The organism is Pseudomonas sp. P110(2024) (assembly GCF_057480795.1).
Window position 1 is genome coordinate 113,291 of record NZ_JBLIYT010000006.1, and the last position, 112,601, is coordinate 225,891.

Here is a 112,601-nt window from a genome sequence, read left to right on the forward strand (position 1 = left end):
GCCAAAAAACCAACAGTCCTATCCATATTGCAAAACGCCATAAGACCGTTCGTAGTTTTTTGACGAAAATTGAAAAAATTTTTCGCATGATGGCCTAAAACCATCCCCCTGCGATTTCGCCCTTTATATACGGGGACGAAACTGCCGCGTGCTATCAGATTGAAAGTATTTCCCTCTGAAAAAATATTTAGAAATCTTTCATGGTGACGAAACCGCCCCCGGAACTTCTGCCAAGGGAGATGGCTCATAGCACCCGTAACGCGTTTCAAGCGCCCGGCGTGAGAGATGACTTACAGATGACAAAGGGCCGCCATTCTCAACCGGCCCGAAAACTTCAACGGCGGTACAGGAAGTGCCAAAAGCCATTATCCATGCAGGAGACAAGCGCCCCTAAAATTCGTCCTAGTGGTTGATTTCAAAGGATTTATCCACTTGAAAAAACAAGCACAGCACTTCACCAGCGGTGAATTGCAATAACGACGGCTGCATTTCAGGGCACGCCATTTTTAATATTGGCCTTTGACTGCCAACTTTGAGTGCATAACTTCTGCGCTCCGGATTTATTCATGCCTGCGTTCGGTGAAGTGTCAATTCGCCATGGATCCGTGCGCCCGAAAACTGCTGGTCAATCAACCCAGTCGGCTCTTCGCTGAAGGGCTGACGTGATAAACACATGAGGTGAATGCGATGCGTATCAGCATCTTTGGTTTGGGTTATGTGGGTGCAGTCTGTGCAGGTTGCCTGTCGGCACGAGGCCATGACGTGATTGGTGTGGACGTTTCCAGCACCAAGATCGACCTGATCAACCAGGGCAAGTCGCCCATCGTCGAACCGGGCCTCGAAGAACTGCTGCAACAGGGCATCGCCAACGGCCGCCTGCGCGGCACCACCGACTTCGCCGAAGCCATCCGCGCCAGCGACGTGTCGATGATCTGCGTGGGCACGCCGAGCAAGAAGAACGGCGACCTGGGCCTGGAATACATCGAGTCGGTATGCCGCGAGATCGGCTACGTGCTGCGCGACAAGGCCAGCCGTCACACCGTGGTGGTGCGCAGCACCGTGCTGCCGGGCACCGTGAAGAACGTGGTCATCCCGATTCTGGAAGACTGCTCGGGCAAGAAGGCCGGCGTCGACTTCGGCGTCGCGGTCAACCCGGAGTTCCTGCGCGAAAGTACCGCGATCAAGGACTACGACCAGCCGCCGATGACCGTCATCGGCGAACTGGACAGCGCCAGCGGCGACGTGCTGCAGGCCCTGTACGAAGAGCTCGACGCACCGATCATCCGCAAGCCGGTCGAAGTGGCCGAGATGATCAAGTACACCTGCAACGTCTGGCACGCGACCAAGGTCACCTTCGCCAACGAGATCGGCAACATCGCCAAGGCCGCAGGCGTCGATGGCCGCGAGGTGATGGACGTGGTCTGCCAGGACAAGGCGCTGAACCTGTCGCAGTACTACATGCGCCCAGGCTTCGCCTTCGGCGGTTCGTGCCTGCCGAAGGACGTGCGCGCCCTCACCTACCGCGCCGCCAGCCTCGACGTGCGCGCCCCGCTGCTCGACTCGCTGATGCGCAGCAACGAATCCCAGGTGCAGAACGCCTTTGACATCATCGAGAGCCACGACAAGCGCAAGGTCGCCCTGCTCGGCCTTTCGTTCAAGGCCGGCACCGACGACCTGCGCGAAAGCCCGCTGGTGGAGCTGGCCGAACGCCTGATCGGCAAGGGCTACCAGCTCGACATCTACGACCAGAACGTCGAGTACGCCCGTGTCCACGGCGCCAACAAGGACTACATCGAGTCGAAGATCCCCCACGTTTCCTCCTTGCTCAACGCCAACTTCGAGCAGGTGGTGGACAACGCCGAGATCATCATCCTGGGCAACCGTGACGAGCAGTTCCGCGCCCTGGCCCAGCAGGCACCGGAAGGCAAGCAGGTGATCGACCTGGTCGGTTTCATGAGCAAGCCGACCTGCGCCACCAGCCGCACCGAAGGTATCTGCTGGTAAACCCGGCCGGGCGGCGCGTCCCTCCCCAGCGCGCCGCTCGACCTCCCCCGAATTCTCGACGGATGCCGAACATGCAAAGGTTCCAGACCATGCTGCTGCAATGCGCCGGCTGGCTGCTCTACATGAGCCTGCTCATGCTGATCGCCCTGGCCCTGCCCAGCGACATCTTCGACTCGCAGTCGAAGCACTTCATCTTCCTGGTCGGTGCCGTCGGCATCTGGCGTTACTCCATGGGCGCCACCCATTTCATCCGCGGCATGATCTTCCTGTACATCGTGTACCCCTACCTGCGCCGCAAGGTGCGCAAGCTGGGCCAGGCGGCCGACCCGTCGCACGTGTACCTGATGGTCACCAGCTTTCGTATCGAGGCCCTGACCACCGCCCAGGTGTACAGCTCGGTGATCCGCGAGGCCATCGACTGCGGCTTCCCCACCACCGTGGTCTGCTCGCTGGTGGAGAAGTCCGACGAGCTGCTGGTGAAAAGCCTGTGGGCCAAGTACAACCCACCGTCCCACGTGACTCTGGACATCGTGCGCATCGCCGGCACCGGCAAGCGTGACGGCCTGGCCTATGGTTTCCGCGCCATCTCGCGGATGCTGCCGGACGAAAACGCCGTGGTGGCGGTGATCGACGGCGACACTGTGCTGGCCGAGGGCGTGGTGCGCAAGACCGTGCCATGGTTCGGCCTGTACCCCAACGTCGGTGGCCTGACCACCAACGAGTTCTGCGAAGTGCGCGGCGGCTACATCATGAGCGAGTGGCACAAGCTGCGCTTCGCCCAGCGCCACATCAACATGTGCTCCATGGCCCTGTCCAAGCGCGTGCTGACCATGACCGGGCGCATGTCGATGTTCCGCGCAAGCGTGGTGACCAACCCCGAGTTCATCGCCGACGTCGAGAGCGACTCGCTGATGCACTGGCGCCTGGGCCGCTTCAAGTTCCTCACCGGCGACGACAAGTCCAGCTGGTTCAGCCTGATGCGCCTGGGCTACGACACCTTCTACGTGCCCGATGCCGCGATCAACACGGTCGAGCACCCGCCGGAAAAAAGCTTCATCAAGGCCAGCCGCAAGCTGATGTACCGCTGGTACGGCAACAACCTGCGGCAGAACTCCCGTGCCCTGGGCCTGGGCCTCAAGCGCCTGGGACTGTTCACCAGCATCGTGCTGCTCGACCAGCGCGTGTCGATGTGGACCAGCCTGCTGGGCCTGACCGTGGCGGTGATCGCCAGCTTCAAGTTCGGCCTGCAGTTCCTGCTGGTGTACCTGCTGTGGATCGGCATCACCCGGCTGATCCTCACCGTCATGCTGCTGTGCTCGGGCCACAACGTCGGCCCGGCCTACCCGCTGATCCTCTATTACAACCAGATCGTCGGCGCGGTGATGAAGATCTACGTGTTCTTCCGCCTCGACAAGCAGTCCTGGACCCGCCAGCCCACTGCCCTCAAGCGCGACCTCGCAAGTTTTCAACAATGGTTCAACACCTGGTCCTCGCGGACCATGACCTTCTCGGCCGCGAGCATCTTCGTCGCCGTGCTGTTCATGGTCGTGTGAGCCCCCGGATCGGACAACAGGAACGAATATCGCCATGAATACCGCCGTGAACGTCAATGTCGTGCATGAATCCGAAGCGCAGCGCCAGCACGCCCGGGTGCGCATCCCCGCCAAGCTGCGCTACCTGGATGGCAACCGCGAAGCGCAGGAGGTGAAGGTTGACGACCTGTCCGCCGGAGGCCTGTCCTTCCACGCGAAGAAACCACTGCCGGAAGGCGAAGTGCTGCGCGGTCGCCTGCAGTTCGTGGTCGACAACCTCGGCCTGTCGATGGACGTCGAACTGCTGGTGCGTACCAGCAGCCGCGAGACCGGCCGCACCGGTACCGAGTTCCAGAACCTCGAGCCGCGCGACATCGCCACCCTGCGCCACATCATCACCAGCCACCTGTCCGGCGAGCTGATCAGCGTCGGCGATGTGCTCAGTACCCTGCAGCGCGACAACTTCACCAAGGCGCGCAAGCAGAAGGACGGTGGCTCCGGTCTTTCCGCCTTCGGCCGCCTGCGTGCGGTCACCGTGACCGCCGGGGTGTTCGTGGTCGGCCTGGTGGCCTTCGGCTTCGTCGCCAAGTCGCTGTACGGCCTGTATTTCGTCAGCCATGCCGAGGCCGGCGTGGTCGCGGTGCCCACCACCAACGTCACCATGCCCCGCGACGGCAGTCTGCAAAGCCTGGTGGAGAACGGCGCGACCGTGGCCAAGGGCGCGCCGCTGGCGACCTTCAACACCAGCATGCTCGACCTGCTCAAGGGCCATCTGGACGACGCTCAGCTGGAGCCGGCCAAGGTCGAGGAACTGTTCGGCAAGCAGCTCTCCGGCACCCTCACCAGCCCGTGCGACTGCGTGGTCTCGCGCCAGCTGGTGGATGACGGCCAGTACGCCAGCAAGGGCCAGCCGGTGTTCGCGCTGATCCCGCGCACCAGCGTCCCGACCATCGAGGCGCGCTTCAGCTATCGCCAGTTCGACGAAGTGAAGCCGGGTACCCAGGTCAACTTCCAGATCGCCGGCGAGGACGAAGTGCGCACCGGGCGGATCACCGGTAGCTCCAGCCTGGACACCGACAACCTGGCCTCCGACATCCGCGTGCAGATCAAGCCCGACGGCAGCCTGCCGGCCGAGCTCGCCGGGCGCCCGGCCGCGGTCAACAGCGACCGTGGCCCGTCGCTGAACTGGCTGATCGACAAGGCCGTGGCCCGTGGGCTGTAAGAGGATCATGCCGATGACCAGCAGACACCCCGGCTCCCACAGTGAGGCCTTCAGCCTCGGGTTATGCACCCTGGCCCTGGCCATCACCCTGGCTGGCTGCGCCGGCCTGCCCGACCAGCGCCTGGCCAATGAAGCGCTCAAGCGTGGCGACACCGCCACCGCCGAGCGCAACTACAAGGCTCTGGCCGACCTCGGCTATAGCGACGCCCAGATCGGCCTGGCGGACATCCAGGTCGGTACCCGCGACCCGGCCAAGCTCAAGCAAGCCGAAGCCACCTACCGCGCCGCAGCCGCCACCTCGCCCCGTGCCCAGGCGCGTCTCGGCCGCCTGCTGGTGGCCAAGCCCGACAGCACCCAGGCCGAGCGTGAAGAAGCCGAGTCGCTGCTCAAACTCGCCGCGCAACAGGGCGAAGGCAACACCCTGATCCCCTTGGCGATGCTCTACCTGCAGTACCCGCAGAGCTTCCCCAAGGTCAACGCCCAGCAGCAGATCGACCAGTGGCGCGCCGCCGGCAACCCCGAGGCGGGCCTGGCCCAGGTCCTGCTGTACCGCACCCAGGACACCTACGACCAGCACCTGGGCGATGTGGAGAAGATCTGCAAGGCGGCACTGGCCAGCACCGACATCTGCTATGTCGAACTGGCCACCGTCTACCAGAAACGCGCCCAGCCCGACCAGCAGGCTGCCCTGCTCGAACAACTCAAAGCCGCTCATGCCCGTGGCGCCGTGCCGGCCACCCGGGTCGACAGCGTCGCCCGGGTACTGGCCGACCGCAGCCTCGGCCAGACCGACGAGAAGACTGCCAAGGACCTGCTCGAGCAGGTCGCACCGGCCAACCCGGCATCCTGGGTGAGCCTGGCGCAACTGCTCTACGACTTCCCCGAGCTGGGCGACACCGACCAGCTGATGGCCTACATCGACAAGGGCCGCGAGGCCGAGCAGCCCCGCGCCGAACTGCTGCTGGGCCGGCTCTACTACGAAGGCAAGAGCGTGCCCGCCGACGCGCAGAAGGCCCAGGAACACCTGCAGGCCGCCGCCGATGCCGGCGAGGTGAGCGCCGACTACTACCTTGGCCAGCTCTACCGCCGTGGCTACCTGGGCCAGGTCGAGCCGCAGAAAGCCGTGGACCATCTGCTGGCCGCCGCCCGCGGTGGCCAGAACAGCGCCGACTACGCCCTGGCCCAGCTATTCAGCGAAGGCCACGGCATCCGCCCGGCGCCGACCAATGCCTGGGTATTCGCCCAGCTCTCACAGGTCAACCCGACCCCGCAGTCGACCGAACTGCTGCAACAGCTCGACCAGCAGCTCACGCCCGACCAGCGCAACCAGGCGCAGAACCTGCTGGCGCAGGAGAAGCAGGCGCGCGGCAGCATGGCCCGGGGCGCCAACAGCACCCTGGCCATCGAAGCGCTGCAGGACGAGAAAGACGACGTAGACGCCGAGGATTCGCTATGACGCTCAACCCCTTCGTGAAAGCCGGCATCGGCCTGGGCTTCGCCCTGCTGTGGTCGATGCCGACCCTGGCGGCCGAAACCGCGCAGAAGAACTTCGGCCTCGACGTGAAGATCACCGGCCAGTCCGAGGACGACCGCGACCTGGGCACCCGCTCCGGCGGCGACGTCAACGGCCTGGGCCTGGACCTGCGGCCCTGGGTGTACGGCGAGCGCGGCCACTGGAGCGCCTTCGCCATGGGCCAGGCGGTGGCCGCCACCGACATCATCGAGACCGACACCCTGCGCCAGAACGACGACGGCACCACCATCGACAACGGCGACGACAGCCGCAAGCCGGACAAGAGCTACCTGGCCATGCGCGAGTTCTGGATCGGCTACAGCGGCCTGACCCCCTACCCCGGCGAGCAGCTGCGTTTCGGTCGCCAGCGCCTGCGCAGCGACGACGGCATGTGGCGCGACACCAACATCGAGGCGCTGAACTGGACCTTCGACACCACCCTGCTCAAAGCCGACCTGGGCGTGGCCCAGCGCTTCAGCGAATACCGCACCGACCTCACCGAGCTAGCTCCAGAGGACAAGGACCGCACCCACGTCTACGGCAACGTCGCCACGCAGTGGACACCCGGCCACTGGGTCGGCCTGCGCGCCCACCACACTCATGATGGCGGCAGCCTGAAGAGCCCCGGCGAGACCGTCGACGCCCTCGACAAGACCCGCACGGGCGATCTGACCTGGCTGGGCCTGGAAGCCAACAGCGACGCCTACAACTGGCGCAACGACCACACCGTCAACTACTGGGGCAGCGTCACCTGGCTGACCGGCGACCGCGACACCCTCAGCAGCCAGGCGGCGGGCAACGAACAGGTCGCCACCGGTAAACAGAGCGGCGACGTCAACGCCTGGGCCACCGACCTCGGCATCCGCTTGCGCCTGGACCCGCAATGGCAGGTCGGCGCGGCCTATGCCCGGGGCAGCGGTGGTGGCGGCAGCGACGGTTCGAACAACTTCGAGCAGACCGGCCTGGAGAGCAACCGCTCCAACTTCACCGGCACCCGCTCGCGCGTGCACCGCTTCGGCGAAGCGTTCCGCGGCGAGCTGGGCAATCTGCAGGCGGCCACCCTGTTCGCCTCCTGGCAGCTGCGCGACGACTACGACGCCAGCTTCATCTACCACAAGTTCTGGCGCGTCGACGGCAAGCAGAACATCGGCTCCAGCGGCATCAACGCGGTGGTCGACGACGGCGGCATCAGCCGCCCGCTGGTGCAGGGCGAGAAAGACCTGGGCCAGGAGATGGACGTGGTCGTCACCAAGTACTTCAAGCAAGGCCTGCTGCCGGCCTCGATCAGCCAGTCGATCGACGAACCGTCGGCCTTGGTACGCCTGCGCGCCGGTGTGTTCAAGCCGGGCGACGCCTATGGCAAAGAGGCCGACTCGTACATGCACCGCGCCTTCGTCGACGTAATCTGGCGCTACTGAGGCCGGGAGAGGATAGCCATGAACCTGCACCCGAACCTTCGCCACAGCCTGCTCGCCAGCGCCCTGCTGCTGGCCGGCGGCCTTGCCCAGGCCGCCGAGCCCGAGATGGCCAAGGGGCTGCAACAGGCCAAGACCTACACCGTGTCCAGCGCGCCAATCGAGCCGCTGAAGATGGCCCCGCCCAAACTGCCTGACCTGTCCGGCTACACCGCCGAGGCCGTGCAGAAGAAGATCGACCGCCGCCACAAGGGCAAGGTCAGCGTGCGCCGCATGCTCCAGGAGGACACCCTCAAGGAGTTCATCGGCGGCGACAACAAGGGCGCCGAGTGGGTGCGTCGCCAGCACGGCATTCCCCAGGCGATCTTCGTCGACGACGGGCATGTCGACTTGGTGGAGCTGAGCAAAAAGGTACCCGACCAGTACCTGCGCGAGACCGCGCCAGGTGTCTACCTCGCCCGCCTGCCGATCGTGGTCGGGCGCAAGGGCGTGCTGGAGATCGACGGCAAGGTCAAGGAGCTGCGCCTGTCCGAAGAAGGTGGGTCGTTCATCGTCAACGACGGCAAGCTGTTTGTCAGCGACACCCAGGTGACCGGCTGGCGCGAGCAGGCCAATGGCCCGGCGACCTTCCGCAAGCCCGATGAATTCCGCCCGTTCCTGCTCAGCTGGGGCGGCACCGAGACCTATATCGTCAACAGCAAGATGGCCAGCTTCGGCTACGCCAAGTCCAAGTCGTACGGGGTGAGCATCTCGCAGTACACACCGAACATGGCCAAGCAGATGGGCCGCCCGGAACCCACCGGCTGGATCATCGGCTCCGAGTTCAGCGACATGTGGTACGGCTTCTACTGCTACGAGACCCAGGACTTCGTGATCAAGGACTCGACCTACCGCGACAACATCGTCTACGGCATCGACCCCCACGACCGTTCGCACCGCCTGATCATCGCCGGCAACACCGTGTACGGCACCAAGAAGAAGCACGGGATCATCGTTTCGCGCGAGGTCAACGACAGCTGGATCATCAACAACAAGAGCTACGACAACAAGCTCTCGGGGGTGGTGATCGACCGCAACAGCGTCAACAACCTGATCGCCTACAACGAGATCTACCGCAACCACACCGACGGCATCACCCTGTACGAGAGCGGCGACAACCTGATCTGGGGCAACAAGCTGATCAACAACCGTCGCCACGGCATCCGCGTGCGCAACAGCGTGAACATCCGCCTGTACGAAAACGTCGCCATGGCCAACGGCCTGGTGGGCGTGTACGGGCACATCAAGGACCTCTCCGACACCGACCGCGACATCGCCCTCGACCCGTTCGACACCAAGGTGTCGCTGATCGTGGTCGGCGGCGAGCTGGCGGCCAACGGCTCCGGCCCGCTGTCGATCGACTCGCCCCTGTCGGTGGAGCTGTACAAGGTGTCGATGCTGATGCCGCGCAAGGCCAACGGCATCAGCTTCAACGGCGTGCTCGGCGAGCGCCAGGACGAAATCCTCGACCTGCTGGTGCGCCAGCAGAAGGCCGTGCTGATCGACCCGGTCGAACGCCAGACCGAAATGATCGACTAAGGAAGCCCAGACCATGACTCCACACCTGATGAAACTGCTGGGCCTGTCCGCCGCCCTCCTGGCCATCAGCCAGGGCGTGCGCGCCGATGAGGTCAAGGCGCCGACCTTCAGCGCCGAGCCCTGCTGCCAGCTGTGCCCCGAGGCCCACGACGCCAGCCGCTACACCACGCGCTACCAGCAGAACTTCACCACCCTGGTGCAGGCCCAGGGCGACTGGCTGTTCCGTACCCGCGAAGACCTGCGCACCGAGTTCGACACCACCCCGGGCGGCTACAAGCGCCTGCAGCAGGTGCACGACGCCTTCAAGAAGCGCGGCGTCGAGCTGGTGGTGGTGTACCAGCCGACCCGGGGCCTGGTGAACCGCAACATGCTCAACCCCGAGGAGAAGGCCGCCTTCGATTACCAGAAGGCACTGCGCAACTACCAGGCCATGCTCCAGCGCTTCGCCAAGATGGGCTACAACGTGCCCGACCTGTCGCCGCTGACCAACGAGCAGCTGGCCGCGGCCGACCAGGGCAAGGACTTCTACTTCCGTGGCGACCAGCACTGGACGCCCTATGGCGCCGAGCGCGCGGCGAAGATCGTCGCCGACACCGTGCACCAGATGCCGGCCTTCGAAGGCATCCCGCGCAAGGAATTCGAGACCAAGAAGTCCGGCCGCATGGGCAAGACCGGCACCCTGCACAACGTCGCCGGCCAGCTGTGCGGCACCAGCTATGCGGTGCAGTACATGGACCAGTTCGCCACCGAGCCCAAGGGCGGCGCCAGCGGCGGCGACGACCTGTTCGGCGATTCGGGCAACGCGCAGATCACCCTGGTCGGCACCAGCCACAGCGGCAAGAACTACAACTTCTCGGGCTTCCTCGAGCAGTACATCGGTGCCGATGTGCTCAACGTCGCCTTCCCCGGCGGCGGCCTGGAAGGTTCGATGATCCAGTACCTGGGCAGCGAGGAGTTCCAGAACAACCCGCCGAAGATCCTGATCTGGGAGTTCTCCCCGCTCTACCGTCTCGACCAGGAAACCATCTGGCGGCAGATCCTCGGCCTGCTCGACGACGGCTGCGACGACCGACCGGCCCAGATGAGCGCCAGCGCCACCCTCAAGCCCGGCAAGAACGAGCTGATGGTCAACGGCAAGAACGGCGTGATCAAGGACCTGGTCAACCGCAACCACCAGCTCGACATCAAGTTCGAAGACACCTCGGTGAAAGTGCTGCAGGCCACCCTGTGGTACCTCAACGGCCGCCACGAGGACATCAAGATCGAGAAGCCCGAGACCTCCGACACCGATGGGCGCTTCGTCTTCCAGATGCGCGAGGACGAAGACTGGGCAGGCCAGAACCTGCTAGCCCTGGAGGTCCAGGGGCCGGAAAGCGGCACGCAGAAAGTCGAAGCCAAACTCTGCAAACGCAACAACTTCGCCAGCCCCGCGCAGCACACCGCGCAAGCTGGCCAGTGAGGCGACCATGACCACCATCAGCAGCAAGACCGCTCCCGCCCTGCTCGCCCTCGCCCTGTTCGGCGGCGCGGCGCAGGCCGCGCTGGTACCGCCCCAGGGTTACTACGAGGGCATCGAAAAGCTCAAGACAGGCGACGGCAATTTCCGCTGCGAAGCCGCGCCCAAGCCCTATACCGGCGCGCTGCAGTTTCGCAGCAAGTACGAAGGTTCGGACAAGGCCCGGGCGACGCTCAATGTCGCCTCGGAAAAAGCCTTCCGCAAATCCACCGAGGACATCACCACCCTCGAGAAAGGCGTCAGCAAGATGGTAGGCCAGTACATGCGCGACGGCCGCCCGGCACAACTGGACTGCGCCTTGACCTGGCTCGACACCTGGGCACGCGCCGATGCGCTGATGTCCACCGATTACAACCATACCGGCAAGTCCATGCGCAAATGGGCCCTGGGCAGCATGAGCGGCTCGTGGCTGCGCCTGAAGTTCTCCAACTCGCAGCCACTGGCGGCGCACCGCGCCGAAGCCGAGCAGATCGAGAAATGGTTCGTGCGCCTGGCGCGCCAGACCGTGCGCGACTGGAGCGACCTGCCGCTGGACAAGATCAACAACCACAGTTACTGGGCGGCCTGGTCGGTGATGGCCACCGCCGTCGCCACCGACCAGCAGGATCTGTTCGACTGGGCGGTGAAGGAATACAAGGTCGGCGTCAACCAGATCGACGAGCAAGGCTTCTTGCCCAACGAGGTCAAGCGCAAGCAACGCGCCCTGGCCTACCACAACTACGCCCTGCCGCCGCTGGCGATGATCGCCAGCTTCGCCCAGGCCAACGGCGTGGACCTGCGCAAGGAAAACAATTTCGCCCTGCAACGGCTTGGCGAAGGCGTGCTGGCCGGTGCCCGCGACCCTGTTCATTTCAACACCCGCGCCGGCGTGAAGCAGGACCTGAAGGACCTGAAGATCGACAGCAAGTACGCCTGGCTCGAGCCGTGGTGCGCGCTGTACCAGTGCGTCGGCGACACCCTCGAGCGCAAGCATGACATGCAGCCGTTCAACAGTTTCAGGCTGGGGGGCGATGTGACGCGGGTCTATGACCCGGGCGCAGAAAAGAAGTAAGGCCAGGGGCCGCTTTGCGGCCCATCAATGGTTTAGGCAACAAAGGTTTCCCCTGCATTTTCGCGGGGGGTTTGGGGGGCGCTGTGCCCCAGGTGCTGTGCATAACTAGGAGAACCGGGATGGTCTTCTCGTCCAACGTGTTCCTGTTCCTGTTCCTGCCGGTTTTCCTCGGCTTGTACTACGTGAGCGGGAACCGCTATCGCAACCTGCTGCTGCTGGTTGCCAGCTACATTTTCTACGCCTGGTGGCGGGTGGACTTCCTCGCCCTGTTCGCCGGGGTCACCCTGTGGAACTACTGGATCGGCCTGAAGGTCGGCGCCGCCGGCGTGCGCACCAAGCCCGCGCAGCGCTGGCTGCTGCTGGGCGTGGGCGTCGACCTGTGCATCCTCGGCTACTTCAAGTACGCCAACTTCGGCGTCGACAGCCTCAACGCGATCATGACCTCGATGGGGCTGGAGCCGTTCATCCTCACCCACGTGCTGCTGCCGATCGGCATCTCGTTCTACATCTTCGAATCGATCAGCTACATCATCGACGTGTACCGCGGCGACACCCCGGCCACCCGCAACCTGATCGACTTCGCCGCCTTCGTGGCGATCTTCCCGCACCTGATCGCCGGCCCCGTGCTGCGCTTCAAGGACCTGGTCGACCAGTTCAACAACCGCACCCATACCCTGGACAAGTTCTCCGAAGGCTGCACCCGCTTCATGCAGGGCTTCATCAAGAAAGTGTTCATCGCCGACACCCTGGCGGTGGTCGCCGACCACTGCTTCGCCCTCGAGAACCCAACCACCGGTGACGCCTGGCTCGGCGCGCTGGCCTACACCGCGCAGCTGTACTTCGACTTCTCCGGCTACAGCGACATGGCCATCGGCCTGGGCCTGATGATGGGCTTTCGCTTCATGGAGAACTTCAAGCAGCCCTACATCAGCCAGTCGATCACCGAGTTCTGGCGGCGCTGGCACATCAGCCTGTCGACCTGGCTGCGCGACTACCTGTACATCACCCTGGGCGGCAACCGCAAAGGCACCTTCAACACCTACCGCAACCTGTTCCTGACCATGCTGCTGGGCGGGCTGTGGCACGGCGCCAACTTCACCTACATCATCTGGGGCGCCTGGCACGGCCTGTGGCTGGCCATCGAGCGCGCACTGGGGCTGGACACCAACCCGCAGCGCTTCAACCCGGTGAAATGGGCCGTCACCTTCCTCCTGGTGGTGGTCGGCTGGGTGATCTTCCGCGCCGAGAACCTGCACGTGGCGGCGCGCATGTACGGCGCCATGTTCAGCTTCGGCGACTGGCAACTGTCGGAACTCAACCGCGCCAACCTCACCGGCCTGCAGGTGGCCACGCTGATCGTCGCCTACCTGAGCCTGGCGTTTTTCGGCCTGCGCGACTTCTACCGCAATGCAACGCCCGCGCCCAAGGCCACCCCGGTGCAGATCAACGCCGACGGCTCGGTGGGCCTGGACTGGACGCGGATCATGACCCGCGCCCTGGTCCTGCTGCTGTTCGCCGCCTCGGTGCTCAAGCTCTCGGCGCAGAGCTACTCACCGTTCCTGTACTTCCAGTTCTGAGGCCTGAATCATGAACCGGACACTTCGCATCACCTATTCGCTGACGTTCATGGGCCTGCTGGTCGGGCTGGGCGCATGGTCGGTCGGCGGGCTGGAAAGTTTCAACCGCACAGGGCAGATGACCCTGCTCGACGGCAAGCTGGCCAAGGCCGCCGAGACCCACTACGACGAGCAGTTCCCGATCAAGCGCGTTGGCACCAACCTGTGGGCCGCGCTGGACTTCAAACTGTTCAACGAAGGCCGCCCCGGCGTGGTGCTGGGCCGCGACCAGTGGCTGTTCACCGACGAGGAGTTCAAGCCCACCGCCGGCGCGCAGCAACAGATACAGGACAACCTGGCACTGGTGCGTGGAGTGCGTGACGCACTGCAACGCCAGGGCGTGCAACTGGTGCTGGCGATCGTACCGGCCAAGGCCCGCCTCTATTCCGAATACATCGGCAAGGAGGCGCCGGCCAGCCTGCACGACGAGCTGTTCAACCAGTTCCACGCCCAGGCGCGCCAGGCCAATGTGTTCGCCCCCGACCTGCTGGCGCCGCTGGAGCAGGCCAAGGCCCGCGGCCAGGTGTTCCTGCGTACCGACACCCACTGGACGCCGATGGGCGCCGAAGTGGTCGCGCAATCGCTGGCCGAAGCCGTCGATCGCCAGCAGCTGCTCACCGGCGAGCCCCAGGCGTACATCACCGAGGCCGGCGCCAGCGCGCCGTACAAGGGCGACCTGACCAACTTCCTGCCGCTGGATCCACTGTTCAGCAACCTGCTGCCCACCCCCGACACCCTGCAACAACGCAAGACCCACCCGGTGCAGGCCGAAGGCGACGATGCGCTGTTCACCGACAGCCGGATCCCGGTGGCGCTGGTGGGCACCAGCTACAGCGCCAACCCGCACTGGAACTTCCTCGGCGCCCTGCAGCAGGCGTTGCACAGCGACGTCGCCAATTACGCCGAGGACGGCCACGGCCCACTGCTGCCGATGCTCAAGTACCTGCAGAGCGACGCTTTCAAGAACGCCCCGCCACAGGTCGTGGTGTGGGAATTCCCCGAACGGTATCTGCCAATGAAGAACGACCTCAGCGCCTTCGATCCGCAGTGGATCGCGCAGCTGAAGAACTCCCGTCAATCCGAAGAAAACCTGGCCCTGTCGTCCAATCGGACGGACCACTGAAGATAGAGAGGAATACGCACATGACCACCAAGACTTCCATTGCCAAAGCCCTCACCCTCGCCGCCGGCCTGTCCCTGGCCTCGCTGCAGGCCTTCGCCGGCGCCGATGCCGCCCTCTATGGCCCGAGCGCGCCGAAAGGCTCGACCTTCGTGCGCCTGTACAACGCCGCCGGCAGCCCCGCCGCCGCGTCGGTCGGCAACACCCAGATCAAGCAGGTCGGCGCCCAGGCCAGCAGCGACTTCAGCTTCCTGCCCGGCGGTGACTACACCGCCCAGGTCGGCGGCAAGAGCGTCCCGGTGAAGCTCGCCGCCGACAAGTACTACACCCTGGTCAACAGCAGCAGCGGCAACCCGCAGCTTATCGAAGAGCCGCCGTTCAAGAACAAGCAGAAGGCCCTGGTGCGGGTGCAGAACCTCAGCGACCAGTCGCTGACCCTGAAGACCGCCGACGGCAAGACCGAAGTGGTCAGCCCGGTGGCCGCCAAGGGCCGTGGCGAGCGCGAGATCAACCCGGTCAAGGTCAACCTGGCCCTGTATCAAGGCGACAAGAAAGTCGGCGACGTCAAACCCGTCGCCCTGGCGCGCGGCGAAGCCGCCGTGCTGTATGTCACCGGCTCCGGCAATAGCCTGTCGCCGGTATGGGTCACTCGCCCCGTGGCTAGCAACTGATTCCCCTGCCTCTAAATGACTATTGGAGAAACATGATGATCCCGGTAATTCTTTCTGGTGGTAGCGGTTCGCGTCTGTGGCCTCTGTCGCGCAAGCAGTTCCCCAAGCAGTTCCTGGCCCTGACCGGCGAACACACCCTGTTCCAGCAGACCATCGAACGCCTGGTGTTCGATGGCATGGACACGCCTATCGTGGTCTGCAACAAGGACCACAAGTTCATCGTCCAGGAGCAGTTGAACGCACTGCAACTGCAAACCCAGGCCATCCTCATGGAGCCGTTCGGCCGCAACACCGCGCCGGCGGTGGCCATGACCGCGATGAAACTGGTCAACGAAGGCCGTGACGAGCTGATGCTGGTGCTGCCGGCCGACCACGTGATCGAGGACCAGAAGGCCCTGCAACGCGCCCTGGCCCTGGCCACCGTGGCCGCCGAGCGCGGCGAGATGGTGCTGTTCGGCGTACCGGCGACCAAGCCCGAGACCGGCTACGGCTACATCCGCTCGAGCCAGGACGCGCTGCTGCCCGAGGGCGTGGCGCGGGTCGCGCAGTTCGTCGAGAAACCCGACGAGAAGCGCGCCAACGAGTTCGTCCGCGCCGGCGGCTACTTCTGGAACAGCGGCATGTTCCTGTTCCGCGCCAGCCGCTTCCTCGAAGAGCTGAAAAAGCACGACCCGGACATCTACGACACCTGCCTGCTGGCCCTGGAGCGCAGCCAGGAGGACACCGATGCGCTGAGCATCGACGAAGCCACCTTCGCCTGCTGCCCGGACAACTCCATCGACTACGCGGTAATGGAGAAGACCCAGCGCGCCTGCGTGGTGCCGCTGTCGGCCGGCTGGAGCGACGTCGGTTGCTGGTCGTCGCTGTGGGACGTGCACGAGAAGGATGCCGACGGCAACGTCACCAAGGGCGACGTGGTGGTGCAGGACAGCCGCAACTGCATGATTCACGGCAACGGCAAGCTGGTGTCGGTGATTGGCCTTGAGAACATCGTGGTGGTCGAGACCAAGGACGCCATGATGATCGCCCACAAGGACAAGGTTCAGGGGGTCAAGCAGCTGGTCAACACCCTTGACGCCCAGGGCCGCACGGAAACCCAGAACCACCTGGAGGTGTACCGCCCGTGGGGCTCGTACGACTCGGTGGACATGGGCGGGCGCTTCCAGGTCAAGCACATCACCGTCAAACCCGGCGCCAGCCTGTCGCTGCAGATGCACCACCACCGTGCCGAGCACTGGATCGTGGTGTCCGGCACCGCCGAAGTAACCTGCGACGAGAACGTGTTCCTGCTCACCGAGAATCAGTCCACGTACATTCCCATCGCCTCGGTGCACCGCCTGCGCAACCCGGGCAAGATCCCGCTGGAGATCATCGAGGTGCAGTCCGGGAGCTACCTGGGCGAGGATGATATCGAACGGTTCGAGGATGTGTATGGGCGGACTTCGACGCCAGTGGAGCGTGGGGTTTCGGTGAAGACCATCGCGCAGTAACAGCCGCAAGTCATAAGCTGCAAGCGGCAAGAAAAAGCGAAACGGCGGTGAATCGAAATGTTCGATTCGCCGCCGTTTCGCTTTTTCTTGTGGCTTGCAGCTTGCAGCTCGGCGCTCCAAGATAATCGAACCCCCGCCACCAAGGCCTGCCCCACCATGATCATCGGCGCCCTGCTCGTTCTCACCTGGCTGGTCCTGCTGCTGCGCTACCCGGCCAAGGCCCTGCCGATTTCCATGGCTGGCGTCTGTGGCCTGGGGCTGGTGGCGCTGTACGTGGTCTGGCAGGACACCCGCGAAGCCTCGCAACTGGCCCGCCTCGATATCCGCCTGGTCTACGCCCCCGACCAGTGCCCCGCCGACCGCGCCCTGCAGGTGCGCATGAAGAACGGCAACCAAGTCCCGCTCAGTGAACTGCGCTGGCGCGTCGGCGCCTATGCGCCGGGCGATACCGTGAATCTGGCCGAGAACACCTACGCCGCACCGCGCTATCGTGGCCCCGGGGAACTGCAGCCGGGCGCCGAATGGACCGATTGCCTGCCATTGCCACCGCTGCGCTCGGGCTATCGGCCACAAACACTGGAGTTCCGTGCCGAGCACCTGCAAGGTACATTCGCCAACTGAATCCTCTCTTCCGAACACAGGCCCGCCCCATGCCCACCGTCCTGATCACCGGTTGTTCCAGCGGCATCGGCCGCGCCCTGGCCGACGCCTTCCGCGATGCCGGCCATGAAGTCTGGGCCACCGCCCGCAAGGCACAGGATGTCGAACAACTGGCCGCCGCCGGTTTCAATGCCCGTCAACTGGACGTGAACGACGCAGAAGCCCTCGCCCGTCTGGCCGAGGAGCTGCAAAGCCTCGACATCCTGATCAACAACGCCGGCTACGGCGCCATGGGCCCGCTGCTCGACGGCGGCGTCGAGGCCATGCGCCAGCAATTCGAGACCAATGTCTTCGCCCTGGTCGGCGTGACCCAGGCACTGTTCCCGCTGCTGCGCCGTTCCCGGGGGCTGGTGGTGAACATCGGCAGCGTGTCCGGTGTGCTGGTGACGCCCTTCGCCGGTGCCTATTGTGCCTCCAAGGCCGCCGTGCACGGGCTGAGCGATGCCCTGCGCCTGGAGCTGGCGCCTTTCGGGGTCAGGGTCATGGAGGTGCAGCCGGGCGCGATCGCCTCGCAGTTCGCCAGCAATGCGCAACAGCAGGCCGAGCAGGTGCTGGCCAGCGGTTCGCCGTGGTGGCCGCTGCGCGAGCAAGTTCAGGCCCGGGCGAGGGCCTCGCAGGATCGGCCGACACCGGCGGCGATGTTTGCCCAGGGATTGTTGGCGGCGACCCGCAAGTCGCCGGTGCCTGCGCTGGTGCGTATCGGCAATGGCAGCACGGCCTTGCCGTTGATGGCCCGGCTGTTGCCGCAGCGCCTGCTGGATTGGGTGTTGCGCAAGCGCTTCGGATTGTTGCGACCGCTCTGACGTCATCGCGGGGCAAGTCGCATCGGCGCGCCGCCGCTCCTACGCATACCAGGGAGCCCCCGCGATACTGCTCAGACCTGATCGAACGCCTGCCAGCCGCCACCCAGCGCCTTGTACAGCCCCACCAGCGCCTGCGATACCGCCGCCGAACTGTCGATCCACTGCTCCTCGCTGGCCAGCAACGCCGACTGCACCGTCAGCACGTTGAGAAAGTCCACCGCCCCTTCCACGTACTGGCGCTGCGCGGTCTCCAGGGCGATGCGGTTCTGCCGCACCGCCTCGGCCAGGTGATCACGGCGCAACTGGCTGGCGTTGTACAGACGCAGCACATCGTCGATCTCATGCCAGGCGCCCAGCACCACCTTGCGGTAATTCAGCGCCGCCTCCTGCTGCTGGGCCTCGCGCAGCTCCAGCTGGCCCTTGAGCCGACCGCCCTCGAAGATCGGCAACGACAGTTGCGGCCCGAAAGCGAACCGGCGCGAGTCCCAGGCCCCGAAATCGGACAGTTGCATGGCCTGGAAACCGACACTCCCGGACAGGCGGATGCTTGGATAGAAATCGGCCTTGGCCACGCCGATGCTGGCGGTGGCCGCATGCAGCCGGGCCTCGGCCTGGCGGATATCCGGGCGGCGCTCGGCCAGCTCCGACGGCACGCCGATGGCGAAACGCTGCTGCGGCGCGGGCAGCTCACCGCCTTGCAGCAGCTGGGCCTGCAAACTGCGCGGCGGTTCGGCGGCGAGCAGGCTCAGGGCATTGATCAGGTCGTCGCGACGCGCCTCCAGAGTCGGCAGGCGCGCCTCGATCGATGCCACCTGGGCGCTGGCCTGGGCGACATCGAGCCGGGTGGCGACACCTTCGGCCTGGCGGCCTTCGGACAGTTTCAGACTGTGCCGGGCGACCTTGAGGTTGTCCTGGGTGATATCCAGGGTGTGCTGCACGGCCCGCAGCTGGATGTAGTTGCCGGCAGTCTCCGACAACAGCGCCAACAGCACGCCTCGGCGGTCGTTTTCGGCCACCGCCACGCTCGCGTCGGCGGCCTCGACCTGGCGGCGCACGCGCCCCCACAGGTCCAGTTCCCAACCGGCGACCAGGTCACCCTGCCACAAGTTGTACGCCGACTTGCCGGCCTTGCCGGAGGGGTCGTTCAACCCTTCGGCGCTGTTGCGCGCCCGGCTGTAACCTGCGTTTGCATCCACCGTGGGCATCTCGTCAGCCGCCACGGTGCTGCGCAAGGCGCGGCTCTGCAGCAGGCGGGCACTGGCCATCTGCAGGTCGAGGTTGCGCTCGGTGACTTTCTGGATCAGCGCGCTCAACTGGGCGTCGTGGAAACTGTCCCACCAGCGCAGTTCCATTGGCTCGGCGACCGGCTGGCTGGCCGCGGCCTCTCCTTGCAACGAGGCCCAATCCTGAGGCGCTTCGCTGGCCGGGCTCTGGAAGTCCGGTCCTAGTGTGCAGCCGGCAAGCAACATGGCCAGCAGCAAAGGACTCAAGCGTGATGCCGCTTTCATCGCGCAGTCACCTCTTTACCGGCCAGCGTGTCACCCTGGGTGTCGATGACCGCCTCCACCGACATGCCCACCCGCAAGCGCTCCAGCAACGGCTGGCCGTCGTCGAAGACAATCTTCACCGGAATGCGCTGCACCACCTTGGTGAAGTTGCCGGTGGCGTTGTCCGGCTTCACAGCGGCGAAGGTCACGCCCGTTGCGGGGGCGATGCTCTCGACGCGGCCGTGGAGTTTCTCGCCGGAGAAGGTATCGACGCTGATGCTCACCGGCTGGCCCGGCTGCACATGGGTCAACTGGGTCTCCTGGAAGTTGCCGACGATGTAGGCGCGCGCCAGCGGCACCACCGACAACAGCCGTGCGCCCGGGTTTACGTAGGCGCCTACACGCAGGGCGCGCTCGCCGACCATGCCGTCCACCGGCGCGGTGATGCGGGTGTAGGACAGATCCAGTCGGGCTTTCTCCAGGCCGGCCTCGGCCCGTTTCAGCTGGCCATCGGCACTGGCCACCTGGGCGCCGAGGATATCCACCTGCTTGCGCGTCGCCACCAGCGCCGCCTGGGTGTTGGCCAGCCGGGCGCGGGCCTGGTCAACGCCACTTCGCGCCTGCTGGGCATTCTGCACAGTGCCGGCGCCCTGCTCGGCCAGGCGGCTGTAGCGGGTCACCTCATGATCGGCGAAGGCCGCTTCGGCCTGGGCCGCCTTCACCGCGGCCTCGGCCTGGGCGATCAGCGAGGCCTGGCGCTCGAGGGTGGCGCGGGCATCCAGGCTCTGCGCCCTGGCCACCAGCAACTGGGCCTGGGCCGCGTCGAGGGCGGCCTGGTAGTCACGCGGGTCGATGGTCGCCAGCAACTGGCCGGCCTTCACCTGCTGGTTGTCCTCCACCAGCACCTCCTTGATAAAGCCCGCCACCTTCGGCGCGACCACGGTGTAGTCGGCGGTTACATAGGCATCGTTGGTGCTCTGGCGATGGTCGCTGCCGAACATCCAGGGGCCGACGATGGCGGCCAGCACGGCCACGGCGAGCACCGAGCCGATAAGGATTGTCTTGCGCTTGTTGGTCATTTCAAGGTCTCGGATTCATCCACGGATCAGGCCACCGCACGCGGCGGGAAAATCCGGGTAGGCACGAAGGGGATCAGGCAGATCAGGGCGACGGCGATACCCGCCATCACCAGGTACAGGTCGGCCGAGGTCAGCACCAGGGCCTGTTCATGGATGCGCTTGGCCAGGCCAGCGGCGTTGTCGTCGATCAGCGGCGCGTTGCCCAGACTGTCGACCAGGTGGTTGGAATGAAAATGCCGGCGCAGGGTGCCCAGGGCATCGAGCAGACCACCGGCGATCACCGCCGACAGCCCCTTGACCGTGTTGAACCAGGCGGAGGCGAACGGGCCTTCCTGCGGGGGCATGCCGTTGGTCGACAGCATCAGCAGCGGCAGCACCGCCATGGGCTGGCCGAACACCTGCAGCAGGTAGAACGGGTAGAAGTCGCCGCGGATCCACTGCGAGGTCAGCAGGCTGCTGCCCACGCACGAGGCCGCCAGCATGGCCAGGCCCATCGCCAACACCCAGCGGCAGTCCACCGCACGGATGTTGCACAACGCCGCGGTCAACGGCAGGGCGATCAGTTGAGGCATGGCCACCAGCAGCATCAGCGGGCTGGTCTGCGCCGGGCGGTAGCCCTGGATCTGCGCCAGGTAGGCGGACGGAATGCTGCCCACGCCCGAGAGCACGACCAGCACCCCGGCCAGGGTTACCAGGGCGAAGCTCAAGTTGCGTCGCGTGAGCATGCGCAACTGGAAGAACGGCAGCGGCTCGGACCATTCATTGAACATGAACAGCGCCAGCAGCAACACGCCAACGCCGAGCAGCCAGCAAATCAGCGGCGAGTCGAACCAGCCCCAGCGGTCGCCCAGCGACAGCCCGAGGACGATGCAACTGATCGCTGGCAGACCGAGCAACACGCCGCGCCAGTCCAGTTGCCTGAAGCGCTCGAGGCGCAGCGGATCCTGGGGCAGGCCCCAGCCGACGCAGGCGATCGCCAGCAGCGAGGGCAGGATGATCTGCCAGAACGCCCACTGCCAGCCGACGTACTCGGTCCACAGGCCCGCCAACGGCGTACCGAGGTTCGGCCCGAAGGTGGCGGTCAGGGCGTAGCAGGCCAGGCCGTAGACCTTGATCCCCGGCGGCAGGAAACGCAGCGCCACGCTCATCAGCATCGGCGGCAAGGCGCCCGAGGCGAAGCCCTGCAGCACACGCAGCAGCATCAGGCTATGCAGGTTGGGGGCGAAGGGCTGGATCAGGCCAAGCACGGCGAACACGCCGACGGCGCTCATGGTGAAGCGGCGCAACGAGAAGGTGGTGGCCAGCCAGGGCGCGAAGGCCATGGCCGAGACCGAGGCGGCGGCATACACCGCCAACAGCCAGGCACCTTCGTCGGCGCCGATGCCCATGGCGCCACGAATGTCGCTCAGGGAAATCTTGGTCACCGCCTCGTTTAGCCCGGCGCACAGCACCGCCAGCAACACGCCGAACAGCCCGACCACTACCCGCAGGCCGAACGCCGTCTGCGCGGGGGCGGCCGGTGCGGGAGCGGCGGCCAGCGCGGCGCAGGGCGCGGTCAGGGAACTCATGGATAGACATCTCCAGCAACAAATTCAGGGCTGGAGCAAGTCTAAGTAGGTCGAATACTGACGAAAACTGACTTGTTGGCAGGTTTATGTTGCGTCAGACGCAATCCATGGAGATCGGCGGCGCCCGCTTCGTGGGCCCCCTCCCACCGGTTCACCGTTGCACTCGAGCCTTGCTGGGACTCTGTGGGAGCGGCCTTGTGTCGCGAAAAGGCTGCGCAGCAGCCCCAGGATTTCAGCGTTCATGCAAAGATCGTCGGGGCCGCTTTGCGGCCCTTTCGCGACACAAGGCCGCTCCTACAGGGAACGCGCAGGGTTTGAGGCCGGCGTGGGCTCGCCCGCGCAGCAGGCGCGCATGGTCTGGCGCAACCAGCGATGCGCCGGATCGTTGTCGAAACGCGGATGCCAGGCCTGCATCACCCGCACCCGCTCCAGCGGCACCGGGATCTCGAACGAGCGCAGCGGCAGGCCGAACTTGGTCACGCTGCCGAGGATGTTCGCCGGCATCGGCAGGATCAGGTCCGACTCTGGCAACGAGAACATCGCCGAATGGAAACTCGGCGTGATCAGCGCCACCCTGCGCTGCACGCCATGGGTGCCCAGCTCCACATCGATGGGGCCGTTGGCCCGTCCGCGTCGTGACACGCTGATCTGCGGATAGCGGGCAAAGCGCTCCGGGGTGATCTCGGCGTCGAAGATCGGGTGGTCGGCCCGCGCCAGCCCGACGAACCAGGTGTCGAACAGGCTCTGCACCTTGATCTCCGGCCCCATGTCGATACTCGAACTGACCACCAGGTCGATCTGCCCGTGGCGCAGCACCAGGTCATCGTCGCCCTGGTGCTCGGGGACGAAGCGCAGCACGGTGTTCGGCGCCTGCTCGAGCATCATGTGCAGCAGGCGCGCGCCATACAGGGCGATGAACAGGTCGTTGGTGCGGATGTTGAAGGCCCGGTCAAGGTTCGGCAGGTCGACCTCGTCGCCACTGCGAAACACCAGACCGGCCTGCTCCACCAGCGCCCGGACCTGGTCGCGCAGGGCCAGTGCCCGTGGTGTCGGCACCAGACCACGGCCAGCGCGTACCAGGATCGGGTCGCCCATGGCCTCGCGGATGCGCCCCAGCGTGCGGCTCATGGCCGCCGGGCTCAGGTTCATGCGCTGGGCGGCGCCGACCACGCTGCCTTCGTCGAGCAGGGCATCGAGGGCGACGAGCAGGTTCATGTCCGGGAGTTGCATGGCCGTTTTCCGTGACAGCTGTGGGAAACGCGATGGTATCAGGTTGGTGGATTGCGTCAGGCGCAATGGCACCGTGCGTGGGCGGCCATTTATCCATGTGGGCGAATGAACCGAGAATGGTGTGGCCTCATCGCCGGCAAGCCGGCTTGCCGGCGATGAGGCCAACACTGCCATCCATTCTCCAAAGGATTGCCCATGCCCAACCCGGTCCTGATCGCCATCGACGCCTCCCCCGCCAGCCACGCCCTGCTCGACCTAGCCCGCCGCTACTGCCGCCCGGGCGAACACACCCTGCACGTGCTGCTGGCCATCGACTCGACCTTCGCCGTGCACGATCACCGCACGGCCTACACTGAGGAGGAGCTGGAGGAGTACCCCGCCGCCTGCGACGAACAGCAATTGGCCGAGCACGCCGTGAACAGCGCCGTGGGCATCCTGTGCGAAGCCGGCTTCGAAAGCCTGGGCTGCATGGTCGCCGGCCAGCCGGTGGAGGCGATCATCACCAAGGCCCGGGAGCTTGAATGCGAGCTGATCATCATCGGCCACCGCCACTTGTCGCGGGTCGGAAGGCTGCTGGATCCGTCGATCAGTGCCAAGGTGATTGATCGGGCACATGTACCCGTTCTGGTAGGCGTGCCGACTGACGTTGGCTGAAGTCTCGCGATAAGCTCACCGCCACCATCGCGTGGCAAGCCCGCTCCCAGAGCATCCTCATACTCGTGGGAGCGGGCTTGCCCCGCGATGGTCTGCTTGGATCACTCCGCGCTCGCCTTGACCACCACCGTGCACGTGGTCCCCGCCGCCAGCAGGAACCCATCCGGCACTTCATCGATATGGATCCGCACCGGCACCCGCTGCGCCAGCCGCACCCAGTTGAAGGTCGGGTTCACGTCGGCGATCAGCTCACGGCTCTGCGGGTTGTCGCGGTCGTAGATGCCACGGGCAATGCTCTCCACATGCCCCTTGATCCGCTCGCCGCTCATCATCTGCAACTCGGCCACATCGCCCACCTTCACGTGGGGCAGCTTGGTCTCCTCGAAGAAGCCATACACCCAGAACGACTGCTCATCCACCACCGCCATCACCGCCTCGCCGGTGCGAGCATAGTCGCCTTTGTGGATGTTCAGGTTGGTCACGTAGCCATCGACGGTGGCGACAATCTGCGTGCGCTTGAGGTTCAGCTCGGCAGCGGCGAGCTGGGCCTGAGCGTGCTGGTAGTCGGCCAGTGCCGAGCTGGCGATATTGCTGGCGTCGTCGCGGTTCTCTTTCGAGATCACCAGGTTGTCCAGATCGGCGCGGCGCTTGGCATTCACCTTGCGCATCTCCCAGGTGGCCTTGCGCGAGGCCACCAGCGCCTTGGCCTGGTCCACCGCCAGCTGGTAGTGCTCGGGGTCGATGCGGATCAGCACGTCGCCCTTCTTCACCCGCTGGTTGTCCTTGACCGGTACGTCCACCACATAGCCCGGCACATCGGCGGCGACGTTGATGATATCGGCGCGCACCCGGCCATCGCGGGTCCATGGCGTAGTCATGTAGTGCAGCCACAACTGGCGGCCGATCGCCACGGCGGCGGCCAGCACCAGCAGGGTGGCGATCAGGCTGAAGAACTTTTTCATTGCAGGATTCTCACCAGTAGAGCGACAGCGCCAGGGCGCCGAACAGGCAGACGAACAGCGACAGGCGCAACAGCGCCGGGTGCCAGAAGAAGCGATAGCCATCAACGCTTGCGATGAACCGGTCCAGGCCCCAGGCCAGGCCCAGGGCGAACAGGAACATCAAGGTCATGGTGGGCATGTACACGCCATGGAAGGCGATCTCACGGGGCATGGTGCATTCCTTTCGCCGGTGCCAGCGGCGACTGTGGGTCAAGCAGGGAGGAACGGATGAAGTGCAGGTAGCTCTGCGCCCGGCGCAGCACCGAGGTGTCGAAGTGCCGGGCGAAGGGTTCGTCGGTGGCCTGCACGCGGCTGATGGCGTGGTCCACCGCCACCAGGGCGCGCTCGTGGTTGCTGGCGCTGGGCTGCAGGAACAGCCGCGCCAGGGCCCGGCCCATCACGCGGATGGCCTGGCGCCAGGGCTGCGACTCGGCGTAGGCCGGATGGATCGGCGCGCGATCCTGCTCCTTGCGCAGTTCGATGATGGCGTGGCCGATCTCCAGCACGGTGAACATCCAACCCATCAACTCGCTCTGCACCTGCGGCTTGCCGGCGGCCAGGCCATAGGCCTGGTGCAGCAGGTCGCGGGTGCGGCTCTCGAACGCCGAGCCCAACCCGCGCAGGCGCCCGCCGATGGCGAACAGCACCTGCTCGCGCAGTTCCTGTTCCAGGCGGCTCCACAGCCAGCGGCTGTTGGGTGGCAGGATGATCGCCCCGGCCGCGGCGCAGACGAACATGCCGATGACCATGCCGATGTAGTCATTGATGAAAGTGTAGGGGTCGTAGATCGTCAGGTTGTTCGGCACCGAACCGATGGCGAAGAACACCAGCAGGCCCAGGCCGTAACCGGCATAGGCCGGGCGCGAAGCGAGGAACGCCCCAAGCACGAACACCGGCGCCAGCACCATGCACAGCAGCGCAAAACCGTCGATCCAGGGAAACACGAAGAACGTCTCGAAGAACCCGACGAAGGCGCCGATCGCCGTGCCACAGGCCATCTGGAACGACATGCGCTTGGGGTTCGGCGAGGCCGCCGACAGGCCCACGGTGACCGTGGCGATCAGGGTCATCATGGCGCCGCTGGGCCAGTCGCTGAGCAGCCAGTAGCTGCCCAGCAACAGCAGCACCGCCGAGGCGCGCACGCCAGCGGCCAGCGATACCAGCCAACTGGTCTGGGCCACGTAGGGCTCGTCCCACTGCTCGCGTTCGTGCTTGTGCACGGCCAGCGAGGCATGGGTCTCGGCATAGCTGTACATCTCGTCGACGAAGCGATAGAGCAGCTCGAAGGCGGTGTGGAAATCGAGCAGATCGGACTCGCTCGGGTTGGTCTGCAGGTACTCGGCGCGCAGGCCGCGCACCTGGGCCTGCAGGCCTTCCTTGTAGGTGCCCAGTTCCAAGGCCAGGCGCAGCGCGTCGGCATCGGTCAACGCCCGGCCTACATAGGGCTGCAGCAACTCGGCCAGGGTACCCAGGCCAGGCTCGATGGCGCTGACGATTTGCAGGGGGCCACGGGCGCGCAGGCGCTCGAGCAACCGGTGCAGGGCGTTGAAGCGCGTGGTGATGGCCATGAACTCGCTGTTCATCCGCACCAGGCGGCCGGAGCGTCGGCGCATGTGCGGATCTTCAAAGGCGGTGACGTTGCGCAGGCTCTCCAGGCCCACCGCCTCGGCGACAAAGCGCACGTTGCTGGTCTCGAAGCGGTCGCGCTGGCTGTCGCCGCGCAGCGCCTCGACCACCACCCCGGCGAACACGCCGAAGCGCTGGTACAGGGCGTTGCGCATGGCGGCACTGGCCGACTGCGGCAGGATCGCGGCGCTGACGAAGGTCGAGACGAGAATCCCCAGGGCGATCTCCAACACCCGCCACACCGCCGCCATGAACGCCTGGTCAGGGTGCTGCAACACCGGCAGGCCGATCATCGCCGCCGTGTAACCGGCCAGCACGAAGCCATAGGCGCGGAAGGTGCGGTAGCGCATGGCCCCCGCCGAGCACAGGCCGACCCACAACGCCAGGCTGGGCAGGAACAGCTCGGTGTTCTGCGGGAAGATCGCCATCAGCGCGACCATCATCGCCGAGCCGGCCAGGGTGCCGAGTACCCGGTAGAAGCTCTTGGCGAACACATGGCCGCTCTGCGGCTGCATGACGATGAACACAGTGATCATCGCCGTGCGCGGCTGCGGCAGCTCCAGGCGCATGGCCAGCCACAGGGTGATGAACGCGGCGGCCAGCACCTTGAAGATGTAGACCCAGGTGACCCCGTCGGTGCGCGCCCAGGCGAAGAAACCCCGGCGCCATTCCAGGCTCCGCAGCCAGCGCAGGGGCAAGCTCGATGCGCTCATTCGGCGTGGTCCGGCTGATCGAAGATGGCCAGGGTGGCCGGGGTGGCCGGGGTTTTCGGTGCGGCCTGACGCTGCTCATCCGGCACGTCCTTGCCCGCCTCCAGGCCGCCGCCCAGGGCGGTGACCAGCTCGGCGTGGGCGGCCAGGCGCGCGGCCTGCACCTGCTGCTGCACCTGTTGCTGACGGAACAGCAGGGTCTGGGCGTTGAGCACGTTGAGGTAATCGGTCAGGCCACGCTGGAAGGCGACGGTGGCGATGTCGTAGGTCTTCTGCGCCGCGGCTACCGACTCGGCGGCGAAGTGCGCCTGCTCCTTCATCGACTCGCGGCGGATCAGCTGGTCGGAGATGTTCTTCAACGCGCCGATCACCGTCTGGTTGTAGCGCGCCACGGCCACGTCATAACCCGCCGAGGCCACGCCCAATTGCGAGCGCAGGCGGCCGCCGTCGAAGATCGGCAGGCTGATGGCCGGCCCCACGTTGTAGTTGAACTTGCGCCCGGTGAGGAACTCCAGCGGGCCGCCGCCAGTGGCCATGAAGCCAAGGCCGCCGACCAGGTCGACGTTGGGGAAGAAGCCGGCGTGGGCCACGTCAATGCCACGGGCCTGGGCCGCCACCTGCCAGCGGCTGGCGACCACGTCGGGACGCTGGCCGACCAGTTCGGCGGGCAGGTTCGACGGCAGTTTCAGCGGCGCGCCGAGGGTCAGAGTCGGGCGTTGCAGCTTGGCACCCTCCCCCGGCCCCTTGCCGGCCAGGGCGGCCAGCTGGTTGCGGGTCAGGGCGATATCCTCGTTGAGGCTGTCGATCTGGCGGTGGGTTTCCGGCAACGGCGCCTCGGCCTGGCTGACCTCGAAATGGGTGCCGATGCCGCCGTCGAGGCGACGCTTGGCCAGGGCGACGATCTGCTCCTGCTGCGCAAGTTCGGCCTGGACGATATCGCGCCGGGCGTAATGCAGGCTGAGCTGGATATAGGCGCGCACCACGTTGTTCTCAAGCTCCAGTTGAGCCTGGCGTGCCTCGGCGACGCTCATGTGTGCCTGGTCCACGGCCTGCTCGCTGGCATTGCGCTCGCGGCCCCACAGGTCCAGGGCGTAGCTGAAGCCGATGGCGGCGTTGTTGTCCCAGGTGTTGGCGCCGGACAGCGCGCCCGGGCCGTAGAACTGATCCTCGGGCCAGTTGTGGCGCTTGAGCGTGGCGTTGCCATTGGCCTGCAGTTTTTCCGCCGACTCGACCACGCCGGCCATCGCCTTGGCTTCCCGCACCCGCGCGGCGGCCATGGCCATGCTCGGGCTGCCGGCCAGCGCCTGGGCGATCCAGGCGTCGAGCTGTGGGTCGCCATAGTCGCGCCACCATTGCTGGGCCGGCCAGTGGGCGTCGCGCGCGGCCTCGCGGATCGCGGCGTCGGTGGTCAGTTGGTTGGCTTGGAGGGTATTGCTTTGCGGGGCGATGCCCCAGGTTCCGATACAGCCGCTCAAGGTGAGACAAAGGGCACAGGCACTGAACGCATGGAGCGCTCTGATGTGGCGACGCGGCACAGCTGCGATTTCCCGAGGAAGAGGTGAAGGGGCCGGGCAATTCTAGGGGCGGGTTTCATTGGCGATAAGCGCAGATTCCTGCGAATCTTTGTTACCAAAACAGCGATAATCCGGCTTTAGTCGGAAGCGGAATTCCGCAACTTCATGTCACAATTTTGTCCTCTAAACCGAGAGTGACCCATGGACACCCTGCAAAACATGCGTGCTTTCAGTTGCGTGGCCCAGCTCGGTAGCTTCACCGCTGCCGCGGCGCAACTGGATACGACCACCGCGAACGTGTCGCGGGCGGTCTCCAACCTGGAAGCCCATCTGCAAACCCGCCTGCTCAACCGCACCACCCGGCGCATCGCGCTGACCGAGGCTGGCAAGCGCTACCTGATGCGCTGCGAACAGATTCTTACCTACGTGGAAGAAGCCGAGGCCGAGGCCAGCGACGCCCACGCTCGCCCTGCCGGGCAACTGAAGGTGCATTCGATGACCGGCGTCGGCCAGCACTTCGTGGTCGATGCCATCGCCCGCTACCGCGAGTCGCACCCGGACGTCACCTTCGACCTGACCATGGCCAACCGCGTGCCCGACCTGCTGGACGAGGGCTACGACGTGTCCATCGTGCTGGCCAGCGAGCTGCCGGACTCGGGCTTCGTCTCGCAGCGCCTGGGCATCACCTACAGCATCGTCTGCGCCTCGCCCGAGTACGTGGCCCGCCACGGCAGCGCGCACAAGCCGGCCGACCTGCTCAAGCATGCCTGCCTGCGCATGGTCAGCCCGGTGATCCCGCTGGAGAAGTGGCTGTTCGACGGGCCGGAAGGCCAGGAGATGGTCAACATCACCACCTCGCCGTTCCAGGTCAACTCGGCGGACGCGATGAAGACCGCGATCCGCAGCGGCATGGGCGTGGGCGTGCTGCCGATCTACTCGGCCATCGACGGCCTGCGCGATGGCAGCCTGGTGCGGATCATGCCGGAATACCGCCTGCAGGAACTGAACCTGTACGCGATCTACCCGTCGCGCCAGTACCTGGATGCCAAGATCAAGACCTGGGTCGAGTACCTGCGCAATTCGCTGCCGGAGATCCTTGCCGCCCATGAGGCCGACCTGAAGACCCATGAGCTGCTGATCGCCAACTAAAAAAAAGCGGCTGCATTGGGGGTGGAGACAATGGTAGGTTGCTAACCATTGATTCCAGCGTCTGGCAGACAGGACCATGGGAGGGCTTCGCCCTCCATCGCGACACAAGGCCGCTCCTACAGGATCACGCGGTTCCTGTAGGAGCGGCCTTGCGTCGCGAAAGGGCCGCACAGCGGCCCCGCTCTTCTGCCCGATTCCACCTCACGCCTTGCAGAGAAGCAGTCCGATGAAAAAGACCGTCCTGGCCTTCAGCCGCATTACCCCGGCCATGGCCGAGCGCCTGCAACAAGACTTCAACGTGATCGTGCCGAATCCGAAACTCGGCGACATCAGTGCCCAGTTCAACGAAGCCCTGCCCGAGGCACACGGCCTGATCGGCGTCGGTCGCAAGCTCGGCCGCGCGCAGCTCGAAGGCGCGGGCAAGCTGGAGGTGGTGTCCAGCGTCTCGGTCGGCTACGACAACTACGACCTGGACTACTTCAACGAGCGCGGTATCGCCCTGACCAACACCCCCGACGTGCTCACCGAAAGCACCGCCGACCTGGGCTTCGCCCTGATCATGGGCTGTGCCCGGCGCACCGCCGAACTGGACGCCTGGACCAAGGCCGGCCACTGGCAGGCTACCGTGGGGCCGGCGCAGTTCGGCTGTGATGTGCACGGCAAGACACTGGGTATCGTCGGCATGGGCAACATCGGCGCGGCCATCGCCCGCCGTGGCCGCTTCGGTTTCAACATGCAGGTGCTGTACACCGGCAACAGCCGCAAGACCGCGCTGGAACAGGAACTGGGCGCGCAGTTCCGCAGCCTGGAGGCACTGCTGGGCGAAGCCGATTTCGTCTGCCTGGTGGTACCGCTGTCCGAGGCCACCCGCAAGCTGATCGGCGCCCGCGAGCTGCAACTGATGAAGCCCAACGCGTTCCTGATCAATATTGCCCGCGGACCTGTAGTGGACGAGGCGGCGCTGGTCGAGGCCCTGCAGAACGGCACGATCCGCGGTGCCGGGCTCGATGTGTACGAGAAGGAACCGCTAGGCGACTCGCCGCTGTTCAAGCTGCCCAACGCCCTGACCCTGCCGCACATCGGCTCAGCCACCGCCGAGACCCGTGAGGCCATGGCCAACCGGGCGCTGGACAACCTGCGGGCGGCGCTGCTGGGCGAGCGGCCGCGGGACCTGGTGAATCCCCAGGTGTGGAAGGGCTGATACGTTCAGCCCAACGTACCGGCCCTGTCGCGGGGCTCCGCGACAGGGCCGTGGTTACTTGACGGCCAGCATCCCTTCGACTGGCTTGGACTTCGGTTTACGAAACACCAGCACATTCCCCGCCATCACCGCCACCAGCCCGAGCAACGCCGGCGCCGTCCATTGGTAGCCCTCGGCGAATGCCGACACATTCAACGCCACCAGCGGGAACAGTACGGTGCAATAGGCTGCCCGCTCCGGCCCCATGCGTCCGACCAGGGTCAGGTAGGCGGTGAAGGCGATCACCGAACCCGGGATCACCAGGTACAGCAGCGAGCCGATGTAGCGGGCGTTCCATTCCATATCGAAGGGAATGCCCTTGACCAGGCAGTACGCCGCCAGCATCGAGGCGCCATAGAGCATACCCCAGGCATTGGTGGTCATGGGCTTGAGCCCGGCCTTCTGCTGCACGCTGGAGAGCATGTTGCCGGCCGAGAAGCACAGTGTGCCGAGCAGGCCTAGCCCCAGGCCATACAAGGTCTCGCGGCTGGCAGCGTGGTGCGAGAGCTCCGGCCAGAACAGCAGGCCCAGGCCGAGCAGGCCCAGGGCTCCGCCACCGAGCACATTGGCGGCGATCTTCTGGCCGAAGAAGATCCGCGCGTTGATGGCGTTCCACAACGTGGCGGTAGAGAACACCACGGCGATCAGGCCGGTGGCGACCCACTGGCTGGCAGTTAGGAAGCACATGAAGTTGACGCAGAACAGGCACAAGCCCTGGGCCAGGCACACCAGGTGACCACGCCGGTTCATCGGTTGCAGGCGGCGGGTGAGCAGCAGGAAGGCGAACAGGATCAGCCCGGCCAGGGCGAAGCGGTAGACGATCGACACCGGGATGGCGACCTCGCCCAACTGCAGTTTCAAGGCGATCCAGGTGGTGCCCCAGATCAGGACGGTGAGCAGGTAGAGCGACAGGTTCATGATGGACTCCCTCGACAGGTATCAGGCCTATCGCGGGGCTAGCCCGCTCCCACAGGGCGCATGCGACCTCGGTGGGAGCGGGCTTGCCCCGCGATGAAAACCCCATAAGCCCAGTTTCTTGCGCCATTGCTGTTCGGCGCTTGCATAAACTTGCGCTTTTCCTCCCCTGCTAGCTGCCATCCCGACGCCAGCGCAGTACGATGGACAGCAGAGGAACCGCCCATGCCCCCACTCGATCACCTGCAGGTCTTCAACGTCCTGAACGCCTCGCCCCACGCCCGGCTGGAGCTGAGCGCGCACCTGGGCGACGGGCTGGCGGCGGCCTTGTGGAGCAACCGCGACGATGCCCGCGACTACCAGGCGCCCAGCCACCACACGCTGTCGTGCTACATCGCCGACGGCACCGGCACCTTCCGCCGCCAGCGCCCTGGCGATCGCGGCGCGCCGGACAAGCTGTGCGTGATGCCCGCCGGCCATGAGTCGAACTGGATAATCAACGGCTCGATCCGCCTGGCCCACCTGTACATCAGCGAGGAACAGTTCGCCCTCGGCTGCACCCGCCTGCTGGACCGCGAGCCGCGGGAGATGCAACTGCGCGAGGCGACCTTCCTCGACGACCCGCAGCAGGCCCGGCGCTTTCGCGAGCTGATCGGCCTGGACTGGTCCGAGCCCGGCGAACGCCTGCTGGCCAGCAGCCTGGCCCACGACATCATCGACCACGCCGTGCTCAACCAGGTCGGCCTGCGCCAGGGGCTGAAACTCAAGGGCGGGCTGGCACCGCACCAGCGCCGGCAACTGGCGGACTATATCGAGGCCAACCTCGAACAGCCGCTGACGCTGGGTGAGCTGGCGCTGCGCTGCAACCTGTCCGAATACCACTTCGCGCGGATGTTCCGGGCAAGCTTCGGTCTGCCGCCGCATCAGTACCTGCTGGCCCGACGCCTGTACCGTGCCTGCCAGTTGCTGCGAGAGGGTACGCAACCCTTGGGTGAAGTGGCGCTGCTGTGCGGCTTCGCCAGTGCCAGCCATTTCAGCAATCGATTCAGGCAGGCACTTGGGGCGACGCCAGGTGCCTATCGCCAGGCCTTGCGCGGATGAGCACGATCAGCTGAGCACAGCGTCCCACAGTGCCTTGCGATCAAAGTAAGTCATCGCTCGCCTGATCTTGTTGCCTTTCATCTCGAGAAGGTCGACCCCGGGCACCGCGATCTTCTTGTTTTCCGAACCGGCAATGACCCCGCTACCCGTCACGTGCATCACCCACTCCCAGGTAAAACGTTGACCGTCACCGTAGATACCCAGCGTGTCGAAAGTCATGTCAGGAAAGTTTCGCCAGGACACATTGCGCAGGAACGCGGGCAGTGACTTGCGATCGAGCATTGGGTGGGGCGAGTCGACATAAATACCCTTGCGCGAAAAAGCGCTTGCCAGGAGCTCGGCATCGCGCCGCGTCCAGCCCTTCACATAACGACTGATCGCCTTGGGGCATGGGTTTGGCTTCTTCATGTAGTTGGCCTCCTGAGCATCCGTGGTTGCCATCTTCGAATCGGCCCAGGCAGGCGTCTACTGGTAAAAATGACAGTCCTGACGTTCAGAACTCGAAGGTACTCGACAGACTTACCTGCCGCGCATCCCCCACCGCAACGAAGTACCGATTCACCGCCGAGCTGTAATACACCTTGTCGAACAGGTTCTTCACGTTCAACTGCAACCGCACCTTGTGCTCGTCCCATTTTGTTTCGTAGCTGGCAAAGGCATCCGCCACGGTATAAGCCGGCAGGTCGAAGTCATTGGTGGCGTTCCCCGCACGCTCCCCCACATAGCGCGCACCGGCCCCAAGTCTCAGGCGATCACCGCCGAACAGGCTGCCATAGTCATACACCGCCGACAGCGAACCACTGTGCCGGGCGACGTTCTGCAGTCGATTGCCCTTGAGCTGCGGATCCTTGGTCACCTCGGCGTCGATGAAGGCGTAGGCGCCGATCAAGCTCCAGCGCTCGCTGAGCTGGCCGGTCAGGTCCAGCTCGACGCCCCGTGAGCGCACTTCGCCTGCGTTGCTGTAGAGAATGGTGCCCGGCTGGGTGTCACCATCAGCCACCAGCACGTTGCGCTTGGTGATGTCGAACAACGCCAGGGTACCGGTCAACGCCCCCGGCACATCGAGCTTGGCCCCCAGTTCCCACGACTTGCCCTCCTCCGGCGCTATACCTGAGTCCAGGGTCAGGGTGCGACCACCGCCGAGGCTCAGCGGGGCGATGGTCGAATTGGGCTTGAACGACTCGCTGTAGCTGCCATAGAACGACAGCTGGTCATCAACCTTGTACACCACGCCGGCATGGGGCACCCAGGTCTGGTCGCTGGTGTCGGTGTTGACGTTGAACGGCCGGCCGCGACCGGCGTACTGGTCGTACTGCTGGAAGCGCCCGCCGGCGACCAGAATCCAGTGCTCGTCCAGGTGCCAGGCGTCCTGCAGGAACAGCGAGTCGGTGCGCAGCTTGTCGGTCTGGTCGCTGTCGCTGGCGCGCACGTTGGTGCCTTGCACTTCGCGGCCATAGACCGGATTCAGGTAGCTGAAGCTCGAGCGGCTGGTCTGGCGGATCAGGTCGGCGCGGTAGACCTTGCGGTCCTCGTGATCGACACCGACCACCAGGTCGTGACGCATGCCCGCCAGCTCGACGCTGCCGTTGAGGCTGAGGGTGGCGAACTGATCACGGCTCAGGGCGCCCTGGGTGCCGTCGATGCTGCGCGACAGCGTGCCCTTGCTTTCATCCACGCCGGTCACGCGGACCTGGCTGGCGTCGTAGGTCTCGCGGTTAAAGCTGTAGCCGAAGTGCAGCTTCCAGTCGTCGTCCAGGCGATGATCGACCTCCAGGCGGTACAGGTCGGAGCGGCCCTCCATGTCGTTGAACGGCTCGTCGAGGCGGCGGGTGGCGGGAATGTTCAACGGGTGGCCGTCGCTGCCGAAGGCGGTGCCGCGGTCGAACGGGTAGAGAAACTCGCGGTGCTCATAGGCCAGCACCACCTGGGTGTCCTCGCCGTACCAGGCCAGCGACGGGGCCACCAGCGACTCGCGGTGCACGCCGTAGTTGCGCCAGTAGTCTTCGTCCTCGTGATCGACGATCAGGCGGTAGGCCAGGTTGCTGTCACCCAGCGCCCCGGTGCTGTCCAGGCCGCCGCCGCTGCCGTTCTTGCCGCTGCCATAGGTCGAGCCGCGCAGGGTCAGGGCGTTGTACTGCTGGAGTTGCGGGCGCTTGCTGACCACATTGATCACTCCGCCCGGGTCCTGGATGCCATACAGCAGCGAGGCCGGCCCCTTGAGCACCTCGACCCGCTCGGTGCTGGCGTTGAGGGCGCGGCCCTGCACGATCGGCATGCCGTCGCGCATGATCGAGCCATCGCGGTTGTCGCCGAAGCCGCGCTTCATCACGGTGTCGGCGGTGCCACCGAAATTGTTGCCCTGGGTGATGCCACTGACGTTGTACAGCGCATCATCCAGGTTGCGCGGCGCCTGATCGCGGATCACCTGGGCCGGGACCACGTTGACGGCCTGGGGGATGTCCAGCGTCGCGCCTTGGCCGCGCATGATCGTGGCGCTGGCCGGCGGCTGGTAGCTGTAGTCGTCCAGTTGCGAGTTGATGGTGGTGGCCTGCAGGGTCAGCGCGCCGGAGCTGTCGACCGGCTCCAGGGTCAGGGTGCGGGCGTCGAGGCGGCGCCAGGCCAGGCCCGAGTTGCCGAGCAACTGCTGCAGCGCCTGGTCGGCGTCGAAGGTGCCGTTGAGTGCCGGGGCCTGCACATCCGGCAGGGCCAGGGTGTAGACCACGCTCTGCCCGGTGGCGCGGCTGAAGGCGTTGAGTGCCTGGGCCAGCGGCTGGCTTGGCTGGGCGAAGCTGTAGACCTGGCTCTGCTGCGCGGCCAGGGCCTGGGGCACGATGGCGATAGCGGGCAGGGAGCAGAGGCCGAACCAGAGCGGGACGCAACGCGGGGTGAACTTCATGGACGCGGACCTGTGAGAGGGATGAACGTTTGCGAATGAATCGCACTTCCACTCACTACACGGATGCCGTGGGGGGATACCTCATCACCTGATCGAAAAAATTTTGCGTTACCGACGCTATCGCGGGGCGAGCCCGCGATGGCGTCGGAACAGGTCAACGCAAGACGGTCAGCCGACCCAGCACCGTCTGCCGTGAGAAGCCCATCACCTTGCCCAGCGAATCCAGTGCGGCGAGCGGCTGCGCCACTGGAAAACTACCACTGACCCTACGCTGCCCCAGCTCCCCGTCGAGCAACAAGATCCGCCCGGGATAGTAACGCCCAAGGTCCTCGATCACCTGCGCCAACGGCACCTGGTAATAGTTCAGCCAGCCCTGGCGCCAGGCCAATCGGCTGTCGCTGTCCACCGCCTCGATCCCACCGGCCACGCCGCCGGCATAGGCCAGTTGCTGATTGGCCGTCAGCTCGCGGGCAACCTGTCCTTCGGCCGCCGCCACCGCCACCCGCCCGCTGCGCACGGTGACCTGGGCACCCTCGCCCTGCTCGCGCACCTCGAACTGGGTTCCCAGCACCCGCACCTCCCCGCCTTGGGCATCCACCAGGAATGGCTCGCCAGTATGGGTCACCTCGAAGAACGCGGCGCCGCGCAGCAAGCGCACGCGCCGCTCGCCCTGGGCGAAATCCACCGCCACGGCCGTGCCGGCATCCAGGGTCAGGCGCGAACGGTCGGCTAGGGTCACCTGGCGCACTTGCGCGCCGCTGGAGTAGTCGGCACGCAGGTCCTGCAGCCAGAACTGCGGCTGCCAGCCCGCCGCGTAGCCGAGCGCCAGCACAAGGCTTGCCGCCACCGCCAGGCCGCGCCAAGGCCGCTTGCGCGCGGGCCGGCGCATGGCGTCGAGGTACTGTTGCAGACTCGTTTGCTCCTCGGCCGCCAGCCGCGCCGCCGGCGCCTCGCTCAAGCGCCACAGCGCCTGGGCCTCGACGTAGGCCTGGCGATGGGCCGGGCTCTCCAGCAGCCAGCGCTTGAACGCCGCGCCCTCGGCCTGCGCCGGCTGCTGCTGGATGCGCCCGAGCCAGCGCAGGGCGGCCTGGGACTGTGCGGCAGTGATCGGCTGTTCAAGACTCATCGACGGGCGCTCCCTGGCCGGCGCAGTGGGGACGCGGGTTCGGCGACGCTCGCCTTGCACGCTTCGAGGGCGCGCATCATATGCTTTTCCACCGCGCTCTGGGACAACTGCATGGCCTTGGCGATCTCGCCGTAGGTACAGCCATGGATGCGGTTGAGCAGGAAGATCTGCCGGGTGCGTTCGGGCAACGCCCGCAAGGCCGCCTCGATACGCTGCAGGTCGTGGTCGACCTCCAGGGCCTGCTCGGGGAGCTGGCTGCCCTGCGGCTCGTCGAGGTCGTGCAGGCCTTCGGCGGCGCGGTCGCGGCTGCCTTCGCTGCGCAGGTAATCGATGGCCAGGTTGCTGGCGCTACGCAGCAGGTAGGTGTCGAGCGCCTCGACCTTCACCTCGGGGCGCCGCCAGAAACGCAGGAACAGGTCCTGGACCAGGTCCGACGCCGTGGCGCGGCAGCCGACGCGCCGGCTGACCAGCGCTTCCATGCGCGCGCGCTGGGCCAGGAACACCTGGAGAAAACGCGCCCGACCGCCGCCGGCTTCGGAGTCGCTCAAGGACCTAGACCGCCTGCACGGCCAACAGCGGCCCGAGCACCAGACTGGCGAACGCCGCCCCGAGCAGCAGGCGCGGCTGGTAAGGCAGGCCGAACACCCACAGGGTCACGCCGGCCATCAGCACGGCGATCCACTCCACCAGGCCCAGGGCCCAGCCGCGCCCGAGCACGGCGAAGATCAACGACAGCAACAGCAAGGCCCAGCCCGCGAGCTTCAAGGCTCGCAGTTGCCGGCCCGTGGGTTTGCGCCCGAGCAGGTCGTTGAAGTGTTTTTCCATGGCCAGGCACAGGCCGGCGAAACCGGCGAAGCCCATCAGCGCGACCCCCAGCATCAGCTCGCCTCCACGGTCGTGGCGGTACGTCGCGCACGCTTGGCGACCGGCTTGGGCGCACGCAGCATCTTGCCGGCAGCCCAGGCCAGGAACACGCCGGTGGCCAGGGCCGTCAGGTCGAAACCGGCCATCGCCCAGTCACCCGCGGCGATGGAGTGATCCAACCCCTTGTCAGTGGTCAACGCGTTGAGCAGCGGTAGCAAGGCGAACGCCAGCGCTCCCAACGTCAGTTGTTCGCCCCAGGCACGGCGCCCGCTGCGCAATATGGCGTGGAGCAAAGACGCGCCCCAGGCCAGGAAGAAAGCATTGATCTCCCAATCGGACCGTCCGTCCAGCGTCGTTGGTAGCAACCGATTGGCCCAGAAGAACGCCGCCACGCCCAGCAACAGGCCGCTCATGCTGGCGATGTTCAGCACTTCGACCAGGCGCAGCTCGCCGGGCATGCGCTCGCTCTTGGCATGCTTGAGCTGGCGCTTGCCCAGCCACATCACCAGGCCCGTGCCGATCACCGCCGTGCCGGCCAAGCCGAAGGCGAAGTACAACCAGCGCAGCCAGGGCCCGGCGAAGTTGCCCATGTGCAGGCCGACAAAGGTAAAGGAGGTGGTCATCGCCACGCTTTCCGGCGCGCCGCGTCGCAGCAGCTCGCCACTGACGCCATCGAAGGTCCAGGTGGCGCTGCGCTGGTAGGCGACGCTGTCGGCCGAGGCGCGGGTGAAGGTGACCCGGGCGTTGCGGTCGCCTGGGTTGTGCACCTGGATGTAGCCCATGCGCGCGCCCGGCGCCTGTTCCTGGACCTTGGCGTACAGTTCGGTCAACGGCGCCAGCGGCGCGGCCTGGGCCACCGCCTCGGGCACCTCGTCGCGGCCGAACACATCGTTGAAGTAGCCACTGCTGTCGCCATAGCTGGCCAGGATACTGGCCGGCATGACCATGTACATGAAGATCACCAGGCTGCTATAGCTGATCATCAGGTGGAACGGCAGCACCAGCACGCCGATGGCGTTGTGGCCATCGAGCCAGGAACGCTGGCCCTTGCCCGGGCGGAAGGTGAAGAACTCCTTGAAGATCTTCTTGTGGGTGATGATCCCGGTGACCAGCCCCAGCAGCATGATGAAGGCGCAGAAGGTCGACAGCCAGCGGCCCCAGGGGTGGGGCATCTGCAGCTGGAAGTGGAAGCGGTAGAAGAACTCGCCGCCACGGCTGTCACGGGCCTCGACCGCCTCGCCGGTGCGGGCGTCGAGTTCCTTGTCGGTGAAACCCCGGCGCCCACCGCCGTTCGGGTCGCGCCAGCTGACACTCAGCGCCGCCTCGCGCTCGCTGGGCAGGCGGATGAACCAGGTGCTGGCGTGACCGGCATGGGTTTCCAGGTAACGCTGGGCCAGGCCGAGGCTGCGTACCGGGTCGAGCGGATGGCTCTGCACCTCGGGCTGGGTCCAGTGGCTGATCTCCTCCTTGAAGTACGACAGCGTTCCGGTAAGGAAGATGGCGAACAGCAGCCAGCCGAAGATCAGGCCGGTCCAGGTGTGCAGCCAGGCCATGGCCTGGCGGAAGCCTTCTTTCATGGCAGGTTCATCCAGTAGGCCAGCACGTTGATCAGCCCCAGGGCCAGGCTTGGCAGCAGCACGCCCAGCCAGGCGCGCCAGGCGCTGCGGCAGGCAAAGCACCCGATGAAGGCGATCAGGTAGAAGACGAACGACAGCATCATCCCGGTCATCGTCGCGTCGGCCTGGGTCATCGGCGCAAGCAGGGTGATGCAGACACTGGCCATCGACGCCAGCAGGTAGCCACCCAGCAGCGCGGCCAGGCTGCGTGAGGTCACGGCCAGGCGGTAGCTCAGGGGAAGGCCGGCGGCTTTGCTCTTCATGGCGAGGGTCCGGGGATTGGGAGTGCAATACTAATGATTTCAATTCTCATAAGCAAAGCATGCAGGCACCAGCGGTACGCATGCCTTGCGGCGGCAGCGATTGCCGAACACCGGCGGCATGAATACAATGCGAACAATTCTTACTTCCAGTTGCGCCTTCTGGCGCCGGAGTCGTATCGGTGTCCAGTGCCCTCTCTTCCACCGTCGAAGGTCTCTACCACGCCCATCACAGTTGGCTGACCGGCTGGCTGCGACGACGCCTGGGCTGCCCGCAGAGCGCCGCCGACCTGGCCCAGGACACCTACCTGCGCCTGCTCCAGGCACGCGAGGCGCCGCAGCTGATCGAGCCCCGTGCCTTCCTCACCACCGTGGCCAAGCGCGTGCTGTGCAACCACTTCCGCCGCCAGGAACTGGAACGCGCCTACCTCCAGGCCCTGGCCCAGCAGCCCGAGCAGGTGGCGCCCAGCGAGGAAGACAAAGCCCTCATCCTGGACACGCTGCTCGAGCTCGACCGCCTGCTCGATAGCCTGCCGCCGCTGGTCAAACGCGCCTTCCTGCTGGCCCAGGTCGATGGCCTGAGCCAGGGCGAGATCGCCCGCGAGCTGGGCATTTCCCTGGCGACGGTCAAGCGCTACCTGCACAAGGCAGCCCTGCGCTGCTACTTCGCCCTGTGAACGCAGTCTTTTCCTCGCAGATCGCCGAACAGGCGGTGCATTGGCTGATCGAGTCGCAGAGCGAAGGTTTCGACCAGCACCACGCCCTGGAGCGCTGGCTGCAGGCCGACAGCGAACACCAACGGGCCTGGGCCCATATCCAGCAGGTCAACCAGCGCCTGCGCGGCGTCGCCGCCCCGGTGGTCCACGCCACCCTGCAGGCACCGCCCTCACCGGCCCGGCGCCGCGCCCTCAAGGCGCTGCTGCTGGCGGGGCTGGCCAGCGCCGCCGGATTGGGCCTGCAACAACACAATCCCTTGCCTGGGTTGATGGCCGACTACCGCAGCCCGGTCGGCCAGCGCCGCCGCCTGGCCCTCGACGACGGCAGCCTGTTGCACCTGAACACCCGCAGCGCTGCCGACGTGCGCTTCGACGGCCGGCAGCGCCTGGTGCGCTTGCAGGAAGGCGAACTGCTGCTCGACGTGATCAACGACCCACGGCCACTGCGCCTGGCCACGGCCCAGGGCGAGCTGCATCTGCACAGCGGACGCTTCGACGTCCGTCAGTTCGACGGTTTCAGCCTGGTATCGGTGTTCAGCGGCAGCGCCAGCGTGGCCGGCACACCGCTGCTGGCCGGGCACCAAGCGCGCTTGGCCCGTGGCGGCTGGCAGGCGGTTGCACCGCTGGACCCTAATCGGGCGGCCTGGGTGGAGGGCATGCTGGTGGTGTCGCAGATGCGCCTGGGTGACTTTCTCGCCGAGCTGTCGCGGTATCGACTCGGGCAGTTGGGATGCAGCGAGCGGGTGGCCGATCTACGGATTTCCGGATCGTATCCGCTGGCAGACAGTGAACGGATTCTGGAAATGCTGGAAGTGACGCTGCCGGTGAAGGTACGGCGGTTCACCCGGTACTGGGTGTCGCTCGAAGCCGCGTCAACTGGCTAAGAGGCAGGCCCGTTCCCGGGAGCACCCGTTTTTTCAACTCAGTTGAGCCATTTCCCGAACCTTGCGTGACAGAGAAGACAGAACCCCTTGTCACAGGACCTCCGTCACATGCCCCTGCGCCTGCGCCCCCTCGCCTACGCCCTGCTCCTCGCCACCCCGCTCGCCCTGGCCGGCGAGCACCGCGACTACCACATCGCCCCCGGCACACTGGAACAGGCCCTGAACCAGTTCGGTCGCGAAAGCGGCGCGCTGATCTCGTTCAGCCCGGGCCTGACCCAGGGCCTGAGCAGCCCCGGCCTGGAGGGCCAATACGAGGTCGGCCAGGGGCTCGATGCCCTGCTGCGCGGCAGCGGCCTGCAGGCGCGCCAGGAGACCGACAACGCCTACAGCCTGCAACCGCTGCCGGCCACGGTCGGCAACGCCGCGGTCGAGCTGGGCGCATCCACCGTGGTCGGCGACTGGCTGGCCGAGGCCCGCCAGGACAACGTCTTCGAACACCCCGGCGCCCGCGACGTGGTGCGCCGCGAGGCATTCGAACGCAGCGGCGCCAGCAGCGCCCGCGAAGTGCTCAACCGCATCCCCGGCGTCAACGCCCCGGAAAACAACGGCACCGGCAGCCACGACCTGGCACTGAACTTCGGCATCCGTGGCTTGAACCCGCGCCTGGCCTCGCGCTCCACCGTGCTGATGGACGGCATCCCGGTGCCCTTCGCCCCCTACGGCCAGCCGCAGCTGTCGCTGGCGCCGATCAGCCTGGGCAACATGGATGCCGTGGACGTGGTGCGCGGCGGCGGCGCGGTGCGCTACGGGCCGCAGAACGTCGGCGGCATCGTCAACTTCGTCACCCGTGCCATCCCCGAAGAAGCCACCTTCAAGGCGGCGATGCAGAACCAGATCAGCCCCTCGTCCAGCCAGGATGGCCTGAAGAACAGCGCCAACCTGTTGATCGGCGGCACCAATGCCAACGGCCTGGGCGGCGCCCTGCTCTACTCCGGCACCCGCGGCAGCGACTGGCGCGAACACAGCGACACGCAGATCGACGACCTGATGCTCAAGGGCAAGCTGCAACTGGACGAAGCCAACAGCCTGCATGCCATGGCCCAGTACTACGAGGGTGAAGCCGAAATGCCCGGCGGCCTGAGCACTGCCGACTTCGACGCCGACCCGTACCAATCGACCCGCCTGAAGGACAGGTTCTGGGGCCGCCGCACCCTGTTCAACCTGGGCTACGACTACAAGCAGGACGACCGTCAGTTCAGCGTCAACAGCTTCTTCACCAAAACCCTGCGCAGCGGCTACCTCGACCAGGGCAGCTTCGTCTCGCTGTCGCCGCGCGAGTACTGGGTGCGTGGCATCGAGACCCGCTTCTCGCAGGGCGTGGCCCTGGGCGACAGCTGGCACGAACTGGGCATCGGCTACCGCTACGTCAACGAGGCCGGCCACGAACTGCGCTACCGCGAGCCGGTCAACGGCGCCCTGCCGACCACCGCCAGCCGCAACGACCGCGACACCCGCGGCAGCACTGAAGCCCATGCCATCTACCTGGACGACCGCATCGACATCGGCCGCTGGACCATCACCCCGGGCATCCGCTACGAGATGATCGACTCCGAGCAGAGCAACAAGCTCAACGGCCAGCTGTACCAAGGCAGCTACAACACCGCCCTGCCGGCCCTGAACGTGATGTACCACCTCACCGACAACTGGAACCTCTACGTCAACACCGAAGGCTCGTTCGGCAGCGTGCAGTACAGCCAGATGCCCAACCGGGTCAGCAGCGGCGAGGTGAAACCGGAGAAGGCGCGCACCTGGGAAGTCGGCACCCGCTACGACAATGGCGACCTGCAGGCCGAGATCGGCGCCTTCCTGATCAACTTCGACAACCAGTACGAAAGCAACCAGACCAACGACTCGGTAATCGCCCGCGGCGAGACCCGCCACCAGGGTATCGAGACCAGCGTGCGCTACGCCCTCGACGGCTTGAGCCCGGTCTTGGCCGGTTTCGACGTGCACGCCGGCTACGCCTTCGTCGATGCCACCATCCGCGAAGACGGCCCGAACAAGGGCAACCAGGTACCGTTCTCGTCCCGTCACAAGGGCACGCTGGGGATCGGCTACACCGAAGGCCCATGGCAGTTGAACCTGGACAGCAGCTTCCAGAGCAGCCAGTACGCCGACAACGCCAACACTGGCAGCGAAAGCGCCGACGGCAGCACCGGGCGCATCCCCGGCTACATGCTGGTCAGCACCCGCGCCGGCTATGACTTCGGCCCGCAGCTTTCGAACCTGAAGGTGGCGGTGGGGGTGAAGAACCTGTTCAACCGCGAGTACTACACCCGCTCGTTCGACGACAACAACAAGGGCAAGTACGTGGGTGAGCCGCGAACGTTGTATGTGCAGACGTCGGTAGCGTTCTGACAGCGCGGGCCAGAGGGGTAGACGCCTTCCCTGTAGGAGATCGCCCAGCCTTTAGGGCTACGCTGTCGCGCAGGGAGCAGAGTTCCAGCGTGGGAGCGGCCTTGTGTCGCGAAAGGGCCGCAAAGCGGCCCCGGCGATTGTTGCATGAACACGGAAATCGGGGGCTGCTACGCAGCCCTTTCGCGACGCAAGGCCGCTCCTACAGGGGGAGCGTTTGGCCTGAAGGACGTGTGTCGGTGATAATCGGAAATCAGCCCAGCGCCTTCTCGATCGCCTGCACCACGGTCGGATCATCCGGCGCGGTACGCGGGGCGAAACGCGCCAATACACGGCCATCCTTGCCAACCAGGAACTTCTCGAAGTTCCAGGTGATATCGCCGGGGAACTCGGCCCCTTCACCCGCCAGCAGGCGGTACAGCGAATGACGCTGCGGCCCGTTGACCTCGAGCTTGGCGCCCAGCGGGAAGCTCACCCCATAGTTGAGGCTGCAAAACGCCTGGATCTCCTCCTCGCTGCCAGGTTCCTGGCCGGCGAACTGGTTGCACGGCAGACCCAGCACATTGAAGCCCTTGTCCCTGTAGTCCTGATAAAGGTTCTCCAGGGCCTTGTACTGCGGGGTCAACCCGCACTTGGAGGCGACATTGACCACCAGCACCACTTGGCCCTTGAACGGGGCCAGCGGCAGGTCCTCGCCGTTCAACGCCTTCAACGTCAGGTCGTGAAATGCACTCATGATGAAATCCCCTCTCAGGTTCCCGATTGCCGCTGGGGCGAATCCCGCCCACTAAAAAGGCGCGCGGCCAAACCGTCCACCCTCCTGAGGAGGGCAAGTCCGGCTTGCCCGAGCGCCTGGCGACTCTCTGAGCTTAGCGCAGAAAATCAGTGGTGATGGCCACCTTCACCGTGGATGTGGCGGTGAGCGATTTCTTCTTCGCTGGCCTCCCGCACGTCGACAACCTTGACCTTGAAGTTCAGGCGCTGGCCAGCCAGCGGGTGGTTGCCGTCAACGGTGACGTCGTCGCCGTCGATGTCGCGGATGGTGACGATCTGCATCTGACCGTCCGGCGCCGAGGCGTGGAACTGCATGCCGACTTCCAGCTGGTCGACGCCTTCGAACATGCTGCGGTTCAGGGTGCTGACCAGTTCGGCCGAGTACTCGCCATAGGCGTCTTCCGGTTCGATGGCAACAGTCAGCTCGTCACCGGCCTGCTTGCCTTCCAGGGCTTTTTCCAGGCCCGGGATGATGTTGGCGGCACCGTGCAGGTAGACCAGCGGCGCACCACCGGCGGAGCTGTCGATGACCTCACCTGCGTCGTTGGTGAGGGTATAGTCGATGGAGACAGCCTTGTTGGCGGCGATCAGCATGGGGCAAGACCTTTTGCAAAAGAATGTAGAACGGACAAGTGTAACCAACGCATCGACCGATTGCGAACGCGACTCGGACCAAGGGCCGCCCATCAGTCGGATCACCGGCTTCCACCTCGACGAGGAGGACCACTGGGTGGTCGAGCTGTCCTGCGGCCACACCCAGCACCTGCGCCACCAGCCGCCGTGGCAGGCCCGGCCCTGGGTGCTCGATGCCGACGAGCGCGCCCGGCGCATCGGCCAGGTATTCGCCTGCGGCTGGTGCGCGCAGGGGGCGGTTAGCGATACCCTTGGCCGCTGAATTCCTTGCACCGCTTATTTCGAGAAGCACGCATGCAGACATTTTTCATTGCGCCGACCGACTTCGGCGTCGGCCTGACCTCCATCAGCCTGGGACTGGTCCGCACCCTGGAGCGCGCGGGGCTAAAGGTCGGCTTCTTCAAGCCGATCGCCCAGCCGCACCCCGGCGACACCGGGCCGGAGCGTTCCAGCGAACTGGTGGCCCGTACCCACGGCATCAAGCCGCCCACGCCCCTGAGCCTGGGGCATGTCGAGCGCATGCTCGGTGACGGCCAGCTCGACGAGCTGCTCGAGGAGATCATCCGCCTCTACCAGCAAGCCTGCGTCGGCAAGGACGTGGTGGTGGTCGAGGGCATGGTGCCGACCCGCCACGCCAGCTATGCCGCCCGGGTCAACCTGCACCTGGCCAAGAGCCTGGACGCCGAGGTGATCCTGGTGTCGGCACCGGAGAACGAGGTATTGAGCGAGCTGTCCGGCCGCGTCGAGCTGCAGGCCCAGCTGTTTGGCGGCCCGCGGGACCCGAAGGTGCTCGGTGTGATCCTCAACAAGGTGCGCACCGACGAAAGCATGGCCGACTTCGCCACGCGCCTGCGCGAGCATTCGCCGCTGCTGCGCGGCAACGACTTCCGCCTGCTCGGCTGCATCCCGTACCAGGCCGAGCTCAACGCCCCGCGAACCCGCGACGTGGCCGAGCTGCTCGGCGCCCAGGTACTCAACGCCGGCGACTACGACCAGCGGCGCATGAGCAAGATCATCATCTGCGCCCGCACCGTGGCCAACACCGTGCCACTGCTGACCTCCGGCACCCTGGTAGTGACCCCGGGCGACCGTGACGACATCATCCTCGCCGTGTGCATGGCCGCGATCAACGGCGTGCCCCTGGCCGGCCTGCTGCTGACCAGCGACAGCAAGCCCGACCCACGCATCCTCGAGCTGTGCCGCGGCGCCCTGCAGGCCGGCCTGCCGATCCTGTCGGTGAGCACCGGTTCCTACGACACCGCCAACCAGCTCAACTCGCTGAACCGCGAGATCCCGGTGGACGACCGCGAGCGCGCCGAGTTCATCACCGACTTCGTCGCCAGCCAGCTGGACGCGGCCTGGCTGCACCAGCGTTGCGGCACGCCACGGGAACTGCGCCTGTCACCGGCAGTGTTCCGCTACCAGTTGATCCAGCGCGCCCAGCAGGCCAACAAGCGCATCGTCCTGCCCGAGGGCGCCGAGCCCCTGCTGGTGCAGGCCGCCGCCCTGTGCCAGGCCCGTGGCATTGCCCGCTGCGTGCTGCTGGCCAAGCCCGAGGACGTGCAGGCCGTGGCCCGCGCCCAGGGCATCAGCCTGCCGCCGGACCTGGAGGTGCTCGACCCCGAGCTGATCCGTGGCCGCTATGTCGAACCGATGGTCGAGCTGCGCAAGAGCAAGAACCTCAACGCGCCGATGGCCGAGCAGCAGCTGGAAGACCCGGTGGTGATCGGCACCATGATGCTGGCCCTCGGCGAAGTGGACGGCCTGGTCTCCGGCCTGGTGCACTCAACGGCCAACACCATCCGCCCGGCCTTGCAGCTGATCAAGACGGCGCCGGGCAGCAGCCTGGTGTCGTCGGTGTTCTTCATGCTGTTCCCCGACCAGGTGCTGGTGTATGGCGACTGCGTGATGAACCCGCATCCCAGCGCCGCCGAGCTGGCCGAAATCGCCCGGCAGAGCGCCGAGTCCGCCGAATCGTTCGGCATCGCGCCACGGGTGGCGATGCTCAGCTATTCCAGCGATTCGGCGGCCAGCGACGAGGAGGTGGAAAAGGTACGCGAAGCCACGCGCCTGGCGCAGCAGGCCGAGCACGACCTGCTGATCGACGGGCCGTTGCAGTATGACGCCGCCGCCAACCCCGAGATCGCCCGGCAACTGGCGCCGTCGAGCCCGGTGGCCGGACGCGCCACGGTGTTCGTGTTCCCCGACCTGAACACCGGCAACACCACGCACAAGGCGGTGCAGCGCAGCGCCGACTGCGTCAGCCTCGGGCCGATGCTGCAAGGTCTGCGCAAGCCGGTCAACGACCTGCCCCGTGGGGCGCAGGTGGACGATATCGTGCATACCATCGCGTTGACGGCGATTCAGGCCAGTACCGAACGCTAGAAAGCATCGCGGGGCAAGTCGCATCGGCGCACCGCCGCTCCCACGCCATGAGTGGATGGCGTGGGAGCGGCGGTGCGCCGATGCGACTTGCCCCGCGATCGGTTGCAGCCAGGCGACTTATGGATACTGCTGCACAGTCCCCTGCTGGTCATACTGCTGACCCGGGATCGGCTTCAGGTTGACCTCGACGCGGCGGTTCTGCGCACGGCCATTGGCATCGGCGTTGCTGGCGATCGGCTGGTCCGGCCCCATGCCACGCACGCTGACCCGCGAGGAATCCACGCCCTGGGAGGTCAGGTAGGTGCTGACCGCCTGGGCACGACGCTGGGACAGGTCCATGTTGTGCTGGCGGCTGCCGGTGCTGTCGGTGAAGCCCACCACCTCGATGGTGTTCTGGTTGAACTGCTTGAACGAGTTGGCCAGGTTGTTCAGCGGCGAGTAGAAGCTTGGGGAAATGTTCGCCGAATCGGTGGCGAAGGTGATATTGCCCGGCATGATCAGCTTGATCTGGTCGCCCTGGCGCTGCACCTCGACGCCGGTGTTGGCCATCTTGGCGCGCAGCTCGGCTTCCTGCTTGTCGGCGTAGTAGCCGTAGCCGGCGGCGGCGGCGCCCACCGCGGCGGCGCCGATCAGCGCGCCTTTGCCACGGTTGTTGTGATCGATGGCGGCACCGGCAATGGCACCGGCCAGCGCGCCCAGGCCACCGTACTTGGCGGTCTTGCTCATCCCTGTGGAGCCCTGCGCCTGGCCCTGGTTGTCATACGGGTTGGGGCTGGCACAACCGGACATCAGGGCGGCGGCGGTAGCGACGATAATCAGACGACGCATGGTGAACATGGACAAGCTCCTACTGAAATTCAAAAGTGCAGCGGATCACCTACGGATCTATGCCAGCCTTGGATTGCAGCGCGGCGGAAAAATTCCATGAAACCTCAGGCGCGCACGAACGGATTCTCGCGCATCTCGTCGCCGAGGCGGGTGTCCGGGCCATGGCCGGTCACCACGATGGCCTCCTCATCCAGGCGGTACAGCCGTTCCTTGATGGAACGAACGATAGCCCGCTGATCGCCACCCCACAAATCGGTGCGCCCTACGCCACGACGGAACAGCGTATCGCCAGCGATCAGCAGCTTGTGCTCGGCGAACCAGAAACTCATCGAACCCGGCGTATGCCCTGGGGTGTGCAAGGCCACGCCGCAACCGCAGGCCAGCTCCTCGTCGTCGCTCAGCCAGCGATCCGGCGACGGCACCGGCGTGTAGGGCATGCCGAACATCTGGCACTGCATCTCCAGGTTTTCCCACAGCGGCTGGTCGGCCTTGTGCAAGTGCAGCGTGGCACCGGTCAGTTCCTTGAGCTTGCCCGAGGCGAGGAAATGGTCGAAGTGGGCATGGGTGTGGATGATGCTCACCAGGGTCAGGCCATGATGCTGCAGGCGGGCGAGGATCTTCTGCTCGTCCCCGCCCGGGTCGACGACGATGGCCTTTTTGCTGAGCGGGTCGCCGATCAGGGTGCAGTTGCACTGCAGCGGGCCGACGGGGAAGGTTTCGCGGATGAGGGTTGAAGGTAGAGCGTTCATTGTTGGCCTGGAGAAATCACGGATGTCCGACAAGACTATCGCCAGGCCTGCGGTATGCCAACTCGTGATCAAAGCCTCTGAAAGAGCTCACGAACGCGGCAGATCTCAAGGCAGGTACAACCGGAACAACCCGCCCCCCAGTGTCCCGCCATTGGCAATCTCGATCCGCCCGCATACCCCGTTGCGCTCGTGCAGCGCGGCAATTCGCGCGGCGAAGTACAGCCCCAGCCCGGTGCTGCCGCTCTGCGAGTCGATGCCCTGCACATAGTCGTGCTGGCGTTCGAGCATGCGCTGTGGATAACCGGCGCCGTCGTCGTTGACGCTGATCACCAGTTGCTCGCCCTCTTCCTCGATGCTGATCAGCAGGGCATGGCCGGCATAGCGGATGGCGTTGGTGAGCACATTGGCCACCACCGAGGCGACCAGTTCGCGGTCGAAGAAGCCCAGCGGGCTCTCGGTCTCGATGCGCCAGGTGGCAAGGATGTCGCGGTGTTTGATCACCTCTTCCTGGGCCGCCAGCTGGGCCTCGAGAAAGTCGTCCAGCTCGTGGTAGTCCGGGCAGATGGGCAGCTGGTTGACGCCCAGCTTGTACAGCCCCAGCAACTGCACGAGCATACCGTTCAGGTGGCTTAGCTCATGCTCCACCACACCCTGCTCGGTGCCGCCGCGCAGCGCTTCGGGCAGGCGCGCCAGCCATTGGCTGTGGGCATGGGTGAGCGCCGAGAGGGAGTTTTTCAGGTCGTGCACGGTGGAGGCGATCACCGTGGAGAAGTCCAGCCCCTGGTTGTCCTGGTTCATGCGCCGAAGACCCGGATGTGCAGTTTGCGGTAGCGGTCATAGCGACTGTCGCTGGCGGGAATGCCGGCCACGCTGGTGAGACAGTCGCGGCACTCCTGCATCAGTGCCGGCGTTGGCGTCTCGCCGCCGATACGCAGCAGGGCCTGGGCGGTGTTCAGGGCGATGCTGATGTTCTTCGGCTGCAGCGACAACGCCTTGCGGAACATGCCCAGCGCCTCGTTGAGCTGACCGCCCTGGTAGCTGCGCACACCCTGGCGGTTGAGGTCCACGGCTTCGGTCACCGCCCCCAGCACCAGCGGATCGTCGGTGAGCTTGGCGACGCTCTGCATGACCTTGGGGTCGTCGCCGTAGGTTTCCACACACCCCTTGAGGATCGAGGTACCCGCCGCGTCCTGGCCAAGTTGCTGCAGCTGCCTGGCCACCGTCAGCGCCGCCTCCACGGAGAAGAACTGGTCCATCTTCTCCAGACGCTGCATGGCCTGCTCAGTGAGCTTGGCGGCGGTTTCTGGATCGCCAGCCTGCTGCAGGCTGGCGGCCTTCATTAACCGCGCACGCACCTGCAGGCCCTGGTCCTCGACATTCTCCTTGGCCACCTCGCTGAGCACGGTGTTGATCTCGACCCGGGTACGGGCGTCGAGACCGTTGCCACTGTTCTTGTTCATCAACGCCTGGACCAACCCCAGGTTGCTCTCGGCGTCCTTGTAGCGCGAACTCTGCCCTTGGTTCACCGCATGGCGATAAGCCTTGGAGGCGCTTTCGAAGTCGGCGTTGTCCAGTGCCAACTTGCCCAGCGCGGCCTGGCGGCGCACGGCGAGCGGCGACAGGCGCACCGCCTCCTCGAGCATGTGCTGGGCACGCCGGGTCTCACCCTGGGCCACCAGCACCTCGGCCATGCCATCGTACAGGTTGGGCATGATCGGGAAGGCCTTGAGGGCCTGCTCGTAGACACCCTGGGCCTGGGCGTTCTGCCCGCGCTTGTGCAGCAGGCTGCCGAGCGCCGCGTAAACCCAGGGCTGCGGACGACTGGCAAGGATGTTCTTGAGAAACTTCTCCAGCTCCTCGAAGCGATTGAGATCGCGCAGTGCGTCAGCGCGGTAGCGCAGGCACAGCGGGGCGAAGCGCGGGTCTTTCTTGCACAACTCGGCACAGGCGGCGAGCACTTCGGCCGGACGGCTGCGGTCGAGGGCCTGGAGAATCGGCTTGAGCAGCGTCTTGCGCTGGGTCAGCTTCTCCAGGCGCTGGGCCAGGCCGACCCGGTTGAAGGGCTTGGTCAGGTAAGCGTCGGGCTCGTGCTCGATGGCACTGAGCACGATGGACTGGCTGCTTTCGGCGGTGACCATGATGAACACGCATTCATGGCTGATCAGCTTGTCGAGGATCAGGTCCTCGAGCACTTGCTGGCCGTTCTTCTTACCGTCACCCAGGTGGAAATCCTGGAGGATGAAGTCGTAACGCTTCTGCCCGCACATGCGCAGCGCCTGTTCGCCACTGTCGGCGGTGTCGACGTCCCGCACGCCCAGCTCGCGAAGCATCGAACGGGTCGAGGTTCGGAAGTCGGTGAAGTCGTCGACGATCAGAAAGCTTTTTTGCCCATACTGCAGCATCAACACGACCTGTATTGAAAAAGTGGGGAAGTGGCGCGTGGCGATGCATACCGCCGAGGTCTGTATCGGCAGCGGTTCGGGAAAGATGAGCCCGGAAAGGTAACGCCGAATGATGGCCTAAAGCCGCTATCTTAACGGCCGACCTCGCCTTAAGCCACTAGACCAGCAAGCCAAGGGTCTTGGCCCTGGCCACCGCCTGGGTGCGGCGCTCGACACCGAGCTTGCTGTTGATATGGCTGGCGTGGGTCTTGACCGTGTGCAGGGAGATGAACAGGCGCTCGCTGATCTGCTGGTTTGAACAGCCTTGGGCGATCAGTTCCAGCACGGCGAACTCACGGCTGCTCAGAGCCTCGGTGGCCCCCCCGCCGGTAGCCAGCGCCTGCGGCAGATGGGCCAGCAGATCGCTCTGCGCCGGGCAGGCCGCACGCCCCGTCAACTGCTCGCGCAGCCAGTGTGGCTGCTCTTCGATCAAGCGTTGGAAGGCCTGCAGGGCACCGCCCTGGGCCGCTTCCAGGGCAGATGCGAGCAACCTGGCCGCTTCGGCGTCACGCCCCTCGGCCAGCAGCAGGGCGATCAATTGGCACTGAGCGCTGACCACCAGCGTCATGCCACCGCTGGCCTGGCCCCGCTCGACCAGCGTGCGCAACCGCGCTTCGGCGTCACCGGGGCGGGCCAGCACCCGTTCCAGCAAGGCCTGCTGCAACTCGATGTGCAGTGGCAACAACGGGTGGAACTCCGGTGCGGCCGCAGGTTGCTCGCCACCATAGGTCTGCCCCAAGCGCAGCAGCCAGGACTCGGCCAGGTCCGTTCGGCCCTGGGCCAACCAAAGCTCGCACTTCACCAGGGTAATCATGGCTAGGTAGAAGATCGGCGGCACATCCCAGATATGCATCAGCCGCTCCGCCTCGGCCAGTTCCGAGAACGCTTCGGCAAAACGCCCTTCGCGACCGTCCAACGAGGCGATCACGCAATGCCCGATCAGGACGCTGATGTCGCGGCAGCTGCGCGCCTCGCTGAGCCCGGCGCGCAAGCGCGCACGGCCCTGGGCGCAATGCAGGCGGGCCGCCAGCAAGTAGCCCTCGTACAAGGTCAGGCGTGCGCGCACGGCATACAGGCGCTGCCCCGAAAGGCCCTGCAACCGCTGCAATCCTTGGCGCACTTCGTCCAGGGCTCGCAGCACCTCACCCCGGGCGTGCAGTACTCGCGCCCGATCGTAATGGGCCAGGGCCTCAAACAGCGGGTTGCCGACCCGTTGCGCCAATTCGAGTGCTTCGCGGTTCCAGCCCCGCGCTCGCCAGAAATCGCCATCGGCGATGGCCAGGTTCGACAGGGTCGACAGACACACCAGCCGCTGACCGTAGCGCTTGTTCGGCAAGCTCTGCAGCGCCTCGCCACAGTAGGCGAGTGTCCGCTCGCGATCGCCGCGGCCACGGGCGATGACCCCGCTAAGGGCCAGCCACTGGGCGAGCATCGACTTCTGTGCCGTGGCCGACGGTGCGGGCAGGAAGCGGCTCAGGTAGGCCGCCAGCTCCTCGGCGGCGTCCAGTTGGCAGGCCAAACCCAGGGCCCAGCTATACAGGACGATCAGCCTGGGCGTGCTGATCAACAAGCTGTCGGGCAGGTCCATCTTCCAGCGCAGGAGCATGCCGACATTCTGCTCCGCCAGCAGTTGCTCCTCGGACAGGCTCTGTACCAGGCCCGCCGCCACGTCCAGGTGGCCCGCGCGCAGGGCCTGCTCCACCGCTTCGTCCAGCAGGCCCTGCCCTTCGAACCAACGGCAGGCACGCAGGTGCAGCCCCGCCAGTGGCTCACAGGCCTGCCGGCTACGCAGCAGGTCGGAGAACAGGTGGTGATAGCGGAACCACAACCCATGCTCGTCGAGCGGCACCAGGAACACCTGGTGGGCCTGCAGATAGCTCAGGATCTCGCCGCTGTCATGGCGCTCGCGCAGGGCGTCACATAATTCGGCGCAGAAACGCTCCTGGCAGGCAGTCTCGTAGAGAAACGCCTGCACGGGGGCCGGCAGGATGTCGATGACTTCCTCCAGCAGGTAGTCGCGGATAAGCCCTTCGCCGCCATGCAGCGCCTGGGGCAAGGCGTGGTCCTCGCCGGACTCGCTGGCCGCCAGTTGCCAGAAACGCAGCCCTGCCACCCAACCGTCGCTGCGCTGGATCAGGTTGTCCAGGGCTTGGCCGCGCAAACCGGTGGGTTGGCGGCCGATCACGGCCAGCGCTTCATCGGGGGTCAGGCGCAGGTCCTGCTCGTTGAGTTCGACCAGTTGGCGCGATAGGCGCAGGCGCGCCAGGTGCCAGTCGGGCCGTTGACGACTGGTGACCAGCAGGGCCAACCCGGCCGGCAGATGGTTGAGGAAGAACTGCAGGCAACGATCGAGCACCGGCCCCTGGGCCAGGTGATAGTCATCCAGTACCAGCAGCAAGGGCGTGTCCGGTTGCAGGTAGAGCGCGAGTTCATCAAGCAGGCCGTCGAGCCACTCTTCGAAGGCGAAGGGTTGATGCCGTTGGCGCATCTTCAAAAGCCCCAGGGCCTGGCCGCCAAGTGCCGGGCAGAACTGCTGCAAGCCTTCGAGCAAGCGTTCGAGAAAACGCCCCGGATCAGCATCGCGCTGGCTCAAGCCAAGCCAGAGGCTGCGCCAGTGGCTGGGCAGCGCCTGGCAGAACTCAATGGCCAACGAACTCTTGCCAAACCCCGCCGGTGCGTTCACCAGTAACAGACGCCCCCCCAGGCCACTTTGCAGGCGCTGGCACAGGCGTGCTCTGGGGACGTGCGCTTCCGGCAGCGGCGGCCGGAAGAAACGCCCATCCAGCAGGCCCAAGGCCTGGCTGGCGACTCCGTGGGTACGGGACAGGTCTGTCATGGCCGGCTCGTTCTGATTGGAATAGGGCGGCGTAAGGGCTTGTTGCGAGACTAGCGGCAAACGCTGCGCATTTGAAGATGATGCAGGCGCTTTGCCCTAAAAAGACTACGACAAAAAGAAACAGCAGCGACAGGCCGCTCGACTTCACGCCCGCACAAACAGAAACGCCCCGGCTAGCCGGGGCGTTCTGGGAGATCAAACGGAGTTGCGACGACTGTCAGCTCAACGCACACCCGCCTGACGCAGGGCTGCCGGTTGGAAATCGGCCTTGCTGGCGCTGAAGCCGAAGTTGTAGGCGCTCTTCTCTTCGTTCTTCATACCCAGGGCCAGGTAGCGGCCCGACTGCAGGTCGTAGATGGCCTCCAGGGTGTACCAGGGTACCTGCACGTTGTAGTACGGCTGGGCGTGGGCCTCGGAAACGCGCCACAACTGGTTGCGACCGTCGTACTGGTCGATCACCGCAGCCTGCCAGGTGTCCTCGTCGATGTAGAAGTCACGCTTGGCATAGATGTGGCGCTGACCCGGCTTGAGGGTGGCAACCACGTGCCAGACGCGGCGCAGCTCGTAACGCGACAAGTCCTGGTTGATGTGCCCGGCCTTGATGATGTCGCTGTACTTGAGCTTCGGATCGTCCAGCTTGTAGGCGTTGGAGGCGATGTACATCTCCTTCTTGCCTTCGAGCTTCCAGTCGTAACGGTCCGGCGCGCCGTTGTACATGTCCAGGTTGTCGGAGGTGCGCAGGCCGTCGGCGGCAGTACCCGGGCCGTCGTACGACACTTGCGGCGCCTGGCGCACACGGCGCTGGCCGGCGTTGTAAATCCAAGCCTTGCGCGGCTCCTTGACCTGGTCGAGCGTCTCGTGGACCAGCAGTACGGTCCCGGCCAGCCGCGCCGGGGCGGTCACTTCCTGCTTGAAGTAGAACAGAATGTTGCCCGGGTTGGCCGGATCGTAGTCCTTCATCTTGTCGCGGAACACGAACTGGTCCTGGAAATACACCAGGCTGTACGAGCCGTTCTGCTGCGGGGTGGCCTGTGTGACCAGGCGGGTCACGCTGCCACCACGGTAGCGGGTGATGTGGTTCCAGATCACCTCCAGGCCATCCTTGGGGATCGGGAACGGCACGGCGGTGCGGAAGTTCTCCAGGCCGTTGCCGCCGGCGACCAGGGTGGTCTTGGTGGCGTTTTCCTTGATCGCGGCGAACACATCGTCCGGTACCGTGGAGCCGCGGTGGGTCTTGTACACCGGGATCTTGTAGGTGTCCGGATAGCGCTTGAGCATCGCCAGCTGGCCAGGCGAGAGCTTGTCCTTGTATTGGTCGGCGTTCTGCGCAGTGATGGTGAACAGGGGTTTCTCGCTGCCGTAGGGGTCGGACAGGAAGCCCTTCGCATCGACGCTGCCGGCGCTCTTGGACAGCGGCTCCCACGGGCCGATCGAGCCATCGGCGTTACCAGCCTTCTCCGCGCCCATCGGTGTCAGTGTGGAGCCCAGCTTGGCCGCTTCGGTGGCGGAAACCGCAGCCATGACGCTGGTTGCCAGCAGGGACATGCCCAGTACACCGGCTTGCAGCAGACGTGTGGTCATTTTCATTGTGTGTCGTCCTGGATCAGGTTTCTTAGAAGTTCACGCCGAAGCTGAGGGCGACAAAGTCGCGGTCATCCACGGTGGTGTACTTGCCATCGAAGAAGTTGGTGTACGACAGGCTCGCCGTGTAGGTGTTCTGGTACTCGGCGTCCAGGCCAAGGCTGACCGCCTTGCGGCCTTCCTCGAAGTTGCCGCCTGGGCCAGGGGAGTAACCCGAAACGTCGTGGGACCAGGCCACGCTGGGCTTGAGGTTGACCCCTGCGAAGACGTCGTTGTAATCCCAGATGGCGCGCGCACGATAGCCCCACGAGGTGCTGGTAGTGAAACCGTCACCCTCGCAATTGCGCGTCAGGTTGGCAGACGAACTGCCCAACCCGGAGCCACCGATGGTGCTCGTGTTGAGCAGACGGCAGGCATTGCCAGGCAGGTCACCCGGGCCGTAGACCGGGTCGCGACCATAACGGGCCTTGTCACGGCTCTCCAGGCCACCGACGTGGGTGACACCGACTTCACCGACAAGGGTCATGCGGCTGGCACCCATGACCTGGTCGAAGAAGTGGGTGAAGGTGGTCTGAAACTGGGTGATTTCCTTGCGTTTGTAACCGTGAAGGTCTTCTCCTGGCTGGCCGTTCAGTACCGAAGCATTGCCGAACAACGGCCCCCCCAGTGGTTTTACACCAGCAAACAGGATGTCAGTACTGTTCAATTGCACAGGCGCGTTGGGGCGGTAGCTGATCTCGCCGCTCCAGGCGGTGCCGGTGGGCAAGGTGGTGGAGAAGCTGAGCCCGTAGAGACGGATGTCTTCCGGATACTCGACGAAGTATTGCGAGTTACCCGCCACGATCAGCGGCGCGAGTGACCGCAATGCCGCTGGCAGCGCAGCTGCGCGGGCAAAGGTCGCACGCGAGGCACCGGTGGCACTGAAGATAGGTGCCCGGCTGTGGTAGTTCATGAAGTACGCGCCGAACTCGGTGTCCAGCGGCTCGTACATGTAGCGGAACGCGACGCCCCATTGACCACTGTCACGAGCGTCACGGTCGGCGCCACGGCGAACCAGCACGCCCTCCTCGTTGTAGTTGACACCATTGGCGGCCAACACTCCCCGCGCTGCTGCTGGCAAGGCATTGAGGGTACGGCTGCTGTTCAGCACACGCAGGTTGTCGGTGCAACCGTCGGCGATGATGTCGGGCTGGGAGAAGAAGGTGCCGCAGTTGTCGACGACCGTCTGATCCCATTCGATCTGGTAGAAGGCCTCGGCCGACAGGTTGTCGGTCAGACTCTGGGAGACATAGAACATGTTGACCGGGATCAGGCCTTCCTTGATCTCGGAACCCGGACGTCGGAACGCGGATACATCAATCGGGTTGATCGAGTTGATACCGCCGCCGATGAAGGTGCTCTCACCCCAGCTCACGACCTGCTTGCCCAGGCGCACCGAGCCCGGCAGATCGGCAATGGAGTAGTTGTGATAGACGAAGGCGTCGAGCAGTTCAGCGCCCGAGGACTTGGCGCCTTCCTTGCGGTTGGAGTCACTGATGTCCTTGAACTCGCGGTTTTCATCCTTGAGCTCGAAGTCGTACCAGTACTTGCCGCGAACGAACACGCCAGTGTCGCCGTACTTGAGTTCCAGGTCGTGGATGCCCTTGAAGATCTTCGAGAAGGTCTCGCCCTTCTTGAAGTTCAGGTGACCATCGTCAGAGGTCTGGGACAGGCCGTTGCCGCCGTTGTTGACCCCGATGAGGTTCTTGTTGGGGTTGGCAGTCGACCAGCTGGCGCCAACGGAGAGCGACGAGTCGAACTGGCCTTCGATTTCACCGATGTTGAAGCTGACCGCGAAAGCAGGACTTGCGAGCGTAGAAGCGAGGCTGACGGCCAGGGGCAGTTTCGCCCGGCGCCAGAACAGGTTTGCAGATGTCATCGACGCTACTCCATGTACTTTTTTGTTATGGCAGTGAGTCCTTTCAGAAACGGCTCGAGCGCCTGGTGAAGCAGGCTCCTGCCCGTGGCACCGCGCATTGGCGCGTGGTGCCCTCCCCCATTCCTGAAAATCCCCTGACCCGACTATAGCCAGCGGTCACAGGTGCTTGATCCCTCTAAAGTGTGATTTGCGCGTCCTGCTTGCGGCCCACCCCGATCGGCCGGCCTGCGCGCTGGCAGTGCTCAAGCATGGCTCAATTCTAGCGATTGACAAGGCGACATGCTGTCTAGCCTGCGGGGTCGCGCTGGAAAAGGCGCGACCCGCGCCTGGGTTACAAGGTGGAAAGGAACGCGCTGTTACTGGCCTGCCACTGGCTGATATCCACGCGGATACGCTTCTTGTCGAGCTTGCCAACACTGGTCTTGGGAATTTCAGTAACAAGGGCGATCTGGCTGGGAATCGCCCACTTGTTGATGTGCCCTTGTTCGACGAAAGGCTTGAGGTGTTCCTTGAGCGCACGGGCATCGATGCTCTGCCCCTCACGCACCACCAGCAGCGCGAACGGGCGCTCGCCCCACTGCGGGTCGGGGACCCCGACCACCGCCACCTCACGCACCGACGGGTGCCGGCTGACCAGATCCTCAAGGTCGAGCGAAGAGATCCATTCGCCACCGGTCTTGATCACATCCTTGATGCGGTCGCGGATGTCGATAAAGCCCATGCCGTCCAGGGTGGCGACATCGCCGGTATGCAGCCAGCCACCCTGCCAGAGCTCCTCGCCCTTCTCCGGCTCGCGGAAGTAGCCCATGGTCAGCCAGGGCGCGCGCAGCACCAGCTCGCCCTGGGTTTCGCCATCGGCGGGCAGGAAGTTGCCACTGCCATCGACGATGGCGGCTTCGACCAAAGGCACCGGCACGCCAGCCTTGATCCGGTAGCTGGTGCGCTCATCCTCGCTGCCGGCCTGCAACTCGTCGTTCAGGTGCGCGGCGCTGATCAGCGGGCAAGTCTCGGACATGCCATAGGCGGCGGTGAGCTGGATGCCGCGAGCCAGCGCCGCCTGGTACAGGGCCCGGTTGAGCGCACTGCCGCCGATGATGATCTTCCAGCCGCCAAAATCCTGGCCGGCCGCCGACGGGCAGTTGAGCAGCATCTGCAGGATGGTCGGCACGCAGTGGGAGAAGGTGACCTTTTCCTCGCGCCACAGCCTGATCAGCATGTCCGGCTCGTAGCGCCCCGGGTAGACCTGCTTGATGCCCATCATGGTCGCCGCGTAGGGGATGCCCCAGGCGTGCACGTGGAACATCGGCGTGATCGGCATGTAGACGTCGTTGCTGCTCAGCAGCCTGACGCTGTCCAGGCTGCCCAGAACCGAGGTTTCGGCCAGGGTGTGCAGCACCAGCTGGCGATGGGTGAAGTACACCCCCTTGGGATTGCCGGTGGTACCGGTGGTGTAGAAGGTGGTGGCTACCGAATTCTCGTCGAAGTCAGGGAAGTCGTACTGCGGGCTGGCCGCGGCCAGCAGGAGCTCGTACTCGCCCACCAGGTTCGGCAGGTCGGCGGTCTTGTCCGGGCCATCGGTCAGCAGCAGGGTCTTGTCGACCGTGGTCAGCTGCCCGGCAATGGCCTGGTAGAGGCCGATGAAATCGCTGTTGACCAGCACGAAACGGTCTTCGGCGTGGTTCATGGTGTAGAGAATCTGCTCGGGCGACAGGCGCACGTTGATGGTGTGCACCACCGCGCCAATCATCGGGATGGCGAACATGCACTCCAGGTAACGGTGACTGTCCCAGTCCATCACCGCCACGGTGTCACCGGCCTTCACACCGGCCGCGGTCAACACGTTGGCCAGGCGGGCGATGCGCTCGTTGAGCTGCGGGTAGGTAAGGCGGACCTGGTCGCGGTAGACGATCTCGCGGGTCTTCTCGTAGCGGCTGCCGGACATCAGCAGGCGCTTGATCAGCAACGGGTATTCGTAGGCGCCCTCGGCGGGCTTGATGATGCGAGTCTGCAACATGGGTATCCCTTTTCTTCAATACGGGCAGAACGGTTCAGTAATCCACTGTAGTTCGGTGACGCACCGGTCAAATCAGCCGAAGGAATGATTTGCGCCCGCGAGGTATGAGTGCGGACGGCACCGTTGACGAATGGCGCCGGCGGACCAGACACTGCGTTGATGCCCGCCGCCCTACCACCGGAGCCCCCGATGCCCAGCCCACGTCGCGCCGTGTTTCTCGATCACCAGTCACTGGACCTGGGTGACCTCGACCTTTCACCGCTGCAGGCGCAGTTCGATGAACTGCAACTGTGCGCCACCACCACTGCCGATCAGGTCGCCGAACGCCTGCAAGGCGCCACGGCGGTGATCAGCAACAAGGTGTTGCTCGATGCCGCCACACTGGCCGCCGCCCCTGACCTCAAGCTGATCCTGGTGGCCGCCACCGGCACCAACAATGTCGATCTGGCCGCCGCCCGAGCCCAGGGCATCACCGTGTGCAACTGCCAGGGCTACGGCACGCCGTCGGTGGCCCAGCACACCCTGGCCCTGCTGCTGGCCCTGGCCACGCGCCTGTGCGACTACAACCAGGCGGTCAAGGCCGGGCAGTGGGCCAAGGCCAGCCAGTTCTGCCTGCTGGACTTCCCCATCGTCGAGCTGGAGGGCAAGACCCTCGGCCTGCTCGGGCATGGCGAGCTGGGCGGCGCGGTGGCGCACCTGGCCGAGGCGTTCGGCATGCGCGTGCTGAGCGGGCAGATTCCCGGCCGGCCCGCCCGCGCCGATCGCCTGCCGCTGGACGAACTGCTGCCACAGGTCGATGCCCTGACCCTGCACTGCCCGCTCAACGAGCAGACCCGGCACATGATCGGCGCCAACGAACTGGCCCTGCTCAAGCCGGGGGCACTGGTGGTCAACACCGCCCGCGGCGGGCTGATCGACGAACAGGCCCTGGCCGATGCCCTGCGTAGCGGCCACTTGGGCGGCGCCGCCACCGATGTGCTGAGCGTCGAGCCGCCGGCCGAGGGCAACCCGCTGCTGGCGGCGGACATCCCGCGCCTGATCATCACCCCGCACAGCGCCTGGGGCGCGGTGGAATCGCGCCAGCGCATCGTCAGCCAGTTGGCCGAGAACGCCCAGGCCTACTTCGCCGGCCAACCGCGGCGAGTGGTCGGCTGATCCGCCGACGCCTCTGCTACACTGCGCCACTTTTTTCAGGAGGCGTCGTCCATGGACCCGCGCAGTGAAGTGTTGCTCCGCCAGGCAGAGCTGTTCCAAGGCCCGCTGCTGATCGCCGGGGCCCAGGCCGACGGCCTGCTCGGCCAACTGCCCGGCGCCCATGGCTGGACCTGGCATGCCGGCGACCAGGCGCTGCTCGAGAGCCGCTTCGCCGGGCGTAGCCACTATGGTGTCGAAGTGCCCGAGGTGGCCTTCGACTCCGCCGTGCTGTTCCTACCCAAGTCCCGCGAGCTGGCCGCCTACCTGCTCAACGCCCTGGCCTCGCGCCTGGGTGGTCGCCAGCTGTACCTGGTGGGGGAAAAGCGCGGCGGCATCGAAGGCGCGGCCAAGCAACTGCAGGTGTTCGGCAAACCGCGCAAGCTCGACAGCGCCAGGCACTGCCAGCTGTGGCAGGTAACCGTGGATAACCCCCCTGGGGCCACGCCACTGGAAAGCCTGGCCGAACGCTTCGAACTGCCGCTGGCCGATGGTCCGCTGCAAGTCATCAGCCTGCCCGGGGTGTTCAGCCATGGGCGCCTGGACAAGGGCACCGCGCTGCTGCTGGACCACCTCGACGGCCTGCCCAACGGCCATGTCCTGGACTTCGGCTGCGGCGCCGGCGTGCTCGGCGCCACGATCAAGCGCCGTTATCCGCAGAGCCGGGTCACCTTGCTCGATGTCGATGCCTTCGCGGTCGCGGCCAGCCGCCTGACCCTGGCGGCCAATGGCCTGGAAGGCGAGGTGATCAGCGGCGACGGCATCGATGCCGCGCCGTCGGATCTGGACCTGATCCTGAGCAATCCGCCGTTCCACACCGGTGTGCACACCGACTACCAGGCATCGGAAAACCTGCTGAAAAAATCAGGCGAACATCTGCGAAAAGGCGGAGAAATGCGGCTGGTAGCCAACAGTTTCCTGCGCTATCAACCACTCATCGAAGGCGCCCTGGGCAATTGTGAAATCCGAGCCGAGGCACAAGGCTTTCGCATCTACCGGGCGACGCGTGGATAAAAACAGGGCTTGCCGAAAGCGTTTCGCCTAGGCAGAATCCGCTCCGTCCTAGGGGAGTAGTCTCCCGCGAGCACCCTGCTCGCCCGGTACGCGTCAACACACTTGGCCCACAGGCCATGGCGCGTGCGACCCACGATCTGCGCAGACAGATCCAGGGTTTGACAAGACCTATGACACGCACACCTTACCCGGGGCGGGGAGGCTGTACGTGTCATAGCCGTGTCGACCCGCCCCCGTAGGAATCCTGATGCTGGAATCGTTGCTCGTCCCCACCGCCATCGTTGCCCTCGCCGAAATCGGCGACAAGACGCAATTGCTCGCGCTCATCCTCGCCGCACGCTTTCGCAAGCCCTGGCCGATCATCGCCGGGATCATCGCCGCGACCCTGGCCAACCATGCCGCCGCCGGCGCCGTGGGCGCCTGGGTCAGCAGTTTTTTCACCGAGTCGGTGCTGCACTGGATTCTTGCCGCGAGCTTCACCGCCACCGCGCTGTGGACACTGGTACCGGACAAGATGGACGATGACGAAACCAGCAACGCGCGCCGCTTCGGGCCGTTCGTCACCACGCTGATCGCCTTCTTCCTCGCCGAGATCGGCGACAAGACCCAGGTGGCCACGGTGATGCTGGCCGCCCAGTATCCGCACCTGATCATGGTCATCATCGGCACCACCCTGGGCATGCTGATTGCCAACGTCCCGGTGGTCCTGGCGGGTAACTTCGCGGCGGAGAAACTGCCGCTGACGCTGATCCGTCGCCTGGCGGCGACCGCGTTCATCGTGCTGGCCATCGTCGCGGTGTATTCGGCGATGAAGACCAGTGGCTGGATTGGCTGATCGCGCAGGGGACTTTACCCCTCGTGGGAGCGGCGGTGCGCCGCTCCCACGTTTTGCATGCAACCCCGGCGGCTTACTGCTTGGCCGCTTGATACAACGGCATCACCTTCGGAATCGCCGCCTGCAGCGAAGCGATCCGGCTGCTCGACGCCGGGTGGGTGCTCATGAACTCCGGCGGCGCCCCCTCGGACGCCTTGCTCATCTTGTTCCACAAGGTGATGGCGGCGTTCGGGTCGTAGCCGGCGCGGGCAGACAGTTCGAGGCCGATCAGGTCGGCTTCGTTCTCGTTGGCCCGGCTGTTGGGCAGGGTCATGGCGTAGTTCACCACGGTATCGGCCATGGCCATGCTGTCCTGGCCCAGGCCGAAGATCGCGCCGGCGCCCTGGCGGGCCATTTCCACGCCATAGGCCTTGGACATCGCTTCACGGCTGTGCTCGCGCAAGGCGTGGGCGATCTCGTGGCCCACCACCGCGGCAATCTCGGCGTCTGTCAGCTTGAGCTGGTCGATCAGGCCGGTGTAGACGATGATCTTGCCGCCCGGGCCGCAGTTGGCGTTGAGCTCGTCGCTCTTGATCACGTTGACTTCCCAATTCCACTGCGCGGCATCCGGCCGAAACTGTGGTGCCTGGGCAATCAGGCGCTTGGCAATGGCCTGCACGCGCTTGGCATCATTGCTTGTTTTGTCCAGCACGCCCTTGCTCGACGCCTCGCCGAGGGTCTGCTGGTAGGACTGGGCGTACATCTGGTTGACCTCATCGGTCGAGAGCATGCTGAACATGTACTGCTGGCGCTGGACGCCCACGGCACCGCCACTGGTGGTATTGACCGCCTGGCAACCGCCGAGCAGGACGCTGGCCGTCAGCATGCTGACAACGAATGACTTACGCATGAAAACACTCCCTATTTACGTGCCGCGTATCCTAGGCCCAGACGTCCGCGCCTGCCAGAGCCACAGGTAAGATTTCTGACAATCCCCTCATGCTTTGGTATTAGCCCGCCGATAACACTCGGTAACGACCTCCTTGCGCGCGGAGCTTTGCCATGAAGTTCAAGTCGATCCAGTTTTCCGTGGCCGCCCTGGCCGGTGCCATCGTGCTGAGCATTGTCGCGGCCCTGGTGCTGTACGCCGTGTATTCGGGGCAGCGGACCCAGACGCTGGTACAACAGCGCACGCAGCAGCAGTTCGAGACGGTCATCGAACAACGCCTCTCGGCCCTGGCCCGCACCCAGGTCAGCGAGATCCAGCGCGGCCTGGAAGCGCCCCTGGCGATCGCCCGCGGCCTGGCCACCGGCAATGCCATGCTCGGCATGCAGGGCGCCGACGGCCAGCCACTGATGCGCGTCGATCGCGAACACCTGATCAACCAGCTCAAGCGCACCGTGGAGGTCAACCCGAGCGTGCTGGGCGCCTACCTGGGCTGGGAGCCGAACGCCCTCGACCATGCCGATGGCCGCTACGTCGGCAGCCACCTGGTGGGTATCGACAGCGCCAGCGGGCGCTTCCTGCCCTGGTGGTTCCGCAATGGCGACGGTAGCCTCGGCCAGGACAAGCTGGCCGATGTCGACGACCGCACGGTGCTCGCCACCGGCGTGCGCGCCAGCGAGTACTACCTGTGCCCCAAGGAGTCGAAAAAGGCCTGCGTGATCGATCCCGCGCCCTATAAAGTGGGCGACAAGATGGTCATGCTCGCCTCTTTCGTCGAGCCGATCATGATCGACGGCCAGTTCCAGGGCATGGCCGGCGCCGACCTGTCGGTGAACTTCATCCAGGACCTGCTCAATGCCGCCGACCGCCAGCTCTATGAAGGTGCCGGTGAACTGGCGCTGGTCTCCAGCAACGGGCGCCTGGTGGCCTACACCCGCGATCCGGCCAAGTTCGGTGAAAAGGCCGGCGACGTGCTGGACAGCGACGAAGCCAACACCCTCAATAACCTGAGCGGCGAGGCGCTGCACTATGAAGTGGACGCCACCAAGGACCGCATCGAGCTGTACCTGCCATTCAAGATCGCCGGCACCGACGCACGCTGGACTTTGCTGCTGGAGCTGCCGCTGAGCACGGTCATGGCCGACGTCAACCGCCTGCAGCAGGACCTGGCCGAACAGCGCCGTACCGATATCGCCGGTATGACCGTGGTCGGCCTGGGCATCGCCGCGCTCGGCCTGCTGGTGATCTGGCTGCTGGCCCTGGGCATTGCCCGCCCGCTCAAGCAGATGGTGAGCATGCTCGACGACATCGCCCAGGGCGAAGGCGACCTGACCCGGCGCCTGCAAAGCGACCGGGCCGACGAACTGGGCGCCATCGCCAAGGGCTTCAACACTTTCCTGGCCAAGTTGCAGGCGATGATCAGCCAGGTGGTCAGTTCGGTACAGAAAGTCAGCGACTCGTCGGAACACACCGCCGACATTGCCATCCGCACCAACCAGGGCGTGCACAAACAGATGGCCGAGATCGACCAGGTGGCCACCGCCGTGCACGAAATGACCGCCACTGCCCAGGACGTGGCGCGCAATGCAACGCAGGCGGCACAGGCCGCCAGTGAAGCTGACCGCGCCGCCAACCAGGGCCTGGACATCGTCCGCGATACCTCGCACTCGATCAGCGAGCTGGCCACCGAGATCGGTCGCGCCGTGACCGTGGTCCAGGACCTGGCCCGCGACAGCGAGAACATCAACGCCATCTTGGTGACCATCCGCGCCATCGCCGAGCAGACCAACCTGCTGGCGCTCAACGCCGCCATCGAGGCGGCCCGGGCCGGCGAGCAGGGCCGCGGTTTCGCGGTAGTCGCCGACGAGGTGCGCAACCTGGCGCAGAAGACCCAGCAGGCCACCCAGGAAATCCAGCAGATGATCCAGCAACTGCAGCTGGGCACCCGCGAAGTGGTCAAGGTGATGGAAGACAGCCAGGACAAGACCGACATCAGCGTGCAGCAGGCCAGCCGCGCGGCCGAGTCGCTGGCCAGCATCACCCAGGCGGTTTCGGTGATCAACGACATGAACACGCAGATCGCCAGCGCCGCCGAGGAACAGAGCGCCGTGGCCGAGGACATCAACCGCAATGTGATCAACATCGGCCAGGTGGCCGGCGAAGTGGCAGGTGGCGCCGATGAGTCGAGCCAGGCCAGCGCCGAGCTGACCAAGCTGGCCGAGCAGCAGCGGCGGTTGATCAATCAGTTCAGGGTTTGATCCCCGGCCCGCCGTCACCTAGGCCGGAGTCAGGCACTCCGGCCCATTGAGCTTCGGATCGTTGACGAAATTCGCCAGCGCCCGCTCACGCAACACCGTTGGCGGCTTGGCCAGCAACTCGTGCAGCCTCGCCATCGGTGTTTCGGGGTCCAGCCACAGCGCCTGCTCGGCCTCGTCCAGGATCAGCGGCCGGCGCTGGCTCATCGCCGCTTGCGTCACCACCGCGCAACTCAGCCATGCCTGCTCCTGCACCGGGTAAACCTCCCACAGCGCGGCGAAGAACAGCGACGCCCCCTCCCCCGGCGTTACCCAGTACGGACGCTTGCGCGCCGTGCCGCGCCATTCGTAGAAGCCGTTGGCCGGCATCAGGCAGCGCCGCTGACGCAACGGCTCGCGAAACATCGGCTGCTCGGCGAGGGTCTCGGCACGGGCCTGGGCCGGGGTGCGGGACAGGTCGGTGAGCCAGGCCGGAGTCAGTCCCCAGCGCGCACCGGCCAGCTGCAGCTGGCCGTCGAGCTGGCGCTGGATCAGCACCGTGGCACCGGGCGAAATGTTCCATTGAGCCTGCTGGCCCGCAGGGAAGCCCGGCAAGCCGGCGAAGCTCTGGGACCAGCGAAACAGGGCGTAGCGTCCACACATGGGCGAAATCAAAACCTAGCAGATCAGGGTTCCGGGATAACTCTCCGGTTCGTCGCCGGCAAGCGGCTGGGCGGCATTGTACGCATCGATCAACTGCCGTGCGTACCCGGCCTGCTCGTCCGGTACCGCCAGCCCCAGCAAACCGTGCATCGGCAACTCGCCCACGGCGCCCATCAGGTCGCGCCCGACCAAGTGCACGTCGATGCCCTCGCTGGCCAGCATGCCCACCAGCATCTGCGCCTCCAATAGGCTTTCCGGGTCATAGATCCGTTGCATCAATCGTTCTCGCCATAGACATCGAGCATCCACTCCTCGCCATGCACCTGCAGCACGAAGCGGATAGGCTTGCAGCACACCTGGCAGTCCTCGATGTATTCCTGGTCGCCGCCGGACAGGTCCACCGTGGTTTCGACTTCTTCGCCACAATAAGGGCAATCGTAGATCGCAGTTTCCAGCATCGCGGCCTCCGGAGTGACTTGTGCGTATAATTGCCGGTCTGTTTACAGGGTCAGTGTGCGTCCGAGCCGTTTTTCGGAGCCCGCCCCTACCTAATTACCCTAGCCGTTTCCAACAAGAGAGCATGATGGGCGAATTCGATGCCATCCGACCGTACGACGACGCTGAGGTCCCTGCCGTTCTGGCACGCCTGCTCAGCGACCCGGCATTCCTCGATATCCTCACCCACTTCCGCTTCCCGCGCGCCGCGGGCGCCTTCGGCTGGCTGCTCAAACCGCTGATCGCCCGGCGCCTGCGCAAGGAATTCGCCGGCGTAAGCTGCGTGTCCACGCTGCAGGACAAGGTCGAGTACTACGTCGACCGCACCATCGACCGCGCCACCGATGGCGTCACCTACACCGGCGTCGAACAGCTCAAGTCGGGTACCGCCTACCTGTTCCTGGCCAACCACCGCGACATCGTCATGGACCCGGCCTTCGTCAACTACGCGGTGTACCACGCCGGCCTGCCGACGCCGCGCATCGCCATCGGCGACAACCTGCTGCAAAAGCCATTCGTCAGCGACATGATGCGCCTGAACAAGAGCTTCATCGTGCACCGCTCGATCAGTGGCCGCCGCGAGAAGCTGGCCGCCTATCAGTTGCTCTCGGCCTACATCAACCACTCGATCCGCAACGATTGCGTGTCGATCTGGATCGCCCAGGCCGAAGGCCGCGCCAAGGACGGTGACGACCGTACCGATTCGGCGATCCTCAAGATGTTCCACATGAGCCGCAAGGACGAGCCGTTCGGCGCGGTGATCCAGGGCCTGAACCTGATCCCGGTGTCGATCAGCTACGAATACGACCCCTGCGACCAGGCCAAGGCCCGCGAGCTGTACATCCGCGCCACCACCGGCAGCTACACCAAGGCGCCGGGCGAGGACGACAACAGCATCGCCCAGGGCATCACCGGCTACAAAGGTCGGGTACACATCAACTTCGCCCCACCGGTGAGCGACTATCACGAGGACACCAAGCAACTGGCCCAGGCCATCGACCGGCAGATCCTCGGCGGCTACCGGTTGTTCCCGGTGCACTACCTGGCCTATGCGATGTGGGCGCAGAAGGACGCGACGCTCGAGGTGCCGAGCGCGGAAAAAATCTTCCCGGCCGACGAACTGGCCAAGGCGAAGGAAGAATGGCAGCGTCGGCTGGACGCATGCCCCGTAGAGCATCAGCCGTACCTGGTACAGCAGTATGCGACGCCGGTACGTAACCAGTATCAGGTGAAGCGCCAGCCGGCATCGGCCTGACAAAACGCTTTGTCGAAGCGGGCGTGCCCGCTCCGACAAATCAGATCCAGGTACTGAACCAGGACAGCAGCAAGGCCATCGCCAGGCAGCAGAAGCCCAGGATGTAGTAATAGCGCGGCACCCGCTGCTCGAGGCCTTCAACCACGCCTTCATCCACCGCCAGACGCTCCCGGCTCAGCGCCTCGCGACGCCGGGCGCTGTGCAGCAGCAGCCCGCCAGGGCAGGTAATGAGCAGGGCCAGCAGGTTGATCAGCTTGGCCGGATGGGCGACCAAGAAGCCCCAGAGCATTTGCAACGACATTGCGCGACCTCGGCATCACGTACGGCAAAGCCCGGCATTCTACTCAAGCCCGGGATCGGTGCCGCCACTTTACGACCAGCTGTCATTTAATTTCATCTGTCACACGCTCGTCATGAGGGCAGGCCACCCTGTCGGCCTCTACCGAACCGGAGCTTGTCATGCTGCACGCCGAGAACCAGGACCGCCTCTACCTTGTCGCCCAGAGCGACGAGCAGCAGGCGCTGATCGACGGTTTCGCCATCAATGTCCAGGACCGCCAGTGGCTGGTGTATTGCGCGCTGGGCGGGCATGCCCATCAGGACCTGCCTGAGGTCGACCCATATACCGGAATCAGCCTGCTGGACTTCAATGTACAGGCTGCCTGAGCCGCGAATACGTACGCGAAGAAAATAAAAAAACCCGCCGCCTGGATGACCGGGCGGCGGGTTTTGTTCTTTACAGAAGCCTTACTCGCCCAGCACCTGGCCGACGGTCGGGTCCTTGAACAGACGGGTCAGGGCATCGCTGAGCACATCGCTCACCAGCTTGGTGTTGGTTTCCTGGTTCGGCGCCATGCCGAAGCGCTGGTCCAGCGAAGCACCGTAGCGGCCGCTGTAACGACGGTTGGCGTTGGACACGTCGGCACGGAAGGTGGCGCCGATGGTCGCCTCGGTCACGTACATTTTGTCCTTGGGCGACTGGTACTTGAGCTCGGCCAGGGTCACAGTCAACTGCGGCGCGTTGTAGGCGTTGGGCGTCGGGGTGAAACCGAGCAGGCGCACCGCCGCCTCGGCCTGGGCCTGCAGCTTGGGCACGACATCGTTGCCATTGACGGTGATGGTGCTGGTCTCGGGGTACATGCCACCACGAGTGCCGAGCGACTGCGAGGCGCGCCCGTCGACGACCTTGACCACCACCGGCTGGCCGTGACCGACCGGGGCCAGTTGCTGGGTAAGCTTGGGTTGCGGGCTGAGTTGCTGCGGGCTGTGGGCACAACCGGCCAGGCTCAGGCTGGCCACCGCGAACAAACCGACCAACAGACGTTGCAACATGCGCGTTTCTCCAGAAAAAGCGGCAAAGGCCCACAGTATACCCAGCGGCAAGCCACAAACAGCAACTGCCCCTGTGTCACAATCGTTTCATGCCCCCCGGTTACTCTGGCGCCAGCCCTCACACACAGGACTGACCGCCATGGCCTCGCTCTGGACCCTGCTCTTCCACCGCCCGCGCCACGCCACCTACGCCCGCCTCGACAGCGACGGCATCTGCCTCGGCTTCAAGCACTGTGCCACGCCACCGGGCAACGGCGGCTGGGTGCAGGTGAACGAGGCGCAACTGGCCTGGCTCGGCCGTCCGCTGCCAGCCAACGCCCGGGTTTGCGCCCATGCAACGCAGCGTTGGCAGCAACGCACCCTGTCGGCCTGACAAACGCTGCAATAAAAACCCAACAAGTACGCCCTTTCCGCCCGCGACATCGTTATAATCTCCCCCCGATTATAAGGACGTCTCCTGATCGGGCCCCGCATTCGCCGCTTGACCCCGGCACCCTCGACGCTTCGCCCACAGAGAGCCTTCCACTCAGGTCTTGCATTGGCTGTCGTGCCTGCTGTTTCCGGCCTTCTGCTTCGCATGAACCTGCGGGTTGCCATCGCGCAGTCCACTTTTGAGGTTCACGACTCCAAAAGAGCGTGAAAAAACGGTTTTTCACAACTTCACGAGAGTGTGGCGAGCAAATGAACAGTCTGGCATGTGCAAGAGCGGCAGATGTGTCCCGAACAGCCCTGAACAGACGGCAAAAACGCTCATCCCCGATGAGCCTCTGAGGCCGGTCCATAACGCACGACGGAGCACTTGACCATAAGTCGAATTGCCGCACCCGTGGCAAAGGGCGTTCAATAGCCGAACACCCAAGACTGATTGGCGGTGTCCGCGGAAGTTGCAAGAACTGCGAAGAGTCGGACATGGCGATCCTGGCCACCCCAGGGATCCTATGCTGTCAATTAGGTGCTGTAGATTGTGGAGACGCGTTAATGGCGCAGAACGAATCGGTTGATGTGGTACTGGTAGGCGCGGGCATCATGAGTGCCACCCTGGCCGTACTGCTCAAGGAGCTCGACCCGACCCTGAAGCTTGAGGTCATCGAGGCGATGGACTCCGGGGCCGCGGAAAGTTCCAACCCTTGGAACAACGCCGGTACCGGCCATGCCGGACTGTGCGAGCTGAATTACACCCCGCAGGCTGCCGATGGCAGCATCGACATCAAGAAAGCCGTGCACATCAACACCCAGTTCGAGGTTTCGCGCCAGTTCTGGGCGTACCTGAGCAGGAAAGGCAACTTCGGCTCGCCACGTGCTTTCATCAACCCGGTTCCGCACCTGAGCTACGTCGAGGGTGACAAGGGTATCGACTTCCTCAAGAAGCGTTTCGAGCTGCTCAAGCAGCACCACGCCTTCTCGGAGATGGAATACACCGAAGACAAGGCCGTGATGAACGATTGGATGCCGCTGATGATGCCGGGCCGCCCGGCGGACCAACGCATCGCCGCGACCCGCGTGATGAAGGGTACCGACGTCAACTTCGGCGCCCTGACCAACAAGCTGCTCAAGCAACTGGGCAACAGCCCGGACGCCCAGGTCAAGTACAGCAAGAAGGTCGTCGGCCTGCGTCGCAACGGCAGCGGCTGGACCGTGAGCATCAAGGACGTCAACAGCGGCGGCAGCCGCGAAGTCGACGCCCGTTTCGTCTTCCTCGGCGCCGGCGGCGCGGCCCTGCCGTTGCTGCAGATGTCCGGCATCCCGGAGAGCAAAGGTTTCGGTGGCTTCCCGGTCAGCGGCCAGTGGCTGCGCTGCGACAACCCGGAAATCGTCAAGCAGCACCAGGCCAAGGTTTACAGCCAGGCCGCAGTAGGCGCCCCGCCGATGTCGGTTCCGCACCTGGACACCCGCGTGGTCGATGGCAAGAAATCGCTGCTGTTCGGCCCATACGCCGGCTTCACCACCAAGTTCCTCAAGCACGGTTCGCTCATGGACCTGCCACTGTCGGTGCGCATGGGCAACATCGGCCCGATGCTGGCGGTGGCCCGCGACAACATGGACCTGACCAAATACCTGGTGAGCGAAGTGATGCAGTCGATGGAACAACGCCTGGAATCGCTGCGCCGCTTCTATCCCGAGGCCAAGGCCGAGGACTGGCGTCTGGAAGTGGCCGGCCAGCGCGTGCAGATCATCAAGAAGGATCCGAAGAAAGGCGGCATCCTGCAGTTCGGCACCGAGCTGGTCTCGGCCCAGGACGGCAGCCTGGCGGCGCTGCTTGGCGCATCCCCAGGCGCCTCGGTGACCGTGTCGATCATGCTAGAGCTGATCGAGCGCTGTTTCCCTGAGCAGGCCAAGGGTGCCTGGGCCGCCAAGCTCAAGGAAATCTTCCCGGCCCGCGAGAAGCTTCTGGCCAGCGATGCCGCCCTGTACCACAAGATCAGCGCCGACAACGACGAGGCACTGGAACTGGTGGAAAGCAGCCCGGCCAAGCATTACGCCTGATCCGGCCAAAACGAAAAAACGCCCCTCGGGGCGTTTTTTTGTGCCTGGACCTCTATCAGCCCCGGGCGTTATCGATGATCTCGATGTACTCCGGCGCATTGCGCTGGTCGGCGATCACCTCGACGAAGGTCTTGCCGTGCTCGTCCTTGCCGTCCAGGTCATAACCAGCCGCGACGAAGAAGCCCACATAACGCTCGAAATCATCGATGCGCAGGCCACGATAACCCTTGATCAGCTTGTGATGCGACGGCGAGGTCAGGCCATCGGCCGGCTCGAACTGCAGGAACGTCTTGATGTACTCGTCGCTGATCTCGTCACCAATCACTTGTTTCTTGTCTTTACGCATCGCCGACTCCAACTGGACCATCACGGACATTTTCGAAGGCCGGCAGTTTACCCCCCGAAACCTGCGGCCCTCAACGCGTACGTACGGTACCGGTGTGCAGGTCGGCCCAGATGTGGCCATTGGCGTAGGTGAGGAACTGCACGTACAGGGTTTCGTTGCGCAGAAGGTCCATGATCACCCGGTAGTCGGCCATCGGGTAGTTGAGGGTCAGGGTCCGGCTCTTGTCGTCATAGGCCGGCTTTTTCAAGCTCTTGCCGCCTTCGCCATCGAAGTTGAGCAACACCTGAGCGATGGTAGAACCCTTGCTCAACGGCTTGCCCTTCAGGCGCATCTGCAAGGACGAAGTGATCGGAATCGGTTGCTGGTCGGACTGGCGCTGGGTGCCCACCACCACGCTGTAGTCGGTGACCTGCAGCAGTTGCTGGCTGGCCGGAGCCTCCTGGCGCAGGGAGAGGTCGTCGGGCGGGAGGAACTGGCTGTGCAGCGGCGCAGCGGAAAGCGGCAGGCTTACCGCCAACAGGAGGGGAATGAACGCACGCATGTGGGGCTCCTTGGCATGAGCAGGCACTCTACGCACAGGCTCTGTCGGGGGGCAAGTCGCAGCAGCGAACCGCCACCCCCACGACAAGGGAGCGCAGGCTCAATCGAACTGCGCGCGCATCCAGGCGTGATACTCGGCAACGCCCGCTTCACCCTCGCGTGGCGCCCACTCGGCCAGCTCACCCTCGCCTACCGCACGGTACGGCCCGGCCTTGCACTCGAACATGATACTGTCGTCCTCCAGCACCACCAAGCCATGGTAGACCCCCGGCACCAGGTCGACGCCCAGGCAGTCGCCACCGGCCTCGAGCACACGCTTGTCGGTCAGCGCGCCCTGGTCGTCGAAAATCAGCAGGCCCAGGCGCCCCTTGAGCACGATCAGCGTCTCGGCCTTGTCGTCGCTCAGATGACGGTGCGGCTGGATATAGGTCCGCGATTGCAGCCCCACGGCCATGCGATGACACGGCTCATCCATCTCGTGGAAGTTGTGGTTCTGCCGACCGCGCGGGCTGGCGGTGGCCCGCTCTGCCAGCCCGTCGAACAACGACTGATCGAGGAACGCAGGCTGGCGCATGATCACAGCCCCTTGACCGCGAAGATACCGTTGGCGTTGCGCCAGTAACCCTTGTAGTCCATGCCGTAGCCGAAGATGTAGCGGTCGATGCATGGCAGGCCGGTGTAGGTGGCCTTCAGGTCCGGACTGGCCTTGCGGTCGTGGTCCTTGTCGATCAGCACGGCGGTATGCACCGCACGGGCGCCGGCGTGCTTGCAGAACTCGATGATGGCGCTGAGGGTGTGGCCCTCGTCGAGGATGTCGTCGACGATCAGCACGTCGCGGTCGATGAACGACACTTCCGGCTTGGCCTTCCAGAACAGCTCGCCGCCGCTGGTGGTGTTGCGGTAGCGGGTGGCATGCAGGTACGAGGCTTCCAGCGGGAACTGCAGGTGGGTCAGCAGCTTGCCAGAGAAGATCAGGCCGCCGTTCATCACGCAGAAGACCACCGGGTTCTTGTCGTGCAGGTCCTGGCAGATCTGCTTGCCGACCTCGGCGATGGCGGCCTCGACCTCGGCTTCGTTGTACAGGCAATCAGCCTCGCGCATCACTTGACGGATATGCTCGAGATCGGCGGACATGGCGCTCTCCAGGGGGTGCGTTTTGGAAAAGCGGGCAAAGGTACGCATCCGCTCGTCCCAGATCAAGCCTTTATGGACTAACGTGCACAATGACTGCACGACATCAAGGAATGAATAGATTAATCTAGCGCGGTTTTTTTGCCCGCCTCCCGGAGCCCTCCCCCTATGCCTACTCGTGAGATCCGCCATCCGCTGATCCGCCACAAGCTCGGCCTGATGCGCCGTGCCGATATCAGCACCAAGAATTTTCGCGAACTCGCCCAGGAAGTCGGTGCACTGCTGACCTATGAAGCCACCCAGGACCTGCCGCTCGAGACCTACGAGATCGACGGCTGGTGCGGCAAGGTGCAAGTCGAGAAAATCGCCGGCAAGAAGATCACCGTCGTGCCGATCCTGCGCGCCGGCATCGGCATGCTCGACGGCGTGCTCAGCCTGGTCCCCGGGGCCAAGGTGAGTGCCGTGGGCGTTGCCCGCAACGAGGAAACCCTCGAAGCCCACACCTACCTCGAGAAACTCGCGCCGGACATCAACCAGCGCCTGGCCCTGATCATCGACCCGATGCTGGCCACCGGCGGCTCGATGGTCGCCACCATCGACCTGCTGAAAAAGGCCGGCTGCAAGGAAATCCGTGCCATGGTCCTGGTCGCGGCCCCCGAAGGCATCGCCGTGGTGGAGAAAGCCCACCCCGACGTGCAGATCTACACCGCCTCGATCGACCAACGCCTGAACGAACACGGCTACATCGTCCCAGGCCTGGGTGATGCCGGCGACAAGATCTTCGGCACCAAGCAGAAGGACGCCTGATCATGCAGGACGGCTTCAACGACCCGCTCTGGCGTCAGGTCGTCTCGGGCGCGCAGATGCTCTTCGTGGCATTCGGCGCGCTGGTGCTGATGCCGCTGATCACCGGCCTCGACCCCAACGTGGCCCTGTTCACCGCCGGCATCGGCACCCTGCTGTTCCAGCTGGTCACGGGCCGCCAGGTCCCGGTGTTCCTGGCCTCGAGTTTTGCCTTCATCACCCCGATCATCCTCGCCAAGGGCCAGTTCGGCCTGGCCGAGACCATGGGCGGCGTGATGGCGGCAGGCTTCGTGTACACCTTCATGGGCCTGATGGTGAAGATCAAGGGCACCGGTTTCATCGACCGCATGCTGCCGCCGGTGGTGATCGGCCCGGTGATCATCTCCATCGGCCTGGCCATGGCGCCGATCGCCGCCAACATGGCGATGGGCAAGGCCGGCGACGGCAGCGTACTGCTGCCGTACAAGACCGCCATGATGATCTCCATGCCGGCGCTGTTGACCACCCTGATCGTGGCCGTGTTCGGCAAGGGCATCTTCCGCCTGGTGCCGATCATCGCCGGCGTGCTGGTGGGCTTCGCCCTGTCGTTCGCCTTCGGCGTGGTCGACACCGCCAAGATCGCCGCGGCCCCCTGGCTGGAGCTGCCCAACTTCACCGCGCCGGCCTTCAACTGGCAGGCCATCCTGTTCATCGTGCCAGTGGCCCTGGCCCCAGCGATCGAACACATTGGCGGTGTGATCGCGGTAGGCAGCGTGACCGGCCGCGACTACCTGAAAAAGCCCGGCCTGCACCGCACGCTGCTGGGTGACGGCCTGGCCACCACCGCCGCCGGCCTGTTCGGCGGCCCGCCCAACACCACCTACGCCGAAGTGACCGGTGCGGTGATGCTGACCAAGAACTACAACCCGAAGATCATGACCTGGGCGGCGGTATTCGCTATCACCCTGGCCTTCATAGGCAAGTTCGGCGCGCTGCTGCAGAGCATTCCGGTACCGGTGATGGGCGGCATTCTCTGCCTGCTGTTCGGCTCGATCGCGGCGGTGGGCATGAACACCATGATCCGCCACAAGATCGACCTGGCCGAGGCGCGCAACCTGGTGATCGTTTCGGTGACCCTGGTGTTCGGCATCGGCGGCGTGCTGATCGGCAGCGGCGACGGCCCGGACGATTGGGGCCTGAAGGGCATCGCCTTGTGCGCCGTGGTGGCCATTGCCCTGAACCTGATCCTGCCGGGCAACGATGGCTGGAAGAACAAGAAACTGGATGACCAGTTGCCTTGAGTCTTCATTGAAATCCTGGGGCCGCCTTGCGGCCCCTCGTTTCAAAGCCAGGCGAGTTTCTCAGACCTTCTCGCACATCCCCGCCAACACCCTCACCCACTCCGGGTGATCATTCAGGCACGGCACCAGCACCAGCTCCTTCCCGCCCGCCTCGATGAACTGCTCCTTGCCCCGATCGCCAATCTCCTCCAGCGTCTCGATGCAATCGGCGACGAACGCCGGGCACATAACCAGCAGCTTCTTCACACCCGCCTTGCCCAGCTCATCCAGGCGCGTCTCGGTGTAGGGTTCGATCCACTTTGCCCGGCCCAGGCGCGACTGGAACGACACCGACCACTTGCCGTCCGGGATGCCCATCTTCTGCGCGAACGCCCTGGCCGTGGCCAGGCACTGGCCGCGATAGCACACCGCACGCATCTCGGCGCTGGCGTCCTTGCAGCAGTCGGCGGCCTGGAAGTCGTGGTTGCCGGTGGGATCGAGCTTCTTCAAGTGCCGCTCGGGCAAACCATGGAAGCTCAGCAGCAGGTGATCATAATCCTGTTCCAGATACGGGCGGGCGCTAGCCACCAGGGCATCGATGTAGTCTGGGTGGTCGTAGAACGGCCGCAGAATGCGGGTCTGCAAAGGCAGCTTGCGCTCGGCGATGGTCTGTTTCGCCAACTCCACGACCGTGGTCACGGTGCTGTCGGCGAACTGTGGATAGAGCGGCGCCAGCGTGACCTTGCGCACCCCTCGCGCGGCCAGGCGCTCCAAGACTTCCGGCAGCGCCGGTTGGCCGTAGCGCATGGCGATCTCCACCGGCCCATGGGGCCAATGGGCCATCATCGCCTGCTGCAGACGGCGGGTCAGCACCACCAGCGGCGAGCCCTCGTCCCACCAGATCGAGGCGTAGGCATGGGCCGACTGCTCGGGGCGCTTGATCAGGATCAGCGACACCAGCAATCGCCGCACCGGCCAGGGCAGGTCGATCACGTACGGGTCCATGAGGAACTGGTTGAGGTAACGGCGCACGTCGGCCACCGAGGTGGAGGCCGGCGAACCCAGGTTGACCAGCAGCAGGGCGTGATCAGTCATGCAGCGTCCTATGTCAGAGGCGGCTGGACAGGTTGTCCAGGGCCGATTGCAGATCGTTGAAACGGAACGTGAAGCCCGCCGCCAGCAGCCGCACCGGGCGCGCGCGCTGGCCACCGAGCAGCAGCGTCGACAGCTCGCCGAGCCCGGCCTTGAGCAGCAGCGCCGGCATCGGCATGAACGCCGGGCGATGCAAGGTGCGCCCCAGGCGCTTGGCGAACTCTCGATTGCGCACCGGCTCCGGCGCGCAGGCATTATAGGGACCGCTGGCTTCGTTGTGCTGCAAGAGAAAATCAATCAGGCCGATTTGGTCGTCGATATGCACCCAGGGCATCCACTGCCGACCATCGCCCAGCGGCCCCCCCAGGCCCAGCTTGTAAGGCAGACGCAGGCGCGACAAAAAGCCGCCATCGGCGGCCAGCACCAGGCCGGTGCGCACCAGCACCACGCGGATTCCCAGGGCCTCGGCACGCTGGGCGGTTTCCTCCCAGGCGATGCACAGCTGGCTGGCGAAGTCCTCTTTCACCGGCGGCGAAGCCTCGGTGAGCTCACGCTCGCCACCGTCACCGTACCAGCCCACCGCCGAGCCGGAAATCAGCACCTGCGGCCGGCGCTCACGGCGCTCCAGCCAGGCCAGCAACTGCTCGGTGAGGGTCACCCGGCTGGTCCAGAGCAGATTGCGTCGCGCTGCGGTCCAGGGCCGGTCAGCGATCGGCGCACCGGCCAGGTTGACCACCGCGTCGACCTCGTCTTCATCGGCAATGTCCTCCAGCCGGGCGACGCCCCGCACGCCGGTGCCCCAGATTTTCGCCACCTGTTCAGGGCGCCGGCTCCAGACCGTCAGGCGATGCCCTTGCTGGCGCCACACCTGGCACAGGTGTTGGCCGATCAGGCCGGTACCGCCGGTCAGCAATATATGCATGGCTGTGTCCTCACACTGGGCGGCCGTGGTCTATTTTTAAGATCAAGGCACTTTTTTGACCGAACGCTCTCGGATAAACATAGGCCAACCTGCCTATCGAGCGGAATAACCTTATACAAACATCGTGCATTGTACAGGTTTACCTGGCAGCGTAGGCTGCGTATAGCTAGGTTCGAAGAGGCCATCATGACAGTACCTATTGCCATCATCGGTGCCGGAATCGCCGGTTTGTCCGCCGCCCAGGCCCTGCAAAAGGCCGGACAGACCGTTCATTTGTTCGACAAGGGCCACGGCAGCGGCGGACGCATGGCCAGCAAGCGCAGCGATGCCGGCGCCCTGGACCTCGGTGCCCAGTACTTCACCGCCCGCGACCGGCGCTTTGTCGAACAGGTCCAGCAATGGGTGGCCAATGGCTGGGCTGCGCAGTGGAAACCGCAGCTGTACAACTACCGCGATGGCGAACTGACCCCCTCCCCCGACGAACAAACCCGATGGGTCGGCGTGCCGCGCATGAGCGCCATCACTCGCGGCCTGCTCAAGGATGTCACGGTGAACTTCGGCTGCCGCATCGCCGAGGTGTTCCGCGGCAAGCAATACTGGCACTTGCAGGACACCGAAGGCTGCAGCCATGGGCCGTTCAGCCAGGTGGTGATCGCCGTGCCGGCGCCCCAGGCCACCCCGTTGCTGGCCGCCGCCCCCAAACTCGCGGCGGTTGCCGCCGGGGTGCAAATGGAGCCGACCTGGGCCGTTGCCCTGGGCTTCCAGACACCACTGGAAACCCCTATGCAGGGCTGCTTCGTGCAAGACAGCCCGCTCGACTGGCTGGCGCGCAACCGCAGTAAACCGGGCCGTGACGAGCACCTCGACACCTGGGTGCTGCATGCCACCTCCAACTGGAGCAAACAGCACATCGACCTGCCCAAGGAAGAAGTGATCGAGCAGTTGTGGGGAGAATTTGCCGAATTGGTCGGCTGCGTCGTCCCCGCACCGACCTTTGCGCTTGCCCACCGCTGGTTGTACGCGCGCCCTGCCGTCAATCATGAGTGGGGCACGCTGGCCGATGCCGACCTGGGCCTGTATGCCTGTGGCGACTGGTGCCTGTCCGGTCGGGTCGAAGGGGCGTGGCTCAGCGGCCAGGAAGCCGCTCGACGCCTGCTGGAGCATCTGGAATAATCGAAAGCAAATTTATACAAAAAAATATTCTTGTATAAGTTTTCATCTGTGCTGGAATAGACTTGTACAAACCGTGCAGCCTGTACAAGTCATTCCGGAGACCGCGATGAACGCTTTCCCGCCCAGCGGCAAGCCACGTCTGGCCATCAGCGCCTGCCTGACTGGCCTGAACGTACGCTACAACGCCGGCCACAAAGCCTCCAGCCTCTGTCTCGAACTGCTCGACCAGCATTTCGACTGGGTCCCACTGTGCCCCGAGGTCGCCATTGGCCTGGGCACTCCCCGGGAACCCATTCGCCTGGTGGGCGATCCCGAGCACCCGGCTGTCACCGGTACGCGTAACAATGTCACCGATTTCGCCGGCCCGTTGCGTGCCTACGGCGCGCAGATGGCCGACGAACTCGACGATATCTGCGGCTACATCTTCATGCAAAAGTCACCGTCCTGTGGCCTTGAACGGGTCAAGGTCTACCAGGAGGACGGCCGCCCGGCCCACCAGAATGGCCGGGGCGCCTACGCCGCGGCATTCTGCGAGCGGCGCCCGGACCTGCCGGTCGAAGAGGAAGGCCGGCTGCACGATCCGGTGCTGCGGGAAAACTTCATCGCCCGCGTCTACGCCTACGCCGACTGGCGCCAACTGCTGCGCCAGGGCCTGAGTCGCGGCGCGCTGATCCGTTTCCATGCCCGCTACAAGTACCTGCTGATGGCGCACAATCCCCAGGCGTACCGCGGCCTTGGGCGCCTGCTCGGGAGCATGAGCCGCGACGATGATCCAGCGCAGCTCGGTCCGCGCTACTTCAGCCAGCTGATGCAGGCGCTACGCCGCTGCGCAAGCCGCGGCACCCACGGCAACGTGCTTCAGCACCTGAGCGGCTACCTGCGCAAGGACCTCGGCCAGGCGGACAAGGCCGAGCTGCAACAGGTCATCGGCCAGTACCAGAAAGGCGTGGTGCCTTTGGTGGTGCCCTTGACCCTGCTCAAGCACCATCTGCGCCGTCATCCCGATCCCTACCTGCTGCAACAGGCCTACCTGCAACCCCATCCGGAAGACCTCGGACTGCGCAATGCCATCTGACCCCTTGCTGCCCATCGGCGAAGTGGCCCGCTTGACCGGCGTCAACCCAGTCACCCTGCGCGCCTGGGAACGCCGCTACGGCTTGATCACGCCGCAGCGCACGCCCAAGGGGCATCGTCTTTATCCCCAGGACCAGGTGCAACGCGTCCAGGCCGTGCTGCGCTGGCTGGAGCGTGGCGCCGCGGTGAGCCAGGTGCGCGAACTGCTGGACAATGACACGCACGCCACCGCGCCGATCCAAGGCGAATGGGGCGAGCGTATCGAACAGCTGATCAAGGCCATCGCCCGGCTTGCCCAGCGTCCGCTGGACCAGCTGATCAACCAGATGATCGCCCTCTACCCTGCTGTGACCGTCTGCGAGCGTCTGCTGCTACCGCTGCTTGAAGCCCTCGAACAGCGCTGGCAAACGCATTTCGACGCCCGGCTGGAACAAGTGTTCTTCCAAGGCTGGCTGCGCAGCAAGCTGGGGGCACGGGTCTATCACGACAGTCACTCGCTCGGTGGCCCCTGCGTACTGCTTGCCCGCACCGACGATACACCTTTCGACCCGCAATTTTGGCTCTGCGCCTGGCTGCTGAGCAGCAACGGCTACGCTCTGGAGATCCTCGAGTGGTCAGTCGAGCCCCGCCAACTGCGCCAGGCCGTGGAGCAGTTGCGGCCGCAAGCGCTGCTGCTGCACCTCGGTCGCCGCCCCGACCTCGCCGCACTGGGCCGTGCGCTGCAGGACATCAACACGATGAAACTCCTGGGTGGCAACACAGTCACTCTCCATAAGGCGCAATTGCAGGCACTGTCGTTGACTGACCTGCACCTGTTCGACAGCCCGCAAACCGCCTTGCGCCGTCTTCAGCAATCCCGACCTTGAGCCTTCCCCCCATGCAACTGATCTGGCTGCGCAGCGACCTGCGCATCGACGACAACACTGCCCTCGCGGCCGCCTGTCAACGTGGCCCGACCGTGGCCCTCTGGATTGCCAGCCCCGGCCAGTGGCAGGCCCACGACGATGCGCCGTGCAAGGTCGATTTCTGGCTGCGCAACCTGCGACTGCTGCAACAGTCGCTGGCGGCACTGAACATTCCACTGCTGATTCGCACCACCGACACCTGGGCAGATGTCCCTGAATGCGTGCTCGGTGTCTGCCGTCAGCACCGCATAGAGGCCGTGCACTGGAACGACGAATACGGCATCAACGAGGCACGGCGGGACCAAGCGACATATGAAGCGCTGCAGCAAGCCGGGATCAGCGCCACCGGCCACCTCGACCAGCTGCTGTTCAGACCCGGCAGCGTGCTGACCCGCACCGGCCAGTACTTCCAGGTATTCAGCCAGTTCAAGCGAGTCTGCCTGGAGCACCTGCACCGCAGCCTCCCGCCGCTGGTTCAATCGGTACAGGCCCAGCAGTCCCTCGGTATTCATGGCGACGCCATCCCGCTGCAGATCGAAGGCTTCGAGCCCCCTTCCGATACCCTGCGCCAGCACTGGCCTGCAGGCGAGGATGAAGGCAGGCGGCGGCTACAGCGCTTCGTCGACGAAACCATCGACGACTACGCCCAACTGCGCGACCTGCCTGCCAAGGCAGGCACCAGCCAGTTGTCCCCCTATCTCGCCGCTGGCGTGCTCTCGCCGCGCCAGTGCCTACACGCGGCACTGGCGAGCAACAGGGGCGAGTTCGACAGCGGCAGCGTCGGCGTGCAGACCTGGGTCAACGAGCTGCTGTGGCGCGAGTTCTACAAGCACACCCTGGTGGGCTACCCCCGAGTCTCCCGGCACCGCGCCTTCCGCCCGCAGACAGAAGCATTGCCCTGGCGCGACGCACCCGCCGACCTGCAGGCCTGGAAAGAGGGCCGAACCGGCTTCCCCCTCATCGATGCCGCCATGCGCCAGCTGCTGCACACTGGCTGGATGCACAACCGCTTGCGCATGATCGTCGCCATGTTCCTCAGCAAGAACCTGCTGATCGACTGGCGGCAGGGCGAACGGCATTTCATGCGTCACCTGATAGACGGGGACCTGGCCGCCAACAACGGTGGCTGGCAGTGGAGCGCCTCGACGGGGACCGATGCGGTGCCCTATTTCCGAATCTTCAACCCCGTTACCCAATCGCAGCGTTTCGACCCCAAGGGAACCTTCATCCGTCATTGGTTGCCTGAGCTGGAAGAAAAAGATGATCGATCGATCCATCAACCGGTGAAATCTACGGATCTATTTGCTACTAATTATTACCTGAGTCCGATAGTCGATCTCGATAGCAGTCGCCAAAGAGCACTGGAGGCCTTCAAAGGCTTGTCCAACTGGCAGGATCAGAGGCATAACGCATGACACGTCGTTTCTGGGTCACAGGAGCCAGCCACGGAGTTGGGCTGGCGTTGGTGGGACAGTTGCTCGCATCGGGGCATCAGGTTGCCGCCAGTGGCAGGGATAGCCAGGAGCTGGACACATTGGGCCAACAGCACGGCGCACGCCTGCTGCGCCTTCCCGCCCCCTTGCCGGAAGCGAGCCAACGGCTTCTGGCGAAATGGGGCGCACTCGACAGCCTGATCATCAACGCCGGCACCTGCGACTACCTGCCAGATGCTGTAGCGGATGGGGAGGTGTTCGAGCAGATCATCAGCAGCAACCTGCTGGCCACGCAGCAGTGCCTGGCCGGCGCCCTGTCACTGCTGGCCAAGGGCGAGAAACCACAGGTCATGGCCATCCTCAGTCGCTACTCGGCGTTGCAGCTGTTCGAGCCGAACCAGCCCCTCAGTGGCGGCAACAGCCTGCCGAAGTGGTTGAGCGAGCAACGCAACTCCTTGCACGCGCTGGGCATCGACCTGACCGTGGTGGCGCCTCAATCGCTGAAAAACCCGGTGAGCTCGGTGCAGGCCATTCCGGAGCCCTGGACGGCGCAAAGCGCGGCGCAGGAGTTGCTGGCACGCCTGGATCAGCGCCAACCCGAGCTGGTACTGGAGGTGCTCAACCCAGGCGAACTGTGGCCACTGCCCAAGAGCAGCTGACTGCAGGCTTCAAGGCAGAAAGCGCTGCACGCTGCCGGATTGGTTCCACAACAGCGGCAGGACTTTCTGCAGGTTGCCTGGCTCGCCACTGCTCCAGAACGCCGTCGGCTGCGCCGGCCCGTCACCGAGCAGCCCGCGAGCATCCAGCAGACGTTGCAGTTGGCGCGCCACGGCAGCGCCGGTGTCGATGATCGCCACATCCGCCGGCACCATCTCGGCCAGCATGGGCCGTAGGAACGGATAGTGGGTGCAACCCAGGATCAGGGTGTCGCAGCCGGCCGCCAGCAACGGTTTCACATAACCCGACAGCAACTGGCGCAGTTGCTCGCTGACCAGGTCCCCCGCCTCAATACGCTCGACCAGCCCAGGGCAAGGTTGGGTGATTACCCGCACGTCATTGGCGAAGCGGTCGAGCAAGGCAGCGAACTTGGCGCTTTGCAGGGTACCGGTGGTGGCCAGCACGCCGACCACGCCGGAACGGGTTGCCGCGGCCGCCGGCTTGACCGCCGGCTCCATCCCCACCAACGGCCAGTCCGGGTAAAGCTCGCGCAGGTCGGCCACCGCCGCCACCGTAGCCGTGTTGCAGGCCAGGACCAGCGCCTTGGCGCCCTGCTCATGGAAAAAACCGGCGATTAGTCGCAGGCGCTGGCGAATGTAGTCCGGCGACTTCTCGCCATAGGGCACATGGCCGCTGTCGGCCAGATAGAGCAACGACTCGTTGGGCAGCAGGCGCTGGATCTCGGCCAGCACCGACAAACCGCCAACGCCGGAGTCCATCACACCCACCGGCGCCGAACGCTCAGCCATGGCGATTGCCACACACGGCACAGGCGGGGTCGCGCTTGACCCGCAATTCGCGCATGCGGGTGCTCAGGGCGTCGATCAGCAGCAGGCGGCCGATCAGCGGCTCGCCGAAACCGGCCAGCAACTTCAGCGCTTCCAGTGCCTGCAGGCTGCCGACCAGCCCCACCAGCGGGCCGATTACCCCGGCCTCGCTACAGGTCAGCTCGGCCTCGCTGCCATGGCCATACAGGCAGTGATAGCAGGGGCTGGTGTCGCGGCGGGTGTCGAACACCGACAACTGGCCCTCAAGGCGGATCGCCGCGCCGCTGACCAACGGTTTGCCCGCAACCACGCAGGCAGCATTTACCGCTTCGCGGGTGCCGAAGTTGTCGGAGCAGTCGAGCACCACATCGACCGCCGCCACTGCGGCGGCCAGCGAATCCTCATCCAGTGCCCGACGATGGGCGACCAGGCTGATCTCCGGGTTGATCGCCTGCAAACGCCTGATGGCCGAATCGACCTTGCTCATGCCGACGCTGTCGCTGTCGTGGATCACCTGGCGTTGCAGGTTGGTCAGGTCGACGGTGTCGAAATCGGCCAGATGCAGCCCGCCGACACCCGCCGCGGCGAGGTACAGCGCCACCGGCGAGCCCAGTCCACCGAGGCCGATGACCAGGGCCTTGCCGTGTTTCAGGCGCAACTGCCCATCGATATCCACCTGCGACAGCAGGATCTGCCGGCTGTAGCGCAACAGCTCCTGGTCGCTCAGCATGACAGGCGCCCCAGACTGATACGTTCGTGGCCGCCCAGGTCGACACGGCTGGCGACATCGATGAAGCCCGCCGCTGCCAACAGGTCGCGTACAGCAGGCGCCTGGTCATAGCCGTGCTCGAGCAGCAGCCAACCACCGGGCTGCAGGTGTGCCGGGGCCTGGGCGACGATCACCCGCAGGTCGTCCAGCCCGTCTTCGCCGGCCACCAGGGCACTGCTGGGCTCGAAGCGCACGTCACCAGCCACCAGGTGCGGATCGGCGGCGCGGATATAGGGCGGGTTGCTGAGAATCATGTCGAAACGCTCACCCACAAGGGCGTCGAACCAGTGGCTGGCGCGCACCTGGACATTGCCCAGGCCCAGGCGCTCGCGGTTGCGCTCGGCCAAGGCCACGGCCTCGTCGATGCGGTCCACCGCCGTGACCTGCCACGCCGGGCACTCACTGGCCAGGGCCAGGGCGATGGCCCCGGTGCCGGTGCCCAGGTCGAGGACCCGGGCAGGCGTGGGCGGCACGAGTTCGAGGGCGGTTTCCACCAGCAGCTCGGTGTCCGGACGCGGAATCAGCGTGTGTGGCGCGACTTCCAGGTCCAGTTTCCAGAACCCCTGCTGGCCGAGGATATAGGCCACCGGCTCACCGGCGCGACGCCGCTCGAGGTAGTCGGCGAACACCTGCGCCGCCTCGCTGCTGACGATGCGCTCGGGCCAGGTGTGCAGGAAGCTGCGCGACTTGCCCAGGGCCGCGGCGAGGAGCAACTCGGCGTCCAGCCGTTCGGTCGGCGAGTCCGGCAACTGCGCGTTGCGCAGCAGGCTGGCGATGATGGTCATTCAATCCCCCAGGGCGGCCAGCTGATCGGCCTGGTATTCGGCCAGCAACGGCTCGATCACGGCCTCCACGCCACCGGCGAGGATATCGTCCAGGGAGTAGAGCGTGAGGTTGATACGGTGGTCGGTGACCCGGCCCTGTGGATAGTTGTAGGTGCGGATGCGCTCGGAACGGTCACCCGAACCCACCAGCAGCTTGCGTTCGCTGGCGATGGCGTTCTGTGCGGCGCTGGTCTGCATGTCGTTCAGCTTGGCCGACAGCCAGGACATGGCGCGGGCACGGTTCTTGTGCTGCGAACGCTCTTCCTGGCACTCGACCACGATGCCGGTGGGCAAGTGGGTGATGCGGATCGCCGAGTCGGTCTTGTTGACGTGCTGGCCGCCGGCGCCGGAGGCGCGGTAGGTGTCCACGCGCAGGTCAGCCGGGTTGATCTCGATCGCCACCTGCTCATCTGGCTCGGGCAGCACCGCCACGGTGCAGGCGGAGGTGTGGATGCGGCCCTGCGATTCGGTTTCCGGGACTCGCTGCACACGGTGCGCGCCGGACTCGAACTTGAGCTTGCCGTAGACGCTGTCGCCTTCGACCCGGGCGATGATCTCCTTGTAGCCGCCGTGCTCGCCTTCGTTCTCGGAGAGGATCTCCAGGCGCCAGCCGCGTTTCTCGGCGTAGCGCGAGTACATGCGGAACAGGTCGCCGGAGAAGATCGCCGCCTCGTCGCCGCCGGTGCCGGCGCGGATCTCGAGGAACACGTTGCGCCCGTCGTTGGGGTCCTTGGGCAGCAGCATGCGCTGTAGTTGCGACTCCAGGCCCACCAGTTGCTCTTTCGCTTCCCGCACTTCTTCGACCGCCATCTCGCGCAGGTCGGGGTCGGCGTCCTTGAGCAGCGCCTGGGCGCCTTCGAGGTCGTCCTGGACCTTGCGCCAGCCTTGATAGCAGGCGATCACCGGCTCGACTTCGGCGTACTCGCGGGAGTAGGCGCGAAAACGCGTCTGGTCGGAAATGACTTCGGCGTCACCGAGCAGCGCGGTGAGTTCCTCGAAGCGATCCTGGAGCGTGTCCAGTTTGTTCAGCAGCGACGCTTTCATTGCGGGGATTTGTCCGTCGAGCCCTCGTGGAGGGCGAAGAGTTCCTGGGCCATGGCCAGCGCATCGAGGCGGCCTTCGGCGGAGAGCTTTTTCAGTTGCACGCTGGGGGCGTGCAGGAGCTTGTTGGTCAGGCCCCGGGCCAGCTGCATCAGCACGTCCTCGGGATTGCCGCCATTGGCCAACAGGCGCTGGGCTTTTTGCAGTTCTTCGTCGCGCAGGCGCTCGCTCTGCTGGCGGTAGGCCTTGAGCACATCCACCGCCGCCAGCTCGCGCAGGCGCACCATGAAATCGTCGGCGCCGGCCGAGACCAGTTCTTCGGCGGCCTGGGCCGCGCCCTGGCGGCTCTTGAGGTTTTCCGCGACGACTTCGTGCAGGTCGTCGACGGTATAGAGGTAGACGTCGTCCAACTCGCCCACCTGCGGCTCGATGTCACGCGGCACGGCGATGTCGACCATGAAGATCGGCTTGTGCCGGCGCTGCTTCAGCGCGCTTTCCACCGCACCCTTGCCGAGAATCGGCAACTGGCTGGCGGTGGAACTGATGACGATGTCGCTGTTGGCCAGTTCCTGCGGGATGTCCGATAGCAGCACGGCATGGGCGCCGAACTGCTCGGCGAGAATGCTGGCGCGCTCGAGGGTGCGGTTGGCCACGACGATGCGACGCACGCCCTGCTCGTGCAGGTGACGGGCGACCAGGGTGATAGTCTCACCGGCGCCGATCAGCAGCGCCTGGCTGCGGCCCAGGTCGGAGAAGATCTGCCTGGCCAGACTGACCGCGGCGAACGCCACCGAGACCGGGTTTTCGCCGATGGCGGTGTCGGTGCGCACCTGCTTGGCGGCGCTGAAGGTGGCCTGGAACAGGCGCCCCAGCAGCGGCCCGACGGTGCCGGCCTCGCGGGCCACGGCGTAGGCTGACTTCATCTGGCCGAGGATCTGCGGTTCGCCGAGTACCAGCGAATCGAGGCCGGAGGCCACGCGCATCATGTGCCGGACCGCATCGTGCTCTTCATGGACGTAGGCGCTGGCACGCAGTTCGTCGAGGCTCAGCTGGTGGTAGTCGGCCAGCCATTGCAGCACGGCGTCGGCGGCGAGGTGGTCCTGCTCTATATAGAGTTCGCTGCGGTTGCAGGTGGACAGGATCGCCGCCTCGCGGCTAGCGGTCAGTCGGCAGAGCTGCTGCAGGGCGTCGACCAGCTGCTCGGGCGTAAACGCCACGCGCTCGCGTACGTCTACCGAGGCAGTCTTATGGTTGATACCAAGTGCAAGAAAGGCCATGCAAGGTCGCTGGTTGGGACGTGAAGCCGATAATTGTCCTACTTCGCAGGTTTTAGAACAACCACCGTTCGCTATTGTGGCGATGCGGCGTGCCTATCGCTCCACACCGCCACCCATCCCTGCCGTTGCCGTTGCCGTTGCCGATCTGGAGTCTAGCGCCATACCCAGCTAGCGACAGCTGCGCCAGTCCAGGCGCCGCCCGTACTTTCGCGACTTCAGGAGGCCGAACGCAGGCCTTGCGAAGGGAGGTGACGGGCATGGATGCCCATCAAGCGCTGCGCAAGAACTCCGCTCGGCCTACTGAAGTCGCAATTGGCGTTGCCTGAACTACCGCGCGCTCAGAAGCAAAAACAAGGGCAAAAACAAGGGCAAGGGCAAGGGCAAGGGCAAGGGCAAGGGCAAGGGCAGGATGCCTTGGGCTAGTTGCGAACCACCGCCCCGGCGCATTGTCCCTATACTCCGAAGCACCGCTTCACACCACGACCTTCGCAGGTGGGTTTGCCATCGCGCTTGTGTCATCATGCTCCGACCGCCGGTTTAGCCTCTTTAATAAGCCTCTATGAACAAATCCTACGCATTGCTGCTTGCCCTCGCCCTGCTTCAAGGCTGCCAGAGCCTGGCCCCGAAGACGGACGCCCAGTCGCCCGCCACCGATGCCGGCAAGAGCGCGGAAAAGCCCGTGGTGTATGGATCGTTCAAGCAAGACACCCTGTACAGCCTGCTGGTGGCTGAGCTGGCCGGCCAGCGCAACCGCTTCGACATCGCCCTGGCCAACTACGTCGACCAGGCCGAAAAGACCCAGGACCCGGCCGTCTCCGAGCGTGCCTATCGCATCGCCGAATACCTCGGCGCCGACGAACCGGCCCTGGACTCCGCGCTAATCTGGGCCCGCAACGATCCGCAGAATCTCGACGCCCAGCGCGCCGCGGCCATCCAGCTGGCCCGCGCCGGACGCTACGACGAATCCATGACCTACATGGAAAAGGTACTGCAGGGCCAGGGCGACACCCATTTCGACTTCCTCGCCCTGGCGGCGGCCGAGACCGACCAGAACACCCGTGATGGCCTGATGCAGAGCTTCGACCGCCTGCTGGTGAAATACCCCGACAACGGCCAGCTGGTGTTCGGCAAGGCCCTGCTGCTCAATCAGGACGACAAGCCGCAACAAGCCCTCGACCTGCTCGAAGCCCACCCGCCGCAGAACGGCGAGATCGCCCCGGTGCTGCTGCGCGCCCGCCTGCTGCAGGCCCTGGACCGTGGCCCAGAGGCCCTGCCGCTGCTGCGTGGGGCGATCCGCGACAACCCCGAGGACAAGCGCCTGCGCCTGACCTACGCCCGCACCCTGGTCGAGCAGGACCGCATCGACGACGCCAAGGCCGAGTTCGAGAGCCTGCTGCAGCAGTACCCCGAAGACGACGAGATCCGCTACTCGCTGGCCCTGGTATGCCTGGAGACCAAGCACTGGGACGAAGCCGAGGGTTACCTGCAGGAACTGGTCGAACGTGACGCCAACGTCGACGCCGCCCACCTCAACCTGGGCCGCATCCGCGAAGAACGCAGCCAGCCGGCAGCCGCCCTGCGCGAATACGCCCTGGTCGGCCCCGGCCCGGACTACCTGCCAGCGCAACTGCGCCAGGCCGATATCCTCATCGCCAACGGTCGCAGCGCCGAAGCCTCGCGGATACTCGCCGAAGCCCGCGAAGCCCAGCCGGACTACGCCATCCAGCTGTACCTGATCGAAGCCGAAAGCCTGGGCAACAACGGCAAGGAGGCCCAGGCCGGACAAGTGCTGGAGCAAGCGATCAAGCGCTACCCGGACGACCTCAACCTGCTCTACACCCGCGCCATGCTCGCCGAGAAGCGCAACGACCTGGCGCAGATGGAGAAAGACCTGCGCGCCATCCTGGCCCGCGAGCCGGAAAACGCCATGGCCCTCAACGCCCTGGGCTACACTCTGGCCGACCGCACCACCCGCTACAGCGAGGCCAAGGCGCTGATCGACAAGGCGCACCAGCTCACCCCAGACGACCCCGCGGTGCTCGACAGCCTGGGCTGGGTGGCCTATCGCATGGGCAACCTCGAGGAAGCCGAACGCCAGCTGCGCCTGGCCTTCGAGCGCTTCCCCGACCACGAAGTCGCCGCCCACCTGGGCGAAGTCCTCTGGGCCAACGGCAAGCGCCGCGAAGCCCGCCAAGTCTGGGCCAAGGGCTTCGAAGCCCAGGCCGACAGCCCCATCCTGCGCAAGACCTTGCTGCGCCTGACCGGATCCGAGAGCCTTTAAACCATGTTCCTGCGTCATTGCATCACCTTCACCCTTATCGCCCTGCTCGCCGGTTGCGCCGGCTTCGGCAGCAGGGAAGCCGTACAGGGCCAGGGCAACCCGCAGCTGTGGCGCGAGCACAAACAGCAGCTCGGCAGCCTCGACGGCTGGCAGATCAACGGCAAGGTCGGCATCCGCGCCCCGCGCGACTCCGGCAGCGGCACGCTGTTCTGGCTGCAACGCCAGGACTACTACGACATCCGCCTGGCCGGCCCCCTGGGCCGCGGCGCGGCGCGCCTGACCGGGCGCCCCGGAGGCGTGGTGCTGGAAGTGGCCAACCAGGGCCGCTACGAGGCCGCCAACCCCGAGGCGCTGCTGGAGGAACAACTGGGCTGGCGCCTGCCGGTATCGCACCTGGTCTGGTGGGTGCGAGGCCTGCCCGCCCCGGACAGCAAGAGCCAGCTGACCCTCGACGGCGACAGCCGCCTGGCCAGCCTTCACCAGGATGGCTGGCAGGTCGAGTACCTGAGCTATGTGGAGCAGAACGGCTACTGGTTGCCCGAACGGCTGAAGCTGCACGGCGAGAACATCGACGTGACCCTGGTGGTCAAGGACTGGCAGCCACGCCAGCTGGGGCATTGAACCTATGAACAAGCTGACCCTGCCCGCCCCGGCCAAGCTCAACCTCTGGCTGCACATCACCGGCCGCCGCGCCGACGGCTACCACGAGCTGGAAACCGTGTTCCAGTTCCTCGAGCACGGCGACGAGCTGAGCTTCGCCCTGCGCGAGGACAGCCAGATCCGCCTGCAGACTGAAATTGAAGGCGTGCCCCACGACAGCAACCTGATCGTCCGCGCCGCGCGCCTGCTGCAGGCACAGTCCGGCACGCCGCTCGGCGCTGACATCTGGCTACACAAGGTGTTGCCCATGGGCGGCGGCATCGGTGGCGGCAGCTCGGACGCTGCTACCACCCTGCTGGCGCTCGCGCACCTGTGGCAGCTGGACTGGGACGAAGACCGCCTGGCCAGCCTGGGCCTGTCGCTCGGCGCCGATGTGCCGGTGTTTGTCCGGGGCCATGCGGCCTTCGCCCAGGGTGTTGGCGAGCAACTGACCCCGGTCGACCCCGAGGAACCCTGGTATGTCGTGCTGGTGCCGCAAGTGTCTGTCAGCACAGCGGAAATTTTTTCGCATCCGGAGTTGACACGTGATTCCCTCCCCCTTAAGATGCGCCCCGTTCCCGAGGGAAACAGTCGAAATGACTGCCAACCGGTAGTAGAGCAACGGTATCCTGAAGTTCGCAATGCGCTGATTTCACTGGGTAAATTCACCGAAGCACGAATGACCGGCACTGGAAGTTGTGTGTTTGGGGCCTTCCCAAGCAAAGCCGAAGCTGATAAAGTTCTGGCCCTTCTTTCAGAGACCCAAACAGGGTTTGTGGCGAAAGGAAGCAATGTTTCGATGTTGCATCGCAAGCTGCAAGTTCTGATCAAGAAGTCGAGTTCATAAGAATTCGCAGCAACAGATACAGGGGCGTCGCCAAGCGGTAAGGCAGCAGGTTTTGATCCTGCCATGCGTTGGTTCGAATCCAGCCGCCCCTGCCATTTCTTATACTCATCCAGGTTACCCTCAGCCTTCAGGTACTGCGCGTGTCCAAGATGATGGTCTTCACGGGGAATGCCAACCCCGATCTGGCTCGGCGTGTTGTACGTCAGCTGCATATTCCACTGGGTGATGTTTCTGTCGGTAAATTCTCCGATGGCGAAATCAGTGCTGAAATCAATGAAAATGTCCGCGGTAAAGACGTCTTCATCATTCAGCCCACCTGTGCTCCAACCAACGACAATCTGATGGAACTGGTCGTGATGGCAGATGCCTTCCGCCGCTCCTCAGCGTCGCGAATCACCGCCGTGATTCCCTACTTCGGATACGCCCGCCAGGACCGCCGTCCGCGTTCGGCACGTGTAGCCATCAGCGCCAAAGTCGTCGCTGACATGCTCACTGTCGTGGGTATCGACCGTGTACTCACCGTCGACCTGCACGCTGACCAGATCCAGGGTTTCTTCGATATCCCCGTCGACAACATCTACGGCTCGCCCGTACTGGTCGACGACATCGAAGACCAGCGTTTCGAGAACCTGATGATCGTTTCCCCGGACATCGGTGGTGTGGTGCGTGCTCGCGCCGTCGCCAAGTCCCTGGGTGTCGATCTCGGGATCATCGACAAGCGCCGCGAAAAGGCTAACCACTCCGAGGTGATGCACATCATCGGCGACGTCGAAGGACGCACCTGCATCCTGGTAGACGACATGGTCGACACCGCCGGCACCCTGTGCCATGCGGCCAAGGCCCTGAAAGAACACGGTGCCGCCAAGGTCTACGCCTACTGCACGCACCCTGTCCTGTCGGGCCGCGCGATCGAGAACATCGAGAAGTCGGTACTGGACGAGCTGGTGGTGACCAACACCGTGCCGCTGTCCGCCGCTGCTCAAGCCTGTGACCGTATCCGCCAGCTGGATATCGCACCGGTTGTTGCTGAAGCGGTACGCCGCATCAGCAACGAAGAATCGATCAGCGCGATGTTCCGCTAAGCGGATCACTCGCTGACGAAAAGCGCCCCGCCCCAACACTGGTTGTTGGGGCGGGGCTTTTTTGCCATCCCCGTCTGGCGCTGGTCGCAAACGCCTTTCGGGAGGCTAATTTGGAGAAACAAAATGACTGACTTCATCCTGAACGCCCAAGCGCGTACTGACCTGGGGAAAGGTGCGAGCCGCCGCCTGCGTCACTCCGCCAGCATCCCTGCCGTTGTCTACGGTGGCAATAAAGAAGCCCAATCCCTGACCATCGTGGCCAAGGAAATTGCCAAGCTGTTCGAAAACGAAGCTGCCTTCAGCCACGTGATCGAACTGAACGTCGACGGCGCCAAGCAGAACGTCGTGGTCAAGGCCATGCAGCGTCACCCGGCCAAAGGCTTCATCATGCACGCCGACTTCGTTCGCGTCGTTGCTGGCCAGAAGCTGACCGCCAAGGTTCCAGTTCACTTCGTCGGTGAAGAAGCCCCGATCAAGAAAGGCGGCGAGATCTCGCACGTCGTTTCCGAGATCGAAGTGTCCTGCGAAGCCAAGGATCTGCCTGAGTTCATCGAAGTCGACCTGTCCAAGGCCGAAGTCGGCACCATCATCCACCTGTCGGACCTGAAAGCTCCGAAAGGCGTAGAGTTCGTTGCTCTGGCCCACGGTGATGACAAAGCTGTTGCCAACGTCCACGCCCCGCGCGTTGCCGCTGAAGCTGCTGAAGGCGCTGCCGAGTAATCCACTCGCACGCCGGCGTTGATCGGGTTACAGTGCCGCGCGCACCGTAACCCACCAACTCCAAGGAAGAGCCCCTGACGTGACCGCCATCCAGTTGATCGTCGGCCTGGGTAACCCCGGCCCCGAATACGAACAGACCCGGCATAACGCAGGGGCTCTTTTCGTTGAACGCCTCGCCAGCGCCCAGCGCGTTTCGCTGTCCGCTGACAAAAAGTATTTCGGCCTGACGGCTAAGTTCAGCCATCAGGGCAACGATGTTCGCCTGTTGATCCCCACCACCTACATGAACCGTAGCGGCCAGTCCGTGGCGGCTCTGGCCAATTTCTTCCGCATCAAGCCGGAAGCGATCCTGGTGGCCCACGACGAACTCGACCTGCCTCCCGGCGTCGCCAAGCTCAAGAGAGGCGGCGGCCACGGTGGGCACAACGGCCTGCGCGACATCATCGCGCAGCTCGGCAACCAGAACGACTTCCACCGCCTGCGGCTCGGCATCGGCCACCCGGGCGACGCCAAACTGGTCTCCAACTTCGTCCTGGGCCGGGCGCCACGCGCCGAGCAGGAGAAGCTCGACGCCAGCATCGATTTTGCCCTCGGCGTGATGCCCGACGTGCTGGCCGGCGACTTCGCCAAGGCCATGCGCGAACTGCACAGCCAGAAGGCCTGACACTTTACGAAAGGGGAATTCCCATGGGTTTCAATTGCGGCATCGTCGGCCTGCCCAACGTCGGCAAGTCCACCCTGTTCAACGCCCTGACCAAGTCCGGCATCGCGGCGGAGAACTTCCCCTTCTGCACCATCGAGCCGAACAGCGGCATCGTGCCGATGCCCGACGCGCGCCTCAACGCGCTGGCCGAGATCGTCAAGCCGAACCGCATCCTGCCGACCACCATGGAGTTCGTCGACATCGCCGGCCTGGTCGCCGGTGCCTCCAAGGGTGAAGGCCTGGGCAACAAGTTCCTCGCCAACATCCGCGAGACCGACGCTATCGCCCACGTGGTGCGCTGCTTCGAAGACGAGAACGTGATCCACGTCTCCAACAGCGTCGACCCCAAGCGCGACATCGAGATCATCGACCTCGAACTGATCTTCGCCGACCTCGACAGCTGCGAGAAGCAACTGCAGAAGGTCGCCCGCAACGCCAAGGGCGGCGACAAGGAAGCCCTGGCTCAGAAGGCCATCCTCGAGCAGCTCATCCCCCACTTCACCGAAGGCAAGCCTGCGCGCAGCCTGATGAAGAACATGAGCGCCGAAGACAAGGCGGTGATCCGCGGCTTCCACCTGCTGACCAGCAAGCCGGTCATGTACATCGCCAACGTCGCCGAAGACGGCTTCGACAACAACCCGCACCTGGATGTGGTCAAGGCCATTGCCGAGGAAGAAGGCGCGGTGGTGGTGCCGGTGTGCAACAAGATCGAAGCCGAGATCGCCGAGCTGGACGACGGTGAAGAGAAAGACATGTTCCTCGAGGCCCTGGGCCTGGAAGAGCCTGGCCTGAACCGCGTGATCCGCGCCGGTTACGAGTTGCTCAACCTGCAGACCTACTTCACCGCAGGCGTGCAGGAAGTGCGTGCCTGGACCGTACGCGTGGGCGCTACCGCCCCACAGGCGGCCGGCGTGATCCACACCGACTTCGAGAAAGGCTTCATCCGCGCCGAAGTGGTGGCCTACGACGACTTCATCCAGTTCAAGGGTGAGGGCGGCGCCAAGGAAGCCGGCAAATGGCGCCTTGAAGGCAAGGACTACATCGTCAAGGACGGTGACGTGATGCATTTCCGCTTCAACGTCTGATACCCCGCTCCTGAAAAAACCCGCTGCGGCGGGTTTTTTTTCGCCTACAGAAAAGCCCTACAACCCGCGCCCGTAAAGACCGACATGCATATCGGCAAATTTGCATGCCTAAATATTTCCCAAAATGCATTGACTGCATATGCATTGATGCATAGCCTATCCCTCGAGCCGGACAGCAACCGGTTGTGACACAGGCAGCGATGAACAGGCCTCGACTGTTCAGAGGGTTGGCAACTGGCCCGGGTGTGCAGCGTAAAGCACCACGATCAGTTTTCCGGCGGGCAGACGGCCGCGGTCGGAGTCATCAATTTGAAGCGCAGCCGCATGGCGTCACCAGTCGTGGCCAGCGGTTCGACAACGCATTACTGAAAAGCCTGCACGGCGGGCTTTTTGGAATGCCGAGCATCACTTCGGCGGTTCACCGAACTCTGTGGGAGCGGGCAATCCCCCCACGTACTCAACGATGAATTTCCCAGCCACCTCTCCCTGTACGGAGGCCTCCCCATGAACCAGTTGAAAGCACTCACCACCTACCTGCTCGAACGCAAGCTGGTGCCTGCCGGGCAACTGCACGCCTGGTCCCAGCAGCTGGACCTGCAACTGGCCTGGACGCAAACCGAACTGGGCCTGCACATGGGCAACCTGCGCTACCGCGCCCTGTTCGACTTCGACGACTTCAGCGGTCATCCCGGGCGCCTGATGGCACTCGCCGGCAGCTGGCTGGAAACCAACGACCCCGGGCGTCACCTGTTCGCCCTGCCGGCGCCGACCCTCGCCGTCAAGCAGAAGGTCCCGGGCAGCGACCTGCTCGATGTGTCGCTGGTCCTGGAGTTCGTCGAGCCCCTTTACCTGACCGAGGACGCAGCCGGCGAGATCGAGGTCTTCGGCAAGACCTGGTCATTCCAACCCTATGACCTGTGGGTCGCCGAGCAAGGCGAAGTCGCCCTGCAGGCCAGTCCCCTCCCCTGACCCATTACCCGGGCTGCGATGCCCGCCCCGCCCGCGACCTGATCGACAGGTCCTGGCACAACCCTTCAATCACCCCGCTAACGAGGCAACCTATGGCACTCGGTAAAATCAGCGTGAACAATCTCAACCTCGGCCAGGGTGCCGTGACCGAGATCGAGCGCTACTTCCTCTTCATCGGCCCCGCCGCCAAGAACGTCGGCAAGCTGTTGACCCTGAACACGGACAGCGACCTGGACAATGAGCTGGGCGTGGCCGCCAGCGACCTGAAGACCCAACTGATCGCTGCCCGGGCCAACGGCGGCGACCGCTGGGCCTGCCTGGCCGCGCCAATCGGCGCTGAGGGCGACTGGGCGAGCGCCCTGGAGTATGCCCAGCAACACGGCTACTCGGTCGAGGGCATCGTCATCACCAAGCCGGCGACCGCCGGCGCGGAACTGCTGGCCATGCACACCGCCGCCGAACAGCTGAACGCCCGCTACGGCCGGCGCTCGTTCGTCCTGGCCGCGTCCGCCGGCATCCTGCCGACCGTGACCTGGTCGGACTACCTGCTCGAGCAGAAGGCGCTCACCGGCGATGTCGCCGCGCCACGCGTCGTGGTAGTGCCGCAGCTGCACGGCAACGACCTGGGCGTGCTCGCCGGGCGCCTGGCAAACGCTGCCTGGAGCATCGCCGATACCCCGATGCGCGTCGCCAGTGGCCCTGTCCTGGGCCTGGGCGCGGTGCCCGCGGACAAGGACGGCGTGCCACTGCCATCGGCGGTGCGCAGCGAGCTGGACAAGGCACGCTTCTCCGTCTCGCAGACCTACCCGGACTACGAGGGCGTGTACTGGGGCGATGCCAACATGCTCGACACCGCCGCCAGCGACTTCCAGGTCCTGGAATACCTGCGCCTGGCCGACAAGGCAGCCCGCCAGGTCCGCCCGCTGCTGATCCGCCGCATCGGCGACCGCCGCCTGAACAACAGCCCCGCCAGCATGGCCGCCAACACCAGCGCGCTGATGGCGCCGCTGCGACGGATGGCCAAGGCGGTGAAATTCGCCGGCGAAGTGTTCCCCGGCGAAATCCAGCCGCCGCGCGACGGCGACCTGGTCATCGTCTGGAAAAGCCACACCCAGGTGGAAGTGTTCATCCGCATCCGCCCGCACAACTGCCCCAAGGACATCACCGCGAACATCGCGCTGGACCTTTCCCAGGACAACCAGGAGTAACCCATGGCCAAGATCAGTGGCTTGAACTTCGACATCAACGTGGGCGACCTGAAGATCCACGTTGAGAGCGCAACCCTCGACATCACCGACAACAGCGCCGTGGCGCACACCAAGGGCGTGCCGGACGGCTGGGTCGCCGGCGACGTGGCCGCCAGCGGCGAGCTGGAGGTGGATACCAGCAACTTCAACCTGATCATCGAAGCCGCCGCCAAGGCCGGCAGCTTCCGTCAGCTGGGAACCTTCGACCAGCTGTTCTATGCCAAGACCCCCACCGACGAGATCCGCGTCGAGGCCTTCGGCTGCCGCTTCAAGATCTCCAGCCTGCTCAACATCGACGCCAAGGGCGGCGAGAAGACCAAGCACAAGCTGCCGTTCGACGTCACCAGCCCGGACTTCATCCACGTCAACGGCGTGCCGTACCTGTCCTTCGCCGAGGTCGAGGGCCTGAGCTGATGGTGTGCCCATTCGACCGCGCCCAGGCCCTGGAACAGCTCAGGCGTGATCTGGCGATCGCCGCCGTCCGTGGCCGACGCGTGGCGACTGGGCCCAGCCTTACCCACTGCACGGACTGCGGCGACGAGATCGCCGAGGCGCGCCGCGCCCTGGGCGGCATGCGCCGCTGCATTCCCTGCCAACAGCTTCACGAGCGCGACCGCTGAACACAGCGCCCGCCACATTCTTTTCCATTCCCGTATTCCAATGGAGTAGTACCCCCATGACCCAACGCACCGAAATCACCCTGGAAGTCGGCGACCTGTCCCTGGACTTTGCCATCGATCCGGCGCTGATGACCAAGTACATCAACGCCCTGACCCCCTCCAACAAGGTCGCCCCGGCCAACAACCTGCTGGTCACCGCCGTGAAGCCCGAGCATAAGGACCAGCTCAAGCCGCTGCTGGCCAACCCGATGACCGTGATCCAGCTGGCCGGTGCCCTGGTCGAGGAGTACGCCCCGACCGTGGAAGTCACCGTAAAAAAGCGCTCGGCCACGCAGAGCGACTGACCGAGGACGGCCTGGGCCAGCTGCTGGCCCTGGCCGAACGCTGGCTGCCCGGTGCCCCGTCCACACCCGAGAACCTGGGCACGGCTAAGTGGCTGGAGGACGAGCACTGGCGGCGAATGGAAATCGCCATCGCCAACGGCATCGCCCGTGCATTCAATGGAGGCTGACATCCCATGAGCGCGAACAACGCAATCAGCCGGCTGGATTTCATCCTGTCGCTGACCGACAAAGTCACCGCGCCGCTGGCGAGGATGACCCAAGGGTTCAACAATCTGACCGAAAAAAGCCAGGCCGCCATCAAGCAGATCAGCGAGGGCACGCAGAAGCTGCAAAGCTCCGCCAGCGGCTTCGGCACCTTCCTTGAACCCGCCCTGGAAATGAACCGTGCCCTTGGGGATGTACGCTCGCTCGGCGTGGCCGAGGACGCCTTGGAGGCCCTGAACAAGAAAGCCCTGATGTTCTCCATCGCCTATGGTGAGAACGCCCGCGACTTCGTCGCCTCGGCGTACAAGATCGAGGGCGCGATCAAAGGTCTGTCCGGCTCCCAGCTGGCCACGTTCACCTACGCCAGCAGCGTGCTGGCCAAGGCCACCAAGTCCGACCAGGGCGTGATGGCCGAGTATGTCGGCACGATGTACAACCTGCAGAAGCAGCAGGCCGACGCCATGGGCAAGGGCCAGTGGGTCAAGATCCTGGGCGGGCAGACCGCCCTGGCGGTCCAGCTGTTCCGCACCAGCGGCGAACAGATGAAGGATGGCTTCAAGGAGGCCGGCGCCCAGGCCTCCGCCGCCGGCATCGGTCTGGCCGAGCAAATGGCCGTGATCGGCAGACTGTCCGGCAGCATGGACGGCAGCGCGGCCGGCGGGCTTTACAAGGCCTTCTTCGAGAACATCGAGGACGCCTCGGACAAGCTCGGCATGAAGTTCACCGACACCAATGGCAAGGTCCTGCCGATGCTGGACATCCTGGCCAAGCTGCAGGGCAAGTTCGGCGACCTGCGCGGTGCGGCGGCCAACGCCAAGATCACCGAGGCCTTCGGCGGTGAGGCGGCCCAGCTCATCGGCGCCCTGGCCCAGGACACCGACCGCCTGAAGAACGGCATCGACAAACTCGGCCAGGTACGCGGCCTGGAACAGGCCGAACAGATGGCCAAGGCCATGGTCGACCCCTGGCAGCAGTTCGGGGCCGCGGTAAAAGGACTGCGCATCGCCTTCGGCCAGGCGCTGATTCCCATTCTGCAACCGCTGATGACACGCCTGGTCGAGATCGCCCAGACCCTGGTCCGCTGGATCAAGCTGTTTCCCAACATCACCCAGGTGATCGCCATCGCCACCCTGGCGATCCTTGGCACCAGCGCCGCGCTGACCGCGCTTGCAGTCCTGAGCGGACTGGCCCGGATCGCCATGCTGGGGGCACAGGCCGCCTGGGCCCTGCTCAACATGACCGGTTTGAAGAGCATCTTCATGTTCCTCCGGCACGCCTTGGTGCTGTCGATCTTCCTGACAAGCCTGATCGCCATGTACGCCTGGATGGGGATCGTGAGGCTCGCCACCCTTGCCTGGCAAGGCGCACTCTGGCTGGTGAACGCCGCACTCCTGGCCAACCCGATCATCCTCATCATCGCGGGCATCATCGCGTTGGTCGCTGCCGTGGTCCTGGTCATTGCCTACTGGGACGAGCTCAAGGCCGCGTTCCTGGACAGTGCCGCCTTCCAGTGGGTCCGCTCACAGCTGGACGCACTGAGCAAGTGGTTCACCGACATGGGGGGCTGGACCGGCATGGCCAAGGCCGCCTGGGACGGCATCGTCAAGATCTTCCGCAGTTCGCTCGACCTGGTGATCGAGTGGTTGAACAAGATCCCGGGCGTCAACATCGAGACCTCGTTCGCCGATCTGCCGGAAGCGCCCAAGGTGCCAGGACTTGCCAGCCAGGTCGCGCCGATCGGCGTACTGCCCATGAGCAACACGCAGCCACTGCTCAAGCCCCTGATGCAGGTGCCATCAGCGGCCCCGCACACGGCTTCGATGGCACCCGCTGCCCTCGCCCCCAGCATGGCCAGCGCGCCGGTCGAGCAACTCGAGCAGCAGCGCCAGCGCATGACCCAGACCGCACTCAACCTCTCGCCGGCCAGCCCGACGAGCGTTCCCCAGGGAGGCCTGATGAACCAGATCCAGAACACCACGCAGACGCAAGACCGGCGCATGCATGTCGAGAAGGTGGAGATCAACACCAGCAAGGCCATGAACCCGCTGGAACTGGAACAGATGATGGCAATGGCGGTGGGCTGATGAGTGACTACATCGACCTGCTGATCCACGACAACGACCTGGTCCTGGACCCCTCCCACCAACCGCTGCTGATCGAGGACCGGGCCAGCATCGCCCAGGACATCGCCCACATGATCCGCGACAGCGGCCTGCTGGTGACCCTGGTGGCCGAGCGCAGCCGCCAGCGCCAGGCCGACTGCATCCTGCAACTGGAGCTGCTGGTGGAGGACGACGAGCGCCTGCTGCCGGGTACCGCGCGCGTCCTGGAAGAGCATCCGGGCCGCTACCTGGTCACGGCGAAAACCCTGAAATTCGGTGATATCGAGGTATACCTGTGAGCGACTTGGACTTTCGCAAGGTGCTGGCCGACGCCGGCATTCCCACCACTGAGGCGGCCCTGCACCAGGCCTGGGAGGCCGAAGTGGCCGCCCAGGGCAGCAAGCTCAGCAACACCAGCGCCTACTCGCCGTTCTGGCGCGTGGTGACGGTGCTGGTGACCAAGCCGGTGCTGTGGCTGGTCGGTTTCATCAGCGACACCGTGCTACCCAACTTCTTCGTCAAGACGGCCAGCGGCGCCTGGCTGGACAGCCTGGCCTGGGCGGTGAACGTCGAGCGCAAAGGCGCGACCAAGGCCCAGGGGCAGCTGTTGTTCACCCGTGAAAACAGCGCCGGCGAGCTGCTGATGCGTGCCGGCGTCGTGGTGCAATCCGCCGCGATCAACGGCCACGTCTACCAGCTGGTGACGGTCGAGGATGCTGTGTTCCCCGACGGCCGCCTGCAACAGTCGGTCAAGGTCCAGGCGCAGCAGGTCGGCAGCGGCTACAACCTGGCGCCCGGCTACTACGCCATCCTGCCCGAGCCGGTGCAGGGGATCGTCCAGGTGGTCAACGACGACGGCTGGATGACCTCGCCCGGAGCCGACCCCGAACCCGACGACCAACTGCGCCTGCGCACCCGCAATCAATTCAGCGCGGTCAACCAGTGGCACACCGACGCGGTCTACCGCGCCATGATCGCCGCCTTCCCGGGGGTGCGCCCCGATGGCGTGTACTTCCTCCACGATGCGCCACGTGGTCCGGGCAGCGCCAACGCCTACGTGCTGTTCGACGCCGACGTGCCGGCGCAGGCGTACCTGGAGCAGATCAACGCCCACGTGCGCGACCAAGGCAACCACGGCCACGGCGACGACCTGCTGGTGATGGTCATGCCCGAGACCCGCCACGACATCGCGTTGACGGTCTGGCCGCGGACAAACCTGACGGCGAAACGGCGCGAAGAGTTACAGCAGGGCATCACCCAGTTCATCCGTGCGGCGTTTCGCGAAAGCACGGCCAGCGACTATCGGCCGACGCTGACTTACCCACAGTCGCGGTTCTCCTTCAGCCGCTTGGCCGAGGAGCTGCACCAGGCCTTCGCCGACATCGAGTCGCTGCATTTCGCCAGCGAGGACATCGTCTCGCAGCTGAGCATCGCGCGCATCGCCAACCTGCGGGTGGACCTGGTATGAGCCCGCTGAAACTGCCGTTCTGGCTCGCCGGCACCGAACTGACCAAGCTCAAGGACGCCGCCCAGGCCTGGTGGGCCAGGGTGACCGAGTGGTTGCGCTGGCCGCTGCTGCAGATGGACGCCGAAACCTGCCACCTCACCGTGCTGGACCTGCTCGCCTGGCAGCGGGACATCACCCGCTTCAAAGACGAACCGGAACGCCTGTACCGGCTGCGGGTGAAGTTCGCCTTCATCAACGCGGTCGATGCCGGCAGCACCGCAGGGCTTAAGCGCATCCTGCGCCGGCTTGGCGTGGGCTATGTCGAGATCGACGAACGCCTGGCCGGCCGCGACTGGGACGTGGTCCTGCTGCGCCTTTCCGACTCGCAGCTGTCGGAGAACCCCGAGCTGCTGCGGGTGCTGATCCAGCAGTACGGCCGGACCTGCCGCCGCTACGACTTCATCAGCATCACCCCCGTCACCCTGCGCATCGGCGCAGCTCAATTCAACGACGACCAGCAGACGCTGGTCGCCACGCTTTAGGAGTCCGCCGTGGCCAGAATCACTTTCGCGGGCGAAAGCCTGATCGCCCAGAAGCAGGGGGCCAAAGAAGTCCTGCAGATCACCCGCTTCATCTACGCCAATGTGCCCGGGCTCGACCCGAACACGCCAATCGACCGCGCCGCGACCAAGCCGCCGGCCAGTCAGATCGTGCACAGCTACGACATCCCGGCAGGCAACAGCGGCTATGTGAACCCCAACCAGGTCGTCTACAGCTCGATGCTGGGCAGCGACATCGGCGACTTCGACTGGAACTGGATGGGCCTGGAAAGCGCCGAGGGCGTGCTGTTCGCCGTGGCCTACCTGCCGCTGCAGCAGAAACGGCGCAACATCCCGCCGCTGCAGATCGGCAACAACGTCACCCGCAACATCCTGGTGGAATACAGCGGTGCCCAGGAACTGACCGGCATCACCATCGATGCCAGCACCTGGCAGCACGACTTCACCGTGCGCCTGAAAGGCATAGACGAGCGCGAGCGCCTGAGCAACCGCGATGTGTATGGGCGAGCGTGCTTCTTCGGCGACGGTTTGCAGTTCCAGAAGGTGGGTGACAAGTACCAGCTGGCCGCCGGCATCGCCTACCTGGAAGGCATGCGCCTGGAGCTGCCCAAGGCCGTGCCGCTGAGCCCGCCGCAAGGGGCGACCCAGGTATGGATGCACATCACCTGGCGCCGCGAGCAGAACGATGTGATCCCCAGCTGGAAGGTGGTGTACCTGCCCGACCAGCAGGATTACGTCACCCCTGATGGCTGGGTCTACTGCATCCAGCTGGCAGACATCACCAGCGCCGGAGTCATCGCCGACAAGCGCAAGTCCGCCCCCATCGCCGGCCCGCTGGTGGACCACTTCGCCAGCCGCAAGTCGGTTGCGGACCTCGAGAACGGTGTCACCTCCGCCGGCAAGGCACGCCAGCTGGCCGAAGCGCGTCAGATCGCGTTGCAGGGCGATGTCGTCGGGCGCGTGGACTTCGACGGCAGCAGCAACGTGGCTCTCCAGGCCACGCTTGCGGATATCGGCGTGGTACCCGGTGCCTATTCGAAAGTGGTCATCAACGGCAAAGGCCAGGTCGTTGGCAACGAGGCGCTGAAGCCGAGCGATATTCCAAACCTGGACTGGAGCAAGATCGCCAGCGGTAAACCGACCACGCTGCAAGGGTATGGCATTACCGATGCGCTACGCACCGGATACAGCAACCAGTTGCCCCGATTCTATTCAGATACACCGGGTACGAACTACATAAATGCCGCCATGGAAATCCGCGAGGTGGGGCTGGTCCTCAATTCCAAACTGACCTGGGAATATGCTCCTCGCATTGGCTTCCATTGGGGGACTCAGGTGGCGGGCGACCTGGCCATGAATGCCCAGGGCGTGATCGCCTGGAACGGACTGCCTCTTTACCACACCGGTAACCTGAACCCGGCGGCCATCGTGCCGGCAGGCACGCTGATCCAGACCTTCAGCCGCACCGCCCCCAGCGGAACCTTGCGCTGCAATGGCGCGGCCGTCAGCCGTACGACCTATGCCGCGCTGTTTGCCGCGATCGGCATCCTCTACGGCACCGGCGATGGCGCGACGACCTTCAACCTGCCTGACACCCGCGGCCTGTTCACCCGGGACGTCGATGACGGGCGCGGATTCGACCCGGGCCGAGTCCAAGGCTCCGTCCAGAGCAGCCAAAACCTGTGGCACGCACACGCGGCCTCGGCAGCCGAGGCCGGCTGGCACTACCACCCCGGCAGCTCGATTGCGGCGGGTGGTGAACACACCCACACCGCGCCCCGAGCCATGAACAACGATGTCGGTAACGGCGCCCCCAACTTCACCACCGCGAACTACGCCAACGGCGTGACGGCACCGACCCATGCCGCCGGCGCGCACTCCCACGGCCTGTCGATGGTCGGCGATGGCGTGCACAGCCATGCGATCACCATCGCTGGCGACGGTGGCAATGAATCGCGGCCGGTGAACATGGCCTTGTACTCCTTCATCAAATACTGAGGTGCCGCATGGCAACGACCAAGACCGTCTACCAAACCTCCCAGCTTGGACTGTTCACCGGCACCACCGAAGCGGACGAGTCCCCCCTTGAGCCCGGCATCTTCCTGATCCCTGGCGGCTGCGTGGAAACAGCCCCGCCGGCGATCCCCGAACACAAGGCAGCCCACTGGAACGGCCAGGCCTGGTCCCTGGTGGACTATCACGACGGCCTGGTGGTCTACAGCATCACCAACGCCGAGCCGTTGACCCTCACTGGCATGGGCCCGATCCCCTCGGGCTACACGGTGAAGGCGCCCCGCCCGGACCAGGTATGGAAGAACGGCGAATGGGTGGACGACACCGCTGCCGTGCTGGCCAAGGTCCATCAGCAGAAGCTAGACGAGATCAATGCCAGCTGCGCGCAGTACCTTGAGGCCGGCTTCGACTCGGCGGCCCTGGGCGAGGCGCACCGTTACGGCAGTTCGCTGGAAGACCAGGTCAACCTGACAGGCCTGATGTTCAGCGGCCTGGACAGCGCCTACCCCTGCACCGGCAGCGATGGCGTGCGCCAGTTCCTGGCCCACACCCGCGACCAGCTGCTGCAGGTGAACAAGGACCTGGTCCTGTTCAAACAGGCGGCCCTGCAGCACGCCGACCAGCTCAAGCGTGAAGCGGCGAAGGCGCTGCAGGGCAAGAAGCTCGACGCGTTGCGTGCAATCAAGTGGACGGTGCCGGCATGAGCTGGGCGCCCGTCACCTTGCGCTGGCCAGCCGAAGCGACCCGCTGGATGGGCCAGTTGGACGCCGCCAAGGCCCTGGCCGGCAGCGAGCTGGCCAGTACCGCCCAGCGCCTGAACGGCCTGCAGGGCCTGGCGAGCACCAACCCCGGCCCGGTCGGCGCTGCGGCCAAGGGCGCGATCGAGGCCGGGCGCCAGGCCCTGGCCGAACAGCTGGGCGAAGTGCCCAGGTGCCTGGTGGTGACGCCGTTCCAGAGCGGTATCGGCCAGGGGCGTGGCTACCAGCGCTTCCTGTCCGCGCCCAACCTGTTGCAGCAGTTGGCGAACAAGCTGACCGACGCCACCGACAACGGCAGCCCCCAAGGTGAGCAGCACGCACTGTGCCTGCTGTTCCTGGGTACCCGCCACGATCAGCTGGCCGCCGGCCTGGCCCGCTTCAACGCCCTGATGCCGATCCCCGAACTGGTGCGCGCGCAACGCCGCGCCGAGCACCTGGCCCGGCTCGAAACCGAGAAATGGCAGATTCCCCAGGCCACCGCCCTGCCGCGCTGGGAGGCCTTGCCGCTGGAGCGCTGCACGGTGCTGAAGGCGGCCCAGCAATCGCTGGCCGGGCAGATCGCGGTGCTGGAAAGCTACGCCGCCGACAGCTCGCCCATGAGCGACCTGTCCGGGCTGGCGGCGCGCAAGGCCAACCAGCAGCAGGTCCGCGACCAGCGCCTGGCCGACCTGCGCGACCTGCTGGAAGGCGGCCAGGCCGACAGCTCGGTGCGCACCCGCCTGCTGGGCCCGGGCAACAACACGCAACTGCGCCGCATGCTGCTCGAAGGCGATGCCCCGGGGCATGAATGGGTGATGAGCGCCGGCGTGATCCTGGTCGGCTCGGCCAAGGGCCTGAGCTTCGTTCGTGAAATGGTGGGTTTATGACACTGCTACTGTTGGACGGCCAGCCCGTCGAAGGCAAGACCCTGAAAGTCACCGGCAACCTGCGCATCGAAGCCGAGGACCTGTCCGGCCAGACCAGTAACACCGACACCGCGCACAAGGGCTTCAAGCCCAAGACCCTCGCGGTCACCCTGACCATCCCTTACGTCAACGGCGCCTGGCTGCGCAATCTGATGCGCCTGGCCGAAGCTACCGAGAGCGGCGGCCAGCTCAAGACCTACCGCATCGTCAACGACACCGCCGAGGCCTTCGGCATCCGCCAGGTACGCTTCGCCGAGAATGTCAACGCCCGGGAGGACGACTCGCTGGCCTGCTGGCGGGTGCAGTTCGGCCTGGCCGAAAAGACCTCCAACCCGGAAAAGGTCGAAAAGCGTCGCGCCAAAAAACGCGTCAAGGCCCAGGCCGCTCCGGGGGCGGCGGTGGGCGCGAAAGAGGAGGAAGAGGAGAAGGACCCGGAGCTGACCAGCTTCGAGCGCCTGCTGAAAAAAGTGGATGACTGGCTGGGAGAGAAGTCATGAAGCTGCATCAGGTACTCAATGTCGGCGGCGAGCGATACGAGCTGGTCAGGGCGGACGTGCGCCTGGAACTGCGCAACCCGGGGCGGGCAACCTTCATCGTCCAGGCCGAGGCGCCCCTCAAGGGCCTGGTCACCCTCGACATCGGCTACAACGACAGCCCGCTGCAGCGGCACTTCATCGGCTACGTCGAGCGCTGCACCAGCGCCAACGCCAGGCAGCAATTGCTGTTCTGCCGGGAACTGGCGGCGATCCTGGCCAAGCCACTGCCGATGAACCTGCGCCACGTCGACCTGCGCGGCGTGCTCGACCAGATCGGCCAGCACACTGGCCTGCGCTTTCGCGTGCCCGAGCGGCCCTACGCCTCGGTGCGCGCGCCGTTCTTCTACAGCCTGGCCGCCGGCTTCCAGGCCATGGAAAGCCTGGCCCAGGTCTTCGACATCCCCGACTTCATCTGGCAGCAGCAGGGCAACGGCGAGGTGTACGTGGGCAGCTGGGCCGACAGCTACTTCGGCGCGCGCCCCGCGCTGCAACTGCCCATGGAGCTGTTCGACAACTACCAGGGCAACCAGAGCGCCAGCATTGCGGCCCTGCCAGGGCTGCGTCCGGGCGCACCAATCAACCACGGCGAGCGCGTGACCCATGTCGCGCTGGCCGACAGCCAGATGGCCATACGATGGAAGACGCAATCCGCCGCGCCGTAGCGCGCCAGTTCCCCGAAATCACCGGCGGCTATCACCTGCCGCGCTTCGGCCGCGTGGTCGCGGTGCCCGATGCGCCGGAGGCGCCCGGGCTGTGCGACGATTTCCGCCCGCGCTTCGGCGTCGATGTCCAGGTGCTGCTGCCGGACGGCGAGCCCGACCCGGCGCTGCCGGTGTTCACCAGCCTGCCGCTGCCGGCGCCCATGGGCGGCCAGGAACGCGGCATGTTCGGCTTCCCCGAGGAGGGCACCACCGTGGTGCTGTCGTTCGCCTACGGGCTGCCGCACAAGCCGTTCATCCAGCAGATCCTGCCCCACGGACTGAGCCTGCCCAAGGTGCCGAAGGGCGACCTGGTGTGGCAGCACAGCGAAGCCTGCCAGCAACGCGCCGACGCCGACGGCAACTGGCTGCGCCAGACCGATGGCCGGATCCGCGACAAGGCGATCGAGCGCGAGGTCGAGGCACTGGCCAACACCGAACAGTTCCAGAGCCATGCCCGGACGGTGGACGACCACTCCACCGAGACCGTCGGCGGGATCAAGAAGATCGAGGCCCTCGGCGCGCTCAAGCTGCTGTCCGGCGGCTCTGCCAGCCTGGCCGCTCTCGACGATCTGCACCAGGCCACCGGGCGCGACCTGAACCTGGCGGTGGGGCAGAAGCTCAACGCGGCGATCGGCGGCGACGTCCAGGAGCGGGTCGAGGGCCTGCGCGACAGCGTGGTGAAGATCAGCCAGCGCCTGCAGGCGCCGAAGACCTGGCTGGGCTCCGAGGCGGTGAACGTGCTGCAGGTGCTCTGCGACCTGCTCGACCTGGTTCAGGAAATGAACATCGAGCTGGCCGGGCATGTGCACGGGCCCACGCCACCACCTGGCAATGCAGCGGCCTTCAGCGGCGCGGCGGTGCGGGCCCAGGCCATGGGGCTCAAGTTGAAGCCGATCACGCTGTGATCTTCAGGGCATTTCGTACTCGCGGGGCCAGCCCGCTCCCACAGGTTCAGCCTTGAGCCTGTGGGAGCGGGCTGGCCCCGCGTTGCGTTTGGGCGGAAAAAGTTGAGTGTTCGCACGACTGACTGCCAGCAGACTTGGATTTAACCCACCGCGCAAGCAGCCCAGGCTGGACGCTTTTCCGTGAACAGGCCTACTCCATGACGCAGCAGACCCAACGCCCCAAGGCAGTCCCCACCGTACAGGTGAGTACCGACGAAGTGATCGTCACCGAATGGCGCTTCGCCCCCGGCGCCGAGACCGGCCGGCATCGCCACGGCCTCGATTACTTGGTAGTACCGATGACCGACGGCACCTTGTTGCTGGAAACCCCGGAGGGTGACAAACACGCCCCCCTGGTGGCAGGCCAGAGCTACTTCCGCAAAGCCGGCGTGGAACACAACGTGGTCAATGCCAGCGATCACGAGATCGTGTTCATCGAGACCGAGTTGAAATAACATGGCCTCACGCAGGCCGCTCCTACACCTGCGTGAACCGGGATAACCGAAGCACTGCCTCGAAACCCGATGGACCTGACCACTGCCGGTCAACCGTCGGGACAAATGGGTCCGGACCTTGGCCGGCCCGTTTATCGGAGGCAACACATGAGCCCGCGTATCTGGCTGCTGGCCCTGGCGACATTCGCCACGGGCATGGCGGAAAACATCACGGTCGGCATCCTGCCGGCCCTGGCCGATGGCCTGGACGTTCCGCTCGGCGTGGCCGGGCAACTGACCACCGTCTTCTCCCTGAGCTTCGCCCTCGTCGCGCCCTTCTCTCCCCTGCTCACCACACGCTTGCCGTTGCGTGGCCTGCTGTGCGCCACGTTGGCTTTGTTCGCCCTGTGCAACCTGCTCGCGGCCTGGGCGCCCGGTTACACCGCGCTGTTGATCGCCCGTATCGGCATGGCCACAACCAGCGCGATGACCTGCCTGACGTGCACACTGATGGCCACGCGCATGGCGCCCGAAGCCCTGCGCGGGCGCGCCATCGGGGTAATCTTCATGGGTATCTGCAGCTCGCTGATACTGGGTGTGCCGGCCGGCATGCTGCTGTGCGACGCCCTGGGCTGGCGCGGCGTGTTCCTCGGCCTTAGTGCCTTGACGGTAGCGGTGCTGCTGATGGCCTGGCGCGGGCTGCCGACGCTGCAGAGCACCGAACGCATCGCCCTGGCCAGCTACGTGCGCCACCTGCGCGATAGCCGCCTCACGGCCGCGCAGGGGGTATCGCTGTTGATGATCGCCGGGCACTTCACTGTATTCGCCTACCTCGCGCCTTACGCCCAGCAGGTCGCCCATGTACCGCCGCAATGGCTGGCAGCGGTGTTCGCGGCATTCGGCATTGCCGGTGTCTCGGGCGGCTATGTCGGTGGCTGGATGGCCGATCGGTTGGGTGTGGCCAAGGCCATCCTGCTGGCGCCTCTGTTGTACCTCGCCAGCCTGCTGATGCTACCGCTTAGCGCGGGCACGCCGTGGCTGTTCCTGCCGGCGATGATGCTCTGGGGCGGGCTGAGCTGGACCACCTCGCCAGTGGTGCAGAGCTACCTGGCCAGGCGCGGCGAGGATACCTTCCCGGCGGGCATGAGCCTGAACATGTCGGCCATGCACCTAGGCGTCGGATTGGGCTCGGCCATCGGTGGCGTGGTGATCACAGGCTCGGCACTGGAAGCCACGCCTTGGGCCGGGGCATTATTGACCGCTCTGGCAGCGGGGTTGGCGATCTGGTCCGCGACACCTGCGAATGGCATATTGAAACTGGCGCGGTAATCGCTCACCGCACCAGTGAAAGCGCTACTTGGCCAACTTGCTGTAGCTGGTCATCAGGTTGCGATAATCGGGGATGTGGTTGGAGAACAGCGTGCCCAGCCCCTCGATGTCATTGCGCCAGTCGCGGTGCAGCTCGCATGCCACGCCGAACCAGGTCATCAGTTGCGCGCCCGCGGCCTCCATGCGCCGCCAGGCCGAGTCGCGGGTCAACTCGTTGAAGGTGCCGGAGGCGTCGGTGACGACGAATACATCGAAACCCTCCTCCAGCGCCGACAGCGCCGGGAAGGCCACGCAAACCTCGGTGACCACCCCGGCGATGATCAGTTGCTTCTTGCCGGTGGCCTTCACCGCCTTGACGAAGTCTTCGTTGTCCCAGGCATTGATGTTGCCGGGGCGGGCAATGTAGGGCGCGTCGGGGAATTGCTCCTTGAGCTCGGGCACCAGAGGGCCGTTGGGGCCGGTTTCGAAGCTGGTGGTGAGGATGGTGGGCAGCTTGAAATACCTGGCGAGGTCGGAAAGCGCCAGCACGTTGTTCTTGAAGCGGTCGGGGTCGATATCGCGCACCAGCGACAGCAGGCCGGTCTGGTGGTCGACCAGCAGTACTGCGGCGTTGTTCTTGTCCAGGCGGTTGTAGTGGAAAGCCATGGCTGAACTCCTTGCTTCAAAGGTAGGGAGTTTCAGCGTAGGCAAACATGGCGTGCAGGGCCGACCGTCAGTCGCTTGAACTTCATTGAACCAAACGTGTTCCGTGGAGCTGGCTGTAGGAGCGGCTTCAGCCGCGATCATCCGCGAAACGGATGCCAGGCTCCGTGGTGTCCGCATCGCGGCTGAAGCCGCTCCTACGGAGGGTTCTCGCCAGCCATTGGTTCACGATTTCCTGAACTGATTATTTGCCCACAGCGATTTTTCCCACCGCCCACCGCCACCAGAATCGCTTCACCAACAATCACAATAAACCGTGAGGCCACTCCCGTGGACCAGACACTCCAGGTACGGCAGGCCGCCGCCGACCTCGTCGCCGCCTTCGCCAGCAACGATACCGCCCGCTACTTCGCCTGCTTCAGCGAAGATGCCACCTTTCTCTTCCACACCGTGCCGCAACCGCTGCTGTCACGCCGAGCCTACGAAGAACTCTGGGCCAGCTGGCAGGCGGACGGATTCGTCGTGCTCGGTTGCGAGTCGAGCAACGCGCAGGTGAGCCTGCAGGGCGACGTGGCGGTCTTCATGC

108 protein-coding genes, 1 tRNA gene, 1 pseudogene and 1 riboswitch (1 of these 111 cut by a window edge) are annotated in these 112,601 nt (G+C 65.1%); of the genes and pseudogenes, 66 read left to right on the forward strand and 44 right to left on the reverse strand.

Features of this window, described 5'->3' with window-relative positions; translation table 11 throughout:
* Positions 1-687: 687 nt before the first annotated feature.
* From AC25ND_RS11145 to AC25ND_RS11210, 14 genes are all read left to right on the forward strand, one after another.
* Positions 688-2,004, forward strand: coding sequence for a nucleotide sugar dehydrogenase (locus AC25ND_RS11145; RefSeq protein ID WP_096048667.1), 1,317 nt, complete (start codon positions 688-690; stop codon positions 2,002-2,004).
* Between the two features lie 71 nt (positions 2,005-2,075).
* Positions 2,076-3,557, forward strand: a complete 1,482-nt coding sequence (locus AC25ND_RS11150; RefSeq protein ID WP_062364571.1) for a glycosyltransferase family 2 protein — start codon at positions 2,076-2,078, stop codon at positions 3,555-3,557.
* A gap of 34 nt (positions 3,558-3,591) precedes the next feature.
* Entirely contained in the window at positions 3,592-4,758 is a 1,167-nt protein-coding gene (locus AC25ND_RS11155) for an alginate biosynthesis protein Alg44 (protein WP_028689569.1), read from the forward strand.
* A gap of 7 nt (positions 4,759-4,765) precedes the next feature.
* Positions 4,766-6,214, forward strand: coding sequence for an alginate biosynthesis TPR repeat lipoprotein AlgK (gene algK / locus AC25ND_RS11160; protein WP_486972150.1), 1,449 nt, complete (start codon positions 4,766-4,768; stop codon positions 6,212-6,214).
* Positions 6,211-7,689: an alginate export family protein gene (locus AC25ND_RS11165; protein ID WP_486976306.1), complete on the forward strand. Its 1,479-nt coding sequence runs from the start codon at positions 6,211-6,213 to the stop codon at positions 7,687-7,689. Before algK ends, AC25ND_RS11165 begins: the two co-directional genes overlap by 4 nt.
* Before the next feature lie 18 nt (positions 7,690-7,707).
* Positions 7,708-9,264, forward strand: a complete 1,557-nt coding sequence (gene algG, locus AC25ND_RS11170; protein ID WP_062364575.1) for a mannuronan 5-epimerase AlgG — start codon at positions 7,708-7,710, stop codon at positions 9,262-9,264.
* Between the two features lie 13 nt (positions 9,265-9,277).
* Positions 9,278-10,723, forward strand: coding sequence for an alginate O-acetyltransferase (locus tag AC25ND_RS11175; RefSeq protein WP_028689565.1), 1,446 nt, complete (start codon positions 9,278-9,280; stop codon positions 10,721-10,723).
* A gap of 7 nt (positions 10,724-10,730) precedes the next feature.
* The gene (locus tag AC25ND_RS11180) at positions 10,731-11,831 is read left to right on the forward strand and encodes a mannuronate-specific alginate lyase (RefSeq protein ID WP_062364580.1); all 1,101 of its coding nucleotides are present in this window, start codon (positions 10,731-10,733) and stop codon (positions 11,829-11,831) included.
* A gap of 119 nt (positions 11,832-11,950) precedes the next feature.
* Positions 11,951-13,408 carry an MBOAT family O-acyltransferase gene (locus AC25ND_RS11185; protein ID WP_028689563.1) on the forward strand — a complete coding sequence of 486 codons (1,458 nt, stop codon included), beginning with the start codon at positions 11,951-11,953 and terminating at the stop codon, positions 13,406-13,408.
* A gap of 10 nt (positions 13,409-13,418) precedes the next feature.
* Positions 13,419-14,570, forward strand: coding sequence for an alginate O-acetyltransferase (locus AC25ND_RS11190; protein WP_028689562.1), 1,152 nt, complete (start codon positions 13,419-13,421; stop codon positions 14,568-14,570).
* Between the two features lie 20 nt (positions 14,571-14,590).
* Positions 14,591-15,238 carry an alginate O-acetyltransferase AlgF gene (locus AC25ND_RS11195; protein WP_028689561.1) on the forward strand — a complete coding sequence of 216 codons (648 nt, stop codon included), beginning with the start codon at positions 14,591-14,593 and terminating at the stop codon, positions 15,236-15,238.
* 35 nt (positions 15,239-15,273) lie between these two features.
* A complete protein-coding gene (locus AC25ND_RS11200; RefSeq protein ID WP_028689560.1) occupies positions 15,274-16,728 on the forward strand; it encodes a mannose-1-phosphate guanylyltransferase/mannose-6-phosphate isomerase in 1,455 nt (484 codons plus the stop codon).
* 156 nt (positions 16,729-16,884) lie between these two features.
* Positions 16,885-17,349, forward strand: a complete 465-nt coding sequence (locus tag AC25ND_RS11205; RefSeq protein ID WP_028689559.1) for a hypothetical protein — start codon at positions 16,885-16,887, stop codon at positions 17,347-17,349.
* A 29-nt stretch (positions 17,350-17,378) separates the two neighbouring features.
* Complete coding sequence (locus tag AC25ND_RS11210) at positions 17,379-18,191, forward strand: SDR family oxidoreductase (RefSeq protein ID WP_279153420.1); 813 nt, start codon at positions 17,379-17,381, stop codon at positions 18,189-18,191.
* Positions 18,192-18,262: 71 nt separating this feature from the next.
* On the opposite strand, the gene AC25ND_RS11215 is transcribed toward AC25ND_RS11210, so the two are convergent.
* The 4 genes from AC25ND_RS11215 to AC25ND_RS11230 form a co-directional block, all read right to left on the reverse strand.
* Positions 18,263-19,699, reverse strand: coding sequence for an efflux transporter outer membrane subunit (locus AC25ND_RS11215; RefSeq protein ID WP_062364588.1), 1,437 nt, complete (start codon positions 19,697-19,699; stop codon positions 18,263-18,265).
* Complete coding sequence (locus AC25ND_RS11220) at positions 19,696-20,757, reverse strand: HlyD family secretion protein (RefSeq protein ID WP_028689556.1); 1,062 nt, start codon at positions 20,755-20,757, stop codon at positions 19,696-19,698. The genes AC25ND_RS11215 and AC25ND_RS11220 overlap by 4 nt, the downstream gene beginning before the upstream one ends.
* Before the next feature lie 26 nt (positions 20,758-20,783).
* Entirely contained in the window at positions 20,784-22,325 is a 1,542-nt protein-coding gene (locus tag AC25ND_RS11225) for an MFS transporter (protein WP_288521644.1), read from the reverse strand.
* A gap of 294 nt (positions 22,326-22,619) precedes the next feature.
* Complete coding sequence (locus tag AC25ND_RS11230) at positions 22,620-23,555, reverse strand: LysR family transcriptional regulator (RefSeq protein WP_028689554.1); 936 nt, start codon at positions 23,553-23,555, stop codon at positions 22,620-22,622.
* A gap of 195 nt (positions 23,556-23,750) precedes the next feature.
* Between AC25ND_RS11230 and AC25ND_RS11235 the strand changes: the two genes are divergently transcribed.
* Complete coding sequence (locus AC25ND_RS11235) at positions 23,751-24,209, forward strand: universal stress protein (protein ID WP_486976307.1); 459 nt, start codon at positions 23,751-23,753, stop codon at positions 24,207-24,209.
* Positions 24,210-24,310: 101 nt separating this feature from the next.
* Here the strand turns inward: AC25ND_RS11235 and AC25ND_RS11240 are convergent, their stop codons facing one another.
* From AC25ND_RS11240 to AC25ND_RS11255, 4 genes are read right to left on the reverse strand one after another with little or no spacing between them, the layout of a single operon-like run.
* On the reverse strand, positions 24,311-25,171 hold the full coding sequence (locus AC25ND_RS11240; RefSeq protein WP_028689552.1) for an efflux RND transporter periplasmic adaptor subunit: 861 nt from the start codon (positions 25,169-25,171) through the stop codon (positions 24,311-24,313).
* A 10-nt stretch (positions 25,172-25,181) separates the two neighbouring features.
* Positions 25,182-25,382, reverse strand: a complete 201-nt coding sequence (locus tag AC25ND_RS11245; RefSeq protein ID WP_028689551.1) for a DUF1656 domain-containing protein — start codon at positions 25,380-25,382, stop codon at positions 25,182-25,184.
* A complete protein-coding gene (locus AC25ND_RS11250; RefSeq protein ID WP_028689550.1) occupies positions 25,372-27,549 on the reverse strand; it encodes an FUSC family protein in 2,178 nt (725 codons plus the stop codon). The genes AC25ND_RS11245 and AC25ND_RS11250 overlap by 11 nt, the downstream gene beginning before the upstream one ends.
* Positions 27,546-29,081, reverse strand: coding sequence for an efflux transporter outer membrane subunit (locus AC25ND_RS11255; RefSeq protein ID WP_486976308.1), 1,536 nt, complete (start codon positions 29,079-29,081; stop codon positions 27,546-27,548). Before AC25ND_RS11255 ends, AC25ND_RS11250 begins: the two co-directional genes overlap by 4 nt.
* Before the next feature lie 180 nt (positions 29,082-29,261).
* Here AC25ND_RS11255 and AC25ND_RS11260 point away from each other — a divergent pair, with 180 nt between their 5' ends.
* Both AC25ND_RS11260 and AC25ND_RS11265 read left to right on the forward strand, forming a co-directional pair.
* Positions 29,262-30,209 (forward strand): LysR family transcriptional regulator, encoded by a 948-nt coding sequence (locus AC25ND_RS11260; RefSeq protein WP_028689548.1) that lies wholly within the window; start codon positions 29,262-29,264, stop codon positions 30,207-30,209.
* Between the two features lie 226 nt (positions 30,210-30,435).
* Positions 30,436-31,410 carry a 2-hydroxyacid dehydrogenase gene (locus AC25ND_RS11265; RefSeq protein ID WP_028689547.1) on the forward strand — a complete coding sequence of 325 codons (975 nt, stop codon included), beginning with the start codon at positions 30,436-30,438 and terminating at the stop codon, positions 31,408-31,410.
* A gap of 54 nt (positions 31,411-31,464) precedes the next feature.
* Here AC25ND_RS11265 and AC25ND_RS11270 read toward each other — a convergent pair whose 3' ends face one another.
* On the reverse strand, positions 31,465-32,367 hold the full coding sequence (locus tag AC25ND_RS11270) for a DMT family transporter (protein ID WP_028689546.1): 903 nt from the start codon (positions 32,365-32,367) through the stop codon (positions 31,465-31,467).
* A 222-nt stretch (positions 32,368-32,589) separates the two neighbouring features.
* Between AC25ND_RS11270 and AC25ND_RS11275 the strand changes: the two genes are divergently transcribed.
* Positions 32,590-33,465, forward strand: a complete 876-nt coding sequence (locus AC25ND_RS11275; protein WP_028689545.1) for a helix-turn-helix domain-containing protein — start codon at positions 32,590-32,592, stop codon at positions 33,463-33,465.
* Positions 33,466-33,471: 6 nt separating this feature from the next.
* On the opposite strand, the gene AC25ND_RS11280 is transcribed toward AC25ND_RS11275, so the two are convergent.
* The 7 genes from AC25ND_RS11280 to AC25ND_RS11310 form a co-directional block, all read right to left on the reverse strand.
* A complete protein-coding gene (locus tag AC25ND_RS11280) occupies positions 33,472-33,873 on the reverse strand; it encodes a nuclear transport factor 2 family protein (RefSeq protein ID WP_028689544.1) in 402 nt (133 codons plus the stop codon).
* 85 nt (positions 33,874-33,958) lie between these two features.
* Positions 33,959-36,361, reverse strand: a complete 2,403-nt coding sequence (locus AC25ND_RS11285) for a TonB-dependent siderophore receptor (RefSeq protein ID WP_062364600.1) — start codon at positions 36,359-36,361, stop codon at positions 33,959-33,961.
* Between the two features lie 154 nt (positions 36,362-36,515).
* Positions 36,516-37,487 (reverse strand): FecR family protein, encoded by a 972-nt coding sequence (locus AC25ND_RS11290; protein ID WP_182322477.1) that lies wholly within the window; start codon positions 37,485-37,487, stop codon positions 36,516-36,518.
* Entirely contained in the window at positions 37,484-38,035 is a 552-nt protein-coding gene (locus tag AC25ND_RS11295; RefSeq protein ID WP_028689541.1) for an RNA polymerase sigma factor, read from the reverse strand. Before AC25ND_RS11295 ends, AC25ND_RS11290 begins: the two co-directional genes overlap by 4 nt.
* 4 nt (positions 38,036-38,039) lie before the next feature.
* Positions 38,040-38,366: a DUF3325 domain-containing protein gene (locus tag AC25ND_RS11300; RefSeq protein WP_062364604.1), complete on the reverse strand. Its 327-nt coding sequence runs from the start codon at positions 38,364-38,366 to the stop codon at positions 38,040-38,042.
* Positions 38,366-39,928 carry a PepSY-associated TM helix domain-containing protein gene (locus AC25ND_RS11305; RefSeq protein ID WP_028689539.1) on the reverse strand — a complete coding sequence of 521 codons (1,563 nt, stop codon included), beginning with the start codon at positions 39,926-39,928 and terminating at the stop codon, positions 38,366-38,368. The genes AC25ND_RS11300 and AC25ND_RS11305 overlap by 1 nt, the downstream gene beginning before the upstream one ends.
* Positions 39,925-40,230 carry a DUF3649 domain-containing protein gene (locus tag AC25ND_RS11310; protein ID WP_028689538.1) on the reverse strand — a complete coding sequence of 102 codons (306 nt, stop codon included), beginning with the start codon at positions 40,228-40,230 and terminating at the stop codon, positions 39,925-39,927. Before AC25ND_RS11310 ends, AC25ND_RS11305 begins: the two co-directional genes overlap by 4 nt.
* Positions 40,231-40,409: 179 nt before the next feature.
* Here AC25ND_RS11310 and AC25ND_RS11315 point away from each other — a divergent pair, with 179 nt between their 5' ends.
* From AC25ND_RS11315 to fecA, 3 genes are all read left to right on the forward strand, one after another.
* Complete coding sequence (locus AC25ND_RS11315) at positions 40,410-40,904, forward strand: sigma-70 family RNA polymerase sigma factor (protein WP_028689537.1); 495 nt, start codon at positions 40,410-40,412, stop codon at positions 40,902-40,904.
* Positions 40,901-41,827, forward strand: a complete 927-nt coding sequence (locus AC25ND_RS11320; protein WP_062364609.1) for a FecR domain-containing protein — start codon at positions 40,901-40,903, stop codon at positions 41,825-41,827. Before AC25ND_RS11315 ends, AC25ND_RS11320 begins: the two co-directional genes overlap by 4 nt.
* Before the next feature lie 108 nt (positions 41,828-41,935).
* Entirely contained in the window at positions 41,936-44,245 is a 2,310-nt protein-coding gene (fecA, locus tag AC25ND_RS11325) for a TonB-dependent Fe(3+) dicitrate receptor FecA (RefSeq protein WP_236247750.1), read from the forward strand.
* Between the two features lie 250 nt (positions 44,246-44,495).
* Here the strand turns inward: fecA and AC25ND_RS11330 are convergent, their stop codons facing one another.
* The gene (locus tag AC25ND_RS11330) at positions 44,496-44,978 is read right to left on the reverse strand and encodes a glutathione peroxidase (protein WP_028689534.1); all 483 of its coding nucleotides are present in this window, start codon (positions 44,976-44,978) and stop codon (positions 44,496-44,498) included.
* Positions 44,979-45,124: 146 nt separating this feature from the next.
* Positions 45,125-45,610 (reverse strand): FKBP-type peptidyl-prolyl cis-trans isomerase, encoded by a 486-nt coding sequence (locus AC25ND_RS11335; protein ID WP_028689533.1) that lies wholly within the window; start codon positions 45,608-45,610, stop codon positions 45,125-45,127.
* Between AC25ND_RS11335 and AC25ND_RS11340 the strand changes: the two genes are divergently transcribed.
* Positions 45,609-45,911 (forward strand): DUF3565 domain-containing protein, encoded by a 303-nt coding sequence (locus tag AC25ND_RS11340; protein WP_028689532.1) that lies wholly within the window; start codon positions 45,609-45,611, stop codon positions 45,909-45,911. The two genes, AC25ND_RS11335 and AC25ND_RS11340, sit on opposite strands and share 2 nt — an antisense overlap.
* Positions 45,912-45,943: 32 nt before the next feature.
* Positions 45,944-48,034 carry a phosphate acetyltransferase gene (pta, locus tag AC25ND_RS11345; RefSeq protein ID WP_062364613.1) on the forward strand — a complete coding sequence of 697 codons (2,091 nt, stop codon included), beginning with the start codon at positions 45,944-45,946 and terminating at the stop codon, positions 48,032-48,034.
* A gap of 117 nt (positions 48,035-48,151) precedes the next feature.
* On the opposite strand, the gene AC25ND_RS11350 is transcribed toward pta, so the two are convergent.
* The 8 genes from AC25ND_RS11350 to AC25ND_RS11385 form a co-directional block, all read right to left on the reverse strand.
* Positions 48,152-48,871: a YiaD family glycine zipper/OmpA-like lipoprotein gene (locus tag AC25ND_RS11350; RefSeq protein WP_028689530.1), complete on the reverse strand. Its 720-nt coding sequence runs from the start codon at positions 48,869-48,871 to the stop codon at positions 48,152-48,154.
* A gap of 95 nt (positions 48,872-48,966) precedes the next feature.
* Positions 48,967-49,611 (reverse strand): MBL fold metallo-hydrolase, encoded by a 645-nt coding sequence (locus AC25ND_RS11355; protein ID WP_028689529.1) that lies wholly within the window; start codon positions 49,609-49,611, stop codon positions 48,967-48,969.
* Positions 49,612-49,716: 105 nt separating this feature from the next.
* A complete protein-coding gene (locus AC25ND_RS11360) occupies positions 49,717-50,409 on the reverse strand; it encodes a sensor histidine kinase (RefSeq protein ID WP_486972143.1) in 693 nt (230 codons plus the stop codon).
* Positions 50,406-52,013, reverse strand: a complete 1,608-nt coding sequence (locus AC25ND_RS11365) for a response regulator (RefSeq protein ID WP_182322469.1) — start codon at positions 52,011-52,013, stop codon at positions 50,406-50,408. The genes AC25ND_RS11360 and AC25ND_RS11365 overlap by 4 nt, the downstream gene beginning before the upstream one ends.
* Positions 52,014-52,170: 157 nt before the next feature.
* Entirely contained in the window at positions 52,171-54,888 is a 2,718-nt protein-coding gene (locus AC25ND_RS11370) for a winged helix-turn-helix domain-containing protein (protein ID WP_182322467.1), read from the reverse strand.
* A gap of 222 nt (positions 54,889-55,110) precedes the next feature.
* On the reverse strand, positions 55,111-56,475 hold the full coding sequence (locus AC25ND_RS11375; protein ID WP_028689525.1) for a DUF1329 domain-containing protein: 1,365 nt from the start codon (positions 56,473-56,475) through the stop codon (positions 55,111-55,113).
* 25 nt (positions 56,476-56,500) lie between these two features.
* Positions 56,501-58,387, reverse strand: a complete 1,887-nt coding sequence (locus AC25ND_RS11380; protein ID WP_062364621.1) for a DUF1302 domain-containing protein — start codon at positions 58,385-58,387, stop codon at positions 56,501-56,503.
* Positions 58,388-58,718: 331 nt separating this feature from the next.
* The gene (locus AC25ND_RS11385) at positions 58,719-60,401 is read right to left on the reverse strand and encodes a fatty acid--CoA ligase (RefSeq protein WP_062364623.1); all 1,683 of its coding nucleotides are present in this window, start codon (positions 60,399-60,401) and stop codon (positions 58,719-58,721) included.
* 189 nt (positions 60,402-60,590) lie between these two features.
* Between AC25ND_RS11385 and AC25ND_RS11390 the strand changes: the two genes are divergently transcribed.
* The 3 genes from AC25ND_RS11390 to AC25ND_RS11400 all read left to right on the forward strand — a co-directional run bounded on the left by AC25ND_RS11390 (position 60,591) and on the right by AC25ND_RS11400 (position 63,441).
* A complete protein-coding gene (locus AC25ND_RS11390) occupies positions 60,591-61,556 on the forward strand; it encodes a 2-hydroxyacid dehydrogenase (protein ID WP_062364626.1) in 966 nt (321 codons plus the stop codon).
* Between the two features lie 51 nt (positions 61,557-61,607).
* Positions 61,608-62,606 (forward strand): methyltransferase, encoded by a 999-nt coding sequence (locus AC25ND_RS11395; RefSeq protein WP_028689701.1) that lies wholly within the window; start codon positions 61,608-61,610, stop codon positions 62,604-62,606.
* A 38-nt stretch (positions 62,607-62,644) separates the two neighbouring features.
* A riboswitch (yybP-ykoY riboswitch) is annotated at positions 62,645-62,766 on the forward strand.
* Positions 62,767-62,856: 90 nt separating this feature from the next.
* Entirely contained in the window at positions 62,857-63,441 is a 585-nt protein-coding gene (locus AC25ND_RS11400; RefSeq protein ID WP_182322530.1) for a TMEM165/GDT1 family protein, read from the forward strand.
* 73 nt (positions 63,442-63,514) lie between these two features.
* On the opposite strand, the gene AC25ND_RS11405 is transcribed toward AC25ND_RS11400, so the two are convergent.
* Complete coding sequence (locus AC25ND_RS11405; RefSeq protein WP_028689521.1) at positions 63,515-64,330, reverse strand: M48 family metallopeptidase; 816 nt, start codon at positions 64,328-64,330, stop codon at positions 63,515-63,517.
* A 1,235-nt stretch (positions 64,331-65,565) separates the two neighbouring features.
* Here AC25ND_RS11405 and AC25ND_RS11410 point away from each other — a divergent pair.
* Positions 65,566-65,769: pseudogene (locus AC25ND_RS11410) on the forward strand (HAMP domain-containing protein); the annotation flags it as partial.
* Positions 65,770-65,880: 111 nt separating this feature from the next.
* Positions 65,881-66,624, forward strand: a complete 744-nt coding sequence (locus AC25ND_RS11415) for a methyl-accepting chemotaxis protein (RefSeq protein WP_425049134.1) — start codon at positions 65,881-65,883, stop codon at positions 66,622-66,624.
* Positions 66,625-66,642: 18 nt separating this feature from the next.
* Here the strand turns inward: AC25ND_RS11415 and AC25ND_RS11420 are convergent, their stop codons facing one another.
* The 3 genes from AC25ND_RS11420 to AC25ND_RS11430 are packed head-to-tail and all read right to left on the reverse strand — an operon-like array spanning position 66,643 to position 67,721.
* Positions 66,643-67,263 carry an SOS response-associated peptidase gene (locus tag AC25ND_RS11420; protein WP_186596420.1) on the reverse strand — a complete coding sequence of 207 codons (621 nt, stop codon included), beginning with the start codon at positions 67,261-67,263 and terminating at the stop codon, positions 66,643-66,645.
* Between the two features lie 15 nt (positions 67,264-67,278).
* The gene (locus tag AC25ND_RS11425) at positions 67,279-67,539 is read right to left on the reverse strand and encodes a putative signal transducing protein (protein ID WP_028689518.1); all 261 of its coding nucleotides are present in this window, start codon (positions 67,537-67,539) and stop codon (positions 67,279-67,281) included.
* Complete coding sequence (locus AC25ND_RS11430) at positions 67,539-67,721, reverse strand: CPXCG motif-containing cysteine-rich protein (RefSeq protein ID WP_010225771.1); 183 nt, start codon at positions 67,719-67,721, stop codon at positions 67,539-67,541. The genes AC25ND_RS11425 and AC25ND_RS11430 overlap by 1 nt, the downstream gene beginning before the upstream one ends.
* Positions 67,722-67,846: 125 nt before the next feature.
* Between AC25ND_RS11430 and AC25ND_RS11435 the strand changes: the two genes are divergently transcribed.
* Entirely contained in the window at positions 67,847-69,013 is a 1,167-nt protein-coding gene (locus tag AC25ND_RS11435) for a 1-acyl-sn-glycerol-3-phosphate acyltransferase (RefSeq protein WP_028689517.1), read from the forward strand.
* A 40-nt stretch (positions 69,014-69,053) separates the two neighbouring features.
* Here AC25ND_RS11435 and AC25ND_RS11440 read toward each other — a convergent pair whose 3' ends face one another.
* Complete coding sequence (locus AC25ND_RS11440; protein ID WP_062364632.1) at positions 69,054-69,314, reverse strand: hypothetical protein; 261 nt, start codon at positions 69,312-69,314, stop codon at positions 69,054-69,056.
* A 158-nt stretch (positions 69,315-69,472) separates the two neighbouring features.
* On the opposite strand from AC25ND_RS11440, the gene AC25ND_RS11445 reads away from it, so the two are divergent.
* Positions 69,473-69,679, forward strand: a complete 207-nt coding sequence (locus AC25ND_RS11445) for a hypothetical protein (RefSeq protein ID WP_028689515.1) — start codon at positions 69,473-69,475, stop codon at positions 69,677-69,679.
* An 81-nt stretch (positions 69,680-69,760) separates the two neighbouring features.
* Here AC25ND_RS11445 and AC25ND_RS11450 read toward each other — a convergent pair whose 3' ends face one another.
* The gene (locus AC25ND_RS11450) at positions 69,761-70,345 is read right to left on the reverse strand and encodes a YajG family lipoprotein (protein ID WP_011532230.1); all 585 of its coding nucleotides are present in this window, start codon (positions 70,343-70,345) and stop codon (positions 69,761-69,763) included.
* Positions 70,346-70,484: 139 nt separating this feature from the next.
* On the opposite strand from AC25ND_RS11450, the gene AC25ND_RS11455 reads away from it, so the two are divergent.
* Both AC25ND_RS11455 and mqo read left to right on the forward strand, forming a co-directional pair.
* Positions 70,485-70,718 carry a hypothetical protein gene (locus AC25ND_RS11455; protein WP_028689514.1) on the forward strand — a complete coding sequence of 78 codons (234 nt, stop codon included), beginning with the start codon at positions 70,485-70,487 and terminating at the stop codon, positions 70,716-70,718.
* A gap of 605 nt (positions 70,719-71,323) precedes the next feature.
* Positions 71,324-72,829 carry a malate dehydrogenase (quinone) gene (mqo, locus tag AC25ND_RS11460; protein WP_028689513.1) on the forward strand — a complete coding sequence of 502 codons (1,506 nt, stop codon included), beginning with the start codon at positions 71,324-71,326 and terminating at the stop codon, positions 72,827-72,829.
* Between the two features lie 55 nt (positions 72,830-72,884).
* Here the strand turns inward: mqo and AC25ND_RS11465 are convergent, their stop codons facing one another.
* From AC25ND_RS11465 to AC25ND_RS11480, 4 genes are all read right to left on the reverse strand, one after another.
* Positions 72,885-73,175, reverse strand: a complete 291-nt coding sequence (locus tag AC25ND_RS11465) for a PA4642 family protein (RefSeq protein WP_028689512.1) — start codon at positions 73,173-73,175, stop codon at positions 72,885-72,887.
* A gap of 70 nt (positions 73,176-73,245) precedes the next feature.
* Positions 73,246-73,716, reverse strand: a complete 471-nt coding sequence (locus tag AC25ND_RS11470; RefSeq protein ID WP_062364634.1) for a hypothetical protein — start codon at positions 73,714-73,716, stop codon at positions 73,246-73,248.
* A 99-nt stretch (positions 73,717-73,815) separates the two neighbouring features.
* Entirely contained in the window at positions 73,816-74,289 is a 474-nt protein-coding gene (locus AC25ND_RS11475) for a WbuC family cupin fold metalloprotein (protein ID WP_236247747.1), read from the reverse strand.
* A 2-nt stretch (positions 74,290-74,291) separates the two neighbouring features.
* Positions 74,292-74,849, reverse strand: coding sequence for a hypoxanthine-guanine phosphoribosyltransferase (locus AC25ND_RS11480; RefSeq protein WP_062364638.1), 558 nt, complete (start codon positions 74,847-74,849; stop codon positions 74,292-74,294).
* Positions 74,850-75,014: 165 nt separating this feature from the next.
* Here AC25ND_RS11480 and upp point away from each other — a divergent pair, with 165 nt between their 5' ends.
* Entirely contained in the window at positions 75,015-75,653 is a 639-nt protein-coding gene (gene upp / locus AC25ND_RS11485; protein WP_028691132.1) for a uracil phosphoribosyltransferase, read from the forward strand.
* Positions 75,654-75,655: 2 nt separating this feature from the next.
* Positions 75,656-76,930 carry a uracil-xanthine permease family protein gene (locus AC25ND_RS11490; RefSeq protein WP_062364640.1) on the forward strand — a complete coding sequence of 425 codons (1,275 nt, stop codon included), beginning with the start codon at positions 75,656-75,658 and terminating at the stop codon, positions 76,928-76,930.
* Positions 76,931-76,990: 60 nt separating this feature from the next.
* Here the strand turns inward: AC25ND_RS11490 and hemH are convergent, their stop codons facing one another.
* Together hemH and AC25ND_RS11500 are read right to left on the reverse strand one after the other, a co-directional pair.
* Complete coding sequence (gene hemH / locus AC25ND_RS11495; protein ID WP_486972139.1) at positions 76,991-78,004, reverse strand: ferrochelatase; 1,014 nt, start codon at positions 78,002-78,004, stop codon at positions 76,991-76,993.
* Between the two features lie 13 nt (positions 78,005-78,017).
* Positions 78,018-78,923 (reverse strand): TIGR01777 family oxidoreductase, encoded by a 906-nt coding sequence (locus tag AC25ND_RS11500; protein ID WP_486976309.1) that lies wholly within the window; start codon positions 78,921-78,923, stop codon positions 78,018-78,020.
* Positions 78,924-79,109: 186 nt separating this feature from the next.
* Here AC25ND_RS11500 and AC25ND_RS11505 point away from each other — a divergent pair, with 186 nt between their 5' ends.
* The 5 genes from AC25ND_RS11505 to AC25ND_RS11525 all read left to right on the forward strand — a co-directional run bounded on the left by AC25ND_RS11505 (position 79,110) and on the right by AC25ND_RS11525 (position 84,167).
* Complete coding sequence (locus tag AC25ND_RS11505; RefSeq protein WP_028691136.1) at positions 79,110-80,096, forward strand: NAD(P)/FAD-dependent oxidoreductase; 987 nt, start codon at positions 79,110-79,112, stop codon at positions 80,094-80,096.
* A 106-nt stretch (positions 80,097-80,202) separates the two neighbouring features.
* The gene (locus AC25ND_RS11510; RefSeq protein WP_186596422.1) at positions 80,203-81,171 is read left to right on the forward strand and encodes a DUF523 and DUF1722 domain-containing protein; all 969 of its coding nucleotides are present in this window, start codon (positions 80,203-80,205) and stop codon (positions 81,169-81,171) included.
* Complete coding sequence (locus AC25ND_RS11515) at positions 81,161-82,036, forward strand: MerR family transcriptional regulator (RefSeq protein WP_486976310.1); 876 nt, start codon at positions 81,161-81,163, stop codon at positions 82,034-82,036. Before AC25ND_RS11510 ends, AC25ND_RS11515 begins: the two co-directional genes overlap by 11 nt.
* Positions 82,037-82,047: 11 nt before the next feature.
* Positions 82,048-83,490, forward strand: coding sequence for a deoxyribodipyrimidine photo-lyase (gene phrB / locus AC25ND_RS11520; protein ID WP_182322452.1), 1,443 nt, complete (start codon positions 82,048-82,050; stop codon positions 83,488-83,490).
* Complete coding sequence (locus tag AC25ND_RS11525) at positions 83,487-84,167, forward strand: SDR family NAD(P)-dependent oxidoreductase (protein ID WP_186596434.1); 681 nt, start codon at positions 83,487-83,489, stop codon at positions 84,165-84,167. Before phrB ends, AC25ND_RS11525 begins: the two co-directional genes overlap by 4 nt.
* Positions 84,168-84,176: 9 nt before the next feature.
* Here the strand turns inward: AC25ND_RS11525 and murI are convergent, their stop codons facing one another.
* Genes murI through hemA form a run of 5 tightly spaced genes read right to left on the reverse strand, consistent with a single transcriptional unit; the run spans position 84,177 to position 88,903 of the window.
* Positions 84,177-84,974 (reverse strand): glutamate racemase, encoded by a 798-nt coding sequence (gene murI / locus AC25ND_RS11530; protein WP_028691141.1) that lies wholly within the window; start codon positions 84,972-84,974, stop codon positions 84,177-84,179.
* Positions 84,967-85,722: a molybdopterin-synthase adenylyltransferase MoeB gene (locus AC25ND_RS11535; protein ID WP_028691142.1), complete on the reverse strand. Its 756-nt coding sequence runs from the start codon at positions 85,720-85,722 to the stop codon at positions 84,967-84,969. Before AC25ND_RS11535 ends, murI begins: the two co-directional genes overlap by 8 nt.
* A complete protein-coding gene (prmC, locus tag AC25ND_RS11540; RefSeq protein ID WP_028691143.1) occupies positions 85,716-86,546 on the reverse strand; it encodes a peptide chain release factor N(5)-glutamine methyltransferase in 831 nt (276 codons plus the stop codon). The genes AC25ND_RS11535 and prmC overlap by 7 nt, the downstream gene beginning before the upstream one ends.
* Positions 86,547-87,629: a peptide chain release factor 1 gene (gene prfA, locus AC25ND_RS11545; protein ID WP_028691144.1), complete on the reverse strand. Its 1,083-nt coding sequence runs from the start codon at positions 87,627-87,629 to the stop codon at positions 86,547-86,549.
* Positions 87,626-88,903, reverse strand: a complete 1,278-nt coding sequence (hemA, locus tag AC25ND_RS11550; RefSeq protein WP_062364645.1) for a glutamyl-tRNA reductase — start codon at positions 88,901-88,903, stop codon at positions 87,626-87,628. Before hemA ends, prfA begins: the two co-directional genes overlap by 4 nt.
* 559 nt (positions 88,904-89,462) lie before the next feature.
* Here hemA and AC25ND_RS11555 point away from each other — a divergent pair.
* The 26 genes from AC25ND_RS11555 (at position 89,463) to AC25ND_RS11680 (ending at position 111,373) form a co-directional block, all read left to right on the forward strand.
* Positions 89,463-91,184 carry a tetratricopeptide repeat protein gene (locus tag AC25ND_RS11555; RefSeq protein WP_062364647.1) on the forward strand — a complete coding sequence of 574 codons (1,722 nt, stop codon included), beginning with the start codon at positions 89,463-89,465 and terminating at the stop codon, positions 91,182-91,184.
* 3 nt (positions 91,185-91,187) lie between these two features.
* Positions 91,188-91,805 (forward strand): lipoprotein insertase outer membrane protein LolB, encoded by a 618-nt coding sequence (lolB, locus tag AC25ND_RS11560; protein WP_486972136.1) that lies wholly within the window; start codon positions 91,188-91,190, stop codon positions 91,803-91,805.
* 4 nt (positions 91,806-91,809) lie between these two features.
* Positions 91,810-92,670 (forward strand): 4-(cytidine 5'-diphospho)-2-C-methyl-D-erythritol kinase, encoded by an 861-nt coding sequence (gene ispE, locus AC25ND_RS11565; RefSeq protein ID WP_236247745.1) that lies wholly within the window; start codon positions 91,810-91,812, stop codon positions 92,668-92,670.
* A gap of 20 nt (positions 92,671-92,690) precedes the next feature.
* Positions 92,691-92,765 (forward strand) — tRNA-Gln (locus AC25ND_RS11570).
* 45 nt (positions 92,766-92,810) lie between these two features.
* Positions 92,811-93,752 carry a ribose-phosphate pyrophosphokinase gene (locus tag AC25ND_RS11575; RefSeq protein WP_016391678.1) on the forward strand — a complete coding sequence of 314 codons (942 nt, stop codon included), beginning with the start codon at positions 92,811-92,813 and terminating at the stop codon, positions 93,750-93,752.
* A 123-nt stretch (positions 93,753-93,875) separates the two neighbouring features.
* A complete protein-coding gene (locus AC25ND_RS11580; protein ID WP_028691149.1) occupies positions 93,876-94,472 on the forward strand; it encodes a 50S ribosomal protein L25/general stress protein Ctc in 597 nt (198 codons plus the stop codon).
* 79 nt (positions 94,473-94,551) lie between these two features.
* On the forward strand, positions 94,552-95,136 hold the full coding sequence (gene pth / locus AC25ND_RS11585; RefSeq protein ID WP_023629555.1) for an aminoacyl-tRNA hydrolase: 585 nt from the start codon (positions 94,552-94,554) through the stop codon (positions 95,134-95,136).
* Between the two features lie 23 nt (positions 95,137-95,159).
* A complete protein-coding gene (gene ychF, locus AC25ND_RS11590) occupies positions 95,160-96,260 on the forward strand; it encodes a redox-regulated ATPase YchF (RefSeq protein WP_028691150.1) in 1,101 nt (366 codons plus the stop codon).
* A 504-nt stretch (positions 96,261-96,764) separates the two neighbouring features.
* Positions 96,765-97,229: a phage tail protein gene (locus AC25ND_RS11595; RefSeq protein WP_062364652.1), complete on the forward strand. Its 465-nt coding sequence runs from the start codon at positions 96,765-96,767 to the stop codon at positions 97,227-97,229.
* A gap of 92 nt (positions 97,230-97,321) precedes the next feature.
* Positions 97,322-98,437, forward strand: coding sequence for a DUF2586 domain-containing protein (locus tag AC25ND_RS11600; RefSeq protein WP_088852559.1), 1,116 nt, complete (start codon positions 97,322-97,324; stop codon positions 98,435-98,437).
* Between the two features lie 3 nt (positions 98,438-98,440).
* Positions 98,441-98,890: a phage protein gene (locus tag AC25ND_RS11605; protein ID WP_046857144.1), complete on the forward strand. Its 450-nt coding sequence runs from the start codon at positions 98,441-98,443 to the stop codon at positions 98,888-98,890.
* Positions 98,890-99,096 (forward strand): TraR/DksA C4-type zinc finger protein, encoded by a 207-nt coding sequence (locus AC25ND_RS11610; RefSeq protein WP_062364656.1) that lies wholly within the window; start codon positions 98,890-98,892, stop codon positions 99,094-99,096. Before AC25ND_RS11605 ends, AC25ND_RS11610 begins: the two co-directional genes overlap by 1 nt.
* Positions 99,097-99,152: 56 nt before the next feature.
* Positions 99,153-99,440, forward strand: coding sequence for a putative phage tail assembly chaperone (locus tag AC25ND_RS11615; protein WP_050703720.1), 288 nt, complete (start codon positions 99,153-99,155; stop codon positions 99,438-99,440).
* Between the two features lie 20 nt (positions 99,441-99,460).
* Complete coding sequence (locus AC25ND_RS11620; RefSeq protein ID WP_371263118.1) at positions 99,461-99,607, forward strand: DUF6890 family protein; 147 nt, start codon at positions 99,461-99,463, stop codon at positions 99,605-99,607.
* A gap of 6 nt (positions 99,608-99,613) precedes the next feature.
* On the forward strand, positions 99,614-101,728 hold the full coding sequence (locus tag AC25ND_RS11625) for a phage tail tape measure protein (protein WP_486976311.1): 2,115 nt from the start codon (positions 99,614-99,616) through the stop codon (positions 101,726-101,728).
* Positions 101,728-102,045 (forward strand): DUF2590 family protein, encoded by a 318-nt coding sequence (locus AC25ND_RS11630; RefSeq protein WP_088852557.1) that lies wholly within the window; start codon positions 101,728-101,730, stop codon positions 102,043-102,045. The genes AC25ND_RS11625 and AC25ND_RS11630 overlap by 1 nt, the downstream gene beginning before the upstream one ends.
* Entirely contained in the window at positions 102,042-103,214 is a 1,173-nt protein-coding gene (locus AC25ND_RS11635; RefSeq protein WP_486976312.1) for a baseplate J/gp47 family protein, read from the forward strand. The genes AC25ND_RS11630 and AC25ND_RS11635 overlap by 4 nt, the downstream gene beginning before the upstream one ends.
* Positions 103,211-103,735 (forward strand): phage tail protein, encoded by a 525-nt coding sequence (locus AC25ND_RS11640; protein WP_198744525.1) that lies wholly within the window; start codon positions 103,211-103,213, stop codon positions 103,733-103,735. The genes AC25ND_RS11635 and AC25ND_RS11640 overlap by 4 nt, the downstream gene beginning before the upstream one ends.
* Before the next feature lie 9 nt (positions 103,736-103,744).
* A complete protein-coding gene (locus AC25ND_RS11645) occupies positions 103,745-105,751 on the forward strand; it encodes a phage tail-collar fiber domain-containing protein (protein WP_486976313.1) in 2,007 nt (668 codons plus the stop codon).
* An 8-nt stretch (positions 105,752-105,759) separates the two neighbouring features.
* A complete protein-coding gene (locus AC25ND_RS11650) occupies positions 105,760-106,470 on the forward strand; it encodes a DUF4376 domain-containing protein (RefSeq protein ID WP_062364671.1) in 711 nt (236 codons plus the stop codon).
* Positions 106,467-107,390, forward strand: coding sequence for a hypothetical protein (locus AC25ND_RS11655; RefSeq protein WP_062364738.1), 924 nt, complete (start codon positions 106,467-106,469; stop codon positions 107,388-107,390). The genes AC25ND_RS11650 and AC25ND_RS11655 overlap by 4 nt, the downstream gene beginning before the upstream one ends.
* Positions 107,387-107,926: a baseplate complex protein gene (locus tag AC25ND_RS11660; RefSeq protein ID WP_247283616.1), complete on the forward strand. Its 540-nt coding sequence runs from the start codon at positions 107,387-107,389 to the stop codon at positions 107,924-107,926. Before AC25ND_RS11655 ends, AC25ND_RS11660 begins: the two co-directional genes overlap by 4 nt.
* A complete protein-coding gene (locus tag AC25ND_RS11665) occupies positions 107,923-108,627 on the forward strand; it encodes a hypothetical protein (protein WP_062364675.1) in 705 nt (234 codons plus the stop codon). The genes AC25ND_RS11660 and AC25ND_RS11665 overlap by 4 nt, the downstream gene beginning before the upstream one ends.
* Complete coding sequence (locus AC25ND_RS11670; protein WP_182322431.1) at positions 108,600-109,571, forward strand: hypothetical protein; 972 nt, start codon at positions 108,600-108,602, stop codon at positions 109,569-109,571. Before AC25ND_RS11665 ends, AC25ND_RS11670 begins: the two co-directional genes overlap by 28 nt.
* A 197-nt stretch (positions 109,572-109,768) precedes the next feature.
* On the forward strand, positions 109,769-110,065 hold the full coding sequence (locus AC25ND_RS11675) for a cupin domain-containing protein (protein ID WP_486976314.1): 297 nt from the start codon (positions 109,769-109,771) through the stop codon (positions 110,063-110,065).
* 147 nt (positions 110,066-110,212) lie between these two features.
* Positions 110,213-111,373, forward strand: coding sequence for an MFS transporter (locus AC25ND_RS11680; RefSeq protein WP_186596448.1), 1,161 nt, complete (start codon positions 110,213-110,215; stop codon positions 111,371-111,373).
* Between the two features lie 24 nt (positions 111,374-111,397).
* Here AC25ND_RS11680 and ycaC read toward each other — a convergent pair whose 3' ends face one another.
* A complete protein-coding gene (ycaC, locus tag AC25ND_RS11685; RefSeq protein ID WP_028691153.1) occupies positions 111,398-112,018 on the reverse strand; it encodes an isochorismate family cysteine hydrolase YcaC in 621 nt (206 codons plus the stop codon).
* 327 nt (positions 112,019-112,345) lie between these two features.
* Here ycaC and AC25ND_RS11690 point away from each other — a divergent pair, with 327 nt between their 5' ends.
* Positions 112,346-112,601: the 5' portion of a YybH family protein gene (locus tag AC25ND_RS11690; RefSeq protein ID WP_062364680.1), read on the forward strand. Its footprint extends 134 nt past the window's final position; 256 of the gene's 390 nt are visible here — the first part of the coding sequence; it begins with the start codon at positions 112,346-112,348; its stop codon lies beyond the right edge, outside the window.

Coding starts and splice junctions, on each gene's coding strand:
- AC25ND_RS11445 (WP_028689515.1), top strand. CDS start 69,473: ATGCTGCACGCCGAGAACCAGGACCGCCTCTACCTTGTCGCCCAGAGC.
- prmC (WP_028691143.1), bottom strand. CDS start 86,546: ATGACCATCATCGCCAGCCTGCTGCGCAACGCGCAGTTGCCGGACTCG.
- AC25ND_RS11380 (WP_062364621.1), bottom strand. CDS start 58,387: ATGACATCTGCAAACCTGTTCTGGCGCCGGGCGAAACTGCCCCTGGCC.
- AC25ND_RS11675 (WP_486976314.1), top strand. CDS start 109,769: ATGACGCAGCAGACCCAACGCCCCAAGGCAGTCCCCACCGTACAGGTG.
- AC25ND_RS11275 (WP_028689545.1), top strand. CDS start 32,590: ATGCCCCCACTCGATCACCTGCAGGTCTTCAACGTCCTGAACGCCTCG.
- AC25ND_RS11505 (WP_028691136.1), top strand. CDS start 79,110: ATGACAGTACCTATTGCCATCATCGGTGCCGGAATCGCCGGTTTGTCC.
- AC25ND_RS11310 (WP_028689538.1), bottom strand. CDS start 40,230: ATGAAGAGCAAAGCCGCCGGCCTTCCCCTGAGCTACCGCCTGGCCGTG.
- AC25ND_RS11175 (WP_028689565.1), top strand. CDS start 9,278: ATGACTCCACACCTGATGAAACTGCTGGGCCTGTCCGCCGCCCTCCTG.
- AC25ND_RS11220 (WP_028689556.1), bottom strand. CDS start 20,757: ATGACCAACAAGCGCAAGACAATCCTTATCGGCTCGGTGCTCGCCGTG.
- fecA (WP_236247750.1), top strand. CDS start 41,936: ATGCCCCTGCGCCTGCGCCCCCTCGCCTACGCCCTGCTCCTCGCCACC.
- AC25ND_RS11405 (WP_028689521.1), bottom strand. CDS start 64,330: ATGCGTAAGTCATTCGTTGTCAGCATGCTGACGGCCAGCGTCCTGCTC.
- lolB (WP_486972136.1), top strand. CDS start 91,188: ATGTTCCTGCGTCATTGCATCACCTTCACCCTTATCGCCCTGCTCGCC.
- AC25ND_RS11555 (WP_062364647.1), top strand. CDS start 89,463: ATGAACAAATCCTACGCATTGCTGCTTGCCCTCGCCCTGCTTCAAGGC.
- AC25ND_RS11515 (WP_486976310.1), top strand. CDS start 81,161: ATGCCATCTGACCCCTTGCTGCCCATCGGCGAAGTGGCCCGCTTGACC.
- AC25ND_RS11205 (WP_028689559.1), top strand. CDS start 16,885: ATGATCATCGGCGCCCTGCTCGTTCTCACCTGGCTGGTCCTGCTGCTG.
- AC25ND_RS11350 (WP_028689530.1), bottom strand. CDS start 48,871: ATGTTCACCATGCGTCGTCTGATTATCGTCGCTACCGCCGCCGCCCTG.
- AC25ND_RS11195 (WP_028689561.1), top strand. CDS start 14,591: ATGACCACCAAGACTTCCATTGCCAAAGCCCTCACCCTCGCCGCCGGC.
- AC25ND_RS11415 (WP_425049134.1), top strand. CDS start 65,881: ATGGCCGAGATCGACCAGGTGGCCACCGCCGTGCACGAAATGACCGCC.
- AC25ND_RS11500 (WP_486976309.1), bottom strand. CDS start 78,923: ATGCATATATTGCTGACCGGCGGTACCGGCCTGATCGGCCAACACCTG.
- AC25ND_RS11165 (WP_486976306.1), top strand. CDS start 6,211: ATGACGCTCAACCCCTTCGTGAAAGCCGGCATCGGCCTGGGCTTCGCC.
- AC25ND_RS11425 (WP_028689518.1), bottom strand. CDS start 67,539: ATGCAACGGATCTATGACCCGGAAAGCCTATTGGAGGCGCAGATGCTG.
- ispE (WP_236247745.1), top strand. CDS start 91,810: ATGAACAAGCTGACCCTGCCCGCCCCGGCCAAGCTCAACCTCTGGCTG.
- AC25ND_RS11600 (WP_088852559.1), top strand. CDS start 97,322: ATGGCACTCGGTAAAATCAGCGTGAACAATCTCAACCTCGGCCAGGGT.
- AC25ND_RS11270 (WP_028689546.1), bottom strand. CDS start 32,367: ATGAACCTGTCGCTCTACCTGCTCACCGTCCTGATCTGGGGCACCACC.
- AC25ND_RS11250 (WP_028689550.1), bottom strand. CDS start 27,549: ATGAGCGCATCGAGCTTGCCCCTGCGCTGGCTGCGGAGCCTGGAATGG.
- AC25ND_RS11370 (WP_182322467.1), bottom strand. CDS start 54,888: ATGACAGACCTGTCCCGTACCCACGGAGTCGCCAGCCAGGCCTTGGGC.
- algG (WP_062364575.1), top strand. CDS start 7,708: ATGAACCTGCACCCGAACCTTCGCCACAGCCTGCTCGCCAGCGCCCTG.
- AC25ND_RS11335 (WP_028689533.1), bottom strand. CDS start 45,610: ATGCTGATCGCCGCCAACAAGGCTGTCTCCATCGACTATACCCTCACC.
- AC25ND_RS11360 (WP_486972143.1), bottom strand. CDS start 50,409: ATGAACCAGGACAACCAGGGGCTGGACTTCTCCACGGTGATCGCCTCC.
- murI (WP_028691141.1), bottom strand. CDS start 84,974: ATGGCTGAGCGTTCGGCGCCGGTGGGTGTGATGGACTCCGGCGTTGGC.
- AC25ND_RS11385 (WP_062364623.1), bottom strand. CDS start 60,401: ATGTTGCAGACTCGCATCATCAAGCCCGCCGAGGGCGCCTACGAATAC.
- AC25ND_RS11390 (WP_062364626.1), top strand. CDS start 60,591: ATGCCCAGCCCACGTCGCGCCGTGTTTCTCGATCACCAGTCACTGGAC.
- AC25ND_RS11180 (WP_062364580.1), top strand. CDS start 10,731: ATGACCACCATCAGCAGCAAGACCGCTCCCGCCCTGCTCGCCCTCGCC.
- AC25ND_RS11200 (WP_028689560.1), top strand. CDS start 15,274: ATGATCCCGGTAATTCTTTCTGGTGGTAGCGGTTCGCGTCTGTGGCCT.
- AC25ND_RS11680 (WP_186596448.1), top strand. CDS start 110,213: ATGAGCCCGCGTATCTGGCTGCTGGCCCTGGCGACATTCGCCACGGGC.
- AC25ND_RS11150 (WP_062364571.1), top strand. CDS start 2,076: ATGCAAAGGTTCCAGACCATGCTGCTGCAATGCGCCGGCTGGCTGCTC.
- AC25ND_RS11625 (WP_486976311.1), top strand. CDS start 99,614: ATGAGCGCGAACAACGCAATCAGCCGGCTGGATTTCATCCTGTCGCTG.
- AC25ND_RS11595 (WP_062364652.1), top strand. CDS start 96,765: ATGAACCAGTTGAAAGCACTCACCACCTACCTGCTCGAACGCAAGCTG.
- AC25ND_RS11230 (WP_028689554.1), bottom strand. CDS start 23,555: ATGCAACTCCCGGACATGAACCTGCTCGTCGCCCTCGATGCCCTGCTC.
- AC25ND_RS11145 (WP_096048667.1), top strand. CDS start 688: ATGCGTATCAGCATCTTTGGTTTGGGTTATGTGGGTGCAGTCTGTGCA.
- upp (WP_028691132.1), top strand. CDS start 75,015: ATGCCTACTCGTGAGATCCGCCATCCGCTGATCCGCCACAAGCTCGGC.
- AC25ND_RS11300 (WP_062364604.1), bottom strand. CDS start 38,366: ATGCTGGGGGTCGCGCTGATGGGCTTCGCCGGTTTCGCCGGCCTGTGC.
- hemH (WP_486972139.1), bottom strand. CDS start 78,004: ATGACTGATCACGCCCTGCTGCTGGTCAACCTGGGTTCGCCGGCCTCC.
- AC25ND_RS11430 (WP_010225771.1), bottom strand. CDS start 67,721: ATGCTGGAAACTGCGATCTACGATTGCCCTTATTGTGGCGAAGAAGTC.
- AC25ND_RS11435 (WP_028689517.1), top strand. CDS start 67,847: ATGGGCGAATTCGATGCCATCCGACCGTACGACGACGCTGAGGTCCCT.
- AC25ND_RS11355 (WP_028689529.1), bottom strand. CDS start 49,611: ATGAACGCTCTACCTTCAACCCTCATCCGCGAAACCTTCCCCGTCGGC.
- AC25ND_RS11650 (WP_062364671.1), top strand. CDS start 105,760: ATGGCAACGACCAAGACCGTCTACCAAACCTCCCAGCTTGGACTGTTC.
- AC25ND_RS11450 (WP_011532230.1), bottom strand. CDS start 70,345: ATGTTGCAACGTCTGTTGGTCGGTTTGTTCGCGGTGGCCAGCCTGAGC.
- AC25ND_RS11655 (WP_062364738.1), top strand. CDS start 106,467: ATGAGCTGGGCGCCCGTCACCTTGCGCTGGCCAGCCGAAGCGACCCGC.
- AC25ND_RS11240 (WP_028689552.1), bottom strand. CDS start 25,171: ATGAAAAAGTTCTTCAGCCTGATCGCCACCCTGCTGGTGCTGGCCGCC.
- hemA (WP_062364645.1), bottom strand. CDS start 88,903: ATGGCCTTTCTTGCACTTGGTATCAACCATAAGACTGCCTCGGTAGAC.
- AC25ND_RS11215 (WP_062364588.1), bottom strand. CDS start 19,699: ATGAAAGCGGCATCACGCTTGAGTCCTTTGCTGCTGGCCATGTTGCTT.
- AC25ND_RS11465 (WP_028689512.1), bottom strand. CDS start 73,175: ATGCGTAAAGACAAGAAACAAGTGATTGGTGACGAGATCAGCGACGAG.
- AC25ND_RS11340 (WP_028689532.1), top strand. CDS start 45,609: ATGGGGCAAGACCTTTTGCAAAAGAATGTAGAACGGACAAGTGTAACC.
- AC25ND_RS11480 (WP_062364638.1), bottom strand. CDS start 74,849: ATGTCCGCCGATCTCGAGCATATCCGTCAAGTGATGCGCGAGGCTGAT.
- AC25ND_RS11440 (WP_062364632.1), bottom strand. CDS start 69,314: ATGTCGTTGCAAATGCTCTGGGGCTTCTTGGTCGCCCATCCGGCCAAG.
- AC25ND_RS11535 (WP_028691142.1), bottom strand. CDS start 85,722: ATGCTGAGCGACCAGGAGCTGTTGCGCTACAGCCGGCAGATCCTGCTG.
- AC25ND_RS11670 (WP_182322431.1), top strand. CDS start 108,600: ATGGAAGACGCAATCCGCCGCGCCGTAGCGCGCCAGTTCCCCGAAATC.
- AC25ND_RS11665 (WP_062364675.1), top strand. CDS start 107,923: ATGAAGCTGCATCAGGTACTCAATGTCGGCGGCGAGCGATACGAGCTG.
- AC25ND_RS11640 (WP_198744525.1), top strand. CDS start 103,211: ATGAGCCCGCTGAAACTGCCGTTCTGGCTCGCCGGCACCGAACTGACC.
- ychF (WP_028691150.1), top strand. CDS start 95,160: ATGGGTTTCAATTGCGGCATCGTCGGCCTGCCCAACGTCGGCAAGTCC.
- AC25ND_RS11280 (WP_028689544.1), bottom strand. CDS start 33,873: ATGAAGAAGCCAAACCCATGCCCCAAGGCGATCAGTCGTTATGTGAAG.
- prfA (WP_028691144.1), bottom strand. CDS start 87,629: ATGAAAGCGTCGCTGCTGAACAAACTGGACACGCTCCAGGATCGCTTC.
- AC25ND_RS11235 (WP_486976307.1), top strand. CDS start 23,751: ATGCCCAACCCGGTCCTGATCGCCATCGACGCCTCCCCCGCCAGCCAC.
- AC25ND_RS11605 (WP_046857144.1), top strand. CDS start 98,441: ATGGCCAAGATCAGTGGCTTGAACTTCGACATCAACGTGGGCGACCTG.
- AC25ND_RS11475 (WP_236247747.1), bottom strand. CDS start 74,289: ATGCGCCAGCCTGCGTTCCTCGATCAGTCGTTGTTCGACGGGCTGGCA.
- AC25ND_RS11365 (WP_182322469.1), bottom strand. CDS start 52,013: ATGCTGCAGTATGGGCAAAAAAGCTTTCTGATCGTCGACGACTTCACC.
- AC25ND_RS11290 (WP_182322477.1), bottom strand. CDS start 37,487: ATGAGTCTTGAACAGCCGATCACTGCCGCACAGTCCCAGGCCGCCCTG.
- AC25ND_RS11265 (WP_028689547.1), top strand. CDS start 30,436: ATGAAAAAGACCGTCCTGGCCTTCAGCCGCATTACCCCGGCCATGGCC.
- AC25ND_RS11155 (WP_028689569.1), top strand. CDS start 3,592: ATGAATACCGCCGTGAACGTCAATGTCGTGCATGAATCCGAAGCGCAG.
- ycaC (WP_028691153.1), bottom strand. CDS start 112,018: ATGGCTTTCCACTACAACCGCCTGGACAAGAACAACGCCGCAGTACTG.
- AC25ND_RS11615 (WP_050703720.1), top strand. CDS start 99,153: ATGACCCAACGCACCGAAATCACCCTGGAAGTCGGCGACCTGTCCCTG.
- AC25ND_RS11225 (WP_288521644.1), bottom strand. CDS start 22,325: ATGAGTTCCCTGACCGCGCCCTGCGCCGCGCTGGCCGCCGCTCCCGCA.
- AC25ND_RS11470 (WP_062364634.1), bottom strand. CDS start 73,716: ATGCGTGCGTTCATTCCCCTCCTGTTGGCGGTAAGCCTGCCGCTTTCC.
- mqo (WP_028689513.1), top strand. CDS start 71,324: ATGGCGCAGAACGAATCGGTTGATGTGGTACTGGTAGGCGCGGGCATC.
- algK (WP_486972150.1), top strand. CDS start 4,766: ATGCCGATGACCAGCAGACACCCCGGCTCCCACAGTGAGGCCTTCAGC.
- AC25ND_RS11210 (WP_279153420.1), top strand. CDS start 17,379: ATGCCCACCGTCCTGATCACCGGTTGTTCCAGCGGCATCGGCCGCGCC.
- AC25ND_RS11375 (WP_028689525.1), bottom strand. CDS start 56,475: ATGAAAATGACCACACGTCTGCTGCAAGCCGGTGTACTGGGCATGTCC.
- AC25ND_RS11610 (WP_062364656.1), top strand. CDS start 98,890: ATGGTGTGCCCATTCGACCGCGCCCAGGCCCTGGAACAGCTCAGGCGT.
- AC25ND_RS11185 (WP_028689563.1), top strand. CDS start 11,951: ATGGTCTTCTCGTCCAACGTGTTCCTGTTCCTGTTCCTGCCGGTTTTC.
- AC25ND_RS11420 (WP_186596420.1), bottom strand. CDS start 67,263: ATGTGTGGACGCTACGCCCTGTTTCGCTGGTCCCAGAGCTTCGCCGGC.
- AC25ND_RS11330 (WP_028689534.1), bottom strand. CDS start 44,978: ATGAGTGCATTTCACGACCTGACGTTGAAGGCGTTGAACGGCGAGGAC.
- AC25ND_RS11305 (WP_028689539.1), bottom strand. CDS start 39,928: ATGAAAGAAGGCTTCCGCCAGGCCATGGCCTGGCTGCACACCTGGACC.
- AC25ND_RS11525 (WP_186596434.1), top strand. CDS start 83,487: ATGACACGTCGTTTCTGGGTCACAGGAGCCAGCCACGGAGTTGGGCTG.
- AC25ND_RS11395 (WP_028689701.1), top strand. CDS start 61,608: ATGGACCCGCGCAGTGAAGTGTTGCTCCGCCAGGCAGAGCTGTTCCAA.
- AC25ND_RS11490 (WP_062364640.1), top strand. CDS start 75,656: ATGCAGGACGGCTTCAACGACCCGCTCTGGCGTCAGGTCGTCTCGGGC.
- AC25ND_RS11260 (WP_028689548.1), top strand. CDS start 29,262: ATGGACACCCTGCAAAACATGCGTGCTTTCAGTTGCGTGGCCCAGCTC.
- AC25ND_RS11580 (WP_028691149.1), top strand. CDS start 93,876: ATGACTGACTTCATCCTGAACGCCCAAGCGCGTACTGACCTGGGGAAA.
- AC25ND_RS11190 (WP_028689562.1), top strand. CDS start 13,419: ATGAACCGGACACTTCGCATCACCTATTCGCTGACGTTCATGGGCCTG.
- AC25ND_RS11510 (WP_186596422.1), top strand. CDS start 80,203: ATGAACGCTTTCCCGCCCAGCGGCAAGCCACGTCTGGCCATCAGCGCC.
- AC25ND_RS11285 (WP_062364600.1), bottom strand. CDS start 36,361: ATGAAGTTCACCCCGCGTTGCGTCCCGCTCTGGTTCGGCCTCTGCTCC.
- AC25ND_RS11630 (WP_088852557.1), top strand. CDS start 101,728: ATGAGTGACTACATCGACCTGCTGATCCACGACAACGACCTGGTCCTG.
- pta (WP_062364613.1), top strand. CDS start 45,944: ATGCAGACATTTTTCATTGCGCCGACCGACTTCGGCGTCGGCCTGACC.
- AC25ND_RS11455 (WP_028689514.1), top strand. CDS start 70,485: ATGGCCTCGCTCTGGACCCTGCTCTTCCACCGCCCGCGCCACGCCACC.
- phrB (WP_182322452.1), top strand. CDS start 82,048: ATGCAACTGATCTGGCTGCGCAGCGACCTGCGCATCGACGACAACACT.
- AC25ND_RS11245 (WP_028689551.1), bottom strand. CDS start 25,382: ATGCCCCGTGAGATCGCCTTCCATGGCGTGTACATGCCCACCATGACC.
- AC25ND_RS11660 (WP_247283616.1), top strand. CDS start 107,387: ATGACACTGCTACTGTTGGACGGCCAGCCCGTCGAAGGCAAGACCCTG.